The organism is Psychrobacter sp. MF31 (assembly GCF_012847335.1).
Lineage (GTDB): Bacteria > Pseudomonadota > Gammaproteobacteria > Pseudomonadales > Moraxellaceae > Psychrobacter.
On record NZ_JABBDX010000007.1, the window covers coordinates 57,672 to 144,967 of the forward strand.

Genomic DNA, 87,296 nt, shown 5'->3' on the forward strand with positions numbered 1-87,296 from the left:
AAATCGCAAGCGCTGAATTTGCCATTGGACGCCAACCAGTCGCCAAGCCTTGATACTCCTGAAAATAAAGCGCCCACGTGGCAGCTTTTTGTCATGGCGATCGTAGATTGGCTGGTAACTCAGTTTCAGGCTTAATGATAATTTTTAGGAGAGCGCCGTGATTGATCCGTTTGCCAACGACTCACAAAGCATGCAAATCGGGGATTTGGTCATTGAAAACCAAACCGATAAAATCAGCATTTATGGGGATATTGACCTGAATTTTAACTCTGAAGGCTTTGAGCAGGCAAAAGCGCTGCTTGAGCTTGCCAGCAAAATTGTCACTGCCTTTCAAAGTGATGACCGTTATCTGAAAAATGATTTGGCGTCAAAGGATATTGATGACCAAAGTGACCATGAAATCAAAAATCCTTTTTTATAAAACTAGGCTATAGTCTTGATTTTATAGCAATATTATTCTATAAAAAAACTACTAGGCAAAATTTGGAAATTGCTTATAATGATATTAACTGGTAAAGGTTTACTTGATTAAAATAAGCCGCTTTTACCCGATTGATAGCATTGAATGATCACAATCATCATTGATTGAACATTGACAGGAGTCGATTATGAAATTATTCTCTAAATCTGCGTTACTCGTTACCGGAATGGGCTTGGCAAGCGTTGCCTTTGCAGCTGACCCCCTTGCCAACACTACTTGGCAGACTTATGATGAAGGTAAGCCAAAAGCGGTGGTCAAAATCACCGAAAATAACGGCGTCCTAAGCGGTAAAATCGTCAGCACGGCTACTGAAAAAGGCAAAAAATATATCGGAATGACGGTCATTTCAGGGCTAAAAGCTGATGGCAATGGCAAATACAGCGGCGGCTCGATCACTGACCCTGAAAAAAATAAAACCTACCGTTTGACTGCAAGCTTAAGCGGTAATGACTTAAATCTAAAAGGTCACTTAGGACCCTTTTCAAGATCTCAAACTTGGAAAAAGAAATAAGCTTTTAATGGTTTAAAACGATCTTATAAAATCCTGAATGACGCTGGTTGTTCAGGATTTTTTAGGTTAAAGGGTTTTAATTTAAAACTTACTTATAGCGCATCAGAGCCCGTTTCGCCCGTGCGAATGCGAATGACTTGCTCAAGATTGGTGACAAAAATTTTGCCATCGCCAATTTTGCCGGTGCTTGCCGCTCGCGTGATGGCTTCAATTGCCGGATCAACCATTTCATCAACAACTGCCGCTTCAATTTTAACTTTTGGTAGAAAATCAACCACGTATTCGGCGCCGCGATACAGCTCAGTATGACCTTTTTGCCGACCAAAGCCTTTAACTTCGGTGACGGTTACGCCATTTACGCCAATCTCAGACAAGGCTTCTCGGACATCATCGAGTTTAAAAGGTTTTAAAATTGCCGTAATCAGCTTCATAATCCTATCCTTAGTATTGATGTTATTGATCTTACGATTGACTTCGCAGTTCTTTGGTCATGAATTGGTGAGCGTATCAATTTATTATAACCTGATTTAATCGCGCTTAACGAGATAGGCGCTCAGCGTTAACAATTGACATGAGAATCAAGCTTCATGCATTAGGTGTCAATAGTGACTTTAGGGAATAATAAGTAAGGGGTTTTGGTCGCTTCGAGCATTTTTTTGGTGTTGCTGCCTTGAATCAGCTCAAACAGCCTTGATTGCCCAAACGCGCCGGTCATAAGCAGCCCAATGTTATGCTCCTTTTGATATTCACTTAAGATCTGCGTCACATCTCGACCGTCAATCAAGGTTTTTTTGCAAGCAATCCCTGCTTGTTTGAGCCTGGCATAAGCCTCTCGAAGCGACTCGATATTTTCTTCAGTTTGTTTGCCGACCATCACAATATGAACGGTCAAGGCGCGAACGAGCGGCGTTTTACAAAGCCAGTTGAGCATTCTTTGGGCGCAAGCGCGGTTGTCAAAGGCAAATAAAGCTTGCGTTGGGGCGACAAACGGCGCGTGAGTGACCAAGATCGGGCAGTGACTGAGCCGAATCAGCTGACTTAATGAGGGCTTACAGGTGACGTGATGACCGATGACCACAAGCCTTGATTGATTGTCCACATAATCGAGGCTGTCAATCAAGCTTTGATGGCGGTGCAGGGCATAGACTTTGCGTTTATGCTGCTGCTCTTCGCAGTAAGCTTCGGCGTCTGCCAGCAAAGCTTTGGCTTTCATTTTTAATTGGGCGTTGCTCAATTGCTCATGGCTAGTAAAGGTGTCGAGCAAATGGCTTTCGTCATCGATGTTAAGGCACCCTGAATAATCGATCGCCGCTTTTTGCGATAAGCTTGGGGCAGCATGAAGCAGCCCAATGGGAGCTTGTAACCTTGCAGCTGCCCAAAGGCTGGCGTCGAGCACGGCTTGAACATGGTTGGGACAATCTAAACAGGCAATCACGCTATCAGGCTTTAACTGACTCACATTGGCACCTTTATCGTTATCATCAAAATGGGTGAGATTTGGTTTTAAGCAGAAGCAATCGAGGGTATTGAGATTTTGATCTAATCGAGCAGACCGATATCCCGCTTGTCATGGATGGAGAACTTATCAATCAAAGTTCGGCTGGCGTGATTGAGCCCCACCACTTTGACATCAATGCCCTCGCGCTGCAAGCGAATGACCAGCTTATCAAGCGTATCGACGGCGCTTACGTCCCAAAAATGGGCAAGGCTGACGTCAATTTCGACCCGATCAAGCGCCTCTTTGGTATCAAAACTGGCTAAAAAAGGCGTGGTTGAAGCAAAAAATACCTGACCTTGAACGTAGTAATAGCGCGTATTGCCATCATCACTATAGTGGCTAGTCACGGTTAAAAACTGACCGATTTTATTGGCAAAAAACAGCGCTGAGAGCAGCACCCCAACCAAAACGCCATAAGCCAAATTATGAGTAAAAATGGTGGTGGCAACCGTTGCAAGCATGACAATGTTAAATGATGTCGGATGGGTTTTAAACTCGCGAATCGACTGCCAATTAAACGTGCCAATCGATACCATAATCATCACCGCAACTAATGCTGCCATCGGAATTTGGCGAACCCAGTCGCTTAAAAACACCACCAAAATTAGCAGCACCACACCGGCGATCAGCGTGGACAACCGCGTTCTGCCGCCAGATTTGACATTGATCATTGACTGACCAATCATCGCACAGCCTGCCATCCCCCCAAAAAAGCTGGTGACAATATTGGCGATCCCTTGACCACGGCACTCGCGGTTTTTATTGCTTGGGGTGTCGGTTAACTCATCAACAATGGTGGCGGTCATCATCGATTCAAGCAGTCCTACCACCGCCAGCGCTAATGAATACGGCGCAATGATGATCAGCGTTTGCAAATTAAGCGGGATATTTGGCAATAAAAACATCGGCAGCGCGTCTGGCAAATCGCCCATACTGCCGACATTTCTAACCTCAAGGTGTAATGCCATGGCAACGGCGGTTAGCCCAACAATACAAACCAGCGGCGAGGGGATCAGCCGACCGATTTTTGGCAGATAAGGAAACAGGTAAATAATGGCAAGTCCTGCTGCCGCCATAGCATAAGTGATCGTTGTGACGCCTTCGGTAAAAGGACTCAGCTCAGGCAATTGCGCCAAAAAAATCAAAATGGCAAGCGCATTGACAAAACCAATCACCACCGAGCGCGACACAAAGCGCATCAAATTGCCAAGCTTAAGAATGCCCATAATGACTTGAATGATGCCGCAAAGCAGCGTCGCCGCTAGCAAATATTGCAAACCGTGATCGGCAACCAAATCGACCATCACCAGCGCCATCGCCCCCGTTGCCGCCGAAATCATCGCCGGACGACCGCCAACAAAGCTGATCACCACCGCAATACAAAATGAGGCATAAAGCCCCACTTTTGGATCGACCCCAGCGATGATAGAAAAGGCAATCGCCTCGGGAATGAGCGCTAGGGCAACTACCAGCCCTGATAACACATCACCGCGAACATTGGAAAACCACTCGTCACGAACGTCATCAAAAAAAGAGGTCATAAATTAGCTGCATCGAATCAAAAGCAAATTGGCGAAACTTGCCCTATAATAAAGGCGTGACCTAAGTGCTTTATCGCAAAAATTTAGGCGCATCATAGCATAAAGCGCGTAAAAAAAAGTACCGAAAATTAAACGATACCGTTATGATGCCTACACAAAAATAAAAGGGCATTGACACGTTTTAATCGCTTTTTATTTGCCTTTTTAAGTCACGCCCCACTTTCCCACTGCCCATTATTTGAACTGCTAAGGATGTCATCATGACGGTTGCAAGCCTCGCCCCTAATCTATCAACCCCCCTGCAAGTGGTCATCGGACTTGGGCAATCTGGATTATCAGCGGCAAAATATTTAACCCATCAAGGCTTTTGTGTTGCGGTCACTGACGAAAGTGATGCGCCTGCGCTTGCCAATCAGCTTCCTGATGCCATTACCATACGCAAATTTGGCGGGATTGAACCAGAGTTATTATTAACAGCTTGCCGAATTATTATCAGCCCCGGCATTTCTCTTGAGCATCCGGCAATTCAAGCAGCAAAGGCAAAAAATATTCCTGTCGTCAGCGACATCCAGCTGTTTTGTGAGGCTAATTGCGCGCCAATTGTTGCCATTACCGGCTCAAATGCCAAAAGCACGGTCACCACTTTGGTGGGGCAAATGGCAAAAGATGCGGGCGTCAACGTCGGCGTCGGCGGCAATATTGGCATTCCAGCGCTAAATTTGCTTGATGATCCTGATATGGCGCTCGCCGTTCTTGAATTATCAAGTTTTCAGTTAGAAACGGTCAGCAATTTAAACGCTCAAGTGGCAACTGTACTCAATATGTCGCCCGATCATTTAGACCGCCATCATGATATGTTAGGGTATCATCAGGCCAAACACCGCATTTTTCAAGGGGCAAAATCGGTGGTCATCAACCGCGATGATCCGATGACCAAGCCGTTACTTGCCAAAGATTTGCCCTGTTTAAGCTTTGGCATTCAAGCGCCAACGGGTGATAATTTTGGCTTGATCATTGACAATGGTCAAACCTATTTGGCAAAAGGCAATCATAAATTGATTGGTGCTGATGAGCTGATGATCAAAGGTCGTCACAATTTATTAAATGCGCAAGCGGCTTTGGCATTGGGCGAGCTTGCCAGATTGCCGATTGATAGCATGATTGCCACGCTCAAAAGTTTTTCAGGGCTCGATCACCGCTGTCAATTTGTCGCCAATCATCAAGGCATTGATTATTTTAACGACTCAAAAGGCACCAATATTGGCTCAACCATGGCAGCCATTGAAGGTCTTGGGGCGGTTTATGCACCAAAAGATGGCAAATTGCTCCTCATTTTAGGCGGTCAAGGCAAAGGTCAAGACTTTAGCGAGCTTGTGCCGTTAATCAATCACTACGTCAGCCACGTTTTATTAATTGGTGAAGATGCTCAAAACATTGCCGCCGATTTAAGCGCGCTGAGCGCTGAGGTAAGCGTAACCTCTTGCCAGACGCTAGATCGCGCCATGCAAGCCATTGCAACGATCGTTGAAAGCAGCTTATCGCAAGTTCAAGCGGTATTGCTATCGCCTGCTTGTGCAAGCCTTGATCAATTTAAAAACTTTGCTGATCGTGGTCAAGCGTTTAGTCGCCACGTCCAAGCGATGATTGACTAATGCCTTAACAGCTTGGCGATCTTTTGAAGTCTGAGTGAAAAATGGCAATAAAAAGCGCGCTAGAGAGTTGTTTTGATTGAGTATGATGGTCATTGTCAGTCATAATAGCAGCTTTAAGATTATTCACGATTGATAATCGCCAAGCTTTTTGTTTTTAGTGTAATCAATATTATGGCAATCTCTTTTTTATCTCGGTCGGTGCAAAAATACACTGACAATTTGGCAAATGATGGTCTGTTTTCCTTGCCATCCGCTCGGGCAGCGCTATTGACCAGCGTTGGCTGCATTTTGGTGCTGAGCTTATTGATGGTCGCCTCAGCTTCCATTCCTTTTGCGCTGACCCGCGAGTTATCTGAGCTGTATTTTTTTAACCGTCAGCTCATTTATATCACCGCTGGACTGTTTTTTGCAGGATTGGTCTATTTTTTAGTTCCTATTCGGCTGTTGTACCAGTCGGGGACGCAGTTTTTTTTGCTCGGCGTGACCGGACTGCTGTTGGTAGCGGTGCTTATTTTTGGAACGCCGATTAACGGGGCAAAGCGCTGGTTTAATCTTGGGGTGTTTAACTTCCAAGTCGCCGAAATGGCAAAGCTTGTGGTGATCTTATTTGTTTCCGACTTTGTGGTTCGCCGATCGTTTGAGGTTCGTAACAGCTGGGATGGGTTTTTGCGAATCTCTGTGGTGATGGGCATTTTAACGGTTTTATTGCTTGCTCAGCCGGATTTTGGTTCGCTAGTGGTGATTTTAGGGACGGTGTTTGCCATTTTTTATGTGGCAGGGACGCCTTATCGCATGTTTTGGGCGCTGGGCGCGTTTTTAAGCTCGCTTGCCGTGGCGGCGATCTTTTTTGCTCAGTACCGATTGACGCGGGCATTGTCATTTATCGATCCCTTTGATGACATCCAAGATACGGATTATCAGCTGGCGCGAAGCTTGATTGCCTTTGGTCGCGGTGAGTTTGCAGGCGTCGGCTACGGGGAAAGCGTTCAAAAATTATCGCATTTGCCAGAGGCGCACACCGACTTTTTATTGGCAATTACCGGTGAAGAGCTTGGGTTTTTAGGCGTGTTAATGGTGCTATTGTTAGAGGCATTTATTATTGCCAGCGCCCTTCGCATCAGCTATAACGCGCTCAAACATAAGCAAATGCGAATGAGCTATACCGCGTTTGGCATTGCGATTATTTTTATTGCGCAAACAACGATTAATGCCGCGATGAATATGGGTGCGATGCCAACTAAAGGCTTGACCATGCCATTTTTCAGTTATGGCGGCTCCTCGATGGTGGTCAGCCTGATTATGATGGCGGTATTGCTTAAAATTTGGAAAGAAACGCCAAATATTGATCCCAGTCAGTGCCGATATTATTAATAATATTCATAAGTTCAATCAAGAGCTTTTGGCGCGGTCAAAAAATGAACGTGCTGCAAAGGCTGATTGTCCCATTGAGCGACTGCTTGCGTGAGCATTCGCTCAGGCGTATCAAGGTCAACGGTCGGCTGATTTAATAAGCTTAATGCTTGCTGAATCAGCGCGCTTGGGTTACTGGTATCGATCGGCGTGGCAAGATTTTGTTTAGACAGCTTTTGACCATCAGCGTGACAAATGAGCGGCAAATGGTACCAATGATCAACGCTTGGTAAGTTTGCTGCTGCCATAATCGCCATTTGAGCGCTGGTCATCGGCAAAATATCTAAGCCGCGCATCACGTGGCTGATATTTTGTAGCCCATCATCAATGCTTGCTGCCAAAATATAATTGATCATGCCATCGGCGCGTTTGACCACCATATCACCAAGCGACTGCTGCGGATTTTGCCATTGTAGTCCTTGAATACCATCCAAAAACCCCGTAGTGACCTCAGGAAGCTGGATCCGAAGCTTATGGGCGCTTTTAGCGAGCTTTTTATGTAAGCAAAGCCGAGGATAACGCTGATTGCGAACCAAGGCGTCTTGAACGCTTTTGGGATCATGATCAAAGGGCAATTCTGTGGTTTGGGCATTTGGCAATACGGGCGTATTGTCACTATGTTGATCCCAAAACGCCATCAGCTGCTTTCGGGAACACGAACAGGCGTAAGTTAAAGGCGCAAGCTTGTCATTTAAAAACTCGTTATAAATGTCCAAGCGCTCGGACTGATAAATCACATCAAAATCCCAATAAAGCCCAAGCGCTTCTAAATCAAGCAAAATCTGTTCGCTAAACTGTTCATCACAGCGCTCATGATCGGTGTCTTCAATTCGCAATCGCCAAAGCCCGCCGATAGATTTGATTTGGCAGTAGCTGGCAAGGGCGGTGGTCAGCGATCCTAAATGCAGCTCGCCGGTTGGCGAGGGCGCAAAGCGTCCGATAGGTTGCCGTTGGTCATGGCTTGCATGGCTCGTATTGACTAAAGGGGTAGTTGAAAAGTCGGTAGCACGGGGTTCGCTGGCATTTGGCATCATAGGCGGTGAATGAATCGTGATCCGGTTTGTCATATGGACATAAAATTGTGAAAAAATAAGCGACCAAACTTGGGGTCGCTTATGGGATTGACAGTAAGTTTTAGCGTTTAGGTATGACCTTGGTTTTGGCGCTCTTTGATCTCTGACAAGGTTTTGCAGTCAATGCACTGCGTTGCGGTTGGTCTGGCTTCCAATCGGCGCAGCCCAATCTCAACGCCGCAAGTCTCGCAATAGCCGTATTCTTCGTTATCAATCTCCGCAATTGATTTGTCAATTTTACGAATCAATTTACGTTCGCGGTCACGAGTTCGCAGCGCCAAAGCAAACTCTTCTTCTTGGGTTGCGCGATCATTGATGTCCGGCATGGCGCTCGACTCATCTTGGATATAGCTTTTGGTGCGATCCGCCTCGCCAATCAGTTGATCCTTCCAGTCTAGTAAAATTGCGCGAAAGTGTTCAAGCTGCGCCTCAGACATGTATTCTTCATCTTCTGCTGGGGCGTAGGGGGCAAATTTCATCTCGTTTGGGTTGGTGGTCAGGGTGCTCATATTAGTATCCTACTTTTTCAAATAATGGCAATAAAACGAGTTGCTAAAGCAACGCTCCTCACAATCATTAAAATCAAGGTTTTATTACAACAATTGCCCAAAAATCATGGGCAAACTTTTGGCTAAAATTATAGTTATTCCTTACGCTTATCCTCGTACCTTAGGCTGCTTTTAGACTTTATTATAAGTTATCCATAACCTGTTATTATTCAGCTTAAGCTTTTGGTGGTGAGGGTAGCCTCAAGTATCCATTCTTTTGACCCAGCTTGCAACCTGTCCATTGTTGCCTAATTGCAACCATCGATAGCCGGGTCGGGCATCAATATCCATCGTAAAGTCATCTTCTAACGGCTTGAACTGATAGCACGTTGATGGGGTCGTATAAACGGTGACGCCATGTTGATGTTTAACGTGCTCTTGGTGAGTATGACCGCTGATAATAACCCGAAGGTTAGCAAATTGGCTAAGTTTTTGCCAAAACATATCGGCATTTTCTGCGATATGCTGATCAATCCAGCTTGAGTGCATGGGGGTAACGTGATGATGAAGAGCAATAAGCGCCGGTTTTTCGCAATTTGTTAACTGATCACTCAGCCAATTGATATCGCTTGTGCTGACTTCCCCCGCAACTTTCCCGGGAATAGCCGAATCGATCAATAACAACTGCCAATTCGCCGTCTCAATCACGTGGCGGCTCAGCAGTCGCGCATCAGCGGGCTTGGCTAAAAAGGTGCGCTGATCAAAGGGCAAATGCGCGCCAAGCTCATCGGTCACGTCATGATTTCCTGCCACGCAAGCAAAAGGAATGTTGGTATTTTCTAAAACGGTAAAAATATAATCATAAATATCAGGGCAAACTTTACTGACCAAATCGCCAGTAACTAAAATCAAATCGCAGCGGATCGGCTCCTTTAAAGCTTGATCAAGCAGTTTTTCAAAACGTTGACAGCAGCTTAATTGGTCATAATTTGTCGCTAGCGTTTTACCTTGAGTCAGCTCAGTAATATGAAGATCAGACAACTGTAAAACATTAATTTGATGATCAATCGAATCGATAAAAGCGGTAGGGTAATTGAGTGATGACATAAGCTGAGTCCTGAAGTTAAAAGCCAGAATCCCTTCAAGCTTATTTATCGTCATAATTTTGAGCGGATATTGTAAGCGATCACCAAAAAAAATGACCATTTTTGCAGGCGATAAAGAACATTTAGTCGGGTTATAGCACAGTTTTTATAAAATAGCTATTATTAAGAGGCTGATTTTTTTAAAGTTATTTTGGATAAAATAAAGGCTGCCAAAAAAATGAGGGCTAAAATCAAAACAATGGCAAGACCGGTTTGGATATCTAGCCAAACGCTGCCCCAAACCCCAAAAGTTACCCCAACTTGCGCTGCAATCATAGCAAAAATCACCATTTGTTTGGGCGCTGACGCATAAAGCCGTGCCGTTAAAGCAGGAAGCACGAGCAAACCGCTGATCAGCAAACTGCCAACCGCTTGTAAGGCAATGGCGCAAAACCCTGCCAAAATCCCCATAAAAAATAGCCGCTGTTTTAAGGGGTGAATGCCTTGAATTTTGGCTAAAGGCTCATAAGTGGCAAGCTTGATTTGCGCTTGCCAAATATAGGCTAACGCCGCAATTCCTAGCAGACAAGTTCCAGCAAGAACCGGCAAATCTGACCAGTCAACTTCCAATAAACTACCAAATAAAAATCCCAAAACATTGGCTTGCTGATTGGTCAATTGAGTGAGCGTTAATAACCCCAAGCAAAGCAAAGTCACCGCCACTACCGATAACACAGCATCGCTTGGCAAGCGCTCATCGTCTAAAAATACCAGTCCTGCCACCACCAAAAGGCTGACCAGCGCCACCCCAAGACCAATGGGCAACTGAAATAATATTGCCAAGCCGACACCAAATAACGTCCCATGAGCCAACGCATCGGCAAAAAATGCCATCCGCCGCCAAAGTACCAAGCAGCCAAGCGGCGCTGACAACAGGGCTAAAATGCTTCCTGCAATCCAAGCCGGAGCGATGATTGAAAGCCAGCTCATAATGGTTTTTCCAAAAGTTAACATTGGGTTGGGCGTTTTAATCGCTCATAAAGTTAAAGCGTTTCTTGCGGCGCATGGTGCTCGCAGTGGTGGGCTTTATGAACATAAGGCTGCTCATAATGGTGACCAAACAGCTTTTGAAACTCAGGAGTAATGGCAAGCTCGCTTGGCTGACCTTCGCAGCAAATGTGCTTATTTAAACAAATGACTCGCCGCGAGCCTTTCATGACCCAGTGCAAATCATGTGACACCACCACCATAGCGCAGCGCAAAAAATCGGGAAGCTCATCGATAAACTGATACAGCCAAACTTCTGATTCAGGATCTAAGCCTTGCATTGGCTCATCTAAAATCAGCAAATTGGGCTTTTCAAGCAGCGCCCTTGCCAGCAGCACGCGCTGAGTTTCACCACCGGACAAATAGCGAAGCTGCTTATGTCGCAGCGGATTAATAGCAAGGTTATCAAAAATAAAAGCGTTTTCTTGAGCGGTTAATCTGCCTTTTTTGGCTTGATTTAACAAATCTTGAACCCGAAGCGGCAAAATTGCAGGAACGCTAAATCGCTGCGGAACATAACCAAGTTGTAGCGGTAAATGCGCGTGAATTTGTCCGGACGTTGGCGCAATCAGCCCCAAAATCAGCTTAATAAGCGTCGATTTTCCCGCGCCATTAGGACCAATAATACTGATGGTTTCATGTTGCGCAATCTGCAAGCTGATATGATTGAGCAGCACTTGATGGTCAATTCGGTAGCCCACATTATCAAGGCTGAGCAGTTTAGAAGCGGCGGCTTGCGAGCAATCAAGCGGCTTTAATGAGCAAACCGAAGCGACTTTGGCATCTATTGGATTAGAAATATTGGGCATATGGACAGCTGATATGAGAAGTTAAAATGCTAAAAAAAAACCTATAAAACGGTGTTTAACTAACTGATGAACGGTTTGCGTTATTGGCAATCGGCGCAAACACCAGCAAGCTCGATCACGCTTCGAGCTACCAAAAATCCGGCATCATCTTTAGCAAAGCTCATAATTTCTTGAACCGGCAAGCTGCTGCATTCTTGAACGCGCTGGCATGACTCACAAATCAAAAATGCCGCCGTATGTTTATCGCGCGGATGACAACAAGGCACAAACGCATTTAACGACGTCAATTGATGAATCAAGCCTTCTGACAATAAAAACTCCAAACTGCGATAAACGGTTGGCGGCGCGACGTTTTTACGATCGGGAGCAGCTTTACTGGTTAAGCGCAGCTGCTGCAATTTAGTGATTAAGTCATAAGCGCCAATTGGCGTATCAGATTCCAAAATCAGCTGATAAATTTGCTGCCGCAGCGGAGTAAAACGAACGCCGCGCTGATCGCACTCTGATTTTGCTGCCAAAATTCGCGCTGTTATCTCATCTTGGCTAAATTGCTGGACATCATGAATATGATTGCAACACGGTTTGCTGGTCATATCGCGCTCCTTTAATAAAACAAAAACAAAGCTGGCATTTTTTGAAGAATAAGCGCTTATGCCCTTATTTTTTATTGCTAATCAAACACCAAACTCATTTGCCATCACCTAAAAATCGCCCGCTATTGTAACAAGCCGCAAGCGCTTTACCATCTTTTTAGCAAAATTAATCATAGGAATTCTAATTGTTATAGTATAACATATTATCTAACAAGGTGGTTGCTCATATTTAGGCAATAATAACCGCAAGTCATTTTGGCAGATATGACCAATTTTAGATCGTAATTTAAGAGAATTGAAACAGGAGTGATGGCAGCAATGTTAAGCAAAACGGCGTTATTTCAACAACGATTTTATGCGCAGGCTAAAAAATTCGGGCTTGGCGTTATGATTGGTGGGGTCGCAATTACAAGCAGCACTTTGGCAACGGCGGCAACCCAATCAACGGTCAGCGTGAGCAATTATCCGTTATATTTACTAAGTAAAGCGGTCACCAAAGGCGCGGCGCCTGCCAAGCAAATTTTGCAATCAGGGGAGGTCGGTCATCATGGTGCGATCAGTCCTAGTGACATTAAAACCATTCAAGACAGCAAATTTGTGGTTTGGTTTGGCGCGCCATTAGAAGCCAATTTAGCGCCAACGCTAAATAAAGCGCCAAATAGCATCTCATTATTTAAATTTCGCGCCTTTAATCGCTTTCCGCTTCGCGATATTCAAGGCACGCCGATAAAAAATACTTTAGATCCGCACCTTTGGCTCGATCCGCAAAATGCCAAAGCCATCACCCGAGCACTAGCTGCGATCCATAGCCACGCTGACCCTAAAAACAAAGCGCTTTATCAAGCCAATGCCCAAAAATTTGCTCAAGATTTGGATAATGCCGTTAAAAAAGTGCAAGCCAATCGATCGCCTAAGTCTTACTGGTCATATCATGACGCCTATCATTATCTTGAATCCACGCTTAAGCTCAATTTTGCAGGAAGTTTAAGCTCAGATCATCACTTAGAGCCAACGGCATCCCAAATCAAATGGCTAAGCGATCATCGCCCTAAAAAACAAATGTGCTTAATCAGTGAAGGCGCGCCAAAAAAAGGATTGATCGCTAAATTAAACCCTATAACCGTTACTGTTCAACAAGAAGACATGAGCGGCGCTACTGATTTTATCAGCGGCTGGCGTAAGATGGCTGAGCAAATTTCGCATTGCGCCTCATGATACTGGTTATTTATCGCAGCAATATTTGCTTAAAATATTGGCTTAAGGGCAGATTTTTGCTAAAATAGCGGCTTATAAATAATTGAAAATTATCAGTATTTATTAAGTTGCAAATTAGAATTTTTTATTGGTTGACAAACGTCACATTTTACTTGCTTAAGCGCTGCGCCCTCCTTATAATGGGGGCGTTTTATTTTGGGCAAAGCCTGTCCCAAGCGCTCCCATAAGTCGTAATTAAGCTATAGGATCGCTTATGACCCAGCCGGCAAAGCGTCAGCCAACGCTGAATTTAAGCGCTTATAGCAAACAGCAGTCTTGGCTCTTGTTGATTGTAATTTTGAGCACTTGGTCGGTTGACGCGCTTTTGCTAAAAAGTGATGGCATCATTACCAAAAGCGCCGCTTTAGGAGCGTTATTAAGCTTTGTGGCTCAGTGGGTCTTTACCCGCTTTGTATTTTGGCACTCAGGATATCGCGCGCGCCGGCAAATTGTCAGCCAGCTTTACCGAGGTCAAATGATAAAATGGCTCATCATTGCTTTTGGATTTGCGCTAATTTTTAGCTTTATTCAGTCGCTATCAGCCCCTGCGCTTATTATCGGCTTTGTATTGATGCAGGTTGGACATAATATTTTATTCGCTTTTTTAAGCGATCGCTAAAATAAACTTGTAACAAAAATAATATTTTACAATTTTTTTATTAGCGCAAAGCCAGATTACTAAACGCGAACCGTGGAACCCTTAGTAACACAAGGGATAAAAAAGTCATAATTGACTTTACACGATTACAACGCTGCATTAAGATGTACAGCTGAATATTTCGCTTAAACGCGACATATTGACTCATTATTTGCTAAATGGATGATTAGCAAAACAACCACCAATATTTATGAGTGGATACCAAGGGCTGGTGATGATTAGTCAAAAGCCCTTTTTTGATAGCTAAAATTTGTTAAAGCCAAAAAATTGCCTTTAAAAATAGGCAGTTATAAAAGCAAGATGGGTTGGCTGTTGTGGGTGATAACAGCGTTAAAACGCGGCATGAGCCGTTTTAATATCACCATGACAACCAAGATTTTGGTAGTTGATTGAATCGTTGATTAATAAGAAGCTTACACTATGGCAGCCGAGCAGACATCATCAGAGTATATCTCTCACCACTTAACCAACTGGACGTTTGGCTATTTGCCGGGCGAGGGTTGGACTGTTGCCCATACCGCAGAAGAAGCGGGGCGAATGGGATTTAACGCCATTCATTTAGACTCCATGCTTTGGTCGATTGGTCTTGGTATTGTGTTTTGTGCCATTTTTTGGTCGGTTGCCAAAAAAGTCACCTCAGGCGTTCCAAGCAAAACCCAAGCTGCAGTTGAGATGATTGTTGAGTTTGTTGATAGCAACGTTCGCGACTCTTATAGCGGCACCTCAAAGCTGGTTGCGCCTTTAGCACTGACCATCTTTGTTTGGATCTTTTTAATGAACCTTATGGATTTGATGCCGATTGACTTTATTCCAAGTCTGGCAGGTCAAATCGGTGCGATGATGGGATATGACCCACATCATGTGTTCTTTAAAATCGTTCCAACCACCGATCCTAACATCACGCTTGGCATGTCATTTTCCGTCTTTGCTTTGATTATCTTTTATAGCATTAAAGAAAAAGGTTTGGGCGGCTTTGTTGGCGAGCTTACCTTGCACCCTTTTAGTGCCAAAAATCCAATTGCAAAAATTATCTTAATTCCCATCAACTTTATCTTAGAGTTTGTGACCTTGATCGCTAAACCCATCTCACTTGGGCTGCGACTGTTCGGTAACATGTATGCTGGCGAATTGATTTTTGTATTGATTGCCCTAATGCCGTTTTGGATTCAATGGGCGTTGTCTGTACCGTGGGCTATCTTCCACATTTTAATTATTACCCTTCAAGCGTTCGTCTTTATGATGCTCACGATAGTTTATCTGTCACTTGCGTCATCAACCGAACATTAATTAGACTTTCAATAGGTAAATGAGGATACATCAATGGATCCAGTATTAGGTGGTTACACAGTTATCGCAGTGGCTTTGCTTATCGGTTTAGGCGCTCTTGGCACCGGCATCGGCTTTGCAATCTTGGGCGGCAAGTTTCTAGAAGGCGTTGCGCGTCAGCCTGAGCTTGGCTCACAGTTGCAAACTCGTATGTTCATCGTCGCAGGTCTTCTTGATGCGGTTCCGATGATTGGTGTTGGTATTGCGATGCTTCTATTATTTGCAAACCCTCTAGCCGGTTAATCTGAAGGCTCAGTGTTATTTGAGGGTCAAGGCGAATCTTGGCACTCAAATAGGTCAATGACCCTGAATTTTCATGAATAAAGAGGTGATCACGTGAATATCAATTCTACCCTCATCGGTCAGGCCATTGCTTTTGCAATATTTGTGGTGTTTTGCATGAAATTCGTGTGGCCACCCCTAATTAATGCCATCAATGAGCGCCAGCGTAAAATCGCTGAAGGCTTAAGCGCGGCTGAAAAGGCAAAAGCGGACTTGGCAACGGCTGAGCAGGACGTTCAAGATGAGCTTAATTTGGCAAAGTCAAAAGCTGCCGCTTTGATTGAACAAGCAAATAAAAGCGCCAACCAATTGGTTGAGGATGCAAAAATTCAAGCACAAGCTGAAGGTGAGCGAATCCGCCAACAAGCAAAAGCGGCGATTGACCAAGAAATCAGTCAAGCTCGCGAAACCCTTCGCGCTCAAGTGGCTGAGTTATCAGTTCTTGGCGCTGAAAAGATTTTGCAAGACAACGTTGATGCGCAAAAGCACGCCAGCATGTTAGACCAACTAGCGGCAAAGCTGTAATAGTGAGGATATATGGCTGACTTATCAACCTTAGCAAGACCCTACGCAAAAGCGGCGTTTGACTATGCCCATGAGCATGGCGTGGTCAATGAGTGGGAAGATTTCTTATTCATTGCCAGCACCATTGTCAATGATCATGATTTTTCATCATGGCTTGACAATCCTGCTGTTTCTGCTGAGTTGAAATCAGCCGCCTTGATCGACCTTTATAACAGCAACGTTGCCGGCGCCAGTGAATCTGCGCTTAAGCAACTGCTTGATGCTACAAAAGGTCACGGCGCAACTGAGTTGCGCTATCAAGACGTAAGCGTTGAGCTTACCAACTTTATCCAGCAGCTTGCACAGCAAGAGCGTTTGGCACTGCTACCTGCTATTTATGAGCATTATCGCCGTCACAAAGCATCAAGTTTAAAACAGCTGGATGCTTATGTGACTTCAGCGTATCCTTTGACTGACGCTCAGCGCGAGATGTTTCAGTCAAAGCTTGCCGCTTCAATGAACGCAAGCGTGGTGATTCATGAAGCAGTAGATCCAAGCCTTTTGGCAGGAGCGACCATCAAAATCGGTGACAAGGTGATCGATGATTCGATGCGCGGCAAGTTACAACAGTTAAAATCACAACTCATGGCTTAATTTGCCGCGCACAGATGTCTGCGTGAGGTGACGCAAAGTCAATGGTCGGGTTATCATTATTAAAGGAAACAAGGCAATGCAACAATTGAATCCAGCGGAAATCAGTAATCTGATCAAGCAGCGAATTCAAGACCTTGATGCGGGTGCAACTGCAAAAAATGAAGGCACGATTGTCAAAGTATCGGACGGTATCGTGCAGATTCATGGTCTTGAAGATGCCATGTACGGCGAAATGATTGAGTTTGAAGGCGACATTTATGGTATGGCGCTCAACTTAGAGCGTGACTCTGTCGGCGCGGTGGTTCTTGGGGATTATTTGCCATTGCAAGAAGGTCAAAAAGCCTTTTGTACCGGTCGCATTTTAGAAGTTCCAGTAGGTCCTGAGCTTCTTGGTCGCGTTGTTGATGCTCTAGGAAACCCGATCGATGGCAAAGGTCCGATCAATGCCAAATTGACCGATAAAGTTGAAAAAATTGCGCCAGGCGTTATTGACCGTCAATCGGTTGATCAGCCAGTGATGACTGGTTATAAAGCCGTTGATACCATGATTCCTATTGGTCGTGGTCAGCGTGAGCTTATCATTGGTGACCGTCAGACTGGTAAAACCGCCATGGCAATTGATGCCATCATCGCGCAAAAAGCTTCGGGCATTAAGTGCGTTTATGTTGCCGTTGGTCAAAAGCGCTCAACGATTGCTAACGTCGTTCGTAAACTTGAAGAAACGGGCGCGCTTGAGTACACCACCGTTGTGGTAGCATCGGCATCAGAACCTGCTGCACTGCAATATATCGCGCCATATTCTGGCTGTACCATGGGCGAATACTTCCGTGATCGCGGCGAAGATGCCTTGATTGTGTTTGATGACTTATCAAAACAAGCGGTTGCTTATCGTCAGATTTCACTACTACTTCGCCGACCACCAGGTCGTGAAGCGTATCCAGGGGACGTGTTTTACTTACATTCACGCTTACTTGAGCGCGCCTCTCGCGTGAACGCCGCTTACGTTGAAAAATTTACCAATGGTGAAGTGACCGGTAAAACTGGCTCATTGACCGCATTGCCGATCATTGAAACCCAAGCAGGTGACGTCTCAGCATTCGTTCCAACCAACGTGATTTCAATTACTGACGGTCAGATTTTCTTAGAATCAAGCTTGTTTAGTGCTGGTATTCGTCCTGCGGTGAACGCTGGTATTTCGGTCTCGCGCGTTGGTGGTTCTGCGCAAACCAAAATTATTAAAAAGCTGTCTGGTGGTATTCGTACCGCTTTGGCTCAGTACCGTGAACTTGCGGCGTTTGCTCAGTTTGCCTCCGACCTTGATGATGCAACTCGAGCTCAGCTTGACCACGGTGAGCGCGTCACCGAACTTATGAAGCAAAAACAATATCAGCCGATGTCTATTGCTGAGCAAGCGGCGGTAATTTTTGCCTCAAACGAAGGTTACTTATCAGACATTCCAGTTGAAAAAATTGGGGCGTTTGAAACCGCTTATCTTCGCTATATGTTCGATGAGCAAAATGACTTGATGACTGAGATTAATGACACGGCAAATTATAACGATGATATTGCCAACCGTTTAAAAACTTCTATTGAAACTTTTAAACAAAACCACAGTTATTAAGATCAGCAGTTAAGATAACCGGCGGCTTTTATGGACAAAGCGTCGCGCATTAACTTGTGCTACGCTTGTCTATAACAGTTATCCGGATTGCGAAGTGGCAGCAAGCGCAGCCTCGCCAATGCTTTTTAATCCTCTTATATTGGAATCATTATGGCAAGCTTAAAAGAAATTCGTGCCAAAGTCACCAGTATTAAAAGCACCCAAAAAATCACCCGCGCCATGCAAATGGTTGCGGCAAGTAAGATGCGCCGAGCTCAGGATCGCATGGAATTGGGGCGCCCGTATGCAGACAGTATGCGCCGGGTTATCTCGCATTTGGTGAATGCGTCATCTGATTACAAACACCCGTATATGGTGTCGCGAGCGGTCAATAAAGTGGGCTATATCGTCATCACCTCAGATCGCGGCTTGGCGGGCGGCTTAAATATCAACTTATTTAAAGCGCTCACTAAAAATATCCAAAGCTACGAAGGTCAATCGGTTCAAGCTGAATTTGCGGTTATTGGCTCAAAAGGCGTTAGTTTTTTCAAAAATTTTGGCGGTAATGTCACCTCAGCGGTGACCGATTATGGTGATAACCCTACCTTTGAGCAGCTAAATGCGCCTGTTCAAGCCATGCTTGATGATTATGCTAACGGCAAGCTTGATCGCATTTACGTGGTTTATAACCAGTTTATCAATGCCATGACGCAAAAGCCGACCGTCACGCAATTGGTGCCGTTACCTGAAACTGCGTTTGGCGGTGAAGAAAGCGCCATTCAAACTGAATTAAGCTGGGATTATATTTACGAGCCTGACATCAAAACTTTAATTGATGGCTTGCTTGGTCGCTATATTGAGTCAATTGTTTACCAAGCGGTGATGGAAAATATCGCCTCTGAGCAGTCCTCGCGAATGGTCGCCATGAAAGCGGCAACCGATAACGCCGGTGAGTTGATTAACGATTTACAGTTGGTTTATAACAAGCTTCGTCAAGCGGCGATTACCCGAGAAATCTCGGAAATCGTTGGCGGTGCGGCAGCCGTTTCTTAACTGACTACCTAATTTTAGAATTTCAAGGAGAACGCGATGAGTAGCGGTCGTATTGTACAGATCATCGGCGCGGTAATTGATGTTGAATTTAACCGTGACGACGTCCCCCAAATTTATGATGCCCTGCAAGTTGATGGCACCGATACCACGCTTGAAGTTCAGCAGCAGCTTGGCGACGGTATTGTGCGAACCATCGCGATGGGATCTACCGAAGGTTTAAAACGTAACCTTCCGGTGACCAACACTGGCGCGCCGATTTCTGTTCCTGTTGGAAACGGCACGCTTGGTCGAATTATGGATGTGCTTGGTCGCCCGATTGATGAAGCAGGCCCCGTTCCAACCGAAGAAAAATGGTCAATCCATAGAGAGGCGCCAACATACGCTGAGCAATCAAACAGCACTGAGCTTTTGGAAACGGGAATTAAAGTGATTGACCTACTTTGCCCGTTTGCGAAAGGTGGTAAAGTTGGTTTGTTTGGTGGTGCAGGCGTTGGTAAAACCGTCAACATGATGGAATTGATTAACAACATCGCTTTGAAGCACTCAGGACTATCGGTGTTTGCAGGGGTGGGTGAGCGTACCCGTGAAGGTAACGACTTCTACCACGAAATGCAAGAAGCGGGCGTCGTTAACACTGAAGACTTTAGCAAATCAAAAGTGGCGATGGTTTACGGTCAGATGAATGAGCCACCAGGAAACCGCTTGCGCGTCGCCTTGACAGGTTTGACGATGGCGGAATACTTCCGTGATTCAAAAGACCCGGCTACAGGCAAAGGTCGTGACGTATTGTTGTTCGTTGATAACATTTACCGTTATACGTTGGCAGGAACCGAAGTGTCCGCACTGCTTGGTCGTATGCCATCCGCGGTAGGCTATCAGCCAACGCTAGCTGAAGAAATGGGCGTCTTGCAAGAGCGAATCACTTCAACTCAATCAGGATCGATCACTTCGGTTCAAGCGGTTTACGTTCCAGCCGATGACTTGACGGATCCATCCCCTGCAACGACGTTTGCTCACTTGGATGCCACTGTTGTTTTGAGCCGTGATATTGCCTCACAAGGGATTTATCCTGCGGTTGATCCATTGGATTCAACCTCACGTCAGCTTGACCCGCAAGTCATTGGTGAAGAGCATTACAACGTTGCTCGTGGCGTTCAAGAAGTCCTTCAGCGTTATAAAGAGCTTAAAGACATCATTGCCATTTTGGGAATGGATGAATTGTCTGAAGAAGATAAGCTTGTGGTTTACCGCGCTCGTAAAATTCAGCGCTTCTTATCACAGCCGTTCCACGTCGCCGAAGTCTTCACTGGCGCTCCTGGAAAATACGTTGCTCTTCGTGACACCATTGCCAGCTTTAAAGCCATTATCGCCGGTGAATACGATGACTTGCCAGAACAAGCGTTTTATATGGCAGGCGGCATCGATGAAGTCGTAGCAAAAGCTGAGCAAATGAAGTCAGCCGCTGCTTAATACGTGTTGCGTCAATTTCAATGAATTGACGCAAACGTTCGTTCACTGTTTTTAAGCTTAGGAGTTAAGTATGGCAACATTCCAATGCCGCGTCGTAAGCGCTCGTGAAGAGCTGTTCTCAGGCGAGATCACCATGCTGATTGCCACCGGAAGCGAAGGCGAGGTTGGGGTGCTTGCAGGACATACCCCGCTCATCACATTGTTAAAGCCCGGTGCTATGCGCGTACAAAAGGCAAATGGTGAAGAAGAAGTGATCTATGTGTCAGGTGGTGTGCTAGAAGTTCAGCCAAAAATGGTGACGGTGCTTGCTGATACTGCCGTTCGCGCTCATAACCTTGATGAAAGCAAAATCATCGAGGCGCGTAAAAAAGCAGAGCAAATGCTGGTCAACCAATCTGATACCTTACAAACCAATGCTGCGCTTGCTTCACTTGCTGAATCGGTGGCGCAATTGCAAACCTTGCGCAAATTTAAAAACCGCGCTTAAGTTTGATCGAGTTATTAAAAACAGTCCAAATTGGGCTGTTTTTTTTGCTGTATACCTAGTTAGGTCAGAAAATTTGCGCTTTTGGACGAAAACTAATGTTTTTACCCATATTGTTTATAGGTTTTGTTAACACAAATAAGCTATAGTATAAGAATCAATAGATTTGATAGTATACTATGTTACCAAGACTGCGCTGAAGAATCAGCGCCTTGTTCCATTTTTAGGTGATCATTTTAGACTAGATTAAGCAGCCGCTTTTTTTTTGACCCATCTCCTTAGAGGACATAACAATGACAATGAATGAAGAAGATACCACCCCCCGAATTTTAATCGTAGAAGATGATGAGCGCTTAGCCATGTTAACCCAAGACTATTTGGTAAAAAATGGTCTTGAAGTGGCAATCGAAACCGATGGCAACCGCGCGATTCGCCGGATTGTTAATGAGCAGCCAGACTTGGTCGTTCTTGATGTGATGCTTCCTGGCAGCGATGGCTTGACCGTTTGCCGTGAAGTGCGACCACATTTTCAAAACCCTATTTTGATGCTCACCGCCCGAACTGAAGATATGGATCAGGTTTTAGGACTTGAGATGGGCGCGGACGATTATGTGGCGAAACCTGCCCAGCCTCGCGTTCTTTTAGCTCGAATCCGGGCGTTACTGCGACGCTCAGAAAATGCGCCGTCAGAAGATGTGCCTCAGCGACTTGAGTTTGGTGACTTGATCATTGATAACGGCGGCAGATCTGTGATGCTTGGTGATGAGCTGGTTGACTTTACCAGCGCTGAATACGATCTGTTATGGCTTTTAGCCTCAAACGCCGGTCGCATTTTATCGCGTGAAGATATTTTCGAGCGTCTTCGCGGTATTGAATATGACGGTCAAGACCGCTCCATTGACGTTCGTATTTCACGAATTCGCCCAAAAATTGGTGATGATCCTGAAAACCCAAAACGCATCAAAACGGTTCGTAGCAAAGGCTATTTGTTTGTTAAAGAAGGCAACTGATCACCTATTGCCCGCGATCGTATTGATTTGATAAAAAAACCAGCATCATGCTGGTTTTTTTTTGGGATAATGGTAAGATTTTGACCGAAGTTTTACGATCTATGGTTTAATAAGTGCTCACTTTTATCAGCACCTCGCTTTTTTAAGCGTTACTTTTTTATCATAAAGACCATCATTCGGTCATAAGTTGGTTTTGGCGGCGTATGTCCTTAGTTTCTTCTTTAAAGCACAGTATTTTTGTCCGAATTTATGGCGGGCTGTTGATTGTTTGCTTGTGTGTGGCGCTGTTTGCGCAATTGCTGCTTGATACGATTAATAAAGAGCGCATTCAGTCGTACCGCGAAAAAATGGCGACCGGCGCGTTTTATTTGGTTAGTGAAGGCATCAATCATCAAGATACTAAGACTCAGCGCGATTACTGGCTGTCCGATGCCAGCAGTTTGTTTGGCTCGACCTTTCGCATCATTCCGATGAAGGAGGTTGAATTTACCTCAAGTGAGCTGCGCCGACTTGAGCGCGGTGAGACGGTGGTCAGATACAAATCCCAGCCCAATTATGCCGACGTTTATCATAAGCTTCCAGATGACAATTCGGTGCTTAGTGTTCGTATTTTACAGGTGACCGAGCAACAAGTTCGCGCGCTGGCGGTATTTTTATTAGATGACTTGTCTTATTATCCAACGCTTTCAGCAAAACGGATGCGCCTGCTTGAATTGGAAGAAAAGTTTTCATTTCCGCTTGAAATTAAATCCGTCAACGCGCTTAATTTAGACAGTGATCAGTTGTCACGAATCCGCCGCGATGAGGTGGTGATTAAGTTTCAAGACACCAACAACAGCCAAAGTAACTCCTCGATCAGCATCATTGTGCCTTCAGAAATCAATGATATGGCAATTTTGATGGGACCTATTCCGCTGTTTAATTGGTTCCCGCTGAATTTAATCATTAGTATGGTATTGATCAGTATGTTTTTGATCAGCCTTGGGGTTTATGCGCTGATCTTCCCGCTTGAGCGTAAGTTGCAGCTCATTCAGCTTGGCGTTAATGAGGTGAGTAAAGGCAACCTTGACACCAAAGTTCAAGTGATCGGTCAAGATGAAATCGCTAAGCTTGCCGCGACATTTAACGCGATGACTGCCCATATCAAGCGCTTGATCGAGTCACAGCGCGAGCTGACCCGAGCGGTATCGCATGAGCTTAGAACGCCAGTGGCGCGGATTCGCTTTGCAGTTGATATGCTGGCGGATACGGATGATGAAGACTCGCGGTTTATGCAGCGCGATTATATTGATGAAGATATTGAATCGCTAAATGGGCTGATTGACGAGATTTTGACTTATGCTAAGCTTGAGGAAGGCTCGCCTAAGCTTGATTTAGAGCCGGTCAATTTAAAAGAGCTGATTGAACAAGTTGAGCGCGAAACCAATGCGTTAGGAAAGCCAATAAAAATCGTCGCGCAACTACCAAATGCCAAAGTGACCGCCGTGGCAGATCGCCGCTATTTGCACCGAGTGATCCAAAACTTAGCCGGAAATGCGCTTCGATATGCCGAAACCACCATTATTATTAGCGCTGGCGTTAAAAAGGGCAATGCGTTTGTCAGTGTTGAAGATGATGGTCACGGGATTCCAGAAGCCGATCGCGAGCGCGTCTTTATTCCGTTTTCGCGACTTGATGACAGCCGAACGCGCGCTTCAGGCGGTTATGGGTTGGGACTGTCAATTGTCTCAAGGATCGCCTTTTGGTTTAGTGGCAGCATGAAAGTGGATGAAAGCCCAAGTCTTGGTGGGGCGCGATTTGTGATGACGTGGCCAGTTAAGCCATTAACCCAAACCATTGCTGCTGATGAATTGACCCAAGAGCAAAGCGAGCGCTCATTTAAAGAAGATTGATGTCATTAGCATATCAAAAGCTTACAGCAGCTAAGGAGAGATCGTGCCCTATTTGTTTGGTGGTTTGGTGGTATTAAATGCCGTGGTGCTCAGCTATTATTTATTTTTAAAGCCCCCCAGTACCTCAATTAGCGTTAAGCAAGCGCAAGCGGCGATCACGCAGCCGATTGACTTTAGCAATAGCGCCGCTGACATTCCGCCCCCTATTGGCAGCCAAAAGTAAACCTTGTTAAATTAACCGCTGCTTTTTTTAACTGGATCACTCGCCTTTAATCACATTTTCTGGCGGCGGCAAAGGTGTTGACGTGTCCGTTTGATCATGATCAGTCACTTTTGAGATCAGCGGAATTCGAACGCAAACTTGCAATCCGCCATGCGGATGATTGATGGCTTCAACCGTGCCATGATGCAGTCTTGCAATTCGGTTAACAATAGCAAGACCAAGACCGCTTCCTTGCGTTGTTCGTGCTGTCTCGCCGCGCTCAAAGGGCTGCATAATGCGCTCCAATTGATCTTCAGCAACCCCTTCACCGCAGTCGCGAACACAAATGAGCAGCTCTTCTTGAGCTTCTTTTTTCACCTCATTTTCGCTGATAACCTCGCTATTGTCATCACGTTCGATAAAGGTTGGCACAATGGTCGCTGACAAATAAATGGGCGGCTTGCCATAACGATTGGCATTATTGACCAAATTAATAATCAAGCGCTTGATCGATAGCGGTCGCACCGGAACTGCCTTTTGGCATTCTGACTGATAAACAAACTTCATCGGCGCAAACTGAACCATAATTTCATTAAAAATTACGTCCAAATTGGTCAATCGCACCGGCTCATCCGAACCATCTTTCATAAATGAGATGAACTGCTCTAAAATGGCGTCCATATCTTCAATGTCGTAAATCAGCCCTTCACGAAAAAAGTCATCGGGGAGCATTTCAGCGGTGAGACGCATTCGGGTCAACGGCGTTCGTAGATCATGAGAAATTCCCGCAAGCATAATGGTGCGCTCTTTTTGGGCTTGATTTAAAGTGGTAAATAGGCGATTAAACGCGGTATTGACCTGACGAATTTCAGTGGGACCTTCGCCTGTGGGAAGCGTGGTGGCATGACCTAAACGAATATAATTGGTTGCGGCGCGCTGAAGGTGGCGCAGGGGTCGGTTAAGCTGGCGCACCAATAAAATAATGATCACTAAAGTTAAAATTGGCAGCCCTAATAAAAACAGCAAAAGTAGCGATGGGCTATATTGCGAGTAATAAACTACCGGCTCACGAATCCAAAAGCTTTGATCCAAGCTATCTTGAACCCAAAGCTGAGGGGTGGGTTTAAATTTAAAATACACCTCAACCGGTCGCCCAAGCTGGGTGCTGATTTCTTCTTGAAGCACATCAGTGAACAGCCCAACAAAGGCTTTATCTTCAACCTTTGGAAACTCGCTTGGGTTTTCAACCACAATCACATGCGAGTGCTCATAAACCCACTGGCGCATTTTGGGTGTATCTGACCAGTCTTTTTTAACACTACTGATTAAATTAAGTTCACTGGTCAAATAGCGGGCGTGGGTTTTTAATTCAGGCAAATAAAGGCTGCGCCAAAACAGCCAAAGCGACAGCCCAACGCTACAGATCACAATAAACGCCACCATCAATGTGGTCAGCCAACTGTTTGACCAGCTGCGCTTTGCCCAAAAAAGCTGAAAGCGCTGGCGGGCAGGGTTTGGGGGAACAATTGGGGCAGCCATAATCAGCTCTCAAACTTAAAATTAACGTCAAATATGGGGCTTAAAACAGCTTGTTATTAAATGCTGTCAGCCACAAAATGGCAAGGCTTTTTGGTAAATAAGTGATTGTTATGACGAAAAAAATAAACAAGGATTGTATTTTCAATCCTTAAATTTTGTGCTATGATTATGCCCTTTTTGGTATACCTGCGAAAGAGAGAATTCACATGGTTGTTATTCGTTTAGCACGGGGCGGTGCCAAAAAACGCCCATTTTATCAAGTTGTTGTTGCCGATCAGCGTAACTCACGCGATGGCCGCTACATTGAAAATATTGGCTTTTTTAACCCGCTTGCAAAAGCTACTGAAGAAGCGGTTCGCTTGAATATGGAAGCTTACAATGCTTGGATCGCTAAGGGCGCTCAGCCGTCTGATCGCGTTGCCGCATTGGCAAAATCTTACAAGCCTGCCACTCAAGAAGCCACTGCTTAATCTAAGGGTTATTTCCGAATTTTAGGAAATAATACGGCAAAAATAGCAAGAAGATAGGTGCAGGATATGACAGTTCCTGATATCAGTAACTTAATAAACATCGGTCAGCTTAAAAAGCCTTATGGCATTAAAGGCTGGCTTTGGGTATTTAGCCATACTGATAACCGCAGTGATATTTTTGCCATGAATCCTTGGTGGATCAAAACGGCGCTTGGGCTAAAACCGCTGACAGTCGTCAACTGGCGGCATCAAGGTTCAGGACTGGTGGCTCAGTTTAAAGAAGTTCCGGATCGTAACATTGCTGAAACGATGAATGGCGTGACGATTTGGGTCGCTAAAGACAATTTGCCGTCGCCTGCGGACGATGAGTATTATTGGTCGGATCTGATCGGACTTCACGTCGTCAATGAGCAAGGCGAAAACTTAGGTGATATTGCCGAGATGTTTGAAACCGGCGCTCATGATGTGATGGAAGTGGCAGCGACCGCAGACAGCATTGATGATGAGTCGCGCTTGATTCCTTGGCATAAGCAGACTGTTATTCGCGTTGACTTAGCAAATAAAACGGTAACTGTTGACTGGCAAAGCGATTATTGATGGTTTAAGGTTGAAACGCGGATGTATTTTGCGGTGATTAGCATTTTTCCTGAGATGTTTGCGGCGATCCGCGACTTTGGCATCACAGGTCGGGCTATGAGTCAGCAGCAGGTCGTGATGGAGTGTTTTAATCCGCGCGACTTTACCAGCGACAACTATCGCCGCGTTGATGAGCGTCCTTTTGGGGGCGGTCCTGGTATGGTAATGATGGCTGAGCCGTTATTAAAAGCCATTACCAAGGCAAAGCAGCAAGCAAAAGAGGTGGGCTGCCGTGAGGGCAAATCACACTGTCCTGTGGTGTATTTATCGCCGCAAGGCTCAACGCTATCAGAGCCGCAAGTGGTTAATTTTTCAGCCCTTGATGGTATGATTTTGCTTTGCGGTCGTTATGAAGGTATTGATGAGCGTTTATTGCAAGCTCATGTTGATATTGAAGTGTCGCTTGGCGATTATGTCTTAAGCGGCGGTGAGCTTGCCGCCATGGTACTGATGGACAGCGTCATTCGGCGTTTGCCAAATGTGATGGGCGATGATCAATCCGCTGAGCAAGACTCATTTGTTGAGGGGCTTCTTGATTGTCCACACTATACCAAGCCGGTTGAATTTTCAGGAATGAAGGTTCCTAAGGTTTTGCTGTCAGGTCATCATGGCAATATTGCAAAATGGCGCTTTTATCAGCAAGTAGCGCGAACAAAAGCTCGTCGACCTGATTTATGGCAACAGTTTTGTCCAACGCCTGATCAAGAATGTTGGCTTAAGCAAATGAAAGATTTTGATGTTAATTAAATCGCTTATGTCGCATAAGCATTTAAACCCCTTTTTATGTCATATTTTTTAATATGATGACTTATTAAAAACAGGTGATACGCGAAAAGCCTCTATCATCTAATGTGAGGAGATTACTCTCATGAGCAACAAGCATCCATTGGTTCAAGTTATCGAAAATGCCCAATTGCGTGAGCACCCAAGCTTCGCTCCTGGTGATACCGTTGTGGTTCAAGTTAAAGTTCGCGAAGGCGACCGTGAGCGTTTACAGGCGTTTGAAGGCGTGGTGATTGCTAAGCGTAACCGCGGTTTAAATTCAGCCTTTACCGTTCGTAAAATTTCAAGCGGCGTTGGGGTTGAGCGTGCATTCCAATTGCACTCACCAATCGTGGATAGCATTGAAGTGAAACGCCGTGGTGCAGTTCGCCGTGCTAAACTTTACTACCTTCGTGAGCGTTCTGGCAAATCAGCGCGTATTCGTGAAAAGCTTGGTGCTCGTCCTGCTCAGCAAAAAGCTGTGGCTGAAACTGCGACTGAAGCTTAATTGCTAGTTTAAAGCTTATTTTTTATTTATAAATAAGTAGGCGTACCAAAAAAGACAAAACCCCAATTTAGCGATTGCTAAATTGGGGTTTTTGTTTGGGTGGTTTGTAAGACTTTAGCGGCTAGTTGCTGGCGTCATCAAGGTTTTTGTCTTGATACACTGAGCTTGATTGATTTTTTGAGTGGCTAAATTTACGCAAGCGGACATAAACGGTTTTTTTAACAGTGGCAACCACTTTTTGCTTGTCATCAACAATCTCAGTTTCATACTCGCGAAAGACCGGATCACCATTTTTCGCAAGCTCTTGGATAATGCCAATCTCAGAGCTTGGCACTTTCATTTTGGCGGTGACGCGGCTGTTTCCTGGCGCTATAAAGTCAATTTGAGCGCTTTTATCCCAAACCACATAACTGCTGCCCAGCTGATTCATTAAAATCAGCATATAAAACGGGTCAACCATGGCATATAAGCTGCCGCCAAACTGAGTCCCAACCGCGTTTTTATTCAGTGCGGTCAAGCTAAGGCTTGATATGCAAAGACCTTGGTCAAGATCGATATGATCGACTTTGATGCCCGCGCCCACATAAGGCGGGTAGGTGTTGATCCGAAGCTTAAATAAGTGCGGGGTGAGCAGCGGCATGATGTTTTTTTTGGCTTTGCGCTTTAAGTTATCAAAATTTTTGGGAAGCAAACTCATAACCTATCCTGATGCCAAATCTGGTTTGGCAAGCTCAATTTAAGAGTATAAAAGGGCTTATCATAATTAAAATTAAATTGCCATGCCAGTCTTAATGCGTAACTAAGAGATTGGGTTACGCAGTTACTATCAATGTTATCTTGATTGTCAGGCGATCACTTTATACCTTAATAAAATAATGAGGCTCAGGATAACCGTGATGACCAACCCTCCCAATCAACCTTTAAACGATCGTGATGGCGTTGCAGCTTGTGAGCTTTGCGGTCGCAGCATGGCGTTGACTCGGCATCACTTGATTCCGCAGTCGCGGCACAACAAATCGCGAACCCGCCGTAAGTTTAGCCGCGATGCCATGAAATCGGACATTGCGATGATTTGTAGACCGTGCCACAGCCAAATTCATCGCGTATTTTCCAATCATGAACTTGCTGATTATTACCACACCATTGAGCGCATCCGCGAGCATAGTGAGATGCAAAAATTTATCGCCTGGGTGAAAAAACGACCAGTGGGACTTAAAATTCGAGTAAAGCATTAAGGCTTTTTAATCAACTTTAAGCATTAAGTGACTGATAATAAGTGACGCCTTTGATGGTCTATTTTATGGTCAATAGTTGCAATGACTTTGAGACAAAGCCTTATGAAGGTAAGCTTGCAATTTGCCGTGAGAAGCCTTATTAATAAGCCTTAAGCAATGATGAGCGCAAGAATTATGGTCGATGATATCTCAGATAATGACACGCAAAAACGGCTGAAGCATTTAATCAAACGGCTGCCCAATTTGCCCGGCGTTTATAAAATGCTCGGTAAAAACGGTGATATTTTATACGTTGGTAAAGCCAAATCGCTAAAAAGCCGCGTCAACAGCTATTTTGCCAAAACCATTGACCACCCAAAAACGCGAGCACTGGTGGCGCGGATTCATGATATCGAAACCATCATCACCCGAAGCGAAACCGAGGCGCTGCTGCTTGAGCAAAATCTGATCAAAGAACACCGACCGCCGTATAACGTGCTGCTTCGGGACGATAAGTCCTACCTTTACGTGTTTATTTCCGCGGATAAGCCGTATCCACGGTTGGCGTTTGGTCGCGGCAAAGGCAATCACCAAAAAGGGCGCTTTTTTGGACCATTCCCATCGGCGCATGCGGCAAAAGAAACGCTGGTTTTGATGCAAAAAATGTTTCAAATGCGCCAGTGCAGCAACACTTTTTTTCGCGCCAGAAAACGACCTTGTCTTGAATATCAAATCAAACGCTGCCGAGCGCCTTGCGTGGGCTTTGTCAGCCCTGAGGAGTACAACGAGGACGTGAATAACACCATTCGCTTTTTAAAGGGCGACTCAAGCGACATTCATAACGCGCTCATTGAAAAAATGGAAGCCGCCGCCGAGGCTTTAGATTTTGAAAAGGCGGTCTTTTATCGTGATCAGCTCTCCATGCTTCGCGAGGTTCAAGCGCGGCAAGCGGTTTATACTGTTCAAGGGGAGGCGGACGTGATTGCCATCACCAGTCAAGCCGGAATCACTTGCGTGAACGTGTTGACCGTTCGCGGTGGTCGCGTTTTAGGGGGTAAAAATTATTTTCCCGATGTGGATAGCAGCTTACCCGTTGCTGAAAACCTATCCGAATTTATTAGCTCGTTTTACTTTCAAGTGACCGATGATTTGCCAAGTGAGATCATTTTAAGTCATGAATTGCCCGACCAAGTGGCAATTAGTGAAGCCTTAGCCGCGCATTTTGACAGTAAAGTAGTGATCAAAACCAACGTTCGCGAGCAGCGCGCGGATTGGCTTGATTTGGCGGTACTCAACGCCAACAACGCCATAAAAACCAAATTGGGCGATTATTTAGAGTTAAATGCGCGCTTTAATGCGCTAAAAGACGTTTTGGCGGACGTGACCGAACGCACCATCGACCGGATTGAATGCTTTGACATTTCGCACACCATGGGCGAGGCGACAATTGGCAGCTGCGTGGTATTTGACCAAGGTGGCGCTCGCAAGCGCGACTATCGACAATATGCCATTCACGGTATCCAAGGCGGCGACGATTATGCCGCAATGAAGCAGGTGCTTGAGCGCCGCTATAAAAAGCAGCCGCTGCCAGATTTGCTGTTGATTGATGGCGGTAAAGGTCAGCTGAATATGGCAAAAGAGGTGCTTGAATCCTTTGGCATTTTAAACGACACCCTGCTAATTGGGGTGGCTAAAGGCGAGGGTCGCAAAGCCGGTCTTGAGGTGCTGCATTTTATCGACCATCCGCCGCTTGATTTGCCGATGGACAGTAAAGCGCTGCATTTGATCATGAACATTCGCGATGAGGCGCACCGCTTTGCCATCACCGCTCACCGCAAAAAACGCGATAAGCGCCGATCCTCATCGGTGCTTGAGGTTATCCCCGGGCTTGGTGAAAAGCGCCGCCGCGACTTGCTCAACCATTTTGGCGGTATTCAGCAATTGCTTGGCGCATCCGAACAAGAATTGTCCGGCGTCAATGGTATCGGTCCTGTGCTTGCCAAAACCATTTATAAAGTGCTTCATGAATAATAAGTTTATGAAGCACTGATTCCCTCAATTTTTTTAAAATTAATTTGACTGGCGCTGATAAGTGACAAATTGAAAACTAAGACCGCTGTTGTCATCTTGCATTTTTTCTGATTTTTGGCTTTGGGTAAAATCATCAGGCAGCTTTGGATAAAACGCATCACCGTCGTCAATTGTGGTTGCCACATGAGTCAGCTCAACACGATCAGTAACGGGCAAGGCTTCGGTAAATAAGCGCTCGCCGCCAATGACCCAAACGGTTAGCAACTCTAGGTTTTTTGCAAAATCTGCGGCTTGATTCAGGGCGTCATCTAAACTATGCGCCACGATAATGTTTTTATAATCGGTTAAGTTATTAGCTTTAGCAAAATCTGTTTGGGTGGTGACAATCACGTTCATGCGTTTGGGCAGCGGCTTTGACCCCATCGATTCAAAGGTTTTACGCCCCATAATGACGATACCTTGAATGTCTTGACTGACTTTTTCACTGTCAGCGGTCATTTTTTTAAAATGTTGCAAATCCGCTTTGATATGCCACGGTAAGTCGTTGTTTTTACCGATGCAATAATTTTCGCTGACTGCGGCAATTTGCGCCACTTCGATATTTTGAAAGCTCATAATTATTTTTCCCAGCTTGCTAAAATTTTACGTTAAACGGCAACGTCCGCTTTGATTGCCGGATGCGACTCATAATCTACGAGCGCAATATCATCAAAGCTAAACGCAAAAATGTCATTAACATCAGGGTTTAATTCAAGCGTTGGCGATGGCAAAATAGCGCGCGACAGCTGCAATTTAACCTGATCAATATGATTTTGATAAATGTGGCAATCGCCGCCCGTCCAAATAAACTCGCCAACGTCCAAATCACAAACTTGCGCCACCATTTGCGTGAGCAGCGCATAGCTTGCAATGTTAAACGGCACGCCCAAAAACAAATCTGCCGAGCGCTGATACAACTGGCAGGACAATCTGCCGTCGGCAACAAAAAATTGAAATAACGTATGGCACGGCGGCAACGCCACCAAATCCGCCTCGCAAGGGTTCCAGCCGGTGACAATCAAGCGGCGTGAGTTGGGATTGGTTTTGATTTGCTCAACGACAGCTTTAATTTGGTCGATGCCATCGGCATTGTAATCGCCACTAGCGTTTTTAGTGGCGCCATAATTGCGCCATTGATGACCGTAAATGGGTCCCAAATCGCCCTCAGAGCGGTTAAATTTTGCCGTTTGTGCTGCCGTTGACCACTCATTCCAAATGCGAACGCCGCGCTCTTGCAAATATTTAACATCGGTATTGCCGCTTAAAAACCAAAGCAGCTCGTGAACGACCGATTTAAAATGCACCTTTTTGGTAGTAATTAAAGGAAAGCCTTTTGCCAAGTCAAATCGCAGTTGCGCCCCAAAATGGCTGAGCGTTCCCGTTCCGGTTCGGTCGCCTTTTTGGTGACCGTGGTCTAATACCTGCTGCAATAGCGCTAAATATGCTGCTTCGTTGGTCGTTATGATCATAAAATTAACTATTTATTTTTCAATTTAAAAGGTTTTAAACAACTTAATAAGCTGCTTGCTTGCCCCAATCATAAATGCCGCGCTTATAAGCGTAAATCAGCATTAAAATGCCAATAATAATCATCGGCGCGGTCAAAATCTGACCTTTGGTCATCCAGCCAAACCAAATAAAGCCTTGGTCGGCGTCCGGTTGCCGGAAAAACTCGATGATAAATCGCGACAAGCCATAGCCCAATAAAAATAGCGCTGATACTGCCATTCTGGGTCGCGGTTTTGATGAAAACCACCAAAGTACCAAAAATAAAATCAGCCCTTCAGCAAAGGCTTCATAAAGCTGCGAGGGATGGCGCGGCAATAAATAGTTGCCGTTGACGTTAAGCATCATGCTTTGCAAGTTAGGATTGGTTTCAAGCAGTTGATAATCAAAGTTTGCCGCTTGTGGGAAATAGGTCAGCCAGTTGTAACCACCGTCCGACACGCGACCCCAAAGCTCGCCATTGATATAGTTGCCGATGCGCCCAAAAAGCAGTCCGGTCGGCACGCAAGGCGCGATAAAATCAAGCACTTGAAACGGCGTTTTTTTGTATTTTCGGGCAAAAAACACCATCGCCAGCATCACGCCAATAAAGCCGCCGTGAAAGGACATTCCACCTTCCCAAACTTTAAGTAAGTACGCCGGATTTTGCAAAAGCTCGCCAAGTTGATAAAACAGCACATAGCCAATTCGACCGCCTAAAATGACCCCAAGCGCGCCATAAAATACCAGATCTGAGACCATCTCACTTGACCAGCCTTCACGGCGAGTACTGCGATACCACGCCAAGCCATAAGCGGCGGCAAAGGCAAGCAAATACATCAGCCCATACCAGTGGACTTCGATTGAACCCAGTTTTAAGGCAACAGGGTCATAATTTGGATGAATCATCATAGTGGAAGTTTCGGCAGTGTAAAATGCTGACTATCATAGCAAAATTTAGGGCAAATAATAAGTGAAGATGATAGCATGACGTGATTACTTACCATTTTGCCAATAACTTAAAAAGGCTGTGTTATGTGTATTGCCGCTATTGCTTGGCAACTGTTTGATGACCTGCCGCTGGTGATATTGTCCAACCGCGACGAGTTTTTTGAGCGACCAACTACGCCGCTGCACGCTTGGTCGGATAAGCCCATTGTTGCCGGTCGCGATGACAAAAGCGGCGGCACTTGGCTTGGCATTCACCAAGACAAAAATGGCGCTCAAAATGGTCGCTTTGCTGCCGTGCTTAATTTTCGCGATGGGGTTCAAGCCAATGAGTTTCAGCGCTCGCGTGGGGATTTGGTCAGCGATTTTTTGCAAAGTGAGTTAAGTCCAATGGCGTTTGCCCGAGCCATTAATTTGACCGATTTTGCAGGGTTTAACTTAATTGTTGGCGATAGCAAGCAAGCGGTCATGGTCAACAATCGCGGTTATCCGCCAACGCCGCTGCATTCGGGGCTTCACGTCATTTCTAACGGTCAAATTGATGAAGGTTGGTTTAAAACCGAGCGCCTTCGCGGTCGAATCCGCCAAGAGTTGCTGCCGGTGATTGCAGAAAGCTTTAGCGATGTAAAAACAAAAGCAAACGCTTGGCAAGATATTGCCTTTAACATTCTAAGTGATGCTACTACTGCACCTTTCAATCAGCTCCCCGATACCGGAATTGATAAAACCATGGAAGAAGCGTTGTCGTCTATTTTTATTCAGCCAACGACATTTAATTTTGAGAATAAAATGCTGAACTATGGCACGCGGTCGCAAAGTATTTTAACGCTAAAACTTATTAATGGTCAGCCAAAAGCGGAGTTAATGAGCAAGGATTGTGATTAAAAATGAGCAATAAAAAATGCTTGATAAAAAGCGCACCTTTTATCAAGCATTTATTGGAATGTTAAATTTAAAGCGATATTACCAAATTTAAGCTTAGCCCATCAATAAATGGTTGTCTTGCTTTGGCAGTATCAGCTCCTTTTTTAAGGGCAGATCAATGGCAAGTTCTTGAAGCGCCCTGCGATAAACCCCGCGTTTAAAATGAATCACTTGACCGAGTGGGTACCAATAACTGACCCATTGCCAGTGATCAAACTCAGGCTTTGCCGCATCAAAGCGGATGTGCTGAGCGTTTGGCTCATCAAGGCGCAGCAAAAACCATTTTTGTTTTTGCCCAATACACAAAGGATATTGCCCGTGGCGAACGTAGCGTTTGGGGAGGCGATAGCGCAGCCAGTCTTGAGTGACCGCCAAAAGCTCCACATGGCGCGGATACAGTCCCACCTCTTCCCAAAGCTCGCGATACATCGCATCCATCGGCGTCTCCCCGTGGTCGATGCCACCTTGCGGAAACTGCCAAGCGTTGTGACCAAGACGTTTTGCCCACAGAACTTGTCCTTGTGTATTTGCCAAGATGATGCCGACATTGGCGCGAAAGCCGTCTGCATCTATCATGATTTAACCTTTTTCAATAGTGATTGAGCTTATTTTGTGCGGGGCGTTATCATAATTATTATTGAGTGCCAATCCCAAACTGACTATGATGAGATAACAATAACGCGATTGCGACAAAATAAGGTTTATTGCCGCTATTAAAGCAAGAATTGGGCAAAATGTGTAACAGTATTTTGCTATAAAATGTTTCACCAAATTTTGCTTTATCATTACCTTTTATATAAGGTCAAATTTCAATCATTAAACGCCAAACATTGGCAATCATAAAAAAGGACAACCGTTATGGCAGAATTAAAAGCGTCAGTCACTTGGCAAGAGGAAAAAGCATTTTTGGGCGTATCGCCATCCGGTCACGACGTTCAAATCGACGCTGACAAACAAAAAGGCGCAAGCCCAATGGAGCTGATTTTACTCGGGCTTGGCGGCTGTGCCAGTTATGATGTGGTGGCAATTTTGCAAAAGTCGCGCCAAGAGGTCACGGATGTGGTTTGTGAAATGACCGCTCAGCGCGCCGAAACAATTCCGGCAGTATTTACTGACATTCACTTGCATTTTGTGGTTACCGGAAAAAGTGTGAAACCGGCGCAAGTGGAAAAAGCCATCAAGCTGTCTGCTGAAAAATACTGCTCAGCCAGCCGAATGCTGTCGCAAGGCGGCGTCAATGTGACCCACGATTTTGAAATTATTGAGGGGTAGGGGGTATGAATTCCCTATTTGGAATCATTCCCGATACTGTTGCCGGCGCGATTTGGGCGATGGTGGCAGCAAGTTTATTGCCTGTAGTCATGGCAATGGTCGCCAAACTGGCAGGCGGCTTTGGCTTGGCGGACAATCAGCAGCCGCGCGAGTTTTTAGCGCGAACCACCGGAATGGCAGCGCGAGCCAATGCCGCGCAACAAAACAGTTTTGAAACCTTGCCAGTATTTTTGGCGGCGGTCGTCACCGCGATGCTGTTTTTTGTGCCGCAAATTATTGTGAATACGCTGGCTTGGCTTTATGTGTTGATTCGCATTGGCTACTGCTTTGCTTACCTGACCAATTTAGCCCTGTTTCGCTCGATTTTATGGGTGCTGTCGCTTATTTGCTCGCTTATGTTGTTTTATTTGGCGATTCGGATTAGTGGTTAAGGCTTGACCATCGTTAACTGTTAATTTGCCTATTAATAGTATCGATAATAACGCCTTTGTCTTTTTCGCGTTTTACCATATCCCAAAGCGGCTTTGCTTGCATGTAGCCGCGAGTGAGCATGCCAAGCCATTGTTTATAACGACCGACAATGACCGTATCATTTTTGGCTTCGCCATTTAAAAAGGTCAATTGATGCGGTAATAACGCTTGCCAAGTCAATAAGCCATTTTGCAAATTTGTTTGATGATCAATTTGCGCGACCAAATCCGGTCGAGTGACCGCGCCGCGACCAAGCATCAAATGCCGCGTTTCGGCTTTTTTGGTGCAATCGATAGCTTGCGCCGCTGACCAAATCTCACCATTAGCAATGATAGGAATATTAAGACTATTAAACGCGGCGATATTTTCCCAATAAGCAGGCGGCTTGTAGCCTTGCGACTTGGTTCGCGCGTGAATGGTCAGCCAATCCGCGCCGCCGTCGTCAATGGCGTCCCGAATGGCAGCCATATTTGAGGTGTCCGAATAGCCCAAGCGGATTTTTGCAGAAACGGGAATTTGCTTGGGAACGGCTTTTCGAACGGCACTGATAATTTGCTTCATGACCATTGGTTCATCAAGTAGCACTGAGCCACCGCGGTGGTTATTCACCGTTTTTGCAGGGCAACCAAAGTTAATATCAATGGCAGGAGCACCAAGCGAGCAGGCAAAGGCGGCGTTTTCTGCCATGAGTACAGGGTCACTTCCTAATAGCTGAACATGAAGCGGCGTTCCAGCATTCGTTTTTGCGCCAAAGTTTAATTCAGGAACGTATTTATAAAACACATGCGCAGGCAAAACAGTTTGGGTCACGCGGATAAATTCGCTCACTGACCAATCATAAGGTCGCCCCAAATCTGCTGCAATTTGGGTCAAAATTTGACGCATTAACGGGTCGGTCAAGCCTTCCATCGGTGCCAGTAGCCGAACGGGAGCGGCAAAGGCGCTCGTGATAAAATCTTGGGTACTCATAACATTCACGCCTGCTTATTTTTTAAAAATTATGCTGATAACGATTTTGCCAAAGCCTAATTGCCATAAATGACTTTTTTGCCCGATTGCAATCCGACAATCAAATCTTGAATATTTTGAAAGTCCAAATTGCTTTGCGCCCGCGTGCAAGCCACATAAAGCAGCCGAAGCTCTTCAGGGGTGATTTTTACGCTATTGGCGGTGGTGTCGTAATAAAAGTCATCATCAAGCTTGACCCGCGACCATTCAAGACCTTTGGCTTTATGCGCCGTTGAAATCACGTAATCGGCGTTTTCAATCCGCGTTAAGCTGTTGACGGCTTGGGCTAGCACATTGGTGCCGTGGTCATCAACCAGTTTTACCAGTGTTTTTAAGTCGCTGCCTTCGCTTGTTTCGGAATATTCTTGAACGTCCGACCAATTGTAAAAATAAGCCAGCTCGGGGACGCCATAAGCCGACTTGCCGTTCTTTAAGTTTTCGGCGGCTTGGCAAAATTTCAGCATTCGGTCGGTATCGGCTTGTAGTGCGACGCGGTGACCAAGCTTTAACCCAATCAACAACTGATTCATCGCCGCGGCATTGGTTCGGCAAAGTATGGCGTCTTTTTTGGCGTTCATCAGCCCTGATTCGGTACTTGAATCACGGTTGGGATTGCCTTTTAACGGAACGTCTTCTTGCAACGCTTTAAGCAAGGTATTAGCAACGTTGGCAATTGGTTCACCAAAGCGAAACGACTGGGTCAATAACGTTTGCGGAAGCGGCAATTTTTTCATGGCGTTTACCGCGCCGCGCCATTCATAAATTTGCTGATGGGCATCGCCGACATAAATCACTTGGCGCGGCTGCTGGGTTAAAATCCCCATCATCAAGGGGTCAGCATCTTGAGCTTCATCAAATAAAATAAAATCGGCAGGGATATTAGGTTTGGACAGCGCCCAAAGCTTCAAATAAATATCATGACCAATTCCTGCCGGATGGCGCGCGTCAATCGATTGCAGCCAGCGTTTTTCAACCGCCGGAAACAACATCTCGCGCAATTGCTCGGCGTCATTTTGATCCACCCATTTTGGCAGCTCAATATGGCGCGGGGCAGGGTAGCTGGCGTGGGTGCTACAAAACTGGCTGACTGAATCACTGACAATTCGTGCAAGCTTGGCAGGAGTTAAGGTGATAAATTTATTGACGCCATCCATATTTCGGCGGATTTGTACCGATTGCAATCGCAAATCATCGCCCAAGCGCTTAGGCGCAAATCTTGGCAGCGCAAGCTTTGCGGTAATATCGCGCGGCACGTGACGATAGGCAAGCGAGTGAAACGTTCGGCACTCCACATGCGGTGGGAATTTTTGCTGAGCTTCACTGGCAATGGCTTTGTTAAATGCCAAATACAGCCCGCGACCGCGAAGCCGCTCGCCGATGAGCTTGAGCGTGGTGGTTTTTCCCGCGCCGGCATACGCTACAATCTTAAATGATTGCCTATCCATCGCCATGTTGAGCGCCGCCAACTGCTCATCAGTCGGGTCGGTCATATACGCGGGCATCGAAGCGGTCATCGAAGCGGTCATCATCAGCTTTCACCTAGCATCTGCCAACGTTGCAATCAAGCAAAAAAGCCACTGACTGATCAATGGCTCATTGGCAATAAAGGGTTAAAAAAGGAAAATTAAAAAAGGAATAGGATAAATAAACACATTGTTTTTTAGGCAAAAATCAGCTTGCCACTGCTTTATCTTTAATCAAAATTTTTGCGAGCAGCAGCCCAAGCTCAAACAACAACCACATCGGAATGGCAAGCATCAGCATGGATACCCCATCAGGCGGCGTGGCAATTGCCGCCACCCCAAAGCAGCCAACGATAATGTAACGCCGCTTGTCCTCAAGGCTTTCAATGGTGACAATGTTTGCCAATATCAAGAGCAGAGTAATCACCGGAATCTCAAAGGTCAGCCCAAACACCATAAACAGTTTCAGCGCAAAGCTTAAATAGCTGTCAATATCGGTCATTGGCAGCACATTTTTAGGGGCAAAGGTAATAAAAAAGCGCAAAACGCCTTTGAGCACCACAAAATAAGCAAACGCCACCCCCGAATAAAACAGCACGATGGAGGACAGCAGCACCGGAATGGCGACCTTTTTTTCTTTTTGATACAGTCCTGGGGCAACAAACGACCAAATTTGCAGCAGCACATACGGCATGGCAATAAACGCCGCCACAAAAATGGTCAAGCGAATCGGCGCCATAAAGTTTGCGGTAATGTCGGTGGCAATCATCGTGGCGCCAACCGGCAACTGCGCGACAAGCGGCGTCGATAACATATCGTAAAGGTCGCGCGAAAATCCCACAAGCGCTAAAAATACCACCAAAATCGCCACGCAAATTTTTATTAAATGCTTTCGCAATTCAATTAAATGCTCGGTAATGGGCATATCGCCATCTAAAATATCTTCTTTGGGCGGCGATTTTTTTGGTTTGGGGCGTTTTATCAGGGTCATACGTTCCCCGATGATGATTGAGTTAATGGCTGAGCGTTCAGCAAAATATCGGCTTGATAATTGGGCAATCGTGGTGGCGGTGGCAGTCGTCGTGCTTTGTCATAATCACCAAGTTTAAACCACATATTTTCCCAAGGTTTGGTGCTAAGCCAGTCGTCTTGTTCATCTGCGTCATCTTTAAGCTTGCTTTGATGGTCGTTAGCTTTGGCAGTTGGTTCTGAATCTTGATGATAGGAATAATTAGGATTTGGCGAGCTTTGAAGGCTATCTTTTTCAAGATGCGACGTTATATTTTGACGTGAAGCGGCTTCCATCTCGTGGATACTACCGCGCATTTTTGCCATCTCAGAGCGCATTTCAGCTTCCGTTTGCCGAATTTTAGCCAGCTCATCTTTGAGCTGTTGCCGCGTTTCTGCCAAATCAAGCTCCGCTTCGATCTCAGATTGCAACGTGCTCACCGTTCGGCGCAATTTGCCATACCATTGCCCAGCAGTTCGCGCCGCTTTTGGCAGCTTTTCAGGTCCCAAAACCACCAACGCCACAATACCAAAAATCAGCAGCTCAGAAAATCCAATATCAAACATAGCTTAGCTTAACCGGCACGAAAAAAGAGTCATGACTTAACGCTTATCGTTAGGCGTTTTAACCACAATATCATCAACTTTGACGCCCGATTTGGGGGTGATAGCTTCGCTGTCATGGTCTAAAATGTGGCGTTTTTGGTGATCGCTTTCTTCTTCGCGGACGGCATCTTTAAAGCCTTTAACTGCGCCGCCCAAATCTTTTCCTGCGTTTTTAAGCTTTGAGGTGCCAAAAATGACCACCACCACGACCAATAAAATAAGCCAATGGGTAATTGAAAAGCCGCCCATATTTTTATCCTTTTAAAACATAGTCGCAGCTTAAAAGCATGGACGACTATCAAAATAGTAGTTGCTTATTATAACGCGCCTTTAGGTAAAAAAGTAATGTCAATCAAAATGTTAACTGTTTTAAGCGATGCGACTGGCTTTTTCTTCAAGCCCCGATAAACCAAAGCGGCGACCGAGCTCATTAACGACGTCATCAGAGGCGATATCAAACCAAGCTAAGCCTACAAGGGAGTGAAACCAAACGTCTGCCACTTCATAAATTAGATCGTGACGAGCGTTATTAAAGACGTTTTTATCCGTATTAACATCAACATCCGCCTTTTGGTCACTGGCGTTGTTTTGATATTGTGCCAAATCCTTAGCCGCAATAATCGCCTCAACCGTTTCTTCGCCGACTTTTTCCAAAATTTTATTAAGACCGCGAGCATATAAGCTTGCCACATAAGAGCTGTCAGCATCGGCGTGTTTACGCTCGCGAAGTACCGCATCCAACTGCTGTAAAATACTGGCTTGACTGGTGATAGATTTTTTTGGCGCCGTTGATATTGCAGGATCTTGATTATCTTGAGCGTGATAAATCTCTTCAGGGTCTTTTAAAACTGGATCTACCGTTTGCCAAGTGGGCGTCTCACCGCTTAAATCTAAGCGCTGATAAAAGCACGATTCGCGCCCCGTATGGCAAGCAATACCGCCAATTTGGGTCACTTTTAGTACGATCACGTCCGCATCGCAATCAAGGCGGATTTCGTGGACAATTTGAGTATGACCTGAGGTTTCACCTTTATGCCAAAGTTTTTGCCGCGATCGCGAAAAATAAACTGCCGTTTTGGTCTTTGCGGTTAATTGCAGCGCCTCGCGGTTCATCCAAGCGACCATCAAAACGCGATTAGAATCATAATCTTGGGCGATTGCCGGAATCAGACCGTCTTTATTAAAGCTTACACTATCAAGCCAAGAGTTGCTCATGGGGATCATCTTTTATTTTTTAGTTAAAAATAGCTCAGTTATCAACCGGTTAATTCACCATTTTGGCTATAACTCAAACGGCTGCGGGTTAAGTGCCTCAGCAACGCTTGTGCTCAGCGCAATCGGTTTATTTAAGCGATAATCATAATTGACAAATCGCTGTCGGGCAGTCGCAACCAAAGACGCATCGTTCATTCGCGTGACTTTAATGGCAAAGGTTCCGCCATCGTCTGTTAGTGCCTCAACGCCCACCTCAAATAACAGCTCTTCACGCGCCCGAACGCGGCTGGTTAAGGTAAGGTGTAACTGATCGACCATCAGCCCTTGAAAATCGGTATTGATTTCTTTGATGCCTTTTGAGAACAAAAACCGTGCCCGAGCTTCAGCAAGCTGCGCAGTGAGCGCCTCAAAAGTCAAATATTGACTGGCATCAATCTCCGTATTGCGAACGCGCATGACCGTTTCAAAGACAAACACCCCATCATCAAAATCGAACGTTTGATCTGCCAATGTCCCCTCCTTTATGGTTGAACCATTGCTTGTATCTCAATAAAACCACGCTTTTTATTATGGCAATTATTATTTTATCTTGGAATGACTTGGCGGTTGTCATGTTTACTGCCGATTATTGTCTTAGCAGCCGTTATCTGCCACTTAAGCACAGCTGTTGCAAATTTTCAATCTTTTTAAAAAAGTACAAGTTAATCAGGATGACGATTGATATTAGCGCTTACTAAAAGTCGTAGTTATCAATTATAGCTCAACTTACGCGCCTTTTTGACAAAATTCCATAAAAACCCTTAAAGTTGAGCGCCAAAAAACTAAGCTTGGCAAATTAAGACCAGTTCTGTTAAAATAGCGCCTCCCACCTCAAGGCAAAAAAACGGTTTGCTGTTTTTATTGACCAACCAGGTTCTTAACGAAGACAAAGAGGCAATCATTCATGAAAGTGAAGATGAAAACCAAACGCGGCGCCGCCAAGCGTTTTAAAAAAACGGCAAACGGATTTAAGCGTAAGCAAGCGTTTAAAAGCCACATTTTGACCAAAAAATCAGCAAAACGTATCCGTCAATTGCGCGGATTGGTAATGGTAAACAAATCTGACGAAGCTGCGGTTCGTCGTATGTGCCCTTACATCTAATTAATTTTAATTAATTACGATATTATTGCTAATCGACCAAATTGGGTTTTAACCTTGGTCAACCTCATTTTTTGGAGTAATTTATGGCCCGTGTAAAACGTGGTGTTCAGGCAAATCGCCGTCACAAAAAAATTCTTAAGCGCGCTAAAGGCTACTACGGCGCTCGCTCACGCGTCTTCCGCGTTGCCGTTCAAGCGGTAACTAAAGCTGGTCAATACGCGTACCGTGACCGTCGCAACAAAAAGCGTACTTTCCGTCGTCTTTGGATTGCACGTATCAATGCTGGCGCTCGCATCAATGGCATGAGCTACAGCCGCTTTATCAACGGTTTGAAAAAAGCCAATATCGCTATTGACCGCCGTGTATTGGCAGACATCGCCATGCATGATGCTAAAGCATTTGAAGCGTTGGTTGAAAAATCAAAAGCCCAATTGGCGGCTTAAGCGCTTGCGTGTTGATTATTTAATAAGTGATCAATAAAGGGTAGATCATCAAGTTGTGATGCTAAAACCCTAAATAAAAAAGGCTGCCGAAACTTGGCAGCTTTTTTTATGCGTCCAATTTATGACAGTATTGCTCATAAATTTGGTGGTGATGTCCTTGAATCGTTTGCAAAATTTATTCAAATCTTTACAATAAACACTCTGATTAATTTCTAAATGGCTGCCTTATGACCACCTCTGCTGCTCCAACCGATTTGCAAGCTGCCTTACTGCTTGGTGATACTTTAAGCGAGATTCAATCCGCGCAATTACAAGCGTTTACCAAAGCGGCTGAAGCTTTGATCAATGATTCTAAAAATGCAGCCGACTTGCAAGCGCTGCGGGTTCAATTCACCGGCAAAAAAAGTCTGCTTACAGGCTGGTCAAAGCAGCTTGGTAGTCTTGACGCAGAGGATAAAAAACGCTTTGGCGGCATGCTTCATGACGTTCGCAGTAGCATTCAAGCGGCATTGACCCATCAGCAGCAGCAGCTTGAAACTCAAGCCTTAAATGCCAAATTAAATGCTGAGCGCGTGGACATCACTCAGCCTGCTCGCGGCGCCACCAAAGGTCATTTGCATCCGGTCACCATGACCGCTCAGCGCATGCAGCAGTATTTTATCCAAGCAGGATTTAATGTGGCGACAGGCCCTGAGGTTGAAAGCGATTATTACAACTTTGAGGCGCTGAATATCCCTGAGTCGCATCCGGCGCGTGCGATGCACGATACGTTTTATTTTGACGCGCATTATTTATTGCGAACGCACACCAGCCCCGTTCAAATTCGAACCATGGAGCAAAGCGCGCCACCCATTCGTATCATTTGCCCCGGCCGCGTTTATCGCTGCGACTCCGACCAAACTCACTCGCCGATGTTTCATCAACTAGAGGGCTTGATGGTGAGTGAAACCAGCACTTTTTCTGAGCTTAAAGGCTTGATCAGCGAATTTTTAGAGGCGTTTTTTGGAAAAGCATTGACCGTTCGGTTTCGACCTTCATTTTTCCCCTTTACCGAGCCGTCCGCCGAAGTGGATATTTTAGATGATAAAGGTCGCTGGCTTGAGGTGATGGGCTGCGGCATGGTGCATCCGCAAGTGCTCAAAAACTGCGGCATTGATCCTGAAAAATATACCGGATTTGCTTTTGGCATGGGCATTGAGCGCTTTGCCATGCTGTATTACGGCATTGATGATTTGCGTTTGTTTTTCCAAAATGACACTCGCTTTTTAAAGCAATTTGGCTAATAGGCTCAGCTAAGCCCAATCAAAAGCAAATTTGATTTGCTTACCAATGATGAAAATCGATGGATTAGAGACAATTATGAAAATCAGTGAACAATGGCTTCGCCAATGGGTCAATCCAAATAATAACAGTGAGCAATTAGCCGATCAGTTGACCATGGCAGGGCTTGAAATTGATGACCGCTATCCGGTGGCGCGCGTGTTTAGTGGCGTGGTGGTCGGCGAGGTGGTCGAAGTTACGCCGCATCCAGACGCCGATAAGCTTCGGGTCACCCAAGTAAATGTCGGCGGCGATGAGCTGCTACAAATCGTTTGCGGCGCGCCCAATGTTGAAGTTGGCATGAAAGCTCCGGTGGCAACGGTTGGGGCGGTGCTTCCAAGTGATGATGGCAAAGGCTTTACCATTAAAAAAAGTAAGCTTCGCGGCGTGGCATCCAATGGCATGCTTTGCGGGGCGTCTGAGATTGACCTGACCGACAGCATTGATGGTCTGCTTGAACTGCCAGATGATGCGCCCATTGGCGCGGATATCCGCGAGTATTTAGGACTTGATAACGAAATTTTTGACATTTCAATCACTCCAAATCGTGGGGATTGCTTTAGCGTCCGCGGTATTGCGCGTGAGATTGCAGTGATTAATCAGTTGTCAGTAACGCCGCCCATTATTGATAATTCGGATTTAGCGATTGATGATCATTTAAGCACGCCTTTAGTGAATGTCAACGCTGCTGCCGCTTGCCCGCGTTATTTGCTACAAGCTTTTAGCAAGATTGATCGCAGTATCGATAGTCCTAAATGGATGGTCGATGCGCTCGTGCAATCAGGACTGCGAAGCCATAACTTTTTAGTGGATGTGACCAATTATATTTTACTTGAATTGGGTCAGCCGCTGCATGCGTTTGATGCCGATGAGATCATTGGCAATATCGAAGTTCGCGTAGCCAAAGCAGGCGAGACGGTCACCTTATTAAATGATCAAGACATCACTTTAGTGGGTGATGAGTTGGTCATTGCCGATGATCAAGGCGTTTTGGCGCTGGCAGGAATCATGGGTGCCAAACGCGGTAGCATCAGCGATACTACCTACAATATCGTCCTTGAAAGCGCGTTTTTTAGTCCAATGGCAATTGCCGGTCGCGCGCGCCGATTTGGGCTGCATACCGATGCGTCCCAGCGCTTTGAGCGTGGCGTTGATTTTGAGCTACCAAAACTTGCCTTAGCTCGCGCTTGTGAGCTTATTACGACCATCTCTGGCGCAACCGCCGGTCAAATCAGCGCTACTGAAAGCTTAAACCAATTGCCAACGCGTCATCCGATCACTTTACCGCTGGCAAAAGTTGCGGATGTGTTAGGTATTGAAATTGCTCGCGATGAGATTATTGATATCTTAACTCGGCTTGAGTTTGACGTCACCGCTCATGATGATGACTTGATTTGTGTTCCGCCCTCATTTCGCTTTGATATGAGCATCAAAGAGGACTTGATTGAAGAGATTGCGCGTATTTTTGGTTATAACCATATCCCAAGCACCTTGCCAAAGCTGCAAGTGAGCATGGATTATGACGACAGCGCCGATTTGACGCATGATATGAAGCTGTCTTTAGTGGATATTGGCTACATGGAAGCCATCAGCTTTAGCTTTAGCGATGCTAAAATCGAAGCGCTGCTTAATGATGACGATTTAGGTGAAGTTCTGGCGCTTGCTAACCCCATTTCAAGCGATTTGGCAGTGATGCGCCGAACGCTTTTATCAAGCCTCTTGCCTTGCGTTCAATATAACTTGAACCGTCAGCAATCAAGACTGCGCTTTTTTGAAACCGGATTAAGCTTTGTTGGCAAAAGTGTTAGCGATTTGGTGCAAACGCCAAGCATTGCGCTGGTTGCCGTGGGCGATGTCTTTGATGAGCAAGCGTATCAAAACCGTTCGATGGACTTTTTTGATTTAAAACATGACGTTGAGCAGTTACTTTCTGCCACGATTGCGCCAAGCCGAATCCGCTATGAGCGCAGCTTACTTGCATTTTTACATCCCGGTCAAAGCGCCAAGCTTTATATTGATGAGATATTTATCGGCTGGCTTGGTCAATTGCATCCAAGCGTAGCAAAAGCTCTTGATCTGCCAACCACTTGGGTGGCTCAGTTAAACTTACTGCCGCTACAAAACTTGCACCGCGAAAAACAGCCCATTACCAGCCCAAGTAAATTCCCGCAAGTTCGCCGCGATATTGCTATTTTGGTAGATGAGAGCATAAGCGTTGAAGAGATTAGCTCGACCATTCGCCGTGCTGCCGGAGCGCCACTGGTTGATCTGTGGTTATTTGACGTTTATCAAGGCAGCAATGTTCCAGAAAATCAGCGCTCGTTGGCGTTTGCTTTAATTTTGCAAGATCCATTACAAACACTGGCTGAAGATACTGTTAAAGCGATCACTGACAAAGTGGTGGCGGCGTTAACGACACAATTTAATGCCAAACTTCGCGACAGCTGATGGCTCGAAAAAAGCGCTTTTAGTAAAGCGCTCAATCATTACCATTTTTATTGAAATAAATAATAGGGCAAAAAAAAGCAGCTTATCCAAACGCTGAGAATTGAGATAAGCTGCTAACTTATTATTAATAAAGGGTTTTATGGTCAAAAGGCTTAATTATTTTGACAAAACCCTTTATAATAGCAACCTTTAGTCGTTTCCTGCCAATATATTACCTAATGACCTAGCATAGGAGCGGTACTGTGAGTACGTTGACCAAATCTGACATGATTGAGCATTTGATGCAGCAATTAAACTTAACCCGGCAAGAAGGGCGCTGCTTGGTTGAAAACTTTTTTGAAGAATTGTCAGACAGCTTAATTGAGGGCAAAGAAGTTAAGCTCTCAGGGTTTGGTAACTTTGAGTTAAAAGATAAAAACAGCCGTCCAGGGCGAAATCCAAAAACTGGTGAGCCGGTGAATGTTTCTGCGCGCCGCGTGGTCACTTTTAAAACCGGTCAAAAATTTCGCCAAAAAATTGACGCGCAACTTTTTGATTGATCATTTTGCTGAATCCTCACTCTATTTTGAGGATTCAGCAAAACGTTTATTGATAAAAACTTTGAGATTGAAGCTCTAGCAGTTATTTAACCATGAAGTCTTTGACTCAAGTTTTAATGATTAAATCGATAGGCAAAAAAAAAGAGAGCGATTGCTCTCTTTTTTATTTTATTATTGATTTCTCAATAATATTACTGAGCTGGCTCTTCAACCACTACAGTGTCAGCAGCTGCTGCTGGATCAGTTTCAGTAGTTACTGTAGTTTCAGTAGTAGTTGCGGCACCGTCAGCTGGAACTTCAGCAGTAGTGGTAGTAGTACCAGTTGCTTCAGCGGCAGTTTCAGCGTTAGCTACTGCAGTTTCAGCGTTAGCTACTGCAGTTTCAGCTTCAGCGGTCGCGGCTTCTGCTTCAGCAGTAGGTTGACCGTTAGCGTTTGCATCAGTTAGCTCTTCTTGAGCGTCTTGAACGTTTTCTTGTGCGTCAGCTAAATCTTCAGCAGCATTTTCTTTTTTGCTATCGCAAGCAGTTAGGCCCATAGAGGCAGTCATAATAGCGGCTAAAGCAATTAACTTAAGTTTCATGTGGGATTCTCCGGGAATTGAATTGAGCAGTAGCTGCACAAAAAAGAGCTGAGTTTCCAAAATGTTAGGATACTCAACTACTCTTAGTTACAGCTACTCAGCTTTCACGCATTCTATATGGTTTTTTAGAAAAAGAAAATACTTTTTACAATTAAGTAACAATAAAGCAGTAAATAATTTGTCAAAACTTTATTTTAATACCAAATCTTATACAGCCAAGCTTGCTAAAGGCTTTATAATTTAGCCATATTAGGGAATGAGCATGAAAAAAGGATTTTTCTTTGGTGGATGCTCAAAATAATAGCAAGAACGATAATAAAAAAGAAGTAAATTCATAAATATTTTTGATCGAGGGCGACTTTGTTGAAAAAAATCATTGAGCCTTAATGACAAGGATTAAAACAAGGTGACCAAGACCAGCAAGAGGGCATTGTCGCTTGATGCAAAAATACTAAGGAGAGAGATATGAAATGGCAAGGTCGAGAGGGCAGCTCAAATGTGCGCTCGAGCACAGGTGGCGGCAGAATGATCGGCGGCGGGATCGGCGGGATCATTATTGCAGGGATTTTATGGCTGGTCTTTGGGGTCAATCCCATCACCGCACTGCAAACAGGCGAGAGCATTGCCGGTGGTGGTAAGGCGTCGACTACAGAGCCTACCGGAGATGATACGCGCGATGAGCGCTTTGTCAAAGTGGTGTTGCGAGATACCGAATTGGTTTGGGGTCAAGTGTTTCGCGATGCAGGTCAAACTTATAAAGAGCCTTCATTAATTTTATTTAATAGTCAAATCAATTCAGCTTGTGGAACGGCAACTTCTGCCACGGGACCTTTTTATTGCCCAAGTGATCAAACGGTGTATTTAGACACCTCATTTTTCGTAGAAATGCGCCAAAATTTAGGGATTGTTGGCGATCAACAAGGCTCAGGAGATAGTGAAAACCAAGGTCGGGCAGGCGACTTTGCTGAAGCTTATGTGATCGCTCATGAAGTTGGTCATCATGTGCAAACCTTACTTGGCATCACTCAGCAAGTCAATGAAGCCACAAGACAAGTCAGTCGCGCCGAAGCCAATCGATTGTCCGTTTATCAAGAGCTTCAGGCAGATTGTTTTGCAGGGGTTTGGGCAAATAAAAATGAGCAGCGCATTGGCTTTTTAGAGTCAGGGGACATTGAAGAGGCAATCAATGCCGCAAGTCAAATCGGTGATGATCGATTGGCTGAAGCAAGCGGTCGCGCGGTAGTTCCAGATAACTTTACTCATGGTACCAGTCAGCAGCGCATTGAGTGGTTCAGCCGTGGTTTAAAATCTGGAAATATTGAGTCTTGCGATACCTTTGGCGGCGTTTAATCGTAACTTTAAGCCACAAAAAAGCCTGATAAGACATCAGGCTTTTTAGTTTTAATATTTTTATTTTTAACAACTACTAAAAATTAGTTGTGGTCGATAATGTAACCACCAGCGCCACCAATTGCAGCGCCAGCCAAGGCACCGCGAGCGATATCTTTGCTATCGCCTTTGCTTTTGATCAACGCGCCCGCTGCTGCTCCTGCTGCGGCACCTTTTGCAGTGTTGCTAAGACCACTGTTGTAGCCATAGCCGCCAGTTGAGTTACAGCCCGTCATCACTAAAACTGAGCTGGTAATTGCTGTTAGTGCCAATGATTTTGCAAATTTCATATCATCACCTGTCCATTTATGATCGTTAATATCTTGAAGAGTCTTTATGAGTAAAGATAATCGACAACGCTAAAATAATAACTTGTCCTAAAAACGTAAGCTTTATTGACTTTAAAAAGAATGATCCCAAAAAAGGTTCAGCTAAAAAGCTCGTAGTAAAAATAACAGCGTCATAAGTATACTCTGCTTGATATCATAGCTTAATCACAAGTTTAAAACGAGCGCTTACGCGTAGTAATATCGCAAGGCTTTATCAATAAAGTGTAATTGATATTACCCGATTGTATCATTGGTAGGCAAATTGCTTAGTAATCTTGTATTTAAGCTTTAACTTCGCTAATCGATTTGGTTGCGATTGAGCTTTATTTTATTCAAAATCGGCTTTTAATCTTAAAGTAAGAATAAAAAAAAGCCGCATGATCACGGCTTTTTATTTTGGGAGAAATAATCGTTAGCGCTTAGTTTTGCGATTTACGAGTCATTTGCTCAAAAAATTCATCGTTGGTCTTGGCTTCTTTTAAGCGCTCAAGTAAAAATTCGGTCGCCTGAACGCCTTCCATGGGCTGCAAGAGTTTTCGCAAAATCCAAACTTTACGCAGTTTGTCTTCATCAAGCAGGCGCTCTTCGCGGCGGGTTCCTGATTTTTTAATATTAATGGCGGGGAAGACACGTTTTTCTGCCAAATCGCGCTCAAGGGTGATTTCTTGGTTACCTGTGCCTTTAAATTCTTCAAAAATCACGCTGTCCATTTTACTGCCCGTATCGATCAGCGCGCTTGAAATAATGGTCAAGCTGCCGCCTTCCTCGACATTTCGCGCCGCCCCAAAAAAGCGTTTTGGTCGCTCTAAAGCGTTGGCATCCAAACCACCGGTGAGCACTTTGCCAGAAGATGGGCTAACGGTATTGTAAGCTCTTGCAAGCCTTGTGATGGAGTCCAGCAAAATGACCACGTCTTGCTTGTGCTCAACCAAGCGCTTGGCTTTTTCGATGACCATTTCGGCAACTTGAACGTGACGCTGCGGCGGCTCATCAAAGGTTGATGCCACCACTTCACCGCGAACGGTGCGCTCCATTTCGGTCACTTCTTCAGGGCGCTCGTCAATGAGCAGAACGATCAGGTAGCATTCAGGGTTGTTTTTGGTGATGGATTGCGCGATGGATTGCAAAAGCATGGTCTTACCGGCTTTTGGCGGGGCGACGATGATGGAGCGCTGACCTTTACCAATCGGGGCAATCAAATCAATGATTCGACCAGTTAAGTCCTCGGTGGTGCCGTTACCAATTTCAAGTTTTAACTGTTCAGTCGGAAACAGCGGCGTTAAGTTTTCAAAAATTAATTTGTGGCGTGAGCGGTCGGGGGTGTCAAAGTTAATCTCGCCAACTTTTAACAACGCAAAATAGCGCTCAGAGTCTTTTGGTGGCCGGATGGTTCCGGCAATACTGTCGCCCGTTTTTAAGCTAAACCTGCGGATTTGGCTTGGGCTGACGTAAATGTCATCGGGACCTGCCAAGTATGAGCCTTCGGAGGATCGCAAAAAGCCAAAGCCGTCGGGGAGCACTTCAAGAACACCATCCCCATAGATCGCCTCGCCGTTTCGGGCATGCGTTTTTAAAATAGCAAAGATGATGTCTTGCTTTCGGCTTCGCGCCATGTTGTCAAGACCCATGTCTTTGGCGATTCCCAAAAGCTCGGAGATGGTTTTTTTCTTTAATTCGGTAAGATTCATAAAGATAAGTCGTTAGCAATTGATCGGTTAAAAGCTGCCATGAACTGTGCCGCCATTGACAACGCAACACCGCAATGTCAGGGCAAAACCATTAAAAGTCATGATGGATCGGCATGGAATGGAATGGACAATGAGGGAGTATTAATCGCGATATCAAGGTGCGCTCAATCACATCATCGCTAAGAGGCGCCTAGCTATTAATAAGTAAGCTACTAATCAGCCCGTTATTAACACGTAAATATTAACATCATTATCAACGGTTATCAGTCAAAAAGACTGTAATTTTGAATGAAAATCCGTCAGTTATGAGCCATCTTTAATTAATGATTACGATAACCGCCGCTAAAAACGGTAATTAATCATTGCAAAATGATAAGAGATGGATCACATTGAGGACATCAGCGATGGTGATGACTCACAAAAACCCATGAAAATGAGTTTTGCGTTCGCAGACTATACGGTTTTCAACCAAGACTTGTCAATTATTTTTGCCAAAAAAGTGGCTAATTTAAAGGATTGGTTAAAAAACAAGCAATTGCCATTATTTTTATGAAAATAATGGCAATAAAAATCGCCGCTAATTAAGAAAAAAGCGGCAATTTGGTAAGATTAAAGATGCTTATCAAGGACGCGGGCAAGCTCGCCTTTGGGTTGCAGTCCCATCACTGAATCCACTTTTTCGCCGCCTTTAAAGACAAATAGCGTTGGGATATTGCGGATGCCAAATCGGCTGGCAGCTTGTGGGTTTTGATCTACGTCGACTTTGACGATTTTGACGCGACCTTGATACTCATCGGCAAGCTCTTCTAAAACCGGCGCAATCGCGCGGCAAGGACCACACCACGTTGCCCAAAAATCGACCAAAACTGGAGTGTCTGATTGCAACACGTCTTGGTCAAAGTTAGCGTCGGTGGTATTAACAATTGAAGCTGACATAATATTCTCTCTTTATAAATTGATGGGCTTGTTATGGTTATCAAAACTCAAATTAACAGAAGATTATGATATCACGATTGGTTAAATTTTTTGGCGCGTGACTTGTTTAATTACTTAAAAACTTAGATTAGTAGAATAAATGGCAACAAAGCAGCGCTAAAGCTGAGTTTTTTACGAAAAGGTTACGACTTTTAAGGGAATAAATTTATAATAAGCTCAATTTTTAAGTCAGTCAAAAAGTGAGAATTATGCCGATTTCTGATGAGGTGGTGGCGCAGTTAAACTTGCAAGAAAGCCAGTTTTCGCAAGATTTTTTTAAAGACTTTGCCCAAAGTATCACGGTTTATGAAGATGACGACATTTTGGTGGTCGATAAGCCGGCAGGACTGTTAAGCGTTGATGGCAAATCGCTCAAGGTAAGCTTGTTATCAAGGCTTTACCGCGCCAATCCTGAAATAAAACTCATCCACCGCTTGGATATGGACACATCGGGACTCGTGATTTTTGCTAAAAATGCTGCCGCCCAAAGTCAAATCAGTAAGCAATTCATCGAGCGCTTACCGCAAAAAATTTATCAAGCTCGGGTGATGGGACACTGGCTTGAGGTTGGCGAAAAAGGTCGAATTGACGTTCCAGTTCGCTACGAGCCTGAAACCAAACCGCGACATATCGTGGATTTAACTTGGAAAAAAAACGCGCTGACTTTATTTAAAGTTTTGGCTCATGAAAGCGTTGATGGCATTGAGGTCACCCGAGTTCAACTCAAACCCGTCACCGGTCGTAGCCATCAGCTTCGCGTTCATATGCTCCACGCGGGGCATGTGATGATTGGCGACCCCATTTACGCCGAAGGGGAAGCGCTTGCCATTGCCCCGCGATTGAATTTACACGCGCAATCCTTGCGATTAAAGCACCCTGTTCTTGGCGCTTGGATAGATTGGGAAAGTCCTGTGCCGTTTTAACCTAATCCATTTTAATTTTTACTATTTTTATTCCTTATTATTGTTAATAAAGTCGCTCACTTGATGACTTAAAATATCCCAAAGCTTAAGCTGAGCGCCTTTGCTGCCCCAAGCGTTGTGCGGGCTAAAAATGACGCGAGGGTGATTTTTAAGTGTTAATAACGGGTCATCATTAGTGATGGGTTCTTGTTCAAAAACGTCGGTCGCATAGCCAATGATTTGCTCATTGTTAATGGCGTCAGTGATGGCTTGGCTGTCAACGATGCCGCCGCGAGCCACATTAACGATAAGTGGTTTATTGGTCATTTTGGCAAGGGTTTTTTCATTAATTAAATGGCGCGTGGCGTCGCTCAATGGGCAATGCAGGCTAATCACGTCAGCGCGGGCAAGCACTTCATCAAAGGCGGTATAATCAGCATTTCGCGGCGCGCGGTTTTGATGCTCCGCCCAAAGCACTTCCATGCCAAAGGCGCGGGCAATGTCGGTTACGCGCTTGCCAATCGTGCCAACGCCAATAATGCCAAGAGTTTTATCTTCCAAATCAATGAGCGGAATATCAAGCAAACAAAAATTGCCGTTGTCTTGCCAGCTGCCATCAACGACTTTTTCGTGGTAATAATTGGTCGCGCGCATCGCCGCAAGCATCAGCATAAAGGTGTGTTCAGGAACGCTTTTCACCGCGTAACCGGCAACGTTATAAAGCGCAACGTTATGAGCTTTGCAAGCGTCACCATCCACGTTATCAAGACCGGTAGCGGTCAGTTGAATCAGCTTTAATTGCGGCAATTGGCTGATGACCGCCGCGCCGATTTTGACTTTATTAGCAATGATAATGTCCGCATTTTGGCAGCGCTCAATGATGGTGGCGTCGTCTTGAGGCGTCTCGTTAAAGGTAACGTAATCGCTCACGCCTTTTGGGGCAGGCAGGTCAATGCCTTCTGAAAACGTGCCTTGATCTAAAAATACCGCTCGCATAATCGCTCCTTGATTTAAAAGCTTAAGCCTAGCATTGATTGCGCGCTGCCCTCAAGATAAGTTCGGTTTAAATACCAACGAAAGTTTTTGCGTTTGAATTAGCCTAAAATTATAAGCGCGCTTTAAAAAAGTTTTTATCAAATAAATCAAAGCGCCAACGACAATTTGTGGTTGAAAATTGACAATATTGCACGCATCTAGCGGCTAACGATATATAATATTGTGGCTTTTTTAAGTCAAGACGCTTATCTGATGACCTCATTTAGGTTTTTTGCTCACTTGACTGACCCTTGCCTGCTATTTTTTTCATTGAGAGCCAAAGACATCGCCTTATGACAACTTCTGCCTTGCACCATAAAACATTTGCTGTCGGTCAACGCCATTTATCGGACACTGAAACTGAGCTTGGGCTTGGGGTGGTGATTGAGGTGGATGACCGCTGCGTCCATATTTTATTTCCGCAAAGTGAGGAGACGCGCGTTTACGCCAAAAACTCAGCGCCGTTATCACGAGTGGCATTTAAAGTGGGTGACAGCATTTGCGACCAAGAGGGCAACACGTTTGTGGTCACCGGCGTCGATGAGGTCATGGGTGTATTAAAATACAGCGTTGACGGTCATGATAAAGCCATTATGGAAACGAGGCTTGCGGCAAATATTACCCTTGCCAAGCCTTTGGAGCGCTTGCTTGCCGGACGAATTGATCGCGGTGACTGGTACGATTTGCGCCAAGATATTTTAAGAATGCAAGCGGCGTTATCAAGCCACCCTTTAAAAGGTTTAATGGGCGCTCGCGTTGACATCATTGAGCATCAGCTTTATATCGCCCATGAGGTCGGCAAACGCATTGCACCGCGAGTGCTGCTAGCCGATGAGGTTGGTCTTGGTAAAACGATTGAAGCAGGGCTGATTATTCATCAGCAATTATTGTCTGGAAAAGCCGAGCGCGTGTTAATTTTGGTTCCGGACAGTTTGCAATATCAATGGATGATTGAGCTTCGCCGCCGCTTTAATTTAAATTTTGCGCTGTTTGATTTGGTTCGAACTGCGGCAATTAAAGAGCACCATCCTGAGCAAAACGTCTTTTTAACCGAGCAATGTATCATTGCTGGCATGGATTTGCTGCTTGACCATCCTGACCTTTATGACCAAGCCATGGAAGCGGGCTTTGATTTATTAGTCGTTGATGAAGCGCATCATTTGCACTGGGACGCGGCGCAAGGCGGCAATGAAAAATATGATTTGGTTGCTGATTTTGCCGAAGAAACCGCAGGGGTGATGCTGCTAACGGCAACGCCAGAACAGCTTGGCGTTGAAAGCCATTTTGCAAGGCTGCGGCTCCTTGACCCCAACCGTTTTGATGATTTGGATGAGTTTATCGAAAGCCAAGACGCCTTTGCCGATACGGCAGCGGTCGCTCGCGTGCTCATTGATGACAAACCATTAAGCGATGGTCAAATTAAAGCACTAACCAACTTGTTAGGCGTTAATAGTGATGAGCTGGTTAATATCAATGACGATGAAAAATTGCGGGCTTATGCGTTAAATGAATTGCTTGACCGTCATGGTACCGGTCGCGTGTTGTTCCGAAATACGCGTGAAAGCGTCACCGGATTTTATGGCAGACAAAGTCAGCCGCACCCGCTGCCATTGCCTGAATCTTGGGTCGGCAACTATCAAACTTGCGGTAAGCTTCGCGAGCAGCTTTGGGGTGAGGAAAACAGACCCGACGGCAGCTGGCTTGAAGATGACCCGCGCGTGCCGTGGCTTATTGACATTTTAAAATCCAAACTTAAGCATGAAAAAGTGCTGCTGATTGCTCGAAGTGGCGCGACCGTTGAAAGTTTAGAAGCCGTTTTGCGACTTCATGCGGGGATTAAAACGGCGATTTTCACTGAGCAGATGACCTTGCTTGAGCGTGACCAAGCGGCGGCATTTTTTGCGGACAGTGAAGGCGCTCAGATTTTACTTTGCTCCGAGATTGGCTCAGAAGGTCGCAATTTTCAATTTGCCAATCAGCTGATTTTATGGGATTTACCGGCAAATCCAGACACCCTTGAGCAGCGCATTGGTCGCCTTGACCGCATTGGTCAAACCAAACAAATCACCTTGCATGTGCCCTTTGTTTCAGGGACGGCACAAGAGCGCTTGTATCTTTGGTATGACCGCGCGCTGAATATTTTTAACCAAATATCCCCAACTGCGCAAAGCGTTCAAGAGCAGTTTATTGCCGAATTAAAGCCGCTGCTTGAAGGCGAAAACTCTGCTGAAAACCGCGACGCCCTTGACGAATTAATCGTGGATGCCAAAGCCACGCGCTTGGAGTTGGAAGCGGCACTACAAGAAGGTCGCGACCGCTTGCTTGAATATAATTCGTGCCGACCACGCGTTGCCGGACGAATCAAAGAGGCGATGCTTGAGTTTGATAAAAACAATATCATCGCGCCGTTTGTGGATCGCTTTTTGGCGTCGGCAAACATCGATTATAGCATTCAGCGCGATGGCACTTGGGTGATAACGCCCGTTGATAGCAGCGAGGCGAATGAGTTTATTGAAGCCTTGCCCCTTGGCGGCGAAGATGGCATGACCTTAACCTTTGAGCGCTCGCAGGCATTAAAGCGCGAGGAGGTTGAGTTTGTCACCTACGAGCATCCGCTCATGCAAGCGATTTATGAGCTGGCATCAAGTAGCACTTTTGGCAATACTACCGTTGCTATGCTTAAAAGCAATGCCATGCCGCAAGGGATGATTATGCTTGAGGTGAATTTTCGCGTTGAAGCCATTGCGCCAAAATTGTTAAACCTGCCTGCCATGCTACCGATGCAAAATATCCGTATTTTTTTAAGCGAGCAAGGCGGGGATTTATCCCAAAAAATCAGCGCCGAGATGATTATGCCGCACGTTGAGCGCTTGGATAAAAATCGTGCCCGCCAAGTCATTAAAGTTCGCAGCGATGTCATTGAAACGCGCTATCATGAAGCCGAAGACCTTGCCAAAGCTCAGCTTAGTGAGATCGGTGAGCAGGCGCGCGCGCGCTTTAGTCAGCAGTGGGGTCGCGAAATTAAGCGCTTAAAGCATTTGCAATCGATTAACCCAAACGTCCGCGACAGCGAAATTGAGCGCTTAGAACAACTGCAATCGCAAGGCGAACAAGCACTTGCCAATTTGTCCTTGGTTCCCGATTCCATCCGCGTTTTGGTGGCGGTGAAGCCTTAAGGTTAAAATTGCCCATCAAATGCTCAAACCGAACGTTTAACTGATAACGATGAGCGCCTTAAAAGATTGCCATAAAAAAATTGCGGCGTTAAGGCGCGATTAAGATTTACAAAGGAGACTGACGGTCATGTCAGAGGATTGCCAACTGATTGATGAGCTGCTTGCCACGGTGGCGCTTACCGAGATTCGCCCCGATGAGTTTGAAGGTCAAAGCCACGACTATGTCGGCGCGCGTATTTTTGGTGGTCAGGTGCTTGCCCAAGCGTTGATGGCAGCGGCAAAAACGCTCACCGAAGACAAGCCCTGTCACTCTTTACATGGCTATTTTTTGCGCGGCGGCGATATTCATAAGCCGATAATTTACAAAGTTCGTAGGCTTCGTGACGGCAGAAGCTTGTCTGCGCGCGAGGTCACCGCGTTTCAATGTCAATCGGCAACGGGCGAAGCTCCTGATTTGCAAATGATTTTTATCATGATGGCGTCGTTTTCCCCAATGGAAGACGGTCTTGAATATCAAGAAGATATGCCTGTTTATCCGCCGCCTGAGGACTTGCTTGCTGAGCAGGATTTAAAAGAACAGTATGTGGGCAAAGTCCCCGATGCCCTAAAAGCGCGCTTTATGCGCAAGCGCCATGTTGAGATTAAACCTGTTAAGCCGCGTGACCCTATTCACCCTGAACCCATCAAGCCTAAGCAAGCCAACTGGCTGCGAATCAAACAGCTTGGCGAGCAGCCGCAAGCCATTCAGCAAGCGCTGTTGGCGTTTTCGTCCGATTTTTATTTGGTGGGAACGGGGCTGATGTCACATGGCGTCAGCTTTATGACCAATGGTTTGCAAGCGGCTAGCATTGACCACTCAATGCACTTTCACCGCGCCTTTGATTTAAACGATTGGCTGCTTTATGACATGTGGAGCGATACCACCTCAAATGCTAAAGGCTTAAATCACGGTCAATTTTGGCAAAATGGTAAGCTTGTGGCGACCGTTCAGCAAGAAGGTTTGATGCGGCTGCGGGTTCCTAAGTCTTAATTTATTAAAGTAAAGCTCGCTGATCAAGACGATTCTAAAATTTTTTCCATCGCTCGCGGCAATCCTAAGGTGGCTTTTGCCGTTTTGCTATCAAGCCATTGAAAGTCAATATCGGCTTGGCTTAATTTGTTACTTAAGATTTGGATGTTTTCATTGCTAAATCTTGTTTGATACGGTGTTAAATACCAATGAAAATGGGTTAGGCTGTGCTTGATAGGCGCGTCGTCAAACAAATCTTGTCTGCAAGGTATTAACTTAACGTCGCTTGTTAAAATTAATTCATGAATAATTTGCTCAGCCGTGCTCATTTCACTGTCAAAAAGCGCGTCATCTTGCTCGGCGGTGATGGTAACCTCCAATTTAGTTTTTTTATCCACCTGCACTTTTTTATCAAATAAAAGCGGCAAGCTCCAAAGTCCGCCCCAAATGCCATTGTCAGGGCGTTTTAGCCAAAGTATTTCGCCATTGTTATTGCTGATAAGTAAGGCTTTACTAAATTTGCTGGGTTTGGGCGCTTTTTTGGCTTTGACGGGAAAGTGGGTTTCGCGACCTTGAGCGTGGGCGAAGCAGTCGTTTTGCAGCGGGCAGGATTGGCAATTTGGGTTTCGGCGCGTACAAAGCGTGGCTCCCAAATCCATCATCGCTTGAGCAAAGCGTCCGGCGTCATCAGTTGGCGTCAGCCTTGTGGCAAGTTCCCAAAGTATTTTGTCCGTCGCCGATTTGGTAATGTCGCCATCGATTGCCGACCAGCGCGTGAGCACCCGCTTGACGTTGCCATCACAAATGACGCCGTATTTGTGCAGTCCCATTGCCATGATTGCGCCTGCGGTCGAGCGCCCGACGCCCGAAATGGCTTCCCAATCTTGCAGGGTTTGCGGAAAATTACCCGTGGCTTCAATCACCGCCACAAGCTGCTTTGCGCCTTTATGCAAATTACGAGCGCGAGCATAGTAGCCAAGCCCCGCCCAGTGCTCCGCCACCAAATCCCAATCTGCCGCTGCCAAATCATGAACGCTTGGAAAGCTTGCTATAAACCTTGCAAAGTAGGGCAGAACCGTGGTGACCTGCGTTTGCTGAAGCATAACCTCGGACAGCCAAACGATATAGGGATTTGGCGCGTCGGTTTTGTGCTGCTGCCACGGCAAATTGTGGCGACCGTGGGTGTCGAACCAATCGAGCAAGCGCGGGGCGAAGCTGTCGAGGTGGTTGGCAGGTTGGGAAAATTTTGGGTGAACAACATCAGTCATTATTTGGCGACCATCGGCTAAAAGCTTTTATATAAGGGCGATGGCGCAAATCTAAAGCCTAGCGGTAAACGCTGTCTAAGGTTTGACCGTCTTTATTTTTCCACTCAACCCAACCGTTGGTAGGGCGTCCGGTGGCAAATTGCCCTGCGCCGCTTGGCGTTTTGAATAAATGATTACAGGTTAGCTGATAAGTGTCGCCTTTGCCGTCAATAAGCTTATTTTCTTTGACCAGTTTTGCTTTTTCATTTATTGCCCAACTGCCTAACGATGAGGTTGAGGATTTGCGAATGATTGACCCTGCTAAAATAACAAAGCCATCTTCGTTGAAATAACCTTTAGCATCGGCATTTTTGGTTTTACAATAAAAAAGGGTGGGCGATTCTTGCTTGGGTAATTCTTGATTTGGCAAGCTCTGCGTATCCAGAGCATCAGGTGATATTTCGAACTGTGAGCTCTTTTTATTATCAAAACCGTTTGTGGCGCTATCCAAATCGGCAGTATTATTAATAACTGCCTGAATGCTTTTATCAAAAGTTAGCGATTCAAAAACCGGCTGACCAAGCGTTGATAATAAAACATCAAGCGTATAAAACAGCTCCTCGCAATCGGCTTTTAGCGGGTCGGGCGTATGCGGTCGATTGCCATGATTGCCATTTTGCAAATCATAACGACCAACGTCTTGTGCGGTTTTGATGGCTTTATGCTCAAGATATAGCGCGTGAGTTTGAGTCATGGTATTGTTGGTTGAGAGCATAACAAACGCGCGCGTCCAAAACTCCTTTTTGGTATCGATATGATGCTGCGATAAGCGCCGTTTTAACTCGCCCGTTTGTCCGATATAAAGCTTGGGTCGGCTCAAATCTTCGCTGTCGCTGAGTAAAAAATAAAGCCCCACTTGATTGGCATCATCGCGAGCAAAAAAGTCGTGAATATCAACGCGCGGAATTTCAATCAAGCGAACGGTTCGCGTGGTCATTTCAGCAACGCGAAGCCCGCGCGGATTGCCTTTTGGTAAATAGATTTGAATGGTTTTGGCAGTTTGGCTCATAAGGTATTCAGGGCAAATTTGGTTATTTTAAAAGGTAAAGAACTACTTCCGATTCTTTTTCGTTTTTAATCGGCGTAAGCGTTTTTCTTCTTCCTTTGATTTCTTTTTTTCCTCAGCAGCAAGTCGCAATTGCGCCACCTCAATTTCTTCAGCCTCGCGCATGGCAGGGGTTTCAAGGGTGATATTGCCAATTTGTCCTGCACGAAGCTCATTGACTAGAATTTCTGACATTCGGTAAGTATCCACAACGCCGCCTTTTTTTAATAGTCCACGCGAGCGCCCCGCCAATTCAAAAAATTCCCAATCGGTTTTGGGCAATTCCTCAAGTTTGTAGCGTGCTTTGAGCAGTTCAGGGTAGGCGCTAAGCAAATACTCGGCGGTGTAGCTTGCCACGTCGCTAAAGTCAAACGCGGTGTCTTTGACGCCACCCGTTGCTGCCAAGCGGTAGCCAGAATGGGCGTTTTCAACCTTTGGCCAAAGCATTCCGGGGGTGTCATAAAGCATGATGCCAGCGTCAAGTTTGATCAGCTGCTGCGATTTGGTGACAGCAGGCTCATTGCCGGTTTTGGCGACGGTGCGACCGGCTAAGGTGTTAATCAAGGTTGATTTGCCAACGTTGGGGATTCCCATAATCATGGCTTTGATTTGCCGACCGCTAGCCGCTTTGCCCGCAACCATCGTTTGGCAAAGGCTGATAATTTTGTGAATGTCGTCGCTTTTATTGTTGTCAAAGGCGAGCGTTTTTACCCCAGATTCTGATTCAAAAAATTCCATCCAAGCTTTGGTTAACTCAGGGTCAGCAAGGTCGGCTTTGTTTAAAATTTTAATCACCGGCTTGTCGCCGCGAAGCTTGCCGATCATCGGATTGTCGCTGCTGTATGGGATTCGCGCGTCGAGCACCTCAATGATGACGTCCATTTGCGGCATCATCTCTTTAATCTCGTTGCGAGCTTTGTTCATGTGCCCCGGAAACCATTGAATCATCGTGGTGGTGGTCATAATTGTGCCTTTTTAAAAATAAAATTAATCTGTTTTGTGGTTAATGGCAGGCGGGATTGGCGCAAGGTAGCCGATAAGCAAAATCAAACTTCCTGCGCCTAAGAACGACATGACGCGCCAAATGGCTTCAATTTGCGACAAATCAATCAGCACGAGCTTTATCACTACAGCAGCCAATAGCCCAATGCCCAAAAACCAAAGCGCGCGCGCCAAATATTTACTGGCAGTAATGGTGGCAGCAAGGGCAATCAGCGTCCAAAGCATGGTCAGCCCCGTTTGCACCTGCGAGCTTTCCCAAGCGCCGCCGTCCCAAAGCGGCGTGCCAATAAACGCATGTAAGGAGCGCACCAAAATGCTCGACAGCGCCCAAAAACTGGTTAATGCAAGCGCAATCAATAGCGGCTGCGGTAAATCCGGTGCATCGCCTGTAGGCTGGCTTGCGCGCCATGTTAATACACCCAAAATTAGCGCTAAAATCGTCGTCACATCATAAAAGTTAAGGATGGGAATATACGGCAATCCCCAAATCACGCCGTCATAAGACCAGCTTGTCACTATTACCCAAATCAAAATAATTGGCGCAAAAAACTTCGCACAAAGCAGCCAAGCCGATGACCAATCAAACCAAACGGGTTTTTGAAAAACATGGCTTGCCTTGCCAATTTGATTGGACGATTGCCAAAGTCCAAATGTTAAAAGTAGGGTCGTGACAAGCATTGCCATCACGCCGTCGGAGGGGGCAAGCTGATAATGCGCCAAACTTGCCGCCACCAAAATCCCTGTGCCAAGCCAACTTGCGCCATCATAACGGCGTAATTCGTTTGATTCAAACCAAAATTTAAGCCAAGCTTGAGCAAGCAGCGCCCAACCGAAAACCAAAATACCCCAAATCAACCACACCGAGCCATGCCAAGGATGATTGAATTCATAATGCTGCGGAAGTTGAACGATAAGGGTTAAATAAAATAGCAGCAAAACGCCATGCGTCAATCGGCTGACCTCGCGCCAACCTTGGTAGCGGTTGATTGTGCAAAATCCGGCAAGGCTGATTAAAATCGCTAATGCCGCAGTCATTGACCCTGATAACTCAAGCGCCACCGACCAATCATCAATATCAATAGCCAACACGTAAATCAGCCAAGCCGCAGCAAGCAGGGTTAAAAAGCTAATAAAACTTGGGCTTTTCCAAAGTAAAGTTACCGCAAAGCTTTGCGAGTTAATTCCCGATAGCCAAACGTTGCTGCGATAAAAATTGGGGTCTAAGGGGTTTTGGCTTTCGCGATTATGTTCTAAATCTAAATGATTAAATAAGGGCACCGGCGAATTTGCCGAGCGTAAAATAAATGCTGTCGCCAAAAAGCACAGCGCTGAAACGCTTAATGACAATAGCGGCGCGGAAATCGTTGAATTTTCCCAAAGCCAAATCATGCTAAGCCCTTGCAGCGCCAATCCAAACAACACTGCCCAAGCGCGAAGGCTTTGCCTGCCAAACCAAACGAGCGCTAAGCCTTGAACCGACCAGCCAAACGCCACCCATTTGGCATCAAAAGCAATCGGAATCATCAGCGCCAAAAAGCCGCCGCCAAGCGCGAGCATCCCTTCGCTGATCGGCTCAAAGCGACCGCTTTTTTTCACAAAAAACAGCCCAAGTCCCAAATAAACGAGCGCAAATAATCCGCTGGCTATCGTTAGCGCGTGATTGATGTCATGAAGCAGCGCCGATAAGATGCCAAACGCTAAAATTGGCACGGAAAACAGCAATCCTACGTCAATGGGAAATAAATATCGCGGTAAGGTTTTGGCGGAAGCTTCGGCTTGGTTTTCTAAAGTGCCGTTTTCTTGGCTTTTATTTAAAAGGCTTTGCTTTGAAAGCTTATGTTTTGCAAATTCGGCGACATTATATTGAGTTAATTGTTGCGCAAAACGGATGACGACAAATAAATAAAGCACCACGTGAAGCACGGTTAACAGCACCAATGCGCCGCGCTGAGATTGCAATACAGAAAGTGGCGTTTCCGCGCCCAAATAATACGCCAAGCCAAAAGTGAGCGTCACCCCAAGCAGGTTAAGCACTTTCCAAGGTCGAAAGTGGGCGATGATGGCAATGGCAGTATTGAGCAGCAAATAATAACCAAACAGCGCGGTTAGATTTTGCGCGTCGTCACTGGTCAAAATCGGCGCTAAAAAGCCGCCACCAAGCGCAAGCAGGGCAAGCGGAAAGGCATTTTGCCGAAGCGCAAGCCCAACGGTTAACGCGGACAATATCCCAAGCAGCACAAAGCTTGGCAAGCCGGCAAGCACGTCATAATAGTGATAGGCAAAAAAGGTGCTTAAGTACGCTGTGGCAATCCCTGCGCCTTGCAAGGATATGCCGTAGGCAAAGCGCTTTTTGGCAAGCTTTAAGCCAAGTCCTGCTAACGCCAATCCTGCAACGCCAATGGCAATAAGCTTGGTCGTGATGGACAGCTCAATATAGTCGCTAAGCAATTTGAGCAGCAGCACCACGCCGACGAGCAGCACCAAAACGCCGACGCGAACCACGAGGTTGCCACCAAAAAACCACTGCTTTATTGAGTTGGCAAACGAGGTAACGACTTCAAATGAGCGCTCATCGGGATTGATGGGGTCGCTGTTTGCATTGTTTGCACTGTTATCAGATTTGGCAGTCGGTTTTTGCGGATAATCGGTTGCCGTTTTTGTGGTTTGAGCGGTTGCATGTTGTAGGGGCAAAGGGCGCTCTTGGTCAAAATAGCCGCTAGGTAAGGACGGCGGCGCGGTTGGCGTTTCTGGTAAAGGTGCAGCAGGTTTTGGTGGTTGCTCAGTTTGTGCGGCAGTTGTTGATGGTTGGGACGCTGAGGATGACGACAAAGAACGCTGATAAGCATTGACTTGATATTGCAAATCGTCGACTTTTTTGGCAAGCCTTTGGATTTTGTTATTTAAGTGCTGATACAGTACCACCACGACCACAAGCAAGGTCACAAAGGTCAAAACCCCAAACGATCCTGCAAATAAATAAAGCATCCTTAATCCTCAACCAACCATCCTAGCGTAAATCATGACCTGATTTTACGGCAAGTACAAGCCAAAAAGTGTGCTTGATAAATAAGCGCGCCAAACTAAAAGCGGTTCAAAAAACCTTTTACAAAGAAAAATGCCTAAGCTCAAACTCAGCTTAGGCATCTATTATGCTTGCTTATTATTTATTTTAAATTAGCCGTCATAAAGTCAATCATTTTATCCCAGCTTTGCTTAGCCGCGGTTTCGTTGTAGCCCAAATCAACATTGTTTTCAGCAGCGCGTTTGTCCGCGTCAGGGTTGGTAAAGCCGTGCTTGGCATTGTCATAAACATCGACAGTGTAATCGACGCCTGCCGCATCCAATTCTTTTTTAAGCTCGTCAATCGCGTCCATTGACACCATCGAGTCGTCGCGACCGTGAGCAACCAACACTTTGGCTTTAAAATTGCTATCGGCCGGTTTTTTTGGGGTTGGGTTGCCGTGGAAAGTAGCAACGGCTTTGAGCGACATGCCCTCGCGCGCCATATCCAAAACTACTTTGCCGCCAAAGCAAAACCCAATCGCGCCAATATTATTTTCATCAACTGAAGTTTGGTCACAAAAATCATTTAAAATCAGGCGGCAGCGGTCAGTTAATAAATCTTTGTCCTCAAGTACTTGCTCCATCCAAAAGTTTGCCATTGCTGCATCGGCAGTCAATTTGCCTTCGCCGTAAACGTCCATGGCGACCGCTGCAAACCCAGCTTTTGCCAAGCGCTCGGTCACGTTTTTGGGATGCTCAACGATGCCCCACCATTCGGGTGCCACCAAAACTCCAGGAGCAGGATTTTCTGCGCTTGCCGACTCTGGAAGCGCGACGTAGCTGATCAATTCGACGTTATTTTCGGTCGTGCTAATCAGCTCAAAGGTTTTAATCGACATAGGATTTCCTTATTTTTTTAAATTAGATTTATTTTTGCTTTATGTTAAAAATTTAATCCCACAAATTGCCCATCAACCTGGGGAATTTGCCAAAATTTGCGGCATTAACTTGACTACCTTAGCCGCAAAATCGCCCAAAAACAGCTATAATACTGTAACGCTGATGATCAGCCCGCTAATTTCTCTGCCGCCGCGACGTTATTTTATGAAATTTAATTTATTGCAAACGCTTCAAGCAAGCTTTGACACTGTGCCCAATGCTAAAAAGCCAAAATCAACGCCGATTGTTAATAACGATGCCGATTTGCGCCCCAATTTTTGGCAAAACTTTTCACTATTTGAGCTGACCAACAGCGAGTGGGAAGCGCTGTGTGACGGCTGCGGCTGCTGCTGCTTGATTAAATATATGGACGATGACGACGAGACGGTCGAATATACCGATGTCGCTTGCAAGCTGATGGATTGTACGACGGGGCACTGCCAAAATTATGAGCACAGGCAAGATTACGTTCCCGATTGTATCCAACTCACCCAAGACAACATCGCCGAGATGACTTGGTTGCCTTCCCACTGCGCTTACAAACGCGTTTTTGAGGGCAAGTCGCTTCCGAATTGGCATTTGCTCATTACCAAAGACGCCGCCAAAACCGAAAAGCTGATGCGAGCGGCAAATATTGGCGTAGCCGGTCGCTGCGTAAGTGAAGCTGGCATGAGCGATGAAGAAATGGAGTTGCGGGTAGTGACTTGGGTTGATGCTTGAGTTTTGTTTGATAATTGGCTTTAATTGAGTCAAATTGTCAATTAAGGATTGAACATGGCTAAAATTATAACGAACAAAAGCTATCAAAGAAAAAATGCGGTTAAAGGCAGTTTGTTAGTAGTTGCAGCACTGATATTAAGCAGCTGCGCAAATACAATACCTTTAACCAAAACCAGTTCAAAACAAGCGCCAAAGCAAGTGGTGCAACCAACGCCTGCCGACGCAAAAGCTTTACCTGCTCTGCCGAAAGTTAAACCCGCTGCGCCAATGGCGGTCGATTGGCAAAAAATTGAGAAGCTTGCCAATAGCTATAGCTATTATAAAAACCATCCCGAGTATTTTATTAAATCGCAATCAGCAATAGATTTGACAAAAGATACGTCGCCCATCGAGATGGTCGAAAAGTCTTATGCCAAAGCGTTTGGATTAACGCCAAGCGAGGCTCGCAAGCGCTTAACTTTGCAATCTATTAGTCGAGGCGTCATTGATGCTTTGGAGCAGGTTTTAGGCGATGACTTGGTAGAAGTTTATTATGTCAATAACAATCCTGATGAGTTTCAATTGGGCGTTACTGCAACCCACGCCGTTAAAGCGTCTTCTTATCTTTATACCTTTAAAGACAGCGCTGAACAGTTAACCCTGCCTATTTATATTTACCCTATTAGCGATAAAACTAAGGCTCAGATTTTGCAGCTCATGGAAAAAGCGCATCCTGAAATTACTAAACGTTATCCCAATACTCAAAGCATTGGCTATGAGCCGATAACTAATTCAGTCATCGTGGATTTATATTTTGAACCAATAAAGCGACCAACTCCAGAGCAAACCTATGCGATTAAAGAGGAATTAACGAAGCTTGTAGGTCATCCAGTGACCGTTGAAACCATGACTGGTCAGATAACAGTTAATTAAGGTAGCTCAATTGTAATTGGCTTTGGCGGTTTTTGAGTCTATTAACCTCGGCTGCGGTAATCCCTCCCGAATTTTTTGTGAAAACTTATCGCCATGAATGTTTTTATTGTTTAAATCGCGGCTAAAATCCCGAACTTTTGGGTTGATATGCGCGCGCTCGTACCACTCATCCATTGACCACGATTGATTTTGAGCGTTTTTGGCATCAAGATTAGTATTCGGTTGTGAGTCAAGAAGCCCTAATTTGTACAAATAATTGGGCAGCCAACCCGACACCCAAATCCGGTAATCCCAAGGCAAACGGTCACCGCTGATAATCCGCGCCATATAAAAAATGATGTTGGTGCAATTGCTCGTGAGCGTATTGTACCAGTCAGGCTCTGCGTTCAGCTCGTCACTGGCGGTCAAATACGCCTCAAACAGCGCCTTGACTTGGCTTTGGTTTAAATGACTGATAGGAAATAAATAAACCTGTTCGCCGCGAGCGTTGGTTCGGGTATAAATGATATCGCGCTCCTCAGATGCGATTAGGCTGAGTTCATAACGTTTAAAAAAACCACCAAGCGCCGAAAACGACTCGCCGTTTTCTTTTCGTATTTCAAACGACATGGCAATTGGTCGCTCGCCTTCAATATGAAAGCTGACCAAAGTATGGGCGATTAACGGTCCCATCCAGTAGGAATTAATCACATCAACGCCGCTCAATTTGTCCAAATCAATCGTCCGCGACTCCCAGCGCTCGGTAGCATCCTCGCTATTTATCCAATCGAAATTGCGAACGTTGTAAAGCGTGACCAAATTTGGATTATTAGCGTCGCGCGAATAGCTTAAAATTTTGGCAACTTCCGGCTTCCAATCGCGGTCTTGCAAAGGCTGAATGCTGACAAATCCGCCAAACCCAATCAGCCAGATCACCGCGTAATTGGTAAGTAATTTTTTAACATCGACATTGGCTTTAAATTTGGCATTGAGCTCATTAGGCTTTACGATAGCCGCGATAATCAATGTGGTCAGCGTAATAATTAATGCCGCGCTTAAAAAGGCTAGAGCGGTTAAAAGCAGGGTGAGCTCGCCTGTCATCACGAACACCCCAAATTGATACCAAAGCACCAAAAGTAGCCAAATCGCCGAAAGGGTGACCGCAAGCATAATCAACAGCCAAATGAGCTTTGATCGCCAAGGCAACTCTTTAAACTCAAGGCGAGGCTTTAATTTTGAGGTTATCAGGCGTTTAATTATCGATTTAAAGCTCATGAAGGATAGCAAACCTTGAGATTGTCAGGGGTAAATAAAACCATACCAAAGTTTGTTGCAAGCAAGCAATAGCAATTGACTTTATGGCTGCAATTTGCAAATATTTGCTCAAGGTGACAGTAAAAAGTTCTTGTAAAATTTGGTTTTAATTTTGACAATTACCCCCATCATAACGCTTATCATGATAAACGAGGTTAAATCACACCATTATGTCCGATGAGGCTCCTAGTCCGAGTAGTTGGTCGATGCGCGGCTTAAAACGCTGGCTGACGACCGCCCCTGAAACCCGAGATGAACTGATTCGGCTCGTTCACGACTCGCGGCAGTTTTTAGAGCCCGATACCGTGGATATGTTAGAAGGCGTTTTGGATTTGCCCGCCACCCAAGTCCGCGAAATCATGACCCCAAGACCACAAGTGATTGGGCTTCACGAAAGTGCAAGCTTGACTGAGGTCATGGACATCATCCTTGAAGCGGCGCACTCGCGCTATCCGGTGTTTGATAGCCAAGACGATGACGCGGTGATTGGCATTTTACTTGCCAAAGATTTGATTCCGATTTTGGTGATGATGATCCGCGATCAAGAGGATAAAATCGACAGCAAGCGCCTTCGGGATTTGGTTCGTCAGCCGCTTTATATCAGTGAGTCGGCCCGCTCCGATACGCTGCTTCGCTCCTTACAAAGCACCCAAGTTCATATGGCGGTCGTGGTTGACGACTTTGGCAACTTTGCCGGCGTGGTCACGATGGAGGATTTGCTTGAGGAAATCGTTGGCGACATTGTTGATGAGCACGACGATTTTGATGAAGACAGCGACATTAATAACATCGTCCCGCACCCTGAAAAGTCCGATACATGGTGTGTCCAAGCAGCAACGGTGATTGAGGACTGTAACGATGAGCTTGGCAGTCATTTTGATGATGCTGAGGTTGACACCATGGGCGGTTTGGTGATGCAAGCGCTCGGTTATGTCAGTGATTTAGAAGGCGAAAGCGTCACCATTGATGATTGGAAAATCACCATCACCGACGTTGAAGGTCGCTTTATTCATCTGCTTGAGCTGACCAAATTGCCTAAAAATGAGATTGCCCCCAATCCATTACCCTAAAAATAGCTCGCTAATAATTTTGAAAAAAGCACGGTTCACGCCGTGTTTTTTTATGGCAATTAAAAAGTTATTTCACCGCCATTAAACCGACGAAATAAGTCGCCAAAGTTTTCCTTTTAATCTGCCCAACTGGTATCATGGGCGGCATTATTTGGGCAACGTTTTATTTTTTTATTGAGATCATTGGGAATCAGATATGCGGCTGACGACGTCGGATTTGCAAAAGCGGCTGAAGGCAAATCAAGAGCAAACTTTGCCGATTTTGGGCGCCATTCTTATCGCTTGGGTTGCCGGAGCGATGTTTTTATTGGCGCTTGCGCCTTATAAGATTTGGCCTTTGGCGATTGTGTCACCGGCGATTTTATACGCGTTATTAAAGCCTGCTATGAGCGGCAAGCGCGCGTTTATTATCGGCGAAGCTTATGGCATGGGGCTTTGGTGCGTGGGCGCGTTTTGGCTTTATACGTCCATTCATGATTATGGCGATACGCCAGCTTGGCTTGCGCTGATTATGATCGCGCTGATGGGGCTGGTCATGGGGCTGTTTCATGGGGTTTTGGCACTGATTTTTAACAATGTCGTTGGTCGTCAGCCATTATCCTTTGCCGCGCTTTGGGTCGCTCAAGAGTGGCTAAAAACGTGGCTGTTAACTGGATTTCCATGGTTGTTTGTCGGTTATGCGTTCACCGAGCAGTATTGGCTCTCAAGCATGGCGCCGGTTTTTGGGGTATTTGCTATCAGCTTTGTTGCCGTTTTATTTGCGGCAAGTTTGGTGGAAGCTGCCCGCCGCCGTTTAGGATTTTTATTAGCATCGATTGTTTTTGTTGGGATTGGCGTGGTGCTTTGGCTCATCAATCCGCAGTGGACAAAACCAAAAGGCACGCCCAATCTTACCGTATCATTGATTCAAGGCAATATCCCGCAAGATTTAAAATGGCTGACTGAATATCAGGTTGAAACGCTCAAAATCTACGCAACATTAACCCAAAGCGAATGGGGTCGCGACATTGTCCTTTGGCCAGAATCCTCCATTCCGATGTTTCAAGATGAAGCCATTGCCTTTATCAGCGAGATGGTCAAAGTCGCCAAAGAAACCGGAACGACTTGGATCACGGGAGTGCCTTATAAAGATACGGCGGCTTTTAATCCCAAAACGGATAAATACCCGCCATTTTATAACAGCGTGATTGCGCTTGGGGCGGATGCTGAAGGGCTTTATAAAAAGCAGCGTTTGGTGCCGTTTGGCGAATATATTCCGTTTGAAGGGGCACTTGATATCCTACCAAATTTGGCGGGAAATCAAGACATCATGAGCTATAGCCGCGGCGCGGATCACCAAGCACCGCTTCATGTTCGCGGTCACAATCTTGGTGCGGCAGTCTGCTATGAGGTGGCTTATCCCGACACCACGCGCAAAAATGCCATTGGCACCGACTTTTTATTGACCATTTCTAACGATGCTTGGTTTGGAACGTCTGCAGGACCATTACAGCATTTGCAAATGGTTCAAATGCGCGCTCTTGAAAACGGTCGCTGGTTTATGCGAGCAACCAACACTGGCGTCACTGCCATCATTGATGATAAAGGTCGCATTGTTAGCCGCGCCCCGCAGTTTGAGCGCACCGTACTTCGCGGCGAGATTGAAGCGCGAACAGGGCAAACCCCATTTACTCGCTTTGGCAATTATCCCGTGTTGGGCTTTATAGCGCTATTATTGGTATTAAGCTATCTTGGCAGGCGTGCCAATCAACACCGGTTACCAAACCGTTCATAGCGTTCAGGCTTTTTTTAAACTGGGATCATTCACTTAAAAATTGGCAATTTTTTTTGGCGTAAAAATATTTGTGAAGAATCCCATTAAATAGTTAAGGCTTTTAACAAATTGATAAAATTTGCGATATAATAGGCTAAAATTTTAAATATTTTTTGTGCAAGGTGGATGAGATATGTCAGAAGATATCAGCAGCAACAACCCCATGAAAGAGTTTGCGTTTGCTTTAGGCGGCGTGGGATTATTTTTAGGAATCGTCTTGCTCATTGGTATTTCCGCGTTTTTGCGTCCGGCAGGAGAGCATATTAAAGCTGAAGAGCCCGCCGCTGCAGAAACAACCGAAGCTGCCGCTGCGCCTGCCCCAGCTGCTAAAGCTGACGCCAGTAGCGAAGCTGCTGATCCTGCCGCTGCTGAACCAAAAGAAGAAGCGGGTGCAGGAGCAACAGAAGCTGCAACACCTGAGACGCCAGCCGATGCCACAGTAACGCCTGCGCCAAATGACAATGGCGGCGATGTGGTTGCCGCTGAAGCCGGAACGGCAACCGCGGAAGGCACAGTCAGCCAAGCAGCCGTTCAAGCCTCTGAGCCTGCCGCAGAAGTTGCCAACGCTGAGTCTGGAAAGCCGGATTCTGTTGCCAAATAAGCGCTAAAGCGAGTTTTAAAGCCAGTTATTAACTGAGTCTGTCAGCAATTTTAGCCCTTAAGATTGCTGATTTTTTGCATCTAAAATTTAAGCTCAATAAGAAAAATTTTTTTAGATTGCGTGATCTGTTCCAAACTTACCATGCATTAAATCAATCCTGTCAAAGCGATCCCTTTGGCAGGATTTTTTTGTGTTAGCTTTTGACAGCAACTTATGCCAAAGCTATTGGTAAAACAGTTTATAGACAACTATTTTTTTGATGGCTTGACTAAGATTAAGGGACAGGATAAAACAAGGTCAGCAAATTTAAGTAAATCGCCTGCAATGGACTTAGTGGCAGGCAAATCGATGACCAATAAAAGGATGATTTATGGGCGAGCAGCCACAACCAAAGCTAAGCTCACATCAGCTGGCGGCGCTTGACACTGGGTTTTTGGGGCACCCAAAGCCTTTGCAATCGCTGTTTTTTACCGAGATGTGGGAGCGCTTTTCTTATTATAGTATCCGGCCGCTGTTGGTGCTATTTATGGTAGCGGCAGTGAGCCGCGGTGGTTTTGGCTTTGATGAGGCAACGGCCGCCGCCATTTACGGTATTTTTGCAGGATCTCTGTATTTGGCGGCGGTTCCGGGCGGCTGGCTTGCCGACAATTGGCTTGGTCAAGAGCGGGCGCTTTGGTGGGGCAGTATTGTGATCGCATCAGGTCACCTTTGCATTGCCTTATCAGCGGTTATGGGAAGGGCGCTGTTTTTTTTAGGGCTGATGTTTATTGTTATTGGTTCAGGGTTATTTAAAACCTGCATTTCAGTGATGGTTGGGACGCTTTATCCAAGGGGCGATAGGCGGCGCGACGCAGGATTCACCTTATTTTATATGGGAATTAACTTGGGATCGCTGTTTGCTGCGTTGATCGTTGGTGTGTTTAAAGAAAAAGAGCTTTGGCATATTGGCTTTGGCGTTGGCGGTGTTGGCATGCTGATTTCTTTGTTGATTTACCGCTTTGTGGCTCAAAAATCGCTGAGCAGCTTTGCTCGCGCCAAAAACATCACCGCCGATTGGGAAGTGGTAAACAGTCGCTATAAAAATATCGGTACTTGGGTTTTAGGGGCGGTCGCGCTTGCCGTCGTTATCATCGGGTTGATTGTAAGTGGCGTGATGCCATTTAATCCGGTCATTGTCGCTGAATATATGACGTATAGCATTGCCACCGTGGTGCTGCTGTATTTTGTGGTGATGTTTTTATCGCCAAGGCTAAGTGGTGCAGATAAAAAGCGCCTGCTTGTTTGCTTGCTGTTAATTATTGGCTCGACCCTTTTTTGGTCAAGCTTTGATCAGCAGCCGACCTCGTTTAACTTATTTGCCGATCGCTATACCGATTTAGAGGTGATGGGATTTCATATTCCAAGCATTTGGTTTCAATCGCTCAATCCGTTTTTTATTTTGCTGCTTGCGCCCATAGTTAGCATCATTTGGCTCAAGCTTGGGGCTAAAGGACTTGAGCCAAACAGCATGGTAAAATTTGCCATTGGTATGCTGCTTGCAGCGGCAGGGTTTGGTTTGATGATAATGGCATCAAAAAGCATTTTGGGCGGAAATGGCGTTCTTGCTTCCCCGCTTTGGCTGGTTGGTAGCTTGTTTTTATTAACTTTAGGTGAGCTTGCGCTCAGTCCGGTGGGACTGTCTTCAATGACGCGGCTGGCGCCTGAAGGTATGCAAGGGCAAATCATGGGGCTGTTTTTTGCCTCCGTGGCAATGGGAAATTTAATCGCGGCGTTTTTTGGTGGTCACGTGACCGCGGACAAAATCGAAGGGCTTCCCGGATTGTTTTCAATGATGGCAATCTTTTTGGCGGTGACAGCAGTGATTTTACTTGTCTTATCCAAACCTATGAGCGCGATGATTAACAACAGCAGTGGCGTTAAGCTGTAATTTTTGCAAGCAACGCGGTTGCAATTGATCCAAATTTGCCGCATAACTTAATTTGTCTTTGCTCAATTTAATGATAAAAGCTGCATAAGGGCAGCTTTTTTCGTTAGCGATAACCTCAGATCAAAATTTTAACTGTAATTTGAAACTGTAACTTTAAATAAACCTGAAAAAAAAGAGGCGTTATGATCGCAACCAATTCAACTTCCCAAGAAAAATCCCTTATCAAATCACGATTGGCAACTTTGCGCGAAACCCTTGCTAAGCAACATATTGCCGCCATCATTGTGCCGACCGCCGACCCGCATTTGTCCGAATATCTGCCCGAATACTGGCAAGGTCGGCAATGGCTGTCAGGGTTTACCGGATCAGTTGGCACTTTGGTGGTGACCCAAGATTTTGCAGGGCTTTGGGCGGACAGCCGCTATTGGGTTCAAGCGGCGGATCAACTTGCTGGCACGGGGATTGAGCTACAAAAATTAGCGCCCAGTTATCCCAATCATATCACTTGGCTAGCTGACAACTTAGCTTCAGGCGATACCGTTGCGATCGATGGCGATGTTTTAGCCTTAAGCGAAAAAGAAAAACTTGAAACTGCCTTTGCTAAAAAAGGTGTGGTGTTAGAAGTAAGCCGCGATATATTAGCGGAAATTTGGGAAAATCGCGCCGCCTTGCCAAGCGCCGCAATGTTTGCTCATGATGAAAAGTTTGTAGACAGCAGCGCCGCCGATAAGCTTGCCAAAGTTCGAAGTGAAATGGCAAAAATCGGCGCAAGCCATCACTTATTATCAAGCCTTGATGACATTGCTTGGCTGACCAATTTGCGCGGCGCCGATGTGGAATACAATCCAGTATTTTTAGCGCATCTTTTGATTAGTAGTAATGACGCGACATTGTTTGTTGATAGCCGCAAAGTCAGTGATGCTGTTAAAAACAGTTTGGTTCAAAGTGGTATTGACATTGCCGATTATCAAAACGTGAAATTTGCGTTAGGCAAGTTGCAAGCTAGCGATATTTTGCTATTAGACCCGAACAAAGTTGCCGCAGGAACGGTAGCAAGCGTTGCAAAAGAGGTAAAAATCCTTGAGCAAATGGCGCCAAGCACGCTATTAAAATCGGTCAAATCACCTGCCGATATCGACAATATCCGCGAAGCCATGCGCCAAGATGGGGCAGCGCTTTGTGAGTTTTTTGCTGATTTTGAAGCCAAGCTTGCTGATGGTGAGCCATTAACCGAGCTTGACGTTGACCAAATGCTGATTGAGGCTCGCAGCCGTCAGCCCAATTACATTTCACCAAGTTTTGCCACCATTGCCGGATTTAACGAAAACGGCGCGCTGCCGCATTACCGAGCGACCCCTGAAAAATACAGCCAGCTTGACCCAAAAGTTGGCGGCTTGTTGCTGATCGATTCTGGCGCTCAATACCAAAACGGAACGACGGACATTACCCGCGTGGTTGGTGTTGGGGCGGTGAATGACGCACAAAAACGCGATTTTACCTTAGTGCTCAAAGCGCATATTGCACTTGCTCGAGCACATTTCCCCGACGGCATTGCCTCGCCGCTGATTGATGCGATTTGCCGAGCGCCGCTTTGGCAGGAGCAATTGGACTTTGGTCACGGCACCGGTCACGGCGTTGGCTACTTTTTAAACGTTCATGAAGGTCCGCAAGTGATTGCCTTTGGCGCCACCACGCCAAAAGAGCGGGCGATGAAGGCGGGAATGATCACCAGTAATGAGCCGGGGCTGTACCGCGAAGGCAAATGGGGTATCCGCATTGAAAACTTAGTGGTCAATATGCCCGTTGCCAACCCAAGCGAGACGGATTTTGGCAAGTTTTTATACTTTGAAACGGTGACCTATTGCCCGATTGATACACGCTTAATAGATAAATCGCGACTCACCCAAATCGAAATCGACTGGTTAAATGACTATCATAAGCTGGTCTTTGATCAGTTAAATTCACGCGTTGATGGCGCAGCGCTGGCTTGGCTAACCGCGCGAACCCAAGCCATTTAAGAAAAGTTTTAATCGTCATAAAAAAGCGCCTTTACTTGGCGCTTTTTTGTGGGGGAGTTTTGCAAAAATAAGCTTAGTTCTGATCTTGCTTGTTATTGGCGTTAATCTTGGCAAGTTGTCGACTCACTTCTTCTTTAAGCCAAACTTTTAAGTCCTCTGAAAGCTGCATCATATTATCGGTCAAAAAGTCGTCAAGATGATTGCTCAATGCTTGGGTAAGCTCATCTGCGGTTTTGGCGGTAATGGATAAGCTTTCAGGAACATTTTTGCGCGGCGCTTGGTCGTTAGGTTCTGTTATGTCTGCTAGCGGTTGTTCTTGCTGGTCATCATGAGCGTTTGAAGCTTCAACATCTTTATTTTTATTACTTTTATCAGCGTCGTTTTCAGTCGTTAAACTTTCGACAATTTCCGTGACCTCATGTTTAGTTTCATTAGGTTCACTAGTTTGAGAAGCTTGCTCAGCTGCTTCAACCTTATCGTTATTTTCTGCTTGGTTTTCTTGCAGATTTCCTGAGTGGTTTTGCGTAATGATGTCGTCAAATAAGGCATCAACGTCGTCAGCAGTGAGGGCTTGGGATTCAGTTTTTACTTCATCAGTAGCCTTTAGGTCGTCTTTTTTAGCTGCTGCTTGGTCGTCAAGATTTTCCGTAGCCGTAGTTTCTGCAGGATCGGCAGTCAAGTCTTGTGGTTGTTCTTTAGATTGAGCTTCTGCTTTTTCTTGCTCGCGGCGCTGTTTGTCTTTGGCGGCTTTTTCGATGGCAGCGCGCTCAGCTTGATCGCGTTTTTGGCGGCGAGCTTCACGATCTTGGTTTTCTTGGTCAATAAGGCGCCGCTTTTCTTGTTGCTCAGCATCCAATCGGCGCTTATTTTCAGCTTCCAAATGCTTTTGATATAAGGTGTTTAAATGTGCGTCCAAGTCGTCAACGGTGAATTGATGCGACTGTAATTCGGTATCAAATTGCAATAAGGTGGCGATGTCGGCAAGCTCTTGAACGATGGCGCTGCGGATAAATTCGGGCGTTTGCGTCCAGCGCTGATAAAATTGGTGCGAAAATGAGTAACTTGACATAGTTTTTTTCCATTGGGCTAAAAATTACCCCTTATCATACGCAAGCTTGATAAGGGGCGGCAAGGTGATTCGCACTGTTTTTTTAAGGGTGGTGATTTAGCGCTTGATTAGCTTTTATCATGGGCAGTTGGGTAGCGTGCAAAAATCAGCGAGCCGTTGGTACCACCAAAGCCAAAGCTGTTGGATACGGCATAATTTAGGTTATCAACTTTACGTGAAGTGTTGGCAACGTAATCAAGGTTGCAGCCGTCCTCCAAATTTTCTAAATTGATGGTCGGTGGAACGTACTGATCTTGCAAGGCTTTGATGGTAAAAATCGCTTCAATACCGCCTGCTGCACCAAGTAAGTGACCGGTCATCGATTTGGTTGAGCTGACTAAAATGGTGTCTTTAACCGGCGCAAATACCGTTTCAATGGCGATGGATTCGGCAACGTCGCCGGCGGGCGTGCTGGTACCGTGAGCGTTAACATAGCCGACAACGTCAGGGTTGATTCCGGCGTCATTTAAAGCATTAGTCATGGCGCGAGCGGCGCCGCGACCATCTTCAGGGGGCGCGGTGATGTGGCTTGCGTCATCACTCATACCAAAGCCAACCAGCTCTGCCAAAATAGTCGCGCCGCGAGCTTTGGCGTGGGCAAGGCTTTCTAATACCAAAACGCCGGCGCCATCGCCTAACACAAAGCCGTCGCGGTCTTTGTCAAAAGGTCTTGATGCGCGAGTTGGCTCGTCGTTTCGCGTCGATAGCGCGTGCATGGCGCCAAATCCTGCCATCCCAAGTGGGCTTGAGCCTTTTTCGCTGCCGCCTGCCAGCATCACATCAGCATCGCCATAAGCAATCAAGCGCGCGGCAAGACCAATCGCGTGAGTTGCGGTGGTGCAAGCCGTGGCGGTGGCAAGGTTAGGACCTTTTAAATCGTGTTTGATAGCGACCAGTCCGGCTGCCATATTCACAATTGAGCCGGGGATAATAAACGGCGAAACTTTTTTCGCGCCTTTATTACTCAAGGTGTCGCAGCTGTTCTCAATGGTTTGGATGCCGCCAATTCCTGAGCCTAAAATAATGCCAAAGCGTTCAGGATTAACGCCTTGAACCGGCGCGTCAGTAGCGCTGACCTCGTCGATAAATCCGGCATCTTTTAATGCCATTGCGGCAGCTGCGATACCATAATGCATAAATTCATCATAGCGGCGGGCGTCTTTGGCATTCATAAATGCTTTCACGTCAAAGTCTTTAACCGTTCCGGCAATGCGCGCGCGAAAATCTGAAGCATCAAAATGCTCAATGTGGCGGATGCCGCTTTCGCCATTTAAAAGCCGCTCCCAAGTGCTTGCCACATCAAGCCCAAGCGGCGTAATTGCGCCCATTCCGGTGACTACCACCCGCATCTCATCGGGGCGCTCAAAATGTGGCGGCTTTTGGCGAGAAAACGGCGACGTTGCCGGCGCATCTTTGGTAGAAAAATCGAGAGTTGGGCTGATCTGGCTCATGCAAAGTGTCCTATTTGGTTGCAACTTTATCAAAAGATTGACGCTTGCTGTAGTTATAGCGTTATCTTGGTCTTTTGGCAACCATTATAAAACACATAAGTGAACGGCTGTAAACTTAAATCAAAAGATAGTTTGTTTTTTTGGTAACTGTGCCTAAAAATAATAAGACCATTAAGCAAAACAAACCTGACCTAACACCACCTTTTTAGTGGCGCCAGTGACTGCCGGTAAATTGCTCGTTTCCCCCATCAGCGATTGTTTTGCCAGCCAAGCAAAGGCGACCGCTTCCACCCAAGTTGGCGCAAGTCCAAGCGCGTCGGTGGTGAATACCGTGCAATTTGGCAAATTGGCTTGCAAGCGGCTTAATAAATAACCGTTTAACGCGCCACCACCGCAAACATAAATGGCAGCTTGGCTATCCGGATATTTTTCAATAAATGGTAAAATCTGAGCGCTGCTGCTTTTTGCGGTTAATTCCACAAGGGTTGCTTGAACATCGGCAGGTGCGAGCGGCTCAGGATTGTTTTTGACAGGATTACTGTTAACAAAACGGCTGATCTCATCTTCAAGCCAAGCTAAATTAAACTCCTCGCGACCGGTACTTTTAGGAAAGGATTTGGCAAAAAACGAGTGCGCTAGCAGTTGCTCAAGTAGTGGCGCAATAATTTGACCGGACTTTGCCCAAGCCCCATCTTTATCATAAGGTTTGCCCAAATGCTGTTGAACCCAAGCATCCATTAACATATTTGCAGGACCCGTATCAAAACCAACGACGTCACCATTCGGTGGTAACACGGTAATATTGGCAATGCCGCCCAAATTGAGCAAAATTCGCAGCTCATCTGTTTTAGCAAATAGCGCCTGATGAACTGCCGGAACGAGCGGCGCACCTTGACCACCAACTGCCAAATCACGGCGACGAAAGTCACTCACCACGCTGACTCCTGTCCGCTCAGCAATGATGCTTGAATCAATCAATTGCAAACTAAAGCCAAAGTTTGGGCGGTGGCGAACCGTCTGACCATGACAGCCAATCGCTAAAATATCCTCGGCGCTGATTTTTGCTTGCTCAAGCAGCCTATTGACCACTTCACTGGCAAATTCACTATATTGCGAGCTTGCCAGCCCAAACCAATCAAGCTCACTGGCGTTTTTTGGCTCGTTTTCTTGCGCGGTAAGCTGATTTGTGCCATCAGGCAAACTTAACGCAAGCAAGATGTCGCGAAGCCGTGGCGGAAAATCTTGGCTGATGGTCGCGATTAATTTTAGCGGTTTGTCGCTACGGTTTTGTTTGTCATTATTGTCATCAAATTGGCAAATTACCGCATCCATACCATCAAGGCTCGTCCCCGACATCATGCCGATATAAAAGCCGTTATCGAAGCTTTCAAATAATGACGCTGACAAATCCGTCTCAAATTCAGGCAAAAGGGCGGCTATTTCATCAGAACAAAGATTCAGATTTGACCCCAAGCTTGGGTTACTCATGGCAATTTACCTTAAAAAACGCTACTATATCTGCCAAATTTTAGCATTTTTTTATCAGCGCAATCCCTTATTTTCACAATCCCAACGACCGTCAAAGAGAGTACCATGACCGAATTGACCTTAGAAGACCAGCTGGCAGTCATCCAACGCGGAACGCAAGAAATCTTATCCACCGAGGACTTGGTCGCCAAGCTGAAGCAAAACCGACCGCTGCGAATCAAAGCCGGATTTGACCCCACCGCCCCTGATTTGCACTTAGGTCATACGGTTTTGATTAATAAGCTCAAGCATTTTCAAGATTTAGGTCATGAGATTTACTTTTTAATTGGCGACTATACCGCCAAAATCGGCGACCCCTCCGGCAAAAACGCCACTCGCCCGCCATTGACCGACGAGCAAATTAAGCTTAATGCCAAAACTTACGCTGAGCAGGTGTTTAAGATTTTGGACAAAGACAAAACCCGAGTGGTGTTCAACTCCGAATGGTTTAGCAACATGAGCGCCGCTGACATGATTCAGCTTGCCAGTCAGCAAACCGTCTCACGGATGCTTGAGCGCGACGACTTTGCCAAGCGCTACGCCTCACAAACGCCGATTTCCATTCACGAGTTTTTATACCCGCTGGTTCAAGGTTACGATTCCATCGCGCTTAAAGCCGACGTTGAGCTTGGCGGCACGGACCAAACGTTTAACTTACTTATGGGTCGCACCTTACAAGGTCGCTACGGTCAAGAGCCGCAAGTTTGTATTACCGTGCCGATTTTGGAAGGCTTGGACGGCGTTAATAAAATGTCAAAATCGCTTGGTAACTATGTCGCCATCGATGACGCTCCGGGTGCGATGTACCAAAAAATCCTATCCATGCCGGACACGCTGATTCGTCGTTATTTTGAGTTTTTAAGCTTTAAGCCGATGAAGGACGTTGAAGCGTTAATGCTTGAGATGGAAAACGGTCGCAATCCGCAAGAAATCAAGCGCATTTTAGCCGAAGAGTTAATTGAGCGATTTCATGGCGCAGAAGCTGCCGCAAGCGCTCACAAATCTGCGGGCAATGTGTTAGCCGATGGCGAGCTTCCCGTTGATTTGCCCGAAGTCACCCTTGATTTGGACGGTCAAGACGCCTTATTTATCGCTCAAGTGCTTAACCAAGCAGGGCTTGCCAAAAATAGCTCCTCGGCAAAAGATATGCTCAAGCGCGGCGCGGTCAAAGTTGACGGCGAAGTGGTTGATGCCGGATTTAGCTTAACCAGCGGTCAATCGGTCGTCATTCAAGCCGGAAAAAAGGCATTTGCCAAGGTGATGGTTGCTTAATTTGCTGAAAAAAATAAGGTCGGAAAAGACAAAATTTTCGACCTTATTTATCATTTAAGCCGTTATCTAAATTGTTCAAAATAAGCTAAAGCTATGTCTGAAATAAAAACCGTTCCTCAAGGCATTTATCGTCATTATAAAGGCAACCTCTACCAAGTCTTGCACACAGCACAGCATTCCGAAACCGAAGAGGCGCTCGTCATTTATCGTTGTCTTTATGGCGAGTTTGACGTTTGGGCGCGACCGCTGTCGATGTTTACAGAAACGGTAATGGTTGATGGTAAAGAAGTGCCACGGTTTGAAATGATTAAAGCTTTGGCGGATTAAGATCTAACAAGCCGCGTTATTGTTTGATATTCTATCAGTTCCATGATCACAGACTGTTTTAAATGGTCTGTTATTTCATTTACAGGCGTGATGCTTGGTTCTTTTGGGGTATACACATAGAACCTATTGAAATAGCTTATCTAGTTTTGCGACAGCATTATCATATTCTTTGCCTGGATCTAGAAATGCTGCTTTAAATGAATAGTAATCTGCTAAAAAATCCAATGAGCATCCACCTAAAGATTTTGCTTTTTCCATAAGCTTCATTCTAGAATCAAAAGGTATATACCATAAGTCATCTTCTAATAAGCACTTAACTAACATATCAACATCGGAGCATTCTTCTACTGCTTTGTCAAAGCTACTTAGAACATCTCTCCACGTCCCAATATCTGCATTTACTTCCGCTTCGTACATCTCCCTAATTTTTGCGCTAATTCTACAGATATTCATTCTACAGATATTCACTTATACATAGGTTATTAAGAAATCAAAATTTTTTGGCAATCATTGAGAAAATCCTCTAAAAATAATTTAAAAGCACTTGCTCTAACGGAAAAATCCAAACCCAAATCGTATCCTGTAATTTGGCTGTTTGTATAAACCCCGACAGGCACTCTTAGGTTGATAAACAATAAATCGTCATTTGATTTAAAGATATCCATAGTGAAGAACATATCGATAGGATAGATAGAAAAAACTATTTCATCCTCCTCTGCAAACTGAGCTAAATTATCAAGCTTTGTAATTTGTCTTTTTAGATAGGTTATATTCTCATATGATATATATCTATCTACTTCATTAACATTTTTGAAATCCAAACATAGCAGCTCTGTTTTTACTTTAAAGTTGCACATTACACCAAGCTCATTATAAGAAACTGGTGCAAGCTCAATAGCTATATTTTTGTTACAATTGACCAAGTTACTCATTTTGATTGCTCTTAAAAATGAATTATGATGACTACTATTATAGTAACTGCCAAGTTACCTGTTAAGTCATTTAATACAAGTAGCAGTAATGCGTCTCAACGTCGGAAATATTTCTTCATGTACATCATAAAGTACAATGCCGTTACTTTAATAATTCAAACTATTGATATTATTAGCCTGTAGCCTAGAGTTCAAATCCTAACTAGGAAAGCGAGCCTTCTAAACACACTAAGACTGCCCGAATCACCCAAACCTTTTATATGATTAGCCTAAATATCTATGAATTTGTTTTAAATGAGATTGAGTGATGACAAAAGGCAGTCTTTTTTAAAGCCCATTTACTGCCAAAGCTTCGCGTAACTGGCATCACTAATATCCGCAATATCAAGCTCATTGAGCATTGACCGCAGCTCCGACCAGCGATTGGCATCCGGTGCAATCGGCGTTACCAAGCGCTTGAGCGTATCTTTAATGATGTCGTCCATGAGCGCAGACGGCGAATCTTCGGTAAAGCTGTAATAAATCTCGCAAGCCTTTTTAACATCCCCAACGCAAAGCTGAGTCATCTCATTAGTGATCTGAACAAATTTATCAATCGCGGCTGATTTTTGCTCGTAAATGCTGTGCGTCGTCATCAGCTCAAGCGCCGAAAAATTGGGGTAGGGCGACACATTTTGGTCGATAAAGGTAAAATCAAGCCCCAAATACTTAGCTTCAACGCCCTCAAAATTGTAAAAACACAGCCAAGCACCATCAAAGTCGCCATTGTCATCGCCATGCTCTAAATGATGCAAATGCTGAAAGTCCGTTTCCACAAATTCAACGTGTTTTTCGTCAAGCTCAAAGCCATTTTGTTTGGCATAGCGCTTAAGGATTTCAAAGCCGATTTTATTAGTAATCGGATTTGCCGCAGGGGTGGTGATGCGAATGGGCTGATTTTGTTCAAGTTTTTTCATGCTGCTGGTTTTCATCAGCACGCCGCCATCAGTCACAAAAAAGCAGCCAAGCGCCTTTAAATCGGCAAAATAATGCTCAAATAAATGAATCGGCTCGTTCACGTGCAAATCAATCGCGCCCGATTGCAACTCGCTAAAGCCATCGTAATGCTCGTCAGGCTCAATCATGTGAATATCAAGACCGGCGTTTTTATACGCTCCGGTGTGAATTCCAGCGATAAACGGCAGGTGGTCTGGGTTTAAAAACCATTCTAAAGTGAGCGTCAGCTTGGTAGTCATTGTTATCCTTAAAGTTTATTGTTCGTTGTTATCAAGTCGCGTTGTTATCAAATCGCATGGTTATAAAATCAGCTTGCAAACCATAGCACAGTTTAACTTATGACAAGTTAGTGATAACGTTAATAAGGCTCGCAAAAAAGCTAAGCCAAATTGCCGTCAAAGGAGATCATCATGCCGCCGTCATCATTGCCGACACTTCCCAATCTTGACGATAAGTTGTATCCGCAGTCATGGCAAAATCAAATTGTTGCGACGCCGACCGAGCTATTAATAGCAATGATTTGCGGTCAAATTGACATTGACGCGGACGATTTTGCAAAACGGCTACTCGCCAACAAAACCTATCAAGATTGGGTCAATTTCACCGTCTTTGGCAGCTATATTCAGCGTAGTTTTGCCGCCTTTTATCAGCAAACTGAGGACAGCTTTAACCAAGATTTACCCGCGATTTTTTATCGCGAGCTGAAACGCCACGCTCAATATTTACCGCTCAATCAAACCTTATTTTTTGCCGGAAATTTGCCAAAAACCACAAGACAAAATAAGCTGTTATTTACCACGCTTAACCCTGCCACCGCCATTTTAGACGCGCAAAACCTTAGCCAAGCTGCAACTCCCGTCATTATTAATCAAATCAAGGTTACCGGAAAAACCGTTGCCGCCTTTGCCGTCCGCCATAACAAACGAACGCGCGAGCGGCTAAAAAGTCAGGTATTGATTTTAGACTTTCAGCAGCTAAGATTGGTTAAAGAAGATATTATCGACGCAGATTTGACCTATTGTTTAAATACGTATGACATCAAATAAAGGCAAATAAAAAACGCCAACCAAGTTTTGATTGACGTTCAACTATTAAGCTAAATTAAGAAAAGTTAATGGGTATCGTGGGTTTTTGTGCCAAAAATTTTATCACCGGCATCACCAAGCCCCGGAATGATATAGCCATGCTCATCCAAATGGCTATCAAGCGCGGCGGTATAAATGGTCACGTCCGGATGCGCCTCATTTACCAAGCGAACGCCCTCAGGAGCAGCAACCAAAACGAGCGCCTTAATATTGTTGCAGCCATGTTTTTTGAGCATATCAATGGTCGCGACCATTGAGCCGCCAGTTGCCAGCATCGGGTCAATAATCAGCGCCGGACGCTTGTCCATATGGCTGACAAATTTTTCAAAAAACGGCACTGGCTGAAGCGTTTTTTCATCGCGCTGAAGTCCCACCACCGAGATTTTTGCGGTTGGAATCAAATCTAAAACCCCGTCAAGCATCCCAAGCCCTGCGCGCAAAATCGGCACGACCGTCACCGTTTTACCGATGATTTGCTCACCCGTAATTTCCCCGCACCAGCCTTGCATCGGAAACGTTTCCACCCCAAAATCGCGGCTTGCCTCATACGCCATCAATCGCGCAAGCTCTTTGGTCAGCGTCCGAAACTTATAAGTGCTACAATCTTTTTCCCGCATTAAGCTCAGCTTATGGCGCACTAAAGGATGGTCAATTACCGTAATATTTAAGTCACTCATGAGCACTCTCTTGGTTTTTGGTCGTGTGCTATGATAGCAAAAAACAGCTTTTTTGCGGGAGAAAATCATGACCAAACGCCCATTAGAACAAAATGATATGAATAACGGTTTAAGCCAAAAAAATAATCAAGCAAATGACTTAATAATCACTGAGCAACATTCAAATTTGCCCATCGAAACGCATCCGTTTACGCCCGTTCTACCACCAAATGCCACCGTCATGATGATGGGGACGTTCCCGCCAACTTCCGATAAATGGGCAATGCGCTTTCATTATCCCAATTTTTATAATGACATGTGGCGCATTTACGGCCGCGTGTTTTTTGATGACGCCGACCATTTTCGCGTTGGGAACGAAAAGCATTTTGACCCCGAACGCATCCGCGCCTTTTTATGTGAGCGCGGCATCGCCCTTTGCCCAAGCGTCCGGCAGGCCATCCGCGAAACCGGAAACGCCTCCGACAAACACTTAACCGTCGTTACCCCTGTCGATTTGCCAACTATCCTACCGCAAGTGCCAAACGTCACCACCTTATTTACCACCGGCGGTAAAGCCACCGAAACCCTAATCGGTCTACTTGACGAGCCACTCCCCAAATCAAAATACCCAAAAACCAACCAAAGCATCGCGTTTCCTTATCATACCCCGAGCATTGAGCGCCAACTGACTTTATATCGGCTGCCTTCCACCTCACGAGCTTACCCGTTAGCCCTTGATAAAAAGGTCGCCGCTTATAAAGATTTTTTTGAAAAAATGGGCAAACTATAAAGACAGTGAAAGGGGAATGATGATAGAATAATAGTGAAATCAATACTTTATAAATTAATTCAAATATTTTTCAAATAACGCTTGACCTGCTCTCAAACTTCTCTATAATACGCCCCCACAAGGACGGAAGTTGGCAGCGAAAGCCGCTGATCGTTTTAAAGGGTTTGAATTGCCAAGCGCGATTTAAATTAACTTTTAAAAAGAATTAAAAAACTTCTTGACTTATGAATTGAAGCGTCTATAATACGCACCTCACAAGGCAACACTGGTGCCAAGTTTGAAAGCTTGAATTGAATAAGCGAATCAAACGGCAATAACAGATTTCCTTGAGAAACAAATTAAAACAAAAGC

General features: G+C 45.5%; 87 protein-coding genes (1 of these 87 only partly in view). 47 read left to right on the top strand and 40 right to left on the bottom strand.

All coding sequences use genetic code 11. From position 1 onward, the window contains the following. The 3 genes from HF322_RS09705 to HF322_RS09715 form a co-directional block, all read left to right on the top strand. On the top strand, nucleotides 1-135 hold the final stretch of the coding sequence (locus tag HF322_RS09705) for a DNA/RNA non-specific endonuclease (RefSeq protein WP_169393248.1). 756 nt of this gene lie to the left of the window's left edge; 135 of the gene's 891 nt are visible here — the last part of the coding sequence; the start codon falls outside the window, past its left edge; it ends in the stop codon at nucleotides 133-135. 22 nt (nucleotides 136-157) lie between these two features. Further along, nucleotides 158-421 carry a hypothetical protein gene (locus tag HF322_RS09710; RefSeq protein WP_169393249.1) on the top strand — a complete coding sequence of 88 codons (264 nt, stop codon included), beginning with the start codon at nucleotides 158-160 and terminating at the stop codon, nucleotides 419-421. Nucleotides 422-608: 187 nt separating this feature from the next. Further along, the gene (locus HF322_RS09715; protein ID WP_169393250.1) at nucleotides 609-992 is read left to right on the top strand and encodes a DUF2147 domain-containing protein; all 384 of its coding nucleotides are present in this window, start codon (nucleotides 609-611) and stop codon (nucleotides 990-992) included. Between the two features lie 92 nt (nucleotides 993-1,084). Here the strand turns inward: HF322_RS09715 and glnK are convergent, their stop codons facing one another. The 3 genes from glnK to HF322_RS09730 all read right to left on the bottom strand — a co-directional run bounded on the left by glnK (nucleotide 1,085) and on the right by HF322_RS09730 (nucleotide 4,031). Continuing rightward, nucleotides 1,085-1,423: a P-II family nitrogen regulator gene (glnK, locus tag HF322_RS09720; RefSeq protein WP_169393251.1), complete on the bottom strand. Its 339-nt coding sequence runs from the start codon at nucleotides 1,421-1,423 to the stop codon at nucleotides 1,085-1,087. Between the two features lie 161 nt (nucleotides 1,424-1,584). After that, a complete protein-coding gene (locus tag HF322_RS11760) occupies nucleotides 1,585-2,451 on the bottom strand; it encodes a universal stress protein (protein ID WP_169393252.1) in 867 nt (288 codons plus the stop codon). Between the two features lie 80 nt (nucleotides 2,452-2,531). Beyond that, complete coding sequence (locus HF322_RS09730) at nucleotides 2,532-4,031, bottom strand: SulP family inorganic anion transporter (RefSeq protein WP_169393253.1); 1,500 nt, start codon at nucleotides 4,029-4,031, stop codon at nucleotides 2,532-2,534. A 260-nt stretch (nucleotides 4,032-4,291) separates the two neighbouring features. Here HF322_RS09730 and murD point away from each other — a divergent pair, with 260 nt between their 5' ends. Both murD and ftsW read left to right on the top strand, forming a co-directional pair. Further along, entirely contained in the window at nucleotides 4,292-5,683 is a 1,392-nt protein-coding gene (gene murD, locus HF322_RS09735; protein WP_169393254.1) for a UDP-N-acetylmuramoyl-L-alanine--D-glutamate ligase, read from the top strand. Nucleotides 5,684-5,854: 171 nt separating this feature from the next. Beyond that, the gene (ftsW, locus tag HF322_RS09740; protein WP_169393255.1) at nucleotides 5,855-7,054 is read left to right on the top strand and encodes a putative lipid II flippase FtsW; all 1,200 of its coding nucleotides are present in this window, start codon (nucleotides 5,855-5,857) and stop codon (nucleotides 7,052-7,054) included. A 14-nt stretch (nucleotides 7,055-7,068) separates the two neighbouring features. Here the strand turns inward: ftsW and gluQRS are convergent, their stop codons facing one another. From gluQRS to HF322_RS09770, 6 genes are all read right to left on the bottom strand, one after another. Then, a complete protein-coding gene (gene gluQRS / locus HF322_RS09745) occupies nucleotides 7,069-8,160 on the bottom strand; it encodes a tRNA glutamyl-Q(34) synthetase GluQRS (protein ID WP_223193261.1) in 1,092 nt (363 codons plus the stop codon). 74 nt (nucleotides 8,161-8,234) lie between these two features. Beyond that, nucleotides 8,235-8,675 carry an RNA polymerase-binding protein DksA gene (dksA, locus tag HF322_RS09750; RefSeq protein WP_169393256.1) on the bottom strand — a complete coding sequence of 147 codons (441 nt, stop codon included), beginning with the start codon at nucleotides 8,673-8,675 and terminating at the stop codon, nucleotides 8,235-8,237. A gap of 240 nt (nucleotides 8,676-8,915) precedes the next feature. Continuing rightward, nucleotides 8,916-9,761 (bottom strand): metallophosphoesterase, encoded by an 846-nt coding sequence (locus HF322_RS09755; protein ID WP_169393257.1) that lies wholly within the window; start codon nucleotides 9,759-9,761, stop codon nucleotides 8,916-8,918. A 161-nt stretch (nucleotides 9,762-9,922) separates the two neighbouring features. Beyond that, complete coding sequence (locus HF322_RS09760) at nucleotides 9,923-10,732, bottom strand: metal ABC transporter permease (protein WP_169393332.1); 810 nt, start codon at nucleotides 10,730-10,732, stop codon at nucleotides 9,923-9,925. 50 nt (nucleotides 10,733-10,782) lie between these two features. Further along, nucleotides 10,783-11,586: a metal ABC transporter ATP-binding protein gene (locus HF322_RS09765; RefSeq protein WP_375138536.1), complete on the bottom strand. Its 804-nt coding sequence runs from the start codon at nucleotides 11,584-11,586 to the stop codon at nucleotides 10,783-10,785. An 89-nt stretch (nucleotides 11,587-11,675) separates the two neighbouring features. Then, nucleotides 11,676-12,188, bottom strand: coding sequence for a transcriptional repressor (locus HF322_RS09770; RefSeq protein ID WP_169393259.1), 513 nt, complete (start codon nucleotides 12,186-12,188; stop codon nucleotides 11,676-11,678). Nucleotides 12,189-12,497: 309 nt separating this feature from the next. Here HF322_RS09770 and HF322_RS09775 point away from each other — a divergent pair, with 309 nt between their 5' ends. From HF322_RS09775 to HF322_RS09835, 13 genes are all read left to right on the top strand, one after another. Continuing rightward, the gene (locus HF322_RS09775; RefSeq protein WP_169393260.1) at nucleotides 12,498-13,403 is read left to right on the top strand and encodes a metal ABC transporter substrate-binding protein; all 906 of its coding nucleotides are present in this window, start codon (nucleotides 12,498-12,500) and stop codon (nucleotides 13,401-13,403) included. 253 nt (nucleotides 13,404-13,656) lie between these two features. After that, a complete protein-coding gene (locus tag HF322_RS09780) occupies nucleotides 13,657-14,061 on the top strand; it encodes an ATP synthase subunit I (protein WP_169393261.1) in 405 nt (134 codons plus the stop codon). Between the two features lie 459 nt (nucleotides 14,062-14,520). Next, a complete protein-coding gene (gene atpB, locus HF322_RS09785; protein WP_169393262.1) occupies nucleotides 14,521-15,387 on the top strand; it encodes a F0F1 ATP synthase subunit A in 867 nt (288 codons plus the stop codon). A 33-nt stretch (nucleotides 15,388-15,420) separates the two neighbouring features. Further along, nucleotides 15,421-15,669, top strand: coding sequence for a F0F1 ATP synthase subunit C (gene atpE, locus HF322_RS09790; RefSeq protein WP_025651437.1), 249 nt, complete (start codon nucleotides 15,421-15,423; stop codon nucleotides 15,667-15,669). A gap of 93 nt (nucleotides 15,670-15,762) precedes the next feature. After that, entirely contained in the window at nucleotides 15,763-16,233 is a 471-nt protein-coding gene (locus HF322_RS09795; protein ID WP_169393263.1) for a F0F1 ATP synthase subunit B, read from the top strand. A 12-nt stretch (nucleotides 16,234-16,245) separates the two neighbouring features. Then, the gene (locus HF322_RS09800) at nucleotides 16,246-16,866 is read left to right on the top strand and encodes a F0F1 ATP synthase subunit delta (RefSeq protein WP_169393264.1); all 621 of its coding nucleotides are present in this window, start codon (nucleotides 16,246-16,248) and stop codon (nucleotides 16,864-16,866) included. A 76-nt stretch (nucleotides 16,867-16,942) separates the two neighbouring features. Further along, complete coding sequence (gene atpA, locus HF322_RS09805; RefSeq protein WP_169393265.1) at nucleotides 16,943-18,487, top strand: F0F1 ATP synthase subunit alpha; 1,545 nt, start codon at nucleotides 16,943-16,945, stop codon at nucleotides 18,485-18,487. 150 nt (nucleotides 18,488-18,637) lie between these two features. Then, complete coding sequence (gene atpG / locus HF322_RS09810) at nucleotides 18,638-19,519, top strand: F0F1 ATP synthase subunit gamma (RefSeq protein WP_169393266.1); 882 nt, start codon at nucleotides 18,638-18,640, stop codon at nucleotides 19,517-19,519. A gap of 36 nt (nucleotides 19,520-19,555) precedes the next feature. Beyond that, complete coding sequence (atpD, locus tag HF322_RS09815) at nucleotides 19,556-20,989, top strand: F0F1 ATP synthase subunit beta (protein ID WP_169393267.1); 1,434 nt, start codon at nucleotides 19,556-19,558, stop codon at nucleotides 20,987-20,989. Between the two features lie 70 nt (nucleotides 20,990-21,059). After that, on the top strand, nucleotides 21,060-21,476 hold the full coding sequence (locus tag HF322_RS09820) for a F0F1 ATP synthase subunit epsilon (RefSeq protein ID WP_169393268.1): 417 nt from the start codon (nucleotides 21,060-21,062) through the stop codon (nucleotides 21,474-21,476). A 296-nt stretch (nucleotides 21,477-21,772) separates the two neighbouring features. Continuing rightward, nucleotides 21,773-22,483, top strand: a complete 711-nt coding sequence (locus HF322_RS09825) for a response regulator (RefSeq protein ID WP_169393333.1) — start codon at nucleotides 21,773-21,775, stop codon at nucleotides 22,481-22,483. A gap of 203 nt (nucleotides 22,484-22,686) precedes the next feature. After that, nucleotides 22,687-24,375 carry an ATP-binding protein gene (locus HF322_RS09830; RefSeq protein WP_169393269.1) on the top strand — a complete coding sequence of 563 codons (1,689 nt, stop codon included), beginning with the start codon at nucleotides 22,687-22,689 and terminating at the stop codon, nucleotides 24,373-24,375. Nucleotides 24,376-24,418: 43 nt separating this feature from the next. Next, on the top strand, nucleotides 24,419-24,598 hold the full coding sequence (locus HF322_RS09835; RefSeq protein ID WP_169393270.1) for a hypothetical protein: 180 nt from the start codon (nucleotides 24,419-24,421) through the stop codon (nucleotides 24,596-24,598). Nucleotides 24,599-24,634: 36 nt separating this feature from the next. Here HF322_RS09835 and HF322_RS09840 read toward each other — a convergent pair whose 3' ends face one another. Continuing rightward, nucleotides 24,635-26,116: an ATP-binding protein gene (locus HF322_RS09840; RefSeq protein ID WP_169393271.1), complete on the bottom strand. Its 1,482-nt coding sequence runs from the start codon at nucleotides 26,114-26,116 to the stop codon at nucleotides 24,635-24,637. Between the two features lie 206 nt (nucleotides 26,117-26,322). Here HF322_RS09840 and rpsP point away from each other — a divergent pair, with 206 nt between their 5' ends. The 4 genes from rpsP (at nucleotide 26,323) to rplS (ending at nucleotide 28,492) form a co-directional block, all read left to right on the top strand. Beyond that, a complete protein-coding gene (gene rpsP / locus HF322_RS09845) occupies nucleotides 26,323-26,586 on the top strand; it encodes a 30S ribosomal protein S16 (protein WP_169393272.1) in 264 nt (87 codons plus the stop codon). Between the two features lie 66 nt (nucleotides 26,587-26,652). After that, nucleotides 26,653-27,183 (top strand): ribosome maturation factor RimM, encoded by a 531-nt coding sequence (rimM, locus tag HF322_RS09850; protein WP_169393273.1) that lies wholly within the window; start codon nucleotides 26,653-26,655, stop codon nucleotides 27,181-27,183. A 21-nt stretch (nucleotides 27,184-27,204) separates the two neighbouring features. After that, complete coding sequence (gene trmD / locus HF322_RS09855) at nucleotides 27,205-27,969, top strand: tRNA (guanosine(37)-N1)-methyltransferase TrmD (RefSeq protein WP_169393274.1); 765 nt, start codon at nucleotides 27,205-27,207, stop codon at nucleotides 27,967-27,969. Nucleotides 27,970-28,090: 121 nt separating this feature from the next. Continuing rightward, a complete protein-coding gene (gene rplS / locus HF322_RS09860) occupies nucleotides 28,091-28,492 on the top strand; it encodes a 50S ribosomal protein L19 (protein ID WP_169393275.1) in 402 nt (133 codons plus the stop codon). A 121-nt stretch (nucleotides 28,493-28,613) separates the two neighbouring features. Here rplS and HF322_RS09865 read toward each other — a convergent pair whose 3' ends face one another. Then, a complete protein-coding gene (locus HF322_RS09865; RefSeq protein ID WP_169393276.1) occupies nucleotides 28,614-29,189 on the bottom strand; it encodes a DUF4442 domain-containing protein in 576 nt (191 codons plus the stop codon). A gap of 199 nt (nucleotides 29,190-29,388) precedes the next feature. Between HF322_RS09865 and HF322_RS09870 the strand changes: the two genes are divergently transcribed. Then, nucleotides 29,389-29,727: an HNH endonuclease gene (locus tag HF322_RS09870; RefSeq protein WP_169393277.1), complete on the top strand. Its 339-nt coding sequence runs from the start codon at nucleotides 29,389-29,391 to the stop codon at nucleotides 29,725-29,727. Between the two features lie 174 nt (nucleotides 29,728-29,901). Further along, nucleotides 29,902-31,737 carry an excinuclease ABC subunit UvrC gene (gene uvrC / locus HF322_RS09875; protein WP_169393334.1) on the top strand — a complete coding sequence of 612 codons (1,836 nt, stop codon included), beginning with the start codon at nucleotides 29,902-29,904 and terminating at the stop codon, nucleotides 31,735-31,737. A 39-nt stretch (nucleotides 31,738-31,776) separates the two neighbouring features. On the opposite strand, the gene HF322_RS09880 is transcribed toward uvrC, so the two are convergent. From HF322_RS09880 to lgt, 3 genes are read right to left on the bottom strand one after another with little or no spacing between them, the layout of a single operon-like run. Continuing rightward, nucleotides 31,777-32,352, bottom strand: coding sequence for a dihydrofolate reductase (locus HF322_RS09880; protein ID WP_169393278.1), 576 nt, complete (start codon nucleotides 32,350-32,352; stop codon nucleotides 31,777-31,779). A gap of 32 nt (nucleotides 32,353-32,384) precedes the next feature. Then, the gene (locus HF322_RS09885; protein ID WP_169393279.1) at nucleotides 32,385-33,245 is read right to left on the bottom strand and encodes a thymidylate synthase; all 861 of its coding nucleotides are present in this window, start codon (nucleotides 33,243-33,245) and stop codon (nucleotides 32,385-32,387) included. A 43-nt stretch (nucleotides 33,246-33,288) separates the two neighbouring features. Then, a complete protein-coding gene (gene lgt / locus HF322_RS09890; RefSeq protein WP_169393280.1) occupies nucleotides 33,289-34,173 on the bottom strand; it encodes a prolipoprotein diacylglyceryl transferase in 885 nt (294 codons plus the stop codon). A 123-nt stretch (nucleotides 34,174-34,296) separates the two neighbouring features. On the opposite strand from lgt, the gene HF322_RS09895 reads away from it, so the two are divergent. After that, complete coding sequence (locus tag HF322_RS09895) at nucleotides 34,297-35,094, top strand: NRDE family protein (protein WP_169393281.1); 798 nt, start codon at nucleotides 34,297-34,299, stop codon at nucleotides 35,092-35,094. A gap of 93 nt (nucleotides 35,095-35,187) precedes the next feature. Here the strand turns inward: HF322_RS09895 and HF322_RS09900 are convergent, their stop codons facing one another. Next, nucleotides 35,188-35,709 (bottom strand): RNA pyrophosphohydrolase, encoded by a 522-nt coding sequence (locus HF322_RS09900; RefSeq protein WP_169393282.1) that lies wholly within the window; start codon nucleotides 35,707-35,709, stop codon nucleotides 35,188-35,190. A 282-nt stretch (nucleotides 35,710-35,991) separates the two neighbouring features. Between HF322_RS09900 and HF322_RS09905 the strand changes: the two genes are divergently transcribed. After that, nucleotides 35,992-36,405 (top strand): OsmC family protein, encoded by a 414-nt coding sequence (locus tag HF322_RS09905; RefSeq protein ID WP_169393283.1) that lies wholly within the window; start codon nucleotides 35,992-35,994, stop codon nucleotides 36,403-36,405. Nucleotides 36,406-36,410: 5 nt separating this feature from the next. Beyond that, entirely contained in the window at nucleotides 36,411-36,836 is a 426-nt protein-coding gene (locus HF322_RS09910) for an MAPEG family protein (protein WP_169393284.1), read from the top strand. A 13-nt stretch (nucleotides 36,837-36,849) separates the two neighbouring features. Here the strand turns inward: HF322_RS09910 and HF322_RS09915 are convergent, their stop codons facing one another. The 7 genes from HF322_RS09915 to HF322_RS09945 all read right to left on the bottom strand — a co-directional run bounded on the left by HF322_RS09915 (nucleotide 36,850) and on the right by HF322_RS09945 (nucleotide 42,686). Beyond that, complete coding sequence (locus HF322_RS09915) at nucleotides 36,850-37,845, bottom strand: tRNA-dihydrouridine synthase (RefSeq protein ID WP_188211255.1); 996 nt, start codon at nucleotides 37,843-37,845, stop codon at nucleotides 36,850-36,852. Between the two features lie 56 nt (nucleotides 37,846-37,901). After that, the gene (locus tag HF322_RS09920; RefSeq protein WP_169393336.1) at nucleotides 37,902-39,398 is read right to left on the bottom strand and encodes a UvrD-helicase domain-containing protein; all 1,497 of its coding nucleotides are present in this window, start codon (nucleotides 39,396-39,398) and stop codon (nucleotides 37,902-37,904) included. A 157-nt stretch (nucleotides 39,399-39,555) separates the two neighbouring features. Next, nucleotides 39,556-40,338 carry a twin-arginine translocase subunit TatC gene (gene tatC / locus HF322_RS09925; protein WP_169393285.1) on the bottom strand — a complete coding sequence of 261 codons (783 nt, stop codon included), beginning with the start codon at nucleotides 40,336-40,338 and terminating at the stop codon, nucleotides 39,556-39,558. Then, the gene (gene tatB / locus HF322_RS09930; protein WP_169393286.1) at nucleotides 40,335-40,922 is read right to left on the bottom strand and encodes a Sec-independent protein translocase protein TatB; all 588 of its coding nucleotides are present in this window, start codon (nucleotides 40,920-40,922) and stop codon (nucleotides 40,335-40,337) included. Before tatB ends, tatC begins: the two co-directional genes overlap by 4 nt. A 36-nt stretch (nucleotides 40,923-40,958) precedes the next feature. Next, on the bottom strand, nucleotides 40,959-41,210 hold the full coding sequence (tatA, locus tag HF322_RS09935) for a Sec-independent protein translocase subunit TatA (RefSeq protein ID WP_169393287.1): 252 nt from the start codon (nucleotides 41,208-41,210) through the stop codon (nucleotides 40,959-40,961). A 120-nt stretch (nucleotides 41,211-41,330) separates the two neighbouring features. Beyond that, nucleotides 41,331-42,176 carry a bifunctional phosphoribosyl-AMP cyclohydrolase/phosphoribosyl-ATP diphosphatase HisIE gene (gene hisIE / locus HF322_RS09940; RefSeq protein WP_169393288.1) on the bottom strand — a complete coding sequence of 282 codons (846 nt, stop codon included), beginning with the start codon at nucleotides 42,174-42,176 and terminating at the stop codon, nucleotides 41,331-41,333. A gap of 66 nt (nucleotides 42,177-42,242) precedes the next feature. Next, on the bottom strand, nucleotides 42,243-42,686 hold the full coding sequence (locus tag HF322_RS09945; RefSeq protein ID WP_169393289.1) for a thioesterase family protein: 444 nt from the start codon (nucleotides 42,684-42,686) through the stop codon (nucleotides 42,243-42,245). Between the two features lie 433 nt (nucleotides 42,687-43,119). On the opposite strand from HF322_RS09945, the gene rpmI reads away from it, so the two are divergent. From rpmI to HF322_RS09970, 5 genes are all read left to right on the top strand, one after another. After that, nucleotides 43,120-43,317, top strand: coding sequence for a 50S ribosomal protein L35 (rpmI, locus tag HF322_RS09950; RefSeq protein ID WP_169393290.1), 198 nt, complete (start codon nucleotides 43,120-43,122; stop codon nucleotides 43,315-43,317). Between the two features lie 83 nt (nucleotides 43,318-43,400). Further along, nucleotides 43,401-43,760: a 50S ribosomal protein L20 gene (gene rplT / locus HF322_RS09955; RefSeq protein WP_169393291.1), complete on the top strand. Its 360-nt coding sequence runs from the start codon at nucleotides 43,401-43,403 to the stop codon at nucleotides 43,758-43,760. Nucleotides 43,761-43,987: 227 nt separating this feature from the next. Next, nucleotides 43,988-45,043, top strand: a complete 1,056-nt coding sequence (gene pheS, locus HF322_RS09960) for a phenylalanine--tRNA ligase subunit alpha (RefSeq protein ID WP_169393292.1) — start codon at nucleotides 43,988-43,990, stop codon at nucleotides 45,041-45,043. Between the two features lie 76 nt (nucleotides 45,044-45,119). Continuing rightward, complete coding sequence (gene pheT, locus HF322_RS09965; protein WP_169393293.1) at nucleotides 45,120-47,528, top strand: phenylalanine--tRNA ligase subunit beta; 2,409 nt, start codon at nucleotides 45,120-45,122, stop codon at nucleotides 47,526-47,528. Between the two features lie 242 nt (nucleotides 47,529-47,770). Further along, a complete protein-coding gene (locus tag HF322_RS09970; RefSeq protein ID WP_169393294.1) occupies nucleotides 47,771-48,067 on the top strand; it encodes an integration host factor subunit alpha in 297 nt (98 codons plus the stop codon). A 191-nt stretch (nucleotides 48,068-48,258) separates the two neighbouring features. Here HF322_RS09970 and HF322_RS09975 read toward each other — a convergent pair whose 3' ends face one another. Next, complete coding sequence (locus HF322_RS09975) at nucleotides 48,259-48,648, bottom strand: hypothetical protein (protein WP_169393295.1); 390 nt, start codon at nucleotides 48,646-48,648, stop codon at nucleotides 48,259-48,261. Between the two features lie 465 nt (nucleotides 48,649-49,113). Here HF322_RS09975 and HF322_RS09980 point away from each other — a divergent pair, with 465 nt between their 5' ends. Next, nucleotides 49,114-49,998, top strand: coding sequence for a neutral zinc metallopeptidase (locus HF322_RS09980; RefSeq protein WP_169393296.1), 885 nt, complete (start codon nucleotides 49,114-49,116; stop codon nucleotides 49,996-49,998). A gap of 83 nt (nucleotides 49,999-50,081) precedes the next feature. Here the strand turns inward: HF322_RS09980 and HF322_RS09985 are convergent, their stop codons facing one another. The 3 genes from HF322_RS09985 to trxA all read right to left on the bottom strand — a co-directional run bounded on the left by HF322_RS09985 (nucleotide 50,082) and on the right by trxA (nucleotide 52,990). Beyond that, nucleotides 50,082-50,327 (bottom strand): glycine zipper 2TM domain-containing protein, encoded by a 246-nt coding sequence (locus tag HF322_RS09985; protein ID WP_169393297.1) that lies wholly within the window; start codon nucleotides 50,325-50,327, stop codon nucleotides 50,082-50,084. Between the two features lie 458 nt (nucleotides 50,328-50,785). Then, the gene (gene rho, locus HF322_RS09990; protein ID WP_169393298.1) at nucleotides 50,786-52,054 is read right to left on the bottom strand and encodes a transcription termination factor Rho; all 1,269 of its coding nucleotides are present in this window, start codon (nucleotides 52,052-52,054) and stop codon (nucleotides 50,786-50,788) included. 609 nt (nucleotides 52,055-52,663) lie between these two features. Further along, complete coding sequence (gene trxA / locus HF322_RS09995) at nucleotides 52,664-52,990, bottom strand: thioredoxin (protein ID WP_169393299.1); 327 nt, start codon at nucleotides 52,988-52,990, stop codon at nucleotides 52,664-52,666. Nucleotides 52,991-53,238: 248 nt separating this feature from the next. Here trxA and HF322_RS10000 point away from each other — a divergent pair, with 248 nt between their 5' ends. Further along, nucleotides 53,239-53,952 carry an RluA family pseudouridine synthase gene (locus tag HF322_RS10000; RefSeq protein WP_169393300.1) on the top strand — a complete coding sequence of 238 codons (714 nt, stop codon included), beginning with the start codon at nucleotides 53,239-53,241 and terminating at the stop codon, nucleotides 53,950-53,952. Nucleotides 53,953-53,979: 27 nt separating this feature from the next. On the opposite strand, the gene HF322_RS10005 is transcribed toward HF322_RS10000, so the two are convergent. After that, nucleotides 53,980-54,927: a D-2-hydroxyacid dehydrogenase gene (locus tag HF322_RS10005; protein ID WP_169393301.1), complete on the bottom strand. Its 948-nt coding sequence runs from the start codon at nucleotides 54,925-54,927 to the stop codon at nucleotides 53,980-53,982. Nucleotides 54,928-55,259: 332 nt separating this feature from the next. Here HF322_RS10005 and rapA point away from each other — a divergent pair, with 332 nt between their 5' ends. Together rapA and HF322_RS10015 are read left to right on the top strand one after the other, a co-directional pair. Further along, the gene (gene rapA, locus HF322_RS10010; protein ID WP_169393302.1) at nucleotides 55,260-58,142 is read left to right on the top strand and encodes an RNA polymerase-associated protein RapA; all 2,883 of its coding nucleotides are present in this window, start codon (nucleotides 55,260-55,262) and stop codon (nucleotides 58,140-58,142) included. A 127-nt stretch (nucleotides 58,143-58,269) separates the two neighbouring features. Next, the gene (locus HF322_RS10015; RefSeq protein ID WP_169393303.1) at nucleotides 58,270-59,172 is read left to right on the top strand and encodes an acyl-CoA thioesterase II; all 903 of its coding nucleotides are present in this window, start codon (nucleotides 58,270-58,272) and stop codon (nucleotides 59,170-59,172) included. A 23-nt stretch (nucleotides 59,173-59,195) separates the two neighbouring features. Here HF322_RS10015 and mutY read toward each other — a convergent pair whose 3' ends face one another. The 5 genes from mutY to HF322_RS10040 all read right to left on the bottom strand — a co-directional run bounded on the left by mutY (nucleotide 59,196) and on the right by HF322_RS10040 (nucleotide 66,407). Beyond that, entirely contained in the window at nucleotides 59,196-60,419 is a 1,224-nt protein-coding gene (gene mutY, locus HF322_RS10020; RefSeq protein WP_169393304.1) for an A/G-specific adenine glycosylase, read from the bottom strand. 58 nt (nucleotides 60,420-60,477) lie between these two features. Beyond that, nucleotides 60,478-61,467, bottom strand: a complete 990-nt coding sequence (locus HF322_RS10025; protein WP_169393305.1) for a GIY-YIG nuclease family protein — start codon at nucleotides 61,465-61,467, stop codon at nucleotides 60,478-60,480. Nucleotides 61,468-61,509: 42 nt separating this feature from the next. Next, a complete protein-coding gene (ylqF, locus tag HF322_RS10030) occupies nucleotides 61,510-62,466 on the bottom strand; it encodes a ribosome biogenesis GTPase YlqF (protein ID WP_169393306.1) in 957 nt (318 codons plus the stop codon). Nucleotides 62,467-62,490: 24 nt separating this feature from the next. Further along, complete coding sequence (locus tag HF322_RS10035) at nucleotides 62,491-65,490, bottom strand: DUF2339 domain-containing protein (protein WP_169393307.1); 3,000 nt, start codon at nucleotides 65,488-65,490, stop codon at nucleotides 62,491-62,493. A gap of 179 nt (nucleotides 65,491-65,669) precedes the next feature. Beyond that, a complete protein-coding gene (locus HF322_RS10040) occupies nucleotides 65,670-66,407 on the bottom strand; it encodes a dienelactone hydrolase family protein (protein WP_169393308.1) in 738 nt (245 codons plus the stop codon). Between the two features lie 205 nt (nucleotides 66,408-66,612). Here HF322_RS10040 and HF322_RS10045 point away from each other — a divergent pair, with 205 nt between their 5' ends. Both HF322_RS10045 and HF322_RS10050 read left to right on the top strand, forming a co-directional pair. Beyond that, on the top strand, nucleotides 66,613-67,167 hold the full coding sequence (locus HF322_RS10045) for a YcgN family cysteine cluster protein (protein WP_169393337.1): 555 nt from the start codon (nucleotides 66,613-66,615) through the stop codon (nucleotides 67,165-67,167). Between the two features lie 54 nt (nucleotides 67,168-67,221). Then, entirely contained in the window at nucleotides 67,222-68,079 is an 858-nt protein-coding gene (locus tag HF322_RS10050) for a hypothetical protein (RefSeq protein WP_169393309.1), read from the top strand. Nucleotides 68,080-68,085: 6 nt separating this feature from the next. On the opposite strand, the gene HF322_RS10055 is transcribed toward HF322_RS10050, so the two are convergent. Beyond that, nucleotides 68,086-69,333: a DUF4105 domain-containing protein gene (locus HF322_RS10055; protein WP_169393310.1), complete on the bottom strand. Its 1,248-nt coding sequence runs from the start codon at nucleotides 69,331-69,333 to the stop codon at nucleotides 68,086-68,088. 209 nt (nucleotides 69,334-69,542) lie between these two features. Between HF322_RS10055 and HF322_RS10060 the strand changes: the two genes are divergently transcribed. The 5 genes from HF322_RS10060 to HF322_RS10080 all read left to right on the top strand — a co-directional run bounded on the left by HF322_RS10060 (nucleotide 69,543) and on the right by HF322_RS10080 (nucleotide 76,801). Further along, the gene (locus tag HF322_RS10060; protein WP_169393311.1) at nucleotides 69,543-70,442 is read left to right on the top strand and encodes an HlyC/CorC family transporter; all 900 of its coding nucleotides are present in this window, start codon (nucleotides 69,543-69,545) and stop codon (nucleotides 70,440-70,442) included. Between the two features lie 196 nt (nucleotides 70,443-70,638). After that, nucleotides 70,639-72,216, top strand: a complete 1,578-nt coding sequence (gene lnt / locus HF322_RS10065) for an apolipoprotein N-acyltransferase (protein ID WP_169393312.1) — start codon at nucleotides 70,639-70,641, stop codon at nucleotides 72,214-72,216. A gap of 172 nt (nucleotides 72,217-72,388) precedes the next feature. Continuing rightward, nucleotides 72,389-72,856 carry a hypothetical protein gene (locus HF322_RS10070; protein ID WP_169393313.1) on the top strand — a complete coding sequence of 156 codons (468 nt, stop codon included), beginning with the start codon at nucleotides 72,389-72,391 and terminating at the stop codon, nucleotides 72,854-72,856. 370 nt (nucleotides 72,857-73,226) lie between these two features. Further along, nucleotides 73,227-74,783 carry a peptide MFS transporter gene (locus HF322_RS10075; RefSeq protein ID WP_169393314.1) on the top strand — a complete coding sequence of 519 codons (1,557 nt, stop codon included), beginning with the start codon at nucleotides 73,227-73,229 and terminating at the stop codon, nucleotides 74,781-74,783. A gap of 182 nt (nucleotides 74,784-74,965) precedes the next feature. After that, nucleotides 74,966-76,801, top strand: a complete 1,836-nt coding sequence (locus HF322_RS10080; RefSeq protein WP_169393315.1) for an aminopeptidase P family protein — start codon at nucleotides 74,966-74,968, stop codon at nucleotides 76,799-76,801. A gap of 73 nt (nucleotides 76,802-76,874) precedes the next feature. Here the strand turns inward: HF322_RS10080 and HF322_RS10085 are convergent, their stop codons facing one another. From HF322_RS10085 to HF322_RS10095, 3 genes are all read right to left on the bottom strand, one after another. Further along, the gene (locus HF322_RS10085; RefSeq protein ID WP_169393316.1) at nucleotides 76,875-77,870 is read right to left on the bottom strand and encodes a hypothetical protein; all 996 of its coding nucleotides are present in this window, start codon (nucleotides 77,868-77,870) and stop codon (nucleotides 76,875-76,877) included. A 107-nt stretch (nucleotides 77,871-77,977) separates the two neighbouring features. Beyond that, nucleotides 77,978-79,258: a beta-ketoacyl-ACP synthase II gene (gene fabF / locus HF322_RS10090; RefSeq protein WP_223193267.1), complete on the bottom strand. Its 1,281-nt coding sequence runs from the start codon at nucleotides 79,256-79,258 to the stop codon at nucleotides 77,978-77,980. A gap of 273 nt (nucleotides 79,259-79,531) precedes the next feature. After that, a complete protein-coding gene (locus tag HF322_RS10095; protein ID WP_169393318.1) occupies nucleotides 79,532-80,848 on the bottom strand; it encodes an anhydro-N-acetylmuramic acid kinase in 1,317 nt (438 codons plus the stop codon). Between the two features lie 105 nt (nucleotides 80,849-80,953). Between HF322_RS10095 and tyrS the strand changes: the two genes are divergently transcribed. After that, nucleotides 80,954-82,159, top strand: a complete 1,206-nt coding sequence (gene tyrS / locus HF322_RS10100; RefSeq protein WP_169393319.1) for a tyrosine--tRNA ligase — start codon at nucleotides 80,954-80,956, stop codon at nucleotides 82,157-82,159. Between the two features lie 93 nt (nucleotides 82,160-82,252). After that, nucleotides 82,253-82,486, top strand: coding sequence for a DUF1653 domain-containing protein (locus tag HF322_RS10105; protein ID WP_169393320.1), 234 nt, complete (start codon nucleotides 82,253-82,255; stop codon nucleotides 82,484-82,486). A 123-nt stretch (nucleotides 82,487-82,609) separates the two neighbouring features. Here HF322_RS10105 and HF322_RS10110 read toward each other — a convergent pair whose 3' ends face one another. The 3 genes from HF322_RS10110 to HF322_RS10120 all read right to left on the bottom strand — a co-directional run bounded on the left by HF322_RS10110 (nucleotide 82,610) and on the right by HF322_RS10120 (nucleotide 84,653). Then, complete coding sequence (locus HF322_RS10110; RefSeq protein ID WP_169393321.1) at nucleotides 82,610-82,903, bottom strand: hypothetical protein; 294 nt, start codon at nucleotides 82,901-82,903, stop codon at nucleotides 82,610-82,612. 65 nt (nucleotides 82,904-82,968) lie between these two features. Then, complete coding sequence (locus HF322_RS10115; RefSeq protein ID WP_169393322.1) at nucleotides 82,969-83,418, bottom strand: hypothetical protein; 450 nt, start codon at nucleotides 83,416-83,418, stop codon at nucleotides 82,969-82,971. A 338-nt stretch (nucleotides 83,419-83,756) separates the two neighbouring features. Continuing rightward, nucleotides 83,757-84,653, bottom strand: coding sequence for an ABC transporter substrate-binding protein (locus HF322_RS10120; protein ID WP_169393323.1), 897 nt, complete (start codon nucleotides 84,651-84,653; stop codon nucleotides 83,757-83,759). Nucleotides 84,654-84,824: 171 nt separating this feature from the next. Between HF322_RS10120 and HF322_RS10125 the strand changes: the two genes are divergently transcribed. Further along, a complete protein-coding gene (locus HF322_RS10125) occupies nucleotides 84,825-85,460 on the top strand; it encodes a hypothetical protein (protein ID WP_169393324.1) in 636 nt (211 codons plus the stop codon). Nucleotides 85,461-85,525: 65 nt separating this feature from the next. Here HF322_RS10125 and upp read toward each other — a convergent pair whose 3' ends face one another. After that, nucleotides 85,526-86,176, bottom strand: coding sequence for a uracil phosphoribosyltransferase (upp, locus tag HF322_RS10130; protein ID WP_169393325.1), 651 nt, complete (start codon nucleotides 86,174-86,176; stop codon nucleotides 85,526-85,528). A gap of 97 nt (nucleotides 86,177-86,273) precedes the next feature. Between upp and HF322_RS10135 the strand changes: the two genes are divergently transcribed. Beyond that, a complete protein-coding gene (locus HF322_RS10135; RefSeq protein ID WP_375138537.1) occupies nucleotides 86,274-86,945 on the top strand; it encodes a DNA glycosylase in 672 nt (223 codons plus the stop codon). The last annotated feature ends 351 nt before the right edge of the window (nucleotides 86,946-87,296 follow it).

What these genes read in the sequence shown, in the direction of transcription:
- rho (WP_169393298.1), bottom strand. Translation starts at nt 52,054, where the DNA reads ATGAATCTTACCGAATTAAAGAAAAAAACCATCTCCGAGCTTTTGGGA.
- HF322_RS10045 (WP_169393337.1), top strand. Translation starts at nt 66,613, where the DNA reads ATGAAATTTAATTTATTGCAAACGCTTCAAGCAAGCTTTGACACTGTG.
- HF322_RS09910 (WP_169393284.1), top strand. Translation starts at nt 36,411, where the DNA reads ATGAATTCCCTATTTGGAATCATTCCCGATACTGTTGCCGGCGCGATT.
- ftsW (WP_169393255.1), top strand. Translation starts at nt 5,855, where the DNA reads ATGGCAATCTCTTTTTTATCTCGGTCGGTGCAAAAATACACTGACAAT.
- murD (WP_169393254.1), top strand. Translation starts at nt 4,292, where the DNA reads ATGACGGTTGCAAGCCTCGCCCCTAATCTATCAACCCCCCTGCAAGTG.
- HF322_RS09780 (WP_169393261.1), top strand. Translation starts at nt 13,657, where the DNA reads ATGACCCAGCCGGCAAAGCGTCAGCCAACGCTGAATTTAAGCGCTTAT.
- ylqF (WP_169393306.1), bottom strand. Translation starts at nt 62,466, where the DNA reads ATGACCACCACCACGATGATTCAATGGTTTCCGGGGCACATGAACAAA.
- HF322_RS10035 (WP_169393307.1), bottom strand. Translation starts at nt 65,490, where the DNA reads ATGCTTTATTTATTTGCAGGATCGTTTGGGGTTTTGACCTTTGTGACC.
- atpB (WP_169393262.1), top strand. Translation starts at nt 14,521, where the DNA reads ATGGCAGCCGAGCAGACATCATCAGAGTATATCTCTCACCACTTAACC.
- HF322_RS10060 (WP_169393311.1), top strand. Translation starts at nt 69,543, where the DNA reads ATGTCCGATGAGGCTCCTAGTCCGAGTAGTTGGTCGATGCGCGGCTTA.
- atpE (WP_025651437.1), top strand. Translation starts at nt 15,421, where the DNA reads ATGGATCCAGTATTAGGTGGTTACACAGTTATCGCAGTGGCTTTGCTT.
- pheT (WP_169393293.1), top strand. Translation starts at nt 45,120, where the DNA reads ATGAAAATCAGTGAACAATGGCTTCGCCAATGGGTCAATCCAAATAAT.
- HF322_RS09980 (WP_169393296.1), top strand. Translation starts at nt 49,114, where the DNA reads ATGAAATGGCAAGGTCGAGAGGGCAGCTCAAATGTGCGCTCGAGCACA.
- HF322_RS09800 (WP_169393264.1), top strand. Translation starts at nt 16,246, where the DNA reads ATGGCTGACTTATCAACCTTAGCAAGACCCTACGCAAAAGCGGCGTTT.
- atpA (WP_169393265.1), top strand. Translation starts at nt 16,943, where the DNA reads ATGCAACAATTGAATCCAGCGGAAATCAGTAATCTGATCAAGCAGCGA.
- HF322_RS09715 (WP_169393250.1), top strand. Translation starts at nt 609, where the DNA reads ATGAAATTATTCTCTAAATCTGCGTTACTCGTTACCGGAATGGGCTTG.
- HF322_RS09880 (WP_169393278.1), bottom strand. Translation starts at nt 32,352, where the DNA reads ATGAGCTTTCAAAATATCGAAGTGGCGCAAATTGCCGCAGTCAGCGAA.
- HF322_RS09985 (WP_169393297.1), bottom strand. Translation starts at nt 50,327, where the DNA reads ATGAAATTTGCAAAATCATTGGCACTAACAGCAATTACCAGCTCAGTT.
- upp (WP_169393325.1), bottom strand. Translation starts at nt 86,176, where the DNA reads ATGAGTGACTTAAATATTACGGTAATTGACCATCCTTTAGTGCGCCAT.
- tyrS (WP_169393319.1), top strand. Translation starts at nt 80,954, where the DNA reads ATGACCGAATTGACCTTAGAAGACCAGCTGGCAGTCATCCAACGCGGA.
- HF322_RS10040 (WP_169393308.1), bottom strand. Translation starts at nt 66,407, where the DNA reads ATGTCGATTAAAACCTTTGAGCTGATTAGCACGACCGAAAATAACGTC.
- fabF (WP_223193267.1), bottom strand. Translation starts at nt 79,258, where the DNA reads ATGCGGGTGGTAGTCACCGGAATGGGCGCAATTACGCCGCTTGGGCTT.
- HF322_RS10005 (WP_169393301.1), bottom strand. Translation starts at nt 54,927, where the DNA reads ATGCGAGCGGTATTTTTAGATCAAGGCACGTTTTCAGAAGGCATTGAC.
- lnt (WP_169393312.1), top strand. Translation starts at nt 70,639, where the DNA reads ATGCGGCTGACGACGTCGGATTTGCAAAAGCGGCTGAAGGCAAATCAA.
- trmD (WP_169393274.1), top strand. Translation starts at nt 27,205, where the DNA reads ATGTATTTTGCGGTGATTAGCATTTTTCCTGAGATGTTTGCGGCGATC.
- HF322_RS10135 (WP_375138537.1), top strand. Translation starts at nt 86,274, where the DNA reads ATGAATAACGGTTTAAGCCAAAAAAATAATCAAGCAAATGACTTAATA.
- HF322_RS10120 (WP_169393323.1), bottom strand. Translation starts at nt 84,653, where the DNA reads ATGACTACCAAGCTGACGCTCACTTTAGAATGGTTTTTAAACCCAGAC.
- trxA (WP_169393299.1), bottom strand. Translation starts at nt 52,990, where the DNA reads ATGTCAGCTTCAATTGTTAATACCACCGACGCTAACTTTGACCAAGAC.
- HF322_RS09975 (WP_169393295.1), bottom strand. Translation starts at nt 48,648, where the DNA reads ATGAAACTTAAGTTAATTGCTTTAGCCGCTATTATGACTGCCTCTATG.
- HF322_RS09820 (WP_169393268.1), top strand. Translation starts at nt 21,060, where the DNA reads ATGGCAACATTCCAATGCCGCGTCGTAAGCGCTCGTGAAGAGCTGTTC.
- HF322_RS10095 (WP_169393318.1), bottom strand. Translation starts at nt 80,848, where the DNA reads ATGAGTAACCCAAGCTTGGGGTCAAATCTGAATCTTTGTTCTGATGAA.
- HF322_RS10110 (WP_169393321.1), bottom strand. Translation starts at nt 82,903, where the DNA reads ATGTACGAAGCGGAAGTAAATGCAGATATTGGGACGTGGAGAGATGTT.
- HF322_RS10125 (WP_169393324.1), top strand. Translation starts at nt 84,825, where the DNA reads ATGCCGCCGTCATCATTGCCGACACTTCCCAATCTTGACGATAAGTTG.
- HF322_RS10085 (WP_169393316.1), bottom strand. Translation starts at nt 77,870, where the DNA reads ATGTCAAGTTACTCATTTTCGCACCAATTTTATCAGCGCTGGACGCAA.
- HF322_RS10075 (WP_169393314.1), top strand. Translation starts at nt 73,227, where the DNA reads ATGGGCGAGCAGCCACAACCAAAGCTAAGCTCACATCAGCTGGCGGCG.
- HF322_RS09830 (WP_169393269.1), top strand. Translation starts at nt 22,687, where the DNA reads ATGTCCTTAGTTTCTTCTTTAAAGCACAGTATTTTTGTCCGAATTTAT.
- HF322_RS09870 (WP_169393277.1), top strand. Translation starts at nt 29,389, where the DNA reads ATGACCAACCCTCCCAATCAACCTTTAAACGATCGTGATGGCGTTGCA.
- HF322_RS09895 (WP_169393281.1), top strand. Translation starts at nt 34,297, where the DNA reads ATGTGTATTGCCGCTATTGCTTGGCAACTGTTTGATGACCTGCCGCTG.
- HF322_RS09775 (WP_169393260.1), top strand. Translation starts at nt 12,498, where the DNA reads ATGGCAGCAATGTTAAGCAAAACGGCGTTATTTCAACAACGATTTTAT.
- HF322_RS09915 (WP_188211255.1), bottom strand. Translation starts at nt 37,845, where the DNA reads ATGAGTACCCAAGATTTTATCACGAGCGCCTTTGCCGCTCCCGTTCGG.
- uvrC (WP_169393334.1), top strand. Translation starts at nt 29,902, where the DNA reads ATGGTCGATGATATCTCAGATAATGACACGCAAAAACGGCTGAAGCAT.
- tatC (WP_169393285.1), bottom strand. Translation starts at nt 40,338, where the DNA reads ATGACCCTGATAAAACGCCCCAAACCAAAAAAATCGCCGCCCAAAGAA.
- pheS (WP_169393292.1), top strand. Translation starts at nt 43,988, where the DNA reads ATGACCACCTCTGCTGCTCCAACCGATTTGCAAGCTGCCTTACTGCTT.
- atpG (WP_169393266.1), top strand. Translation starts at nt 18,638, where the DNA reads ATGGCAAGCTTAAAAGAAATTCGTGCCAAAGTCACCAGTATTAAAAGC.
- HF322_RS09885 (WP_169393279.1), bottom strand. Translation starts at nt 33,245, where the DNA reads ATGATCATAACGACCAACGAAGCAGCATATTTAGCGCTATTGCAGCAG.
- HF322_RS09730 (WP_169393253.1), bottom strand. Translation starts at nt 4,031, where the DNA reads ATGACCTCTTTTTTTGATGACGTTCGTGACGAGTGGTTTTCCAATGTT.
- rplS (WP_169393275.1), top strand. Translation starts at nt 28,091, where the DNA reads ATGAGCAACAAGCATCCATTGGTTCAAGTTATCGAAAATGCCCAATTG.
- HF322_RS10000 (WP_169393300.1), top strand. Translation starts at nt 53,239, where the DNA reads ATGCCGATTTCTGATGAGGTGGTGGCGCAGTTAAACTTGCAAGAAAGC.
- HF322_RS10050 (WP_169393309.1), top strand. Translation starts at nt 67,222, where the DNA reads ATGGCTAAAATTATAACGAACAAAAGCTATCAAAGAAAAAATGCGGTT.
- mutY (WP_169393304.1), bottom strand. Translation starts at nt 60,419, where the DNA reads ATGACTGATGTTGTTCACCCAAAATTTTCCCAACCTGCCAACCACCTC.
- HF322_RS09900 (WP_169393282.1), bottom strand. Translation starts at nt 35,709, where the DNA reads ATGATAGATGCAGACGGCTTTCGCGCCAATGTCGGCATCATCTTGGCA.
- HF322_RS09865 (WP_169393276.1), bottom strand. Translation starts at nt 29,189, where the DNA reads ATGAGTTTGCTTCCCAAAAATTTTGATAACTTAAAGCGCAAAGCCAAA.
- HF322_RS09755 (WP_169393257.1), bottom strand. Translation starts at nt 9,761, where the DNA reads ATGTCATCACTCAATTACCCTACCGCTTTTATCGATTCGATTGATCAT.
- rpmI (WP_169393290.1), top strand. Translation starts at nt 43,120, where the DNA reads ATGAAAGTGAAGATGAAAACCAAACGCGGCGCCGCCAAGCGTTTTAAA.
- HF322_RS10070 (WP_169393313.1), top strand. Translation starts at nt 72,389, where the DNA reads ATGTCAGAAGATATCAGCAGCAACAACCCCATGAAAGAGTTTGCGTTT.
- gluQRS (WP_223193261.1), bottom strand. Translation starts at nt 8,160, where the DNA reads ATGACAAACCGGATCACGATTCATTCACCGCCTATGATGCCAAATGCC.
- HF322_RS09840 (WP_169393271.1), bottom strand. Translation starts at nt 26,116, where the DNA reads ATGGCTGCCCCAATTGTTCCCCCAAACCCTGCCCGCCAGCGCTTTCAG.
- rpsP (WP_169393272.1), top strand. Translation starts at nt 26,323, where the DNA reads ATGGTTGTTATTCGTTTAGCACGGGGCGGTGCCAAAAAACGCCCATTT.
- rapA (WP_169393302.1), top strand. Translation starts at nt 55,260, where the DNA reads ATGACAACTTCTGCCTTGCACCATAAAACATTTGCTGTCGGTCAACGC.
- HF322_RS10025 (WP_169393305.1), bottom strand. Translation starts at nt 61,467, where the DNA reads ATGAGCCAAACTGCCAAAACCATTCAAATCTATTTACCAAAAGGCAAT.
- HF322_RS09770 (WP_169393259.1), bottom strand. Translation starts at nt 12,188, where the DNA reads ATGACCAGCAAACCGTGTTGCAATCATATTCATGATGTCCAGCAATTT.
- HF322_RS10115 (WP_169393322.1), bottom strand. Translation starts at nt 83,418, where the DNA reads ATGAGTAACTTGGTCAATTGTAACAAAAATATAGCTATTGAGCTTGCA.
- atpD (WP_169393267.1), top strand. Translation starts at nt 19,556, where the DNA reads ATGAGTAGCGGTCGTATTGTACAGATCATCGGCGCGGTAATTGATGTT.
- HF322_RS10080 (WP_169393315.1), top strand. Translation starts at nt 74,966, where the DNA reads ATGATCGCAACCAATTCAACTTCCCAAGAAAAATCCCTTATCAAATCA.
- HF322_RS09905 (WP_169393283.1), top strand. Translation starts at nt 35,992, where the DNA reads ATGGCAGAATTAAAAGCGTCAGTCACTTGGCAAGAGGAAAAAGCATTT.
- HF322_RS09825 (WP_169393333.1), top strand. Translation starts at nt 21,773, where the DNA reads ATGAATGAAGAAGATACCACCCCCCGAATTTTAATCGTAGAAGATGAT.
- dksA (WP_169393256.1), bottom strand. Translation starts at nt 8,675, where the DNA reads ATGAGCACCCTGACCACCAACCCAAACGAGATGAAATTTGCCCCCTAC.
- HF322_RS09920 (WP_169393336.1), bottom strand. Translation starts at nt 39,398, where the DNA reads ATGACCGCTTCGATGCCCGCGTATATGACCGACCCGACTGATGAGCAG.
- rplT (WP_169393291.1), top strand. Translation starts at nt 43,401, where the DNA reads ATGGCCCGTGTAAAACGTGGTGTTCAGGCAAATCGCCGTCACAAAAAA.
- HF322_RS10015 (WP_169393303.1), top strand. Translation starts at nt 58,270, where the DNA reads ATGTCAGAGGATTGCCAACTGATTGATGAGCTGCTTGCCACGGTGGCG.
- tatA (WP_169393287.1), bottom strand. Translation starts at nt 41,210, where the DNA reads ATGGGCGGCTTTTCAATTACCCATTGGCTTATTTTATTGGTCGTGGTG.
- glnK (WP_169393251.1), bottom strand. Translation starts at nt 1,423, where the DNA reads ATGAAGCTGATTACGGCAATTTTAAAACCTTTTAAACTCGATGATGTC.
- hisIE (WP_169393288.1), bottom strand. Translation starts at nt 42,176, where the DNA reads ATGAGCAACTCTTGGCTTGATAGTGTAAGCTTTAATAAAGACGGTCTG.
- rimM (WP_169393273.1), top strand. Translation starts at nt 26,653, where the DNA reads ATGACAGTTCCTGATATCAGTAACTTAATAAACATCGGTCAGCTTAAA.
- HF322_RS10055 (WP_169393310.1), bottom strand. Translation starts at nt 69,333, where the DNA reads ATGAGCTTTAAATCGATAATTAAACGCCTGATAACCTCAAAATTAAAG.
- HF322_RS10105 (WP_169393320.1), top strand. Translation starts at nt 82,253, where the DNA reads ATGTCTGAAATAAAAACCGTTCCTCAAGGCATTTATCGTCATTATAAA.
- lgt (WP_169393280.1), bottom strand. Translation starts at nt 34,173, where the DNA reads ATGATGATTCATCCAAATTATGACCCTGTTGCCTTAAAACTGGGTTCA.
- tatB (WP_169393286.1), bottom strand. Translation starts at nt 40,922, where the DNA reads ATGTTTGATATTGGATTTTCTGAGCTGCTGATTTTTGGTATTGTGGCG.